Origin of the sequence: Vibrio profundum, assembly GCF_050337555.1 — a bacterium.
In the GTDB taxonomy this organism is placed as follows: domain Bacteria; phylum Pseudomonadota; class Gammaproteobacteria; order Enterobacterales; family Vibrionaceae; genus Vibrio; species Vibrio profundum.
On the sequence record NZ_JAKJTA010000006.1, the window covers coordinates 1 to 115343 of the forward strand.

Genomic DNA, 115343 nt, shown 5'->3' on the forward strand with positions numbered 1-115343 from the left:
TCACCAACTAGCTAATCCCACCTAGGCGTATCCAATAGCACAAGGCCCGAAGGTCCCCTGCTTTGCTCCAAAGAGATTATGCGGTATTAGCCATCGTTTCCAATGGTTATCCCCCTCTACTGGGCAACTTCCTAGGCATTACTCACCCGTCCGCCGCTCGTCAGCGAATTAGCAAGCTAATTCCTGTTACCGCTCGACTTGCATGTGTTAGGCCTGCCGCCAGCGTTCAATCTGAGCCATGATCAAACTCTTCAATTTAAGATTTTGTCGGCTCAATGAATACTGACTTCAAAACTAATCTTCATGTAAACATGAARATGTAACTTTAAAGCTATTACCATTCCAACAGAATGGTAATGAATTGACTGTGCCAAATAACGCCTCTCTCTAAAGAAAGTCATTATTCGTATTGGTCACTCAGTTCATTGATACCTAAAGTGCTTCTAAGAAGCTGCTTGACCGCTCTTTATAAAAAGAACAGAAAAGCCTTTGGATTATCATCAACGAGTGCCCACACAGATTGATAGGTTTAAATTGTTAAAGAGCTTACTTCGAGATACTCTCGAAGTGGACGGGTATTCTAGCGAGTTAAGTTTGAGTGTCAACCACGTTCCTTAAAACGCGTTAAGCACTTGGCTTAGCTAGGTAACCTGCTAACTCGTTCTTCGTTTCTTGCGAAGCCTTCCCGTGTCAGCGAGGGTGCATTATAGAGATCGAACGTTGCTTGGCAAGTGTTATTTGAATAAAAAACTTCAACAGATTAAGACTTAACCAAAACATAGAATGAACAATAACTGCACACAGATTACCGACAAGTTACTAACAAAAACCTGTGGGTAACCTGCATATCAATCGTCACTATCGAAGAAATAAGAAACTCGAGAACGGGGATTTAGGTACTCTTTTACTTTATCTGGCAACTTATTCGGAAGGATAGCATTCACAATCTTGATATCCTTATCTTGCAGCTCAATGATTGGGGCTTGTGTGCGGGGAACGGAGGGATCATAAATCAGAACATTAGGAAACAATATAGCTTTACTATTAACAGAGATAACTAAGCCAACCATTTGGTTGGATAGTTGCACGACGGTTCCCGGAGGGTAAACCCCCATGAACTTGATTAATATATTGAGGTTGTCATTGTTGTAACGCTTTTTACAGTTCTTGTATAAATGCGAAAGTGCAACATAAGGAATTTTTTGCTGCGAAGGAATACTCGGGTGACATAAGTTATCGTAGGCATTAGCCAATGCGACTATCTGAGATAATTCATCAATCTCTGCTTCCTTTAACCCTTCAGGATAACCAGTACCATCATTTAGCTCATGGTGCTGAGCAATCACCAATTTCGCACTATCAGGAAACACCGGCATGTTGTTTGCCAAATCTAAACCGTATTTGGTGTGTAGCTTTAGATAGTTTTTTTCGGGCTCAGTCAAAGCCGTTTGCTTACGAATTATAGTCGTGGGAACTTTAAGTTTGCCTATATCATGGAATAAAGCAGAGAAAGACAGCTCCTTGATGCGCTCTGCCGTTAAACCTTTTGCTTTACCTATCATCATGGCAATAACAGCAACGTTTAAACAGTGGAAATACACATCTTCAAATTCACTTTTACTGTTTATCAAGTGTAGCGTGACATGATCGTCACTAAGCAATTTATCAACAATATCACTCACAAGCTGCGTCGCATCACCCACAGCCTGTTCAGGGCGGCTACGGATCTTGTTCATTATCGCTCGCATTTGCGACATCGAACGTTCAAATTCTTTTTCACAATTGACGACACGCCTGCGATAAGCATTAAGTTTCTCGATCCGTTCCTGCTTCTCTTCCCACAGCTTCTTAGCCTCAAGATCTATTTCTTCTTTGTTCACACTCTCCACTTTCGCCACAGTATCTGGAGGTAATGGTTTAGTATCACTTTGGCTTAAGTTTAAAAACACATGCTCAATGCCAAGGTGACGGATCATTTTTATCTGTTCTTCACTTTTTATTTTAAAGCTGTTGAACAAGAAAGGGTGATCGTTCCACTTAACTGGAAGTCGAATATGTAATCCTGGCTGAAGACGATCAACGGTGATCTTTATACTCGCCACAACAAACACTCTCTCCTTTCATACGCACACCCATCGCCCATAAACCGAAATTGAGATTTATACAAAAGAGAGTGCGAGTGTTAAATTATCAGTTAAGTATAAGCTCCACCTCCCCAGACAGTGAGATGATAAGCCCATCACTAAAAGATAGCTAACCTACCCCAACTCGCAACCAAGATGTCGACTGAATTTACAAAACTAGGCGTAAGATCAAAAAGTTAGAGTTTAGTAACTTATTCTTTAATTTTTAAGCTAACGCTGCCTACTACTACAAATTTCATTATCAATGAGTGTTTTCAACAAGGTAAGATCGTTGCATTATAAGAGAAAAGACCTATATGTTTTTACATAAAGGGTTACAAGGATATAAGCCATATCCCTCATACGATCTGAACTACATAACACTTCACAAACCATTAGATATGGAACATAGGGCAATGAACATCTTGTTTCAATGGGTTTCGGGCTGTTCTGGTTGAGTGCTTCTGAGGTTGATTTACGTCACATTACGATAAAAGTGGTTACTTCATTCCGCTCTATGACTTAGCTGCTCGCGTAACCAGTAAACAGCTTCTTCTTCATTGGTAACGTATTTAGTTGAGACTGAGTCATCTCCGTACTTATCAATTACCATTTTCTGTACTTGGTTAGCGGTCAATATCGCTTGACATTTCAGATTTTTATCCAAAAAGTGTGGCACACTTTGTTCTAAATAATCACCCACCTCAGGCGTACATAACTCCCAGTTACGGTAGTCGTTTAGCAACCCCAATTCTTGATTGTGAAATCTCTCCTCAGCGTGCTGATATAACTCATCGACAAACAAACGAGCTCCAGTTAAGTTTCACGAACCAGACGGACGACCAATGATGATATTCTCGTGGCAGAGCTCTAGCCTAAACACTATGTCCCCATGGATATTCTTCTGTTTTTCTACACTCCCAAGAAAAAGCCATGGTGGAAAAGATGGTAATGAGGCCTGTATCATTCTAGCCTACCTAAGCCTTTGGATAACTTAAGTCTCTTTCTATTAAGAGGAAAAAAGTGCAGATAACAGAGAAGGAAAATCAGATCAATTTTTGGTTGTACTAGATACAATAAAGCCCCGACGTAAGTCGAGGCTTTATCATTTAAATATGGTACCGGTGGGCGGACTTGAACCGCCACGCCCGAAGGCAACGGATTTTGAATCCCGCTATAGCGGTTTACACCGTAATCATAGGGTAGTTAACGCCTTGTTTCAATTGGTTTCGGTCTGTTCTGGTTAAGTGTGTCTTAGGTAGGTTTACGTTAAATTACGTCTAATTACTCCTCAATAGGCTTTGAAACTTTTCTCTATGGTGTTCGAGATAGACATGGTTTTTGTCGGAAAAAGTATGTTTTTTCTCTCTACACACCCTCCACGAGTTCAGAGCTTCTTCAGCTTTAGGGTTAACCAACATAACACCTTCTTTATCAAAAGAAATAAGGTGACTATCAAACAGTTTGTCGATATGTGGAGCTAAAAGTAATCCATTGTGACCATCTAGTTTCTCGTCATCATTAGCCTCTACCCAAGGTTTAATGTGACTAGCAATAAGAATGGATGGCTCTATCTCCTTCACCTCTGTAACGACACAGGAGTTATTACAAACCCACTTTACTGCCTCTCTGAAGTAATTTTGCCCACGCCGCTGCTGTACCTGACCTGACTTACTAGTCTCAGATGGTCTTTGGTATTGAATAGATGGTTTAATCGAAAGAGACGGATCACTCGTTAGAGTCGAAATGATAAAACACTTCTGTTCTTCATCAAAGTCAAAGAAAATTTTGTCCACATCAGGGATTAAATTCTTAAGCTTCAAAATATCACTAACAGGGTGAAGCAATAGGAAAGGCGTGACGCTAGACGGCTTCTTAGAGAGTTTCAATTGGAAACTTTCTCCGTCTACACATGCTATTATACACCCAGAATCTTGATCAACTATTGAGCGGTCAAAAAAGAAAGGGGAAAATGCCTTAGGTATCGGGGTTTTCTTCGCATTTATGGTAGTTATATCGACGGTCTTAACCGCTTCCCAGCTACTATTGATCAGCCATGAGCTTATCTTACAGGGATAACTAATACTGCCATCCTGCTCTTCCGTTTTATCTTCTACCATTTTTATAACCTCCTCATCAACCTATACCACATTGTTCTTTTTAGATAGCTACATTATCAAATCAACAAACTATACCCAACTGCGACGAGAAGCCATTAAAGTAAGGACATATAAAGCCAAGGCCACAAAGTTCACACCTATTGCCCATGGATCGTTTGGGTGAAGCGCTATTTGAAATTCACTACCAAAGTAACCGAAGCTGTTAACACCACTTTCGTAAACTCTTGTCGCCAAGTTTGCGCCAGCGCTAAACTGATAGTAGAGAAAAGGAGTCGATAGCCAAGGCACTTGAACCAAAAGCGCTCGTTTTAAGCGCTTTGTATTAGCTTTGTTGCGCGCAAAGATAAGTCCAGCAACCAAAATATAAACGTAGAGCAAAAAGCTTATCACTAATACGAGATAGGGCTCCCAACTCGACAACCCACCCCGCCTGAACACCAGAAGTACAATGGATGCGCCCGAAAAGCCGCCACCTATTGTCATTATTAGTAGAATTGATTCCAGTATTCTTCTCATGTCTATCATACCTCTGCTTAAAAAATCGGACATATCGCCCCCTCATAAAAGTAAATACGGTCGAGCTATGTACTTGCCACAGGTCTCTTATAGTTATCATTATTACTTCGGAAAACTTTTAAAATGAGAAGATATAAAGCTAAAGCAACAAAGTTCACACCTATTGCCCAAGGGTAATGTGGGTTAATTTCGAACCCAAACGAATTACCAAAGTTGGTGTAACCGTTCACTCCGTGTGCGTATCCTATTACCGTCCAATCTACGCCAGCACCAAACCTATAGAAGAGAAATGGAGAGGATATCCAAGGGACTTGGAGTAGAAGTGCTCGCTTTAGGTGTTTCATTTTGGTTTTGTTATGAGCAAACATCACTCCTGCGATCACTACATATACTTGGAGCAACAATGCTACCCCTATGACAAAGTAATCGCCTCCTGACGGCTCATTCATATGAGAAAACTTCATGTGTATCTCGTCTATGCCCGCAAAACCACCACCAATGGTCATCATTAATAAGATTGGTTCCAGTATTTTTTTCATGCTCGCCTTGCCCTCAATATAAAAGGAGGCTCATATTAACCTAACCCTCTTCAAGTGAACAGAATTAGACTAGATGAACCCTATCCCTCCAATAGCTGCGCCATCTTCAGATCGTATTCACCAGTAGCAGAAAATACCGTAGATACGATATAGTCACGCCTCGACTACAGAGTTATATGCTCAGCGATTACACAAAGAGTAGTCATGTACCTTTTCACACCACCACAAGGCAGTAGCTTATGACCCTTGAAGAACAAATTAAAAAGTTATTCGATATAGGTATAACGCTCAATGAAGGGGTTACAATTGATCACTTACTTTCGTTTTGTCCTAGACAAAGATATGAAGATGAACCATTTGATTTAATCATGGTCATCTATGGTTTTGAAATCGATGAAGAACCTTGGGGACGCTACATGTGTGACCAAGTATGGCACTTCGATTGTGAAGCAATATATGACGACGGTTCATATACCGAAATCGTTACGCAGTTCCATAGAATCACTGGTAAAGCTAAGCGGATCGAGGGGCTGAGGGATAGCGTGGACATTTCCGATTCTCATGCGACATTACACTATGAAGTTGATGGCGTGAAAAGAACGTTAGAGCCCGTAATTGATGATGATTGGGCAGACACTCAAGCTGTAGCCACAATCATGGAGGACTTGTGTGAGCCCGGCTATGATTTCTACCCTGTGGACAACGGCCAAGGGAGTGCTTGGTTTTATCTTACCTCAGGGCACGCTATGGCACTGAACAACCTCGCTAACAATATTTTCAACCTCAATAAAGAGCTACCTTACTACCACGCCTACCCTCCCAAGAAAAAACCATGGTGGAAAATATGGTAGTAAGTATTTAAAGATTTGGGGGAGTAAATGGCGCGCAGTGCTACCAAAGCCGTCATATGGTTATAGTTTAAAGCCCTAAAATGGCTTTCCCTCAGCCTTTTAGACCAGCATCTCCTCGATCTCTTCAAGCTTCCGCTCCAGCTCCGTTACTTCATAAATCTTCATTCGTTTTTCAACTAGAGTAACCAATACTTGTGCGACATCAGGGGCGATCTTTCCCTCGCTGGTTTCTTTTAGGATGGTATTCACCAGCTCTAGTGGTGTGGCGTTTTCGTCTAAGTCCAGAAAGACAGGTTCGTAAGTCGGCTTGGGCTTTGGCCATACACGATCCAGCAGCAGTTTGAGATAAACCGCACTATCTTCACCAGCGGGAGAAAATGCCTTAGATGCGATATGCCCTAAAATAGCTTTCTCTACATCTTCATTACTGTCCTGCTCTCCCAACTCTAAAAGCTTCGATTCCCGAACCGCGTCATACAAAAGCGTTGCTCTCGCCTTCCCTCGCTTGCTTTTGCTCCCTGCGTTTTTCGCCGTTTCACTATTAAATGAGGTATTTGATAACACTGTATGCTCCCGTTAAAAACCCGCTACTTCATCTTTTCCTAATTGCGCGCGCGGTCGCGCCCCTTAGGGGAAACACCGCGCGCGCAACTTTTCACGACGCTATTTGAGTAAAATATGAACCTTCATTTTCATCTATAACACCTTTCTCCATACATCCATTTAACCATCGGGAAAGGCTTTTAGTTGAGATGCCCTGAGCTTTTAGATCATCCCTAACCATTCCCCTTGTCGTCGGATGTCCTGCTTGCTGCCTAGCTCTTACAACCTGATAAACCATTTGTTCGGTATCAGTTAGCCTTGTCTCTTGCTGTTCTTCCTCCACTGGTGGTTCTTCTCCCACGTTGGAGGCTACCAAGGTCTGAACCTCATCACCGTCCGAGTCCGTGAACAAGGAGACAGGAGCCATACGAAACATTTGCTGCGGCTTTTCTTTATCGTCTTTGGCTTTGGTACTAGTGAGAACAAAAGCGGGAGCATCGTCTTTCACTCGATCTACTCGATATTCAAAATCACATGCTGCTCTTAGTGCGGACGAACCACGTGCTCTTTCCTTGTCGGCTACCCCGCTGTGATGAACTACTATCACCGTGGCGCCAACATGAGATTTCATGCGATCACAGGCTGCGACAAATCGGCTCATATCTTCCGTTTTATTTTCATCGCCAGAGCCAAAGCAGCGCGCCAAGGTATCAATGATCACCAATCCAAACTTAACCCCAATACTATTGCTTTTCTCTTCCATTGTACGGATAAGCTGATCAATATCTGCAACGCTGCCCATCGCCACAGGATGGTCTAAGCGGTATAAGTTCTCGATAGGTTTACCGTTGTTATACGTATCCGCCAATGCTTTGATTCGCCTAGGGACACCGATGCCCCCCTCACCAGCAATATAGAGAACTGGTGTTTTATTCACTCTTTGACCATTCCAAGGTTTTCCCAAGGCTACGTGAACCGCCCAGCTCAGCGCATGAAAAGACTTAAATGATCCACTCGCGCCGTAGACCATGCCTAGTGAGTTCGCGGGTAAGTACCCTTTAATCAGGTAGCTAAATTCAATATCGAATCCATCAAAGCCGTTCACCAAGTGGAATACATTCTTTTGCTTGAGCTCTTGGCTAACTTCCTTCCCGCTGGTGCCCTTTAATCTCTCAACGGCTTGGGCAATATCACCGCCGTTCTGGCGATAATCATCCCAATCACCAAACACAGGCGGGAGGAAAACTTGCTCGTTATGTTGTGCTGCTGCCCTAGCTTTCTTCTCGCCTACTCCGCTTTCGTCGTTATCTGCCATAAATACCAACGGTAGGCCATGTGCTCTCAACTGATTGGCTACTGGCTTGAGGTTCCCAGCATCAAAGCATACTCCTACGGCCTCTTCCCGCTGGTGAGCAAGCCATACACTTACGCCAGTAGCGAAACCTTCAACTAGTAATATCTTGCTTGGGTTGTCAGCACCTAGCAGATAATAACATCCTCGTTTCTGGCCACCTGCGAGATAACGCTTATCCCCCTGGTCATTAATGAGCTGTACATTAACGTCGTCGATTCCATTCGACACCGGCACTATAAGACTACCAGCGGGAAAAGAAATGCCTCCAACCGTTACGGCTGAATTAATGGAGTCCACTTCTATGCCATTTAAGCCTCGATTTTCTAGATAAGGGTGATCGTCGCGAACAACCGAGTTAACTAAGAGTGCTTTTGCTTTCTTCGCAGCTTTGACTTGCTCTTGTCCATTACTGTTATTAGCTACCCTTGGCACTAACGGCCTTGAATAGTGATCGCTCATTACCTGTTGAGCTGCCTTTATGGGATCGCCCCCATTTAACTTAGTCACCAAGTTAAAAGCATCACCGCCGCCACACCCACGGCATTCATATACCCAGTTATCTTTCATCACCCACGAAAAGCGATCTCTTCCACCACATGAAGGACAAGGAGCGCCAATATTTGGCTTGTGAGGTAACTCGATACCGAGGCCAGCGAGAATAGATAGCTCCTTTCCCCGCATGTCATTTCTGACCTGTGAAAAATCACAGCTTTGATTTGAGCTATTCATTTACATATACTCGTAATTGAAAGGGCTGGCGGTTCGGTCTGCAAACTTTTACCACCAGCATGATTGGAAGAGGCTTTAGGCTATTGCTTAGAGCCTTTTTTCTTTTCTAGATACTCTGCTCGCTGTTCTTGCGTCATCCAGATTTGATCAACTTTATGATATGGCACCTCTCCTGTTTCTGGGCATTTGGCTTTCACGTGCGAGAGTGAAAACTCCACCTTCTTACGGCTTAGACCCGCTGCGATACTATGAAGGTTTCCGATACCGATATGCCGCGCGTTTCTGGTATGGAGCTTTAACCCGCTGAGCATGATGCGGACTACATAGTTAACCTGTGTCTCGCTTGCTCTCGGCTCTGGATAACCCAGTTCAATACATTTTTCTTTATACATAGTTTTCCTTTTCTATCAGTAAGTCGCTTCTGAGCCATGGCTTATGGCTGAACCTGTTTCTGTTCTGGTAGTTCGCCAGCCATCCAAAGCGAAAACAGTTTCACGTTGATGTAACCACGCTTACCTACACGCTTGTAGCAACGACTTAACCCTGTGCGTTCCTCACGCTTCCAGATCAAAGCTTTAAGCTGAGTGGGGTTGAATTGTGGGTATTGGTTTGGCACCTCCTGAGTAGGAATCCAGTTAGTTAGGTCTATTGAAAGTTCGGTCAATTGGTCGTTGGTCATTGGGTTTTGTTCCCATTTTGTTGCGGTTCATTCATATTATTAGAAACAACACACGAATATTAGGGACACTTCACTCCAATCTATGCTTATCTTTTGGGACAGCTGTCCCCCTTAAATTATTCAATAGTCTTCTCACTTTGCTTTACCCAGTCGTCAAACTCTTGTTTAGAATATGCGGCGTTACCCGTTTTTGTGACTCCTGAATATGTTCTATTTACACTTCGAAGTTCACTTTTACACTCGCCTATATATACGTTGAAAAAACGCTCAAGTGGAATTTTATTATCTGGGTCGTCACTTGGTTTGGTTGGCGCGATATTGTTTAACATCAGAAGCTTGCAAATACCCCCCACAAACCATTGCTTAGCCGTTAACTTAGTGCGAGCTCTGCTTAATTGCTCGTCTAGCTTATCTCGCTGAACTACTTGCCGCCTGATGCTGCTTTCGAGCTTAGTGAGCATCTCAAGCCATTCTGATGCTTCAGGATGATTTGGGTGATTGTGAACAAACAGCGACTTACTGATTTCATTGATAGCGATAGTCAAGCTCTCAATTGTATTGTTTATGACTTGAGCCTTCTCTCGAAGAGTATCTTCGTTTAAAGCATCATTCACCTGATCATGGTACTTTAGGTTTTCCTTCCAAATACAAGCAAAATACGCAATATTCACAGCATAACTAGGCACTTTGTGCCTATCGCTAGTTTTGTTCCATCTTAGTATTGCTCTTAAACCGAGCGCTTGGAGAGATTCGAGCATCAACTGTTTGTCATTATCACTAACAGCTAAACTATCTATTTCGTACCAAAATAGTTGCTCTACCTTTTCTCTTTCTTTCTGCTTATTTTTCATATAGACCCATGCGTTCCTAAAGTGGGCATAGTTACTAGTTCGACCCTACCAACACTAAATATTCATCAACTGAGTGCGGCCAACACTCCCAAACACGCGATCCGTTAAGCTAGCTTTATGCCCAACACACAAATGCGAGTAACGCTGTGTCATGGTGATGCTTTTATGCCCTAGTACCTCCGCGATTTCCAGCAGTGAGGCACCATTCATCGCTAGCAAGCTCGCGCAGCTGTGGCGCAGATCGTGAAAGCGAAAGTTATCTATTCCCGCCGCCTGTAATGCCTTGCGCCAGTAAATATCAAAGTTCTTAAAGTAGGCGTTGGGATCGCTAGGTTTCGGAAACAAAAAACCGCCCACCTGACGAAACTTCATTAGCTCAGCAACTACATCCGCCGTTAAAGTCAAGATACGTTGCTGGCCATTTTTGGTTTCGCCCAAGTGAGCGGTTCGTTGTTTAAAGTCTATTTGTGACCAATCCAAGCTGACAAGTTCAGTTCGCCTTGCGCCGGTGGTGATCGCCATCAGCACCAGCAAGTACAGCTGATCCCAATTCGATTGTTTCGCTGCTTCTAGCAGCCTTGGTAATTCGTTATCGGTGAGAAAGCGAGTTCGGCCGTTGTTCTCCGAATACTGGCGAATGCCCTTCGCGGGGTTATAGTCTGCGTCGAGTTCATCATTGAGATAAACGTACAATGCGCTTAACGCGGCCTTGTAACGGTTGAGAGTAGCTGGCTTGAGGGTTTTGGCGAGGGTCTTTAGCTCGCGCTTAACGTCTTGGCGGGTGATCTTACCAACGGGAGTAATACTAAATGCGTTAGACCAATATCCTAGCCGCTGGTGCTTAGACTGATCTTTTCCCGTGTATTGCGCTAAATACTGAGTAACAGCATCGCAAAAGCTGAGGTTATTGAGTGTTTGATTAGTTAGGACGTGCGCAAGATTGTCATCCGTAAGCAATTGTGCTTGGAATAACTGGGCTTGTTTTTTATTTTTGAAAGTTCGGCTGAATCGAGAACCGTCTCGCATAAATTCGATTTTATACGTGGTTTCGCGTTTGCCTTTTCGGACTTGAATATCTGGCATGTACACCCCTTTACGTCAAATTACGATAAATACGTAACCGCATAACTGGGAGACAAAAAGAAATGACCTATCGATTCACCTCTAACTCTATGACCAATAAGAGAAAAAGAGATGGTACCGGTGGGCGGACTTGAACCGCCACGCCCGAAGGCAACGGATTTTGAATCCGTCGTGTATACCAATTTCACCACACCGGCATCTTTGGGCTGTTGCCCTTTGATGGTTCGCATTATACGTAACAGGCTTAGGCATGCAAGCGCAAAAGTGATAAATACCAACTGTTTGGACAATAAGTAGCCACACAGCTCATTATTACAAGTTCTATCCCTTTTTCTTCCCGATATACGGCGATACTATTTTATGACCACAATGTTGGAGAAAACCATTATGAACAGTACCGCGATTTTACCTCAAGCAGGATTATTCCGCAGGATTGGAGCGCTTAGTTATGATTGCCTTATCATCATAGCGATTGAAATGATTGCCGTAGGAGTGGTTGTCGCGATACTGCAAGCCTCGGTTAAATTTCAAGTCTTTAGTTATCAGCCCTATCTCGACATTGCAGATTTTTTAACGCACCAGCCGATTTGGAGCTTTGCATATAAAGTTTACCTCGTGGCTGTCTGGCTCACCTTTTTAATCTTCTTTTGGACAAAAGCAGGCCAAACTCTAGGCATGCGAGCTTGGAAAATAAAAGTAGTTAACCAACAAGGGGAAAATATCTCCGCGCTACAAGCTTTGATCAGAGTACTCACATCCATTTTTGGACTCGCAAACCTAACCATCTTGTTGGACCCGAAAAAAAGAGGACTGCAAGATCTCCTATCAAAGACACGCGTGGTCGTTCTGCCCAAATAAAAAAGGAAGTGCTCAGCACTTCCTTTTTTATTGTATCGTTATCCGCTTACAACTTGCGCCTTAATAATAACAAGGCAATACCAAGCGCGACAAAGCTCGGCGCGATTGCACCCACCGCAGGCGGAAAGCCATACACCAAACTAAGCGGGCCAAAAAATTCACTCGCAATATAAAACGTAAAGCCTGCAATAACGCCAGATAGAATCCTGGCGCCCATCGTCACACTACGTAGAGGACCAAAAATAAACGACAGCGCCATCAACATCATCACTGCAATAGAAAGCGGCGAAGATACTTTACGCCATAGCGCTAAATCATATCGGGAGGCATCCTGATCTGAAGCCTTCAAGTAACCGACGTAATCATAGAGGCCGCTCAGCGACAATTCTTCAGGTTTGACCGTCACCACAGCCAACTTGTCCGGCTCAAGTGAAGTTGTCCAAACTTGTTTGGAGACATGACGCTTAACTAGCTTATCTGGGTTTGCCATACTCGTTATCTGAACATCTTTCATCATCCAGTGATGCTCGGAGACAAAGCTAGCCTCTTTGGCATATATAGTACTGGTAAGGTGCTTATTTTTATCAAAGCGCCACATGTTCAATCCGTAGACTTTGTCTTTATTCACTCGGCCAATAAACATAAAGTCATTAGAATCTCGCGCCCATACCCCATTACGCTCAGAAAATATTTTACCATTTGAGGTGGCGAAAGCGCGCAAATCCCGCGCCATTTTCTGCGCTTGTGGAGCGCCCCACTCGCCGAGCAGCATCACCAAAATCATCAAAGGCACCGCTGTTTTTAACACTGATAAGCCGATATCAAGTTTAGAAAACCCCGAGGCTTGCATAACAACTAACTCAGAGCTCGATGCCAACATACCTAGGCCAATCAAGGCCCCCAACAAAGCAGCAAGAGGAAAAAACATCTCAATATCACGAGGAACACTGAGAATCACAAAATACAGCGCTTGAACCAAATCATAGGTTCCTTCACCAATCTTTCTCAATTGCTCGACATACTTGATGATTGCCGATAAGCCAACGAAGGTAATCAGCACCAACGATGTAGTCGCGATAATCGTTCTGCCGATATATAAATCAAGGATCTTAAACACCGCTTAGGCTACCTTCTTTCTTTGTTTAATAGACTGTTTCAGCTTTCTCATTGGCACACTATCCATAGAATTAGCAATCATTGCGGCAAATAATAACGCTGCATTGGCTGGCCACATCCCAACGGAAATAGGAATCGAGCCGTCTTCTATTCCCGATTTCATTGCACTAATGAGCAAGAAGTAGGTCAGGTAAATAAGGATCGCAGGCCCCATCTTGGCAAAACGTCCTTGACGAGGGTTAACTGCCGACAAAGGTACCACTAACATAGTTAATAGAGGGATGCACACCACCAAGGAAATACGCCACTGCAATTCCGCTTGCGCTCTAGGATCTTTATTTTGCAACAGAGCGAATGTCGGCATTGCATTCCAGTCCAAGCCTGGCTTACCAACGGCTCGTTTACCAATCACACCCGAGTATTGATCAAACTTGGTGTTCATATAGCTCAATTGAGTAGGTACGCCTTCATAGCGTGTGCCGTCAAACAAAGTGATAACTTGTCGCCCTGTACTGGATTCACTAATGTTGCCAGTATGCGCGAACATCACGCTAGGCAGCACTGAGTCTCTTGGCTGCAACTGAGCAACGAACACATTGGTGAGCTTTTTATCTTTAATATCGTCGATAAAAATAACCGACGAACCATCTGGTGTACGGTTAAATGTGCCTTTTTTCACTAGCTCAACGGTATCTTCCGCAGCAACTTTCGCCGTAATTTTTGCCACTTCTTGTTGGCTCCATGGTGATAACCAAAATGAGTTAAAAGAAGCAAATGCAGCAGTAATCAGCGCCAAGTATAGAGCGGCATGAATCAAAAACTTATTCCCCATCCCCGTCGCATTCATGACCGTTATTTCACTTTCCGCATACAGACGACCAAAAGTAAGCAAAATACCCACGAAAATACTGAGTGGCAGCATTAGCTGCCCCATCGATGGCATGTTCAAACCCACTAACGTAACAATTAAGTTAGCAGGGATATTTCCATCAGAAGCTTGTGCTAATACCTCAATGAATTTTTGGCTAAGGAAAACCAAAAACAGCACGAAAAATATTGCCAGTTGGCTCTTGAGTGTCTCTCGGATCAAATATCTAACAATAATCACTCTGAAATTACCTAAACAAAACTTGTATTTTTAATCGAATCACTATAATTTCCCGTTGAACCATATTATTTCTTAATTTTTTTCTAACTGTTAGTAAAACTTGCTCATTCTCAGATTCAACAGGTGAGACTACATTATCTAACATTTAGTTCGATTTGTCTTCAGGATGTAGGAGTACGCATGGAGTTCAGTGTAAAAAGTGGTAGCCCAGAGAAACAACGCAGCGCATGTATCGTTGTGGGCGTATTTGAACCACGTCGCCTTTCTCCAGTAGCTGAACAACTGGATAAAATCAGTGATGGCTATATTAGTTCATTACTGCGCCGCGGCGATCTAGAAGGTAAACCTGGGCAGATGCTGCTGCTTCATCAGGTACCTGGCGTCTTATCTGAGCGCGTTTTGTTGGTTGGCTGCGGTAAAGAACGCGAGCTTGGCGAACGCCAATATAAAGAAATTATCCAAAAAACCATCAGCACGCTTAACGAAACAGGCTCAATGGAAGCGGTTTGCTTCTTAACTGAGCTGCACGTGAAAGGACGTGATACGTACTGGAAAGTGCGTCAAGCGGTAGAAGCGACTAAAGATGGCTTGTACACTTTTGATCAATTCAAAAGTAACAAACCAGAAACTCGCCGCCCACTACGTAAACTAGTATTCAATGTGCCAACGCGCCGTGAATTGAACATCGGTGAGAAAGCGATTACCCATGGTTTAGCGATTTCTTCCGGTGTCCGCGCCTGTAAAGATCTTGGCAACATGCCACCAAACATTGCTAACCCCGCTTACCTTGCTTCACAAGCACGCCGTTTAGCCGACGACTTCGACTCTGTCACCACTAAGATTATTGGTGAAGAAGAGATGGAAAAACTTGGCATGACGTCTTACTTGGCCGTCGGTCGTGGGTCTAAAAATGAGTCCATGATGTCTATCATGGAGTACAAAGGTAGCCAAGATCCAGAAGCGAAACCAATCGTTCTACTCGGTAAAGGCCTAACCTTCGATGCTGGAGGTATTTCATTGAAACCAGGCGAAGGCATGGATGAGATGAAATATGACATGTGCGGTGCTGCGTCTGTTTTCGGCACCATGAAAGCACTAGCCAAGCTGAACCTACCTATTAATGTTGTGGGTATCTTAGCCGGTTGTGAAAACATGCCTGGCAGCAATGCATATCGCCCAGGCGACATTCTCACGACAATGTCGGGACAAACGGTTGAAGTACTGAACACCGACGCCGAAGGCCGTTTGGTTCTGTGTGACGCACTGACATACATTGAACGCTTTGAGCCAGAATGTGTCGTCGATGTTGCAACCCTAACGGGTGCGTGCGTTATCGCGTTAGGTCATCACATCAGTGGCGTAGTATCCAACCACAACCCGCTAGCGCATGAAGTCATCAATGCATCTGAGCAAGCCAGCGACCGTGCATGGCGCCTACCAATGGCCGATGAATACCATGACCAGCTAAAAAGCCCATTTGCCGATATGGCAAACATTGGTGGACGACCTGGCGGCACCATCACAGCGGGCTGCTTCTTGTCGAAGTTCACCAAGAAATACCATTGGGCGCACCTTGATATTGCAGGCACAGCTTGGAAATCAGGCGCAGCAAAAGGCTCAACCGGTCGACCAGTCTCGTTATTGGTCCAATTCCTGTTGAATCGCAGCGGCCAAGAAACAGAAGAATAATTCTTCTACGAAAAAGGGCCAAACGGCCCTTTTTTATTATGTGAACTTTATTATGTAAACTTTTGTTCTCTGAACTTTGTTACGTCCGAGCGACACAATGGCAAGCGCAACGTTTTACCTCATTGCAGACAATACTCCACAGGCAACGCCTGAGGGTTTATTGGAGTACACTCTGTTTTTGGCCCAGCACTTTGCTCAGCAAGGAGCAAAACTGTTCGTAAACTGTCAAGATAGAACTCACGCTGAACTGCTCGCGGAACACTTTTGGTCGGTGGAACCTAACCAGTTTTTGCCACATAATTTAGTCGGCGAAGGCCCAAAGCAAGCAACCCAAATTGAGATCGGGTTCCAAGGCATCAAACCTACGTGGAATCGGCAGTTAATTATAAATCTGGCCAATGTTCATACAACCTTTGCGCAGCAGTTCCCAGAGGTGGTAGACTTCGTTCCTTGCGAACAGAAAGCAAAGCAACTCGCTCGCGAAAGGTATAAAATCTATCGTCAAGCTGGATACCAACTACAAACGATCGAAATTAACCCTAAATAGCAGTCAATCTTTATAGTTAAGCTCTCCCTTGAGAGAGTTCACTTATAATGATTGGCATAGATTAACCTGAGTACAATTCCCCTAAGTAATCGGGGTTGTAGCACGGCGATAAGTAGAGTAAACCTTCTCCATATCTCCATATGTCGGAAGTAAACCAACGCAGCTACAACGTCGAGTAAAACGGGACAAAATGAGCGCTATGGAAAAGACATATAACCCAACTTTAATCGAACAAGCTTTATATCAAGCTTGGGAAGAAAAAGGCTACTTCAAGCCACACGGCGACACATCAAAAGAAGCTTACAGCATCATGATCCCGCCACCGAACGTCACTGGTAGCCTGCACATGGGCCACGCGTTTCAAGACACGATCATGGATACACTGATCCGTGCCGAGCGTATGAAGGGAAAGAATACCCTTTGGCAAGTTGGTACAGACCACGCTGGTATCGCCACTCAAATGGTTGTTGAACGTAAGATTGCAGCCGAAGAAGGCAAAACCAAACACGACTACGGCCGTGAAGCGTTCATCGATAAAATCTGGGAATGGAAAGCTGAATCTGGCGGCACCATCACTCAACAGCTTCGTCGTTTAGGCGCATCTGTTGACTGGGAACGTGAACGATTCACGATGGATGATGGTCTATCCGCGGCAACTCAAGAAGTCTTTGTCCGTCTATACGAAGAAGATCTCATCTACCGTGGCAAACGTCTCGTTAACTGGGATCCTAAACTTCATACTGCGATTTCAGATCTTGAAGTTGAAAACAAAGATAAAAAAGGTTTCATGTGGCACTTCCGTTATCCACTAGCTAACGGTGTTAAAACGGCTGATGGTAAAGACTACATCGTCGTCGCGACAACTCGCCCAGAAACTATGCTTGGCGATACAGGTGTTGCGGTTAACCCAGAAGATCCACGTTACAAAGATCTAATTGGTCAACACATTGAGCTACCAATCGTAGGTCGTCTAATTCCTATCGTGGGCGACGAGCACGCAGACATGGAAAAAGGCACAGGTTGTGTAAAAATTACGCCTGCTCACGACTTCAACGATTACGAGGTAGGCAAGCGTCACAACCTACCAATGATCAACATCCTGACGTTCAACGCTGATATTCGTGATGCGGCAGAAGTATTCACCACGAACGGCGAAGAGAGCGATGTTTACGCAACAGAACTTCCTGCTAAGTATCAAGGCATGGAACGTTTTGCTGCTCGTAAAGCCATCGTTGCTGAGTTTGATGAACTTGGCCTACTTGAAGAGATAAAAGATCACGACCTAACGGTTCCTTACGGAGACCGTGGTGGCGTAGTTATCGAACCAATGTTGACTGACCAATGGTACGTCCGCACCGCACCGCTTGCAGAACCTGCAGTTAAAGCAGTAGAAGATGGTCAAATCCAGTTCGTTCCGAAGCAATACGAAAATATGTACTTTGCGTGGATGCGTGACGTACAAGACTGGTGTATCTCTCGTCAACTTTGGTGGGGTCACCGCATCCCAGCATGGTACGACAACGATGGCAAAGTTTACGTCGGTCGCACTGAAGAAGAAGTTCGTGAGAAAAACAACCTAGCCCCTGTTGTTGTGCTTAAGCAAGACAACGACGTTCTGGATACATGGTTCTCTTCGGCACTTTGGACATTTGGCACACAAGGCTGGCCTGAAGACACGGAAGCACTTAAAACCTTCCACCCATCTGAGGTTCTAGTATCCGGCTTCGATATCATCTTCTTCTGGGTTGCTCGCATGATCATGATGACCATGCACTTCGTGAAAGACGAAGACGGCAAAGCACAAGTCCCGTTCAAAACAGTTTACATGACGGGTCTAATCCGTGATGAAAACGGCGACAAGATGTCGAAATCGAAAGGTAACGTACTTGACCCAATCGACATGATTGACGGAGTTGGCCTTGAAGATCTGGTGAAAAAGCGTTGTGGCAACATGATGCAGCCTAAGCTGGCCGCTAAGATCGAAAAGAACACCCGTAAGACCTTTGAAAATGGCATCGAACCATACGGTACCGATGCACTGCGTTTCACTCTTGCTGCCATGGCTTCTACTGGCCGTGATATCAACTGGGATATGAAACGCTTAGAGGGTTACCGTAACTTCTGTAACAAGCTATGGAACGCAAGCCGTTACGTATTAATGAACACAGAAGAACACGATTGTGGTATGTCTCTATCCGGTGCAGAGCGTGCCAATATGGAGTTCTCTCTTGCTGATAAGTGGATTGAATCTCAGTTTGAAGTTGCCGCGAAAGAGTTTAACGCTCACCTAGAGAACTACCGCCTAGATATGGCAGCAAACACGCTGTACGAATTCATCTGGAACCAATTCTGTGACTGGTACCTTGAACTAACAAAACCTGTCCTTTGGAAAGGAAGCGAAGCTCAGCAGAAAGCCACTCGCTACATGCTGATCACCGTACTAGAAAAGACATTGCGTCTTGCTCACCCTGTATTGCCTTACATTACTGAGTCTATCTGGCAAAGCGTTAAGCCTCTAATCGATGGGGTTGAAGGCGAAACCATCATGACTCAAGCGCTGCCTCAGTTTAATGAAGACAACTTCAATGCGGAAATTGTTGAAGATATCGAATGGGTTAAGACTTTCATCACCGCTATCCGTAATCTACGTGCGGAATACGACATTGCGCCTAGCAAAGGTCTATCCGTCATGATCAAAGTCGCAGACGAAACAGACGCCGCTCGTATCGAAGCAAACAAGATTGTCTTGAACTCTCTTGCGAAGCTAGACGATATTAAAGTGCTCGTTGACGGTGAAGAAACACCAGCCTGTGCAACTAAACTCGTTGGTAAATCCGAGCTGATGATCCCAATGGCGGGTTTGATCGACAAAGATGCTGAACTTGCTCGTCTTGATAAAGAAGTGGCAAAAACGCACGGTGAAATCAAGCGTATCGAAGGTAAGCTAGGTAACGAAGGTTTCGTTGCAAAAGCGCCTGAAGCCGTTATAGCGAAAGAACGTGAAAAACTTGAAAGCTACCAAGAAACGCTTGTTAAGCTGGAAGAGCAAAAAGCAACAATCGCAGCGCTTTAATTCCAAATAGCGTTAGAACGAAAAAGGCAGCCTTAGCTGCCTTTTTTATTACCTAAAGCTTGGTGACCACATGTTTATCTAGCTCGTCTACTCAATACAAACTACCATAGTATTTCGTCTAGGGCGTGTTACGTATTTCAGTTCAACCACACTAGCAACGTGGCAACTTTTTATAGTCTGGCAACGTCGGCTCAGCGCTAAAGTGCTCAAAGATCTGCGCTTTAGCCTCTGAGTAAAATTCACAGGGAATAAAGTGACTCGTTAAAGCGTGACTAGTCGGATGATAGAAGCTGAGCTCTGCAGCATGCAACTGCAAACGCTCGGAATAAGCCAGCGCCTCTTCGGAGGCATAAAACTCATCGCCAACAATCCCATGCCCTATCGCCTGCATATGTACACGCAGCTGATGAGAACGCCCAGTAATTGGCAGCAAACGGACAACGGTGGTTTTCTCCTCACGCTGTACGACCTGATATAAGGTCTTAGACGGCTTACCGTGCTCAAAACACACTTTTTGTCTTGGCCGCTGTGGCCAATCACAAATTAAAGGCAGCTCGACGCACCCTTCGTCATCAGCAACCAGCCCCCAAACACGTGCGTAGTAAACCTTGTGGGTTAAACGGTACTGAAATTGTTTTTTCAGCGCCCGCTCTGCAGCTTTATGCTTGGCGAGCAACATTAAGCCCGACGTCGACATATCCAAGCGGTGGACTACTTGAATTTCAGGATACTCAGCCACAAATCGGCTCCATAAACTGTCATAGTGTTCCGCTAGTTTACCTGGGACAGAAAGTAGCCCCGGCGCCTTATTGGCAATCAAAATATCATCGTCTTCAAATGCGATATCTAGCCAAGGTGTGGTTGGCGGAGAGTATTCAAGCATAGCCATAAAGGATCTCTAGTAGTGCAGGTGAAAGGTTGAAAAGCTCAGCTGAGAACAATAAAGCAAAGGGCCTTATTCCAAGGCCCTTCTTCTATCGATTAATTGTGTGACACCACAATCAAACGCAAACTATCAAGCTGCATTTGAGCGCCACTTATATAACCCGCTAACGCAGAAATTTGGCTTTCGATGGCCGACAATTCCTCATCGCGAATATTTGGGTTCACCGCTTTCAGAGCTTGCAAACGCTCCAGCTCTCCACCCAGTTTGTCTTTCATTTCACGCTCAGCAAGCTGCTTCACTTCATCCACCTTAGCCATCACGTGAGTATCACCGCTGTCGATCAACGCATGTACTTGGCTCTGTACAGACGCCACAATCTTACTGCCCATATGACGGTTAACTGGCGATAACTGGCGATTAAAGTTTTCAAACTCAACTTGAGCAGATAAGTCATTACCTTTACCGTCCAAAATCACTCGAATCGGCGTCTTAGGCAAAAATTGATGGATGCCACTATTTTTAGGCGCTTGCGCGTCAACTACATACACCAGCTCAAGTAAAATAGTACCGACTGGTAACGCTTTGTTTTTCAGAAGAGATACAGCTGAAGCCCCAACTCCTTCACTCATGATCAAATCAATACCGCCTTGAATCATCGGATGTTCCCAGCTCATGAAGTTCATATCTTCACGAGACAGCGCCGTATCACGATCGAAGGTGATGGTTGCCCCCTCATAAGGCAGACCAGGGTAGCTTGGTACCATCATGCGCTCAGATGGCGTCACGACTAAGGCATTTTCACCTTTGTCTTCTTGGTTAAGGCCAATGGTATCAAACAGGCCTAACGCAAACGTGACCAAATTGATATCGCCATCTTTCGCCGCAATATTGTCTACGATCTGTTGAGCTTGCTCACCGCCATTCGAGTGCATTTCAAGCAATCGGTCTCGACCTTGTTCTAACTGCCCTTTTAACTGCTGATTGAGCTTCGCCGACTCAGCAATCACTTCGCCTAACGGCTCATGATCGCCTGACGCTAACATTTCAATCAATTGATCCGCAAAGCGTTCGTATATCATGCGCCCTGTCGGGCAAGTTTCTTGAAAAGCTAACAGGCCTTCCGCGAACCAACGTGCCAATACTTCTTGCGCGGTATCTTTAAGATAAGGTACGTGTATATCAATATCACGCTGTTGACCAATACGATCTAAGCGGCCAATTCGCTGTTCCAACAAATCTGGGTTAAACGGTAAATCAAACATGACAAGCTGATTGGAAAATTGAAAATTTCGGCCTTCCGAACCAATTTCACTACACAAGAGCACTTGTGCTCCGCCCTCTTCTTGAGCGAAATACGCCGCCGCTTTGTCCCGTTCGATGATCGACATTCCTTCGTGGAAAACGGTAGCGCGAATACCCTCTCTCTCACGCAGTGCTTGCTCAAGCTGCAGCGCCGTGGTGGAACGTGACGCGATGACCAAGATTTTTTCGCTGCGTTTTTCCTTAACTTTTTCAATTAGCCAATTCACGCGTGAATCAAACTGCCACCAGCTGGCTTCATCACCTTCAAATTCTTGGAAAATTTCTTCAGGATAAAGGTTCTTCACAGCTCGAGCTTCAGCCGGCATTTTCCCGCCCAGCATCCCAGCAACGCGCATTGACGTCGCATACTGCGAAGGAATATCCATAGGCAGCAAGTGCACGTTTCGGTTTGGGAAACCTTGAATAGCCGCTCGGGTGTTTCTAAACAACACTCGGCCTGTGCCATGGCGATCCATTAAGTTATCGATTAATTCTTGTCGAGCTGAAACCTTTATCTCTTCCGGCTCGTCACTAGCGATAATGCGAAATAACGGTTCGACATCTTGCTCAGTTAGCAGTTCTGCAATTTGATTTTTAGCACTGTTTTCTAATGTTTCACCAGACAACAAGGCACTCACAGCGTCTGCAACGGGCTGATATTGCTGCTCTTCAGCAACAAACGCTTCATAATCGTAAAAACGGTCTGAGTCCAATAGACGCAGACGAGCAAAATGGCTTTCTCTGCCGAGCTGTTCAGGGGTCGCGGTCAGTAGCAGCACACCGGGCGTGTTGTCTGCCAAGCCTTCGACCACTTGATATTCACGGCTGGCTTTTTCTTGGTTCCACTCTAAATGGTGCGCCTCATCGACCACCAATAGATCCCATTCAGCTTCAATCGCTTGGGTCTGGCGTTTTTTGCTTTTCTTCAAAAACTCTAGTGAGCAGAGAACGTATTGCTGGGTTTCAAATGGATTGTCCGCCTCAGCGTATGCCTCGATGCAGCGCTCTTCATCAAAAATAGAAAAATGCAGGTTAAAACGACGCATCATCTCGACCAACCATTGATGCTGAAGGGTTTCTGGCACCACGATTAGAACGCGCTCAGCTCTGCCAGCAAGTACTTGCTGGTGAATAATCATGCCGGCTTCAATAGTTTTACCTAAGCCAACCTCATCGGCAAGGAGCACGCGAGGCGCGTGACGACGTCCAACTTCATGAGCAATATATAATTGGTGAGGAATTAAGCCGGCGCGAATGCCACACAGGCCTCGCATCGAACTTTTATGCTGCTCATATTGGTTCATCAATGCACGATATCGCAGCACAAAATTGTCCATCCGATCGATTTGACCAGCAAACAGTTTATCTTGAGGTTTATTAAAACGGATCTGGTTACTAAGCATGATTTCTCGCAGAACAATCTCTTGTTCTTGCGTATCTTCTCTTAGCCCGATGTAACTCATCACACCACGATTTTCGACAACTTGTTCGACTTGCAGTGACCACCCCTCTTGGCTTTGTACGGTATCACCAACATTGAACATGACTCGCGTCACTGGAGCTTCGCTAATTGCATAGACTCGATTTTCTTCCGATGCCGCAAACATTAATGTCACGGTACGAGCATCCACCGCCACTACGGTGCCTAAGCCTAAATCATTTTCCGTATCGCTTATCCAGCGTTGCCCCAAAGCAAATGTCATGAACGGGTTTCCTCACATTATTTTATAAACGAATCAGGTTATCAGAATCACATTTCAGCCACATGATAGAAGGCACCGATACGGTAAACCGCATTCAGCTGTGGCCATAAAAATGGTCGACAATCTTACTCGAAGCTGTGAACTAGGTCACGTGTCTACACCGCAAATTACCCTTTTTTTTTTGCATGATTCTGCTTGACATCAAAGTGTCAAAAAATGTTGGGTAATATCAAGGTTCACCGCTTTTGGGTGACATATACTTAAACTATACGAGCATGATAGTCGCGCCAATGTTTTGTCACTGGCATCATGTATGCATATTTAGGATACGGATCAACACGGGTTTGCAAGACGTCGTCAAGTAACCGAGTTGGCTATCTGAGCCCAGACGTACTCGACAACCTCTCTTGCAGGCTACCTTTGCTAAGCACAGGCCGCATTGCGGCAAGGAGACGCTTATGGGCGATACTGACCGGAAACTATTTGTACTCGATACAAACATCCTCCTTCACGAACCCTTTGCCATTTATTCCTTCCAAGAACACGATGTCGTCATCCCCATGACGGTGCTTGAAGAACTCGACAGAATCAAAGATAGTAAGCGCGACGTTGCACGAGATGCTCGCGTCGCCATCCGTGCCTTGGAAGACATATTCCGTGACGCCACTCCAGATGAAATATCAGAAGGAATCCCTTGTTCAAAAGAAATCGATGCCACTGGCACAATTTCAATTCTCGCCGATTTTGAACTACAAGAAACTGTGAAAGCCTTCGCCGACAAAGCTGGCGACAACCGTATATTAAATGGCGTGCTCTATTTGCAAAACAAGCGCGCCCCTCGTGAAGTGGTATTAGTCACTAAAGACATCAATATGCGCCTGCGAGCTAAAGGAGCGGGCGTACGATTTGTTGAAGATTACCGCACCGACCAACTGATTGATGATGTTCAATATCTGACCAAAGGATTCCAACAATGCGAAGGAGACTTTTGGAGTAACATCGAGCAAGTCGACAGCCACAATTATGAAGGCCAAACCTACCATACGCTCAGCCGTGATCCATTAGACCCTACCTTCATTAATCAATATATTATTGATGAAGACAGCGATTTTGCCGCACGAGTGGAGAGTATTACCTCTGAAAAAGTCACGTTGTGCGATCTTAGTCGCGAGCGCATGATGCATCGTAAAGCATGGGACATTACCCCTAAGAATATTTACCAAGGTATGGCGATGGACGCATTGCTCGACCCTGACATTGATTTGGTCATTTTGACAGGGGCAGCAGGCAGCGGTAAAACCTTATTGGCCATGGCTGCTGCTTTAGAGCAGACCATCGAAAATGGTATGTTTGATAAAATCATTGTCACGCGTAACACACCCGACATCGGTGAATCGATCGGCTTTTTGCCCGGCTCTGAAGAGGAAAAAATGCTGCCTTGGTTAGCCGCCGTGACCGATACATTGGAGGCTCTACACAAACACGACCATTGCACTGAAGGCTCGATGAAATATATTTGCGATAAAGCCAATATCCAATTCAAGTCAATCAACTTCATGCGTGGCCGATCCATTCAAAATGCGTTCGTGCTACTTGATGAGTGTCAAAACCTAACTGCATCACAAATCAAAACCATAATCACACGCTGCGGTGAAGGCACCAAAATAGTCTGTTCAGGTAACCTCGCACAAATAGACTCGCATTATTTAACCCCAGTGACATCAGGTCTCACCTATATGGTGGAACGATTCAAAAACTTTGCAGGAAGTACCAACATCCACCTCAACGGCGTTGTCAGAAGTCGCTTAGCGGAATTTGCCGAAGAGAACTTATAACCCCTCACAGCGGAAAGTAGCTTGCTTTCCGCTCCCCCCCTTAGCTTAAACAAGCAAATAAATACTCACAAAATAAGCATAATTATGATTTAATATCATAATCTATCTCATGACGTCCAAGGTTGGATATACGATGCAACTACATCAACGTAACTTTCTCAAGTTACTGGACTTTTCAACGGAAGAAATTCACCACTTGATAAGTCTTGCTAGCAAACTTAAGCAAGATAAGTCTCAAGGTCGTGAACATAAAACTCTGTCTGGGAAGAATGTCGCCCTAATTTTCGAAAAGCCCTCCACTCGCACCCGCTGCGCTTTTGAAGTCGCCGCTTTTGATCAAGGCGCGCAAGTGTCCTACATTGGACCCTCTGGTTCTCAGCTCGGCTCTAAGGAAACCATGAAAGATACAGCCCGAGTGTTAGGTCGTATGTATGATGGCATTGAATATCGAGGGCATGGTCAAGAGGTCGTCGAGGAGCTAGGACAATACGCCGGAGTCCCGGTTTGGAACGGCTTAACCGATGAATTTCACCCCACTCAAGTGCTCGCTGACTTTCTTACCATGCTTGAACACAGCCCAAACAAAAAGCTGAGTGACATTATCTTGGTTTATCTAGGTGACGCCCGTAACAATGTCGCCCACTCCTTGCTGGTTGGCGCTGCTAAAATGGGAATGAACCTTCGCATAGTCGCGCCTAAAGAATATTGGCCAGATACCGCTATCAGCCAAAAATCTCACGCCATCGCAGAAAAAACAGGGGCGATACTCACCATCACCGATGATGTCGATTCCGGCGTTCACGGCTGCGATTTTATCTATACCGATGTATGGGTATCAATGGGAGAGTCGGTCGAAGCTTGGCACAAGCGTGTTCAATTGCTCTCTCCCTATCAAGTCAATACTGAGACCATCAACAAAACTGCCAATCCGAACGTCAAGTTTATGCATTGCTTACCGGCTTTTCATAACAATGATACCGCTGTAGGCAAGCAGATAGCGGAACAATACGGCATGAATGGATTAGAGGTAACCGAGGAAGTGTTCGAGTCCAAGCGATCCATTGTCTTCGACCAAGCGGAGAATCGCATGCATACCATTAAGTCTGTCATGGTGGCAACGTTAGGCGAACGAAGTAATTAACTCACGAATGAGTTTGATACTTGCACTCCCTTTTTGAAGGCGTATAATTTTTCGCAATTTATTTAAGGGTGACGCAATGTCTCAGTCTCTATATTTCACCACATCGTCTTTTTCCAAACCGTCGAATGCGGTGACGAGCTATTGCTTCATCTCGTTAGAAAATGATTAAGCCTCCCATATGGGAGGCTTTTTTATTGCCGCTAGCAAACTCGTTGTGCCACGGCAACGTTCTCACAATGAGCAACGTAAAACTTACGACTAACTAGTCACTGCAAATCAACGTCACGACAAACCAACGTTACGATAAACCAATAGGGAAGACTCAAAATGGCGAATTCGCTTTATCAAAAACACATCATCTCTATTCCGGAACTCTCTCGACAAGAGCTAGAGCTTATTGTCAGCACTGCCGGACAGCTCAAGGCAAACCCAGACCCCACTCTGATTCAAAACAAAGTCGTCGCCAGTTGCTTTTTTGAACCTTCTACCCGCACCCGTTTATCATTTGAAACCGCCATTCAGCGTATTGGCGGTGACGTGATTGGTTTTGATAGTGGTGGTAATACCTCTCTTGCCAAAAAGGGAGAAACATTGGCTGATTCAGTGCGAGTCATCTCTTCCTACGTGGATGCATTTGTTATGCGCCACCCACAGGAGGGAGCTGCGCGCTTAGCATCTGAGTTTTCCAATCAAGTTCCAGTGATCAATGCAGGGGATGGGGCCAATCAGCACCCAACCCAAACCTTACTTGATCTGTTTAGTATTTACGAAACTCAAGGCAAACTCGATACACTCAACGTGGCGTTTGTCGGCGATCTCAAGTACGGCCGTACCGTACACTCCCTGACCCAAGCGCTAGCAAAATTTGATCAAGTCCGCTTTTTCTTTGTCGCTCCAGGGGCGTTAGCCATGCCAGACTACATCTGCGAAGAACTGGATGAAGCAGGCATTCAATACTCTAGCCACACTGACATAGAAAGTGTCATACCACAGCTTGATATTCTCTACATGACCCGAGTGCAAAAAGAGCGCTTCGATGAGTCAGAATACGCACACATCAAGTCGGCATACATCCTGAGCGCTGACATGCTTGTAGACGCGCGCACTAATATGAAAGTGTTGCACCCTCTGCCACGCGTGGATGAAATCACGACGGATGTGGATGCAACTCACCATGCTTACTATTTTGAGCAAGCAGAGAATGGCGTGTTTGCCCGCCAAGCATTACTCGCGCTCGTTTTAAATCAGGACCTGTAATCGGAGGACTTACGTATGACTAAACAAAATCAACTGCAAGTAGAAGCTATCAAAAATGGTACAGTAATCGATCATATTCCAGCGCAAGTCGGCATCAAAGTTTTACAACTTTTTGATATGCACCACTCAGAGCAGCGCGTCACCGTTGGCCTAAACTTACCTTCTTCTGAGCTCGGCAGTAAAGACTTACTCAAAATAGAAAATGTGTTCATTTCCCCTGAACAAGCAAACAAACTGGCGCTGTACGCCCCCCATGCCACCGTCAATCAAATTGAAAACTACCAAGTAGTAAAGAAGCTCGCCTTACAGCTACCAAAACAAATCAGCCGTATTTTTAGCTGCCCGAACTCCAACTGCATTACCCACAGTGAGCCCGTCGATACGAGCTTCAGTATTTTAGAGAAATCGGATGACATCCGCCTGAAATGTAAATACTGCGAAAAAGTGTTCTCTCGTGAAGTCGTCACCGAGCGTTAAATGATAACCGAGAGTTAAGTGGTAGCCGAAAGTTAAGTGGTAGCCGAAAGTTAAGTGAGCGTTGATCTCTTTACCTAAAGCGAGAATATCGGCACACTGGCTCAGCATTCAACAAGTAATAAAAGGTTTCTGTATGACAAAAGTACTGCACACTGAATCAGCACCAGCCGCTATCGGCCCTTATGTACAAGGCGTAGATTTAGGTAATATGGTTCTCACTTCTGGCCAGATCCCAGTTAATCCAACAACGGGGGAAGTGCCGACGAAAATCACCGAGCAAGCTCGTCAGTCGCTTGAAAACGTTAAGGCAGTGGTCGAAGCATCGGGACTGAGCGTAGCTAACATCGTTAAAATGACGGTGTTTGTAAAAGATCTCAACGACTTCGTAGCGGTCAATGAAGTGTATGGGCAGTTTTTCGATGAGCATCAAGTTGAGCACTACCCTGCGCGTTCTTGCGTTGAAGTGGCTAGACTGCCAAAAGATGTCGGCATTGAAATTGAAGCGATCGCGATACGCTAAGTCGGTTTATGCTTTGAATAACCTAGCGTGATTCAAAAAAAGCGAGCTATTGAGCTCGCCTTTTTTAATTTTATGTTGCGCTATTTAATGCCTTTAACCTTCTTTATCAAGTCATAAGCAGATTGAATCTGCTGCGATTTCTCTTTCGCAACATTCATCATTTCTGGCGGAAGGCCCTTGGCCATCAGCTTGTCTGGGTGATGCTCATTCATCAGTTTACGGTAGGCTTTTTTCACGTCTTTACTGTCAGCATTTTCCGCCACGCCCAATACGTCATACGCCGCCGATAAACGGCTACTGTCTGGCGCGGTTTGCCATGATCCACCTTGCGATGAATGTGCACCTTGCTGGCCAGAAAAACCGCCACCTTGTTGAAAACGAAACGCGGCTTCTTGCATTCGTAAACGGCGTTCTAACTGACTGGAAGAAAAACCTAAACCACTAGCAATACGATGCAGGACCTCTCGCTCACTTGGGTCGACCACTCCATCGGCAAATGCCGCTGACACTTGCAACTCAAGAAAGAACTGAATTAAATCACGTCGGCCTGAAGACGACACACGAACTTGCTCTAGCACTTGCTCCAATGGAAAGTCGCTCTCTTTTCCTTGGCGAAACGCTTCTTGCGCCGCTCGGCGTTGTTCGCCATGTAGGTTCATTCGATCCATCATGGTCATTGCCAACTGAATCTCTGATTGGGTAACCTGCCCTTTCGCTTTCGCCACATGCCCCATCACCGAAAAAACGGCGTTAAAAAACGCCTCTTGGAGATCCGCTTGACTTGGACCCGAACCAAATGGATTGCCACGAAACCCTGCTTGATTATTCTGCAACGCTTTATCAAATTGGTGGCCAATATACAGGCCTAACAGAGCGCCGGGCCAACTGCCGAAGAGCGTTCCAAAGAATAAACCAAGAATTTTGCCTAAAATACGCATTATGTGCTCTCAATCTGTGAATTTTTTTACCGTCACGTGGTCAGATAGTGCCGGAAGCCTTAATTTCCTTTATGATAAGCACCGTTTTCATTTATTTTGGTTGACTAACCACCAAATTAATCAAGTTCAACAGGATAGTAAAACTCGATGCCACGTTTTTCTCGCACTCTCCTAGCTGCCTCAATTGCGTCAGCCTTCTTTATTGCCGAAGCTCAGGCCGAAACGGCGCCAGAGTCACCTGCGCAAAATATATCAGCGTTCGGTCAATGCCAAGTATTAGACCCTATCGATCAATGCTTGGTCAATGTACCTGAGCCTGATAATTCTAAACAGCTGCCGGTGAATGTCGATGCGGATACCCTACAAGGCACAAGTGGGGATAAAGCGACCTATACTGGCAACGTGGTGGTTACTCAGGGTCACAAGCGTATCACAGCCGATAACGTGACTTATCATCAAAAAGAAAACGTGGTGGTGGCGAAAGGCAATGTCAACTTCAGTGACGGGCTAATTAAATCCGTTTCAGATAAAGCGACCAATAACTTAACCGACAATCAATTTACTTTGTCGAATACTCAATATCATTTCCTCTGTCAGCCAGGCCGAGGCAAAGCGGTGTACGTGTCGAACACAGGCAAAGCGTTGTACCAGATTGATGATGGCTCGATAACGTCATGCCCTGACGGCAACGATGCTTGGCGCTTACGGGCCACGAGCATAGATATCGACAATAACGATGAAGAAGCCACCTTCTACAACCCAAGGTTTGAGATTCAACATGTACCCGTGTTTTATCTACCATATCTGACAGTACCGATTGGAAAAACACGTAAAACGGGCTTTTTGTATCCATCAATCAACTATGGTTCGAGTGACGGCCTGACGGAAGAAGTGCCAATTTACTGGAACTTGGCGCCAGATTACGATCTCCTCACCACCGTTAAAAACATGCAAGAGCGTGGCACTCAGCTCAACAGTAAATTTCGTTACTTAACCAGTTTCGGCTCTGGTACGATCAACACTGAATTCTTGCCAGACGACAAAAAGTACCCAGAGAAAGGCAATCGCTGGGGCGTTCAATATACCCATAGCGGTATCTTGGATGGTAATTGGAAGTTCGATATTGATTATTCCAAAGTCAGCGATGATGACTATTTTTCTGATATTAGCTCTAGTATCGGTACGCAATCAGATGGCCAATTGATCCAAGAAGGAGAAGCGACGTACCGCTCGGATAATTGGGATGCATCTATCTTGGCGCGAAGCTTTCAGGTACTCAACAACAACAGTCAACCGTACAAATTACTACCACAACTGTCGTTTAACTACTACCAGCCACAAGCCGTCAAACATTTTGACTTTGATATGAAAACCGAGTTGTCAAACTTTACTACAGATCAAGACAACGAACCTTCAGCAACACGCTTACATATCGAGCCAGGTATTACTCTACCCATGAGTAACACTTGGGGTACTTGGGTCACTGAACTGCGCTTACCAACGACATACTATTACCAAGATCTTAGTGGTGTGGACAATCCAACAACCCCGGGAACAAGCAGTGGTGAGTATGATTTAAAGCAAAACGTTACCCGTGTATTACCTGAATTCAGCAGCAGCGCGACCATGGTGTTAGAAAGTAACAATAAGTACTTTGATGAGTATACTCAAACTCTTGAGCCGCAAATTAAGTACGTCTACATACCAGAAAAAAATCAAGATGATATCTATCGTTACGACACCACACAGCTAGAATCCGATTACTACGGATTATTTAGAACTCGTCAAAACAGTGGCTATGACCGAATCCAAGGCGCCAACCAAATAAGCTATGGTGCTACATCACGCTTTTTTGACGAAAATTACGTCGAACGAATGAATGTCGCCTTTGGCCAAATATTGTACCTCAATAAAGGCCTACGCTCGCCAACTGATACCAACTCAACCAATGCCTCTAGTTGGTCTGCATGGGCAATGCAAGCAGATTTCAACTATGGGGATAACTGGTTCTACCATGGCAGTATTCAGTACGATTCGGATGTCAGTAAGATGCAACTTGGCAGCAGTACATTGGAATATCGTTTCAATGGCGGCTACCTGCAATCAAACTATCGATATGTAAGTCAGGATTATATTTCCCAAACGGTTAGTGGCTACAACGACCCAGACACCATCAAAGCAGTTACTCCAGACGGCATATCTCAAGCTGGCTTACTTGGTAGCTATCAACTGTCACGGAAATGGTCAGCGGTGGGGCAATATTTCTACGATCTCACTACCGATAATAAATTGGAATGGTTAGCTGGATTAAAATACACCTCAGATTGTTGGTATATTGCCTTTAACTACAGTAACCGACTTAAAAATTGGCAAGATGGCAGCACAGAAACAACTAACGTGACTAACTACCCAGACATCACACCAATTTACGAAAACAACTTTGGTATCAACTTCGGCATCATCGGCTTTGGTACCAGCATGGGCTCCTCAAGCACCCTGCTCGTTGATGGTACAAGTAGCTCTTTGGGCTATACCAACCCGTTTTTCTTAAATAATTAACCTTATTTACTACACAATATTGCTAGCGGCATGTGTCGCTAGCCAGCATAGGTAACAGGATTAACCCATGAAAATGTGGAAACTTCTTTTAATCAGCGCAGTAACGGTTTTCACGACAACCACGGCTCTCGCCAAGCCAGTCGAGCTCGACAAAGTGGTTGTCGTGGTCAATAACGGTGTGATTTTGCAAAGTGATGTCGATATTGCGCTCAAAATGATCAAGCTCAACGCTCGAGCAAGCAAACAGGCCCTACCCAGCGATGCTGTGCTAAGAAAACAGGTCGTGGATAAGTTGATTTTGGATAAAATTCAGCTGCAAAAAGCCAAGCAGCTTGGCATTCATGTCAACGATGAACAGCTAGAAAACACCATCAATGACATAGCTAAAAGTCAGAAGCTGCCAATGAAGCAGTTCGTCACATTGGTGCAAAAGCAAGGCCTTAGCTACGCGACTTTCCGCAAAGAAATTCGTGACGAAATCAAGGTACGTGAGACTCGTAACGCACTCGTGCGTCAGCGTATTAGCATTCTTCCAGAAGAGGTTTCTAGTTTGGCTAAGATACTTGCAAAACAGACGAATTCTGGGGTCGAGTATAAAATCGCTCACATTCAGCTCGATTTCAATGAACAGAATAAACAGCAAGTGCAAGCGCAAGCGAATAAACTGGTGAAGCAGCTTGAAGGTGGTGCCAACTTCACTACGATGGCATACAGCTTCTCAAATGGTCCAAAAGCATTGGATGGCGGTGAGTGGGGCTGGATGCGTAAAGAAGCGATGCCGACTATTTTTGCTGACCAAATCAATATGAGCAAGAAAGGAACTATCCTTGGCCCATTCATTGGCGCTTCTAGCTTCCATATTCTGAAAATTGAAGACGTCAAAGGGCTAAAAACCGTTGCCGTTACTGAAGTAGACGCTCGCCATATATTGATTAAACCAAGTATTATTCTCAATGATGACGGAGCGAAAAAAGAACTCAACAAGTTCATTCGCGAAATCAAATCGGGACAAGCGAGTTTTGCGGAACTGGCGAAACAATATAGCCAAGATCCCGGTTCAGCTTCTCAAGGTGGCGACCTAGGCTTTCAGACGCCAGATACTTTTGTGCCCGAGTTTAAACACCAAGTAGAGACTCTGCCAGTTGGACAAATTAGCAAGCCATTTAAAACGGTCAACGGCTGGCACATTGTCGAGGTAATGAAAAAACGTACCGTGGATCGCACCGACGCTGCTATGAAAAATCGCGCCTACCGAATTCTATTCAACCGTAAGTTCAATGAAGAAGCTGGTGCTTGGATGCAGGAACTACGTGCTGGAGCCTACGTAGATATTCTTAAGGGCCAGCAATATGACAGTTAAACGCATTATAGTGACCGCAGGTGAGCCTGCTGGCATAGGTCCAGATTTGGCTTTATCGTTGGCGCAACAAGATTGGCCACATCAAATCGTGGTCTGCGCCGATAAATCTTTGTTGGAAGAGCGAGCTAAGCAGCTCAATCTAACCGTAGAGTTCATTGACTATCACGGCGCTTTAACGCCGACGCCACATCGCTCTGGCACCCTAGTCGTCGAACATATGAATTTGGATGCGCCTGCGGTCGCGGGCCTACTCAATGAAGCCAATGGCCATTACGTCCTCAAGACTCTCGAGCGGGCAGCGAAAGGTTGTATGGATGGGGAGTTTGATGCTATTGTCACCGGCCCTGTCCATAAAGGGGTGATCAACCGATCGGGAGTGGCGTTTAGCGGCCACACTGAATTCTTTGCTGAGCAGTCAAATACACCACTGGTGGTGATGATGTTAGCGACTGAAGGAATGAAAGTGGCGCTGGTTACCACGCATATTCCGCTCGCCTCCGTCTCTAAGGCAGTGACACCAGACAGGCTAACGCAAATTATCCAAATTCTGAATAAGGATTTACGTGATAAATTTGCCATAGAAGAGCCTAAAATTTTTGTCTGCGGACTTAACCCTCATGCAGGCGAAGATGGCTGTTTAGGCCACGAAGAGCTGGAAACCATTACCCCAACGATGGAACGAATTCGTCAAGAACACGGCATCAACTTAGTTGGTCCGCTTCCTGCCGACACTATTTTTAGTGACAAATATTTACAGGAAGCCGACGTGATACTGGGTATGTATCACGATCAGGTGCTTCCTGTACTAAAGTATAAAGGTTTTGGCCGCGCGGTGAATATCACCCTCGGCTTGCCATTTATCAGAACCTCTGTCGATCATGGCACAGCTCTCGAGCTAGCAGGGAAAGGGATCGCAGATACTGGCAGTTTCAATACTGCTCTAGCTCATGCTATTGAGCTGGTGAACAATCAAGCGAATTAGAGACCTGTTATGAAAAATGATGTCCACTTAGGGCACAAAGCACGTAAGCGATTTGGGCAGAACTTCTTAAACGATCCATACATTATTGATGGCATTGTGTCGTCGATAAACCCAAGACCGGGGCAAAACCTGGTTGAAATAGGTCCTGGCCTAGGAGCTATTACCGAGCCTGTTGGCAAAGAAGTCGATAAGTTTACAGTAATTGAGCTCGACCGAGATCTGGCTGAGCGTCTGCGTAACCATCCTGAATTGTCGGAAAAACTGACGATTCATGAAGGCGATGCAATGCGCTTTGACTTTACCCAGCTTGTTCGTCCAAACAATAAACTGCGTATCTTTGGTAACTTGCCTTACAACATTTCTACGCCATTGATGTTCCACTTGTTTGAGTTCCATAAAGACATCCAAGATATGCACTTTATGCTACAAAAAGAAGTCGTGAACCGCTTGGCTGCGGGTCCGGGCAGCAAAACTTATGGCCGATTAACCGTCATGGCGCAGTACTACTGTAAAGTGGTTCCAGTACTGGAAGTTCCACCAACTGCGTTCGTACCACCACCTAAGGTAGACTCTGCCGTGGTTCGCTTGATGCCGTATGAAACATTACCGTATCCTGCAACTAGCCTAAGCTGGTTAGACCGCGTTTGTCGTGAAGGCTTTAACCAACGCCGTAAAACAGTGCGAAACTGCTATAAGAGCTTACTCGACAAAGAGACCTTAGAATCGCTAGGAGTTAACCCTGGTATGCGTCCTGAGAACCTCACTTTAGAGCAATTTGTCGACATGGCGAACTGGCTGGACGCGAATCACAAATAGACCTTGTTGAGCAGATCAAACCAACAAATCTAACGACAGAGCTTATTGCTAACAGTGATAAGCTCTAGTTCTCTTCTCACACTTTTCTCTCTATTTCTTCCCACAACATCCGCTAACTTACTATCAATATTGCATCTTCCCCCGACTTAGGTATATATATAAATAAAAAGAGCGCGTTAGGAGCCAACATGGAAGTGAGTCAACCTTGCATTAAAATCCAAGTTCATACCAAGTACGTTAAAGATCAATCTGATCCCGATAACCAACGCTATATTTTTGCCTATATCATTACTATCAAAAATCTCAGCTCACAAACCGTGCAACTGATCAGTCGCCGCTGGTTGATCACCGATGCGAATGGCAAACAAATGAGTGTTGAAGGTGATGGTGTGGTTGGTCAGCAGCCCTTTATCCCTAGTAGGGACGAGTACACCTATAGTAGCGGTACTGCCATCGAAACCCCCGTCGGGGTCATGCAAGGGCAATATATTATGCTAGATGCAAAAGGCAGTGAGTTTATTACTGAGATTGAACCTTTTCGCCTCGCCGTCCCAAATGTTTTAAATTAATCATTTAAACCATTCGTTTAAATGACGCTTTCCAGCGAGGACAAATACACCATGTCGATATACCTAGTCGGTGATATTCAAGGCTGTTTCACCGAACTCAAATTATTACTTGATAAAGCCCAGTTCGATTCAGAAAAAGATCAGTTATGGTGCGCAGGCGATCTGGTCGCAAGAGGGCCAGATTCACTTCAAACGCTAAGGTTCATTAAAGATCTAGGCAACGCTGCGAAAGTGGTGCTGGGCAACCATGATTTACACTTACTCGCCATTTCGCTCGGCCTACGTCAAGCCAAGGAAAAAGACGGTATCAATGATATTTTTCAGGCAGAAGACAGAGATGAGCTGCTCAACTGGTTAAAACAGCAGCCTCTTTTTCTGGAGCATGATGACTTTGTTTTGTGCCACGCAGGTATCTCACCTAATTGGGACTTGACCATCGCCAGAGCGGCAGCCAAAGAAATTGAAGATTTGCTACAAAGTGAAGAATGGCCTCAATTACTGCAAGGTATGTACGCTGATACGCCAGCTCAATGGGATCCTCAGCTTACTGGCATTGAAAGGTATCGCTATATTATCAATGCCTTTACTCGGATGCGATACTGCGCTCAAGACGGCAGCTTAGATATGCAGGCGAAATACCCACCCGCTGATATGCGTGATTCTTCTTTGTTCCCTTGGTTTGAAACACCAAACCGAGTACAGCTCGACAAAACGGTCGTATTTGGCCATTGGGCCGCTTTGCAAGGCTATCACAGCCAAACTGCGATAGGGCTGGATACTGGCTGTGTCTGGGGCGGGAGCCTAACGATGTTACGCTGGGATGACCAGCGTTATTTCCGCCAAGCAGCTCTAACTTAATAGGCCTCTGACTTGATGCAGCCTCTGTCGATAGCGATTATTCGTCGCTATCGGCTCTTTCCAGAATACAGAACTGCATATTGTACGCGTTCTTCTCATCAGCCAAGAATTGCTCTTTACTAACTGATGACCAGCCTTCTCCCCAATCTGGAAATTGCGTATCGCCATTAATATCAGCATCAATAAACGTCAGGTAAAGCTTATCAGCTTGTTCAAGGCAACGAGCATAAATGGAGCCACCACCGATGATCATGACTTCCGGTTCATCGCATAATAGCGACAACGCTTGCTCAATAGAACTCACTACAGTGACACCTTCAATACGCAAACTGGTGTCTCGGCTAATCACAACATTCTGTCGGCTAGGCAGTGGCCGGCCAATTGAATCATAAGTTTTACGCCCCATTACCACGGGTTTACCTATGGTACAGCGTTTGAACCAAGCAAAATCGGCAGGAAGATGCCAAGGCATTGCGTTATCTTTGCCAATAATACGGTTGTTGGCCATAGCCGCAATTAAGCTTATCAACATATCACTATTCTCTTATTCATCATTGCAGTGGTACAGACAGAAAAAAACCGCAACAGGATATGTGCGGTTTTATCGAATTCTAGTGCGTTAGTCACGGACGTAAATCACGTGGCCATCGTCTTCTTCGTCGTCCCAATCGTCATCGTCATCATCTTCCACAACAACGTTGTCACCACTCATCGCATCCTTGTGGTAGTCATCCCACATGAAGTCGACAGTGTCTTCTTCCTGCTCAAAGATTTCCTCTTTCGGCATGCTTTCCATAAAGTTAGCTAGCTTATAGCATAGCTCTTTAGTGCCTTGCTTATTCACCGCCGAAATCTTGAAGTATTCTTCTTCCCAACCTAATGCGTCTAAGATCTGCTGGATCTTTTCATCCGCATCTTCTTCAGACATAAGATCTATCTTATTGAATACTAACCAACGAGGCTTGTCCGCCAGCTTTTCACTGTATTGCTCAAGCTCATCGAGGATCGTCAGGGCATTTTGCACCGGATCCGATTGATCAACGGGTAGAAGATCGATCATGTGCAACAAGACTCGACAACGCTCTAAATGTTTCAAGAAGCGTATACCAAGACCCGCACCATCCGCTGCGCCTTCAATCAAGCCAGGGATATCTGCGACCACAAAGCTCTTCTCTGCCATCACACTCACAACACCAAGACTTGGTATCAAGGTTGTGAAAGGATAATCCGCGACTTTAGGCTTAGCGGCCGATACCGAGCGAATGAACGTCGATTTACCTGCATTTGGTAAACCTAGCATGCCCACATCCGCTAGCAATAGTAGCTCAAGACGCAGTTCACGTACTTCACCCTTGGTTCCCAGGGTTTTTTGGCGAGGTGCGCGGTTGACTGACGATTTGAAGCGAGTGTTGCCCAGTCCATGCCAGCCGCCTTTGGCGACCATCAATTTTTGACCATGCTCGGTTACTTCGCCAACCACTTCATTAGTGTGAATATCCACCGCACGACTGCCCACAGGCACGCGTAACGTTTTGTCTTTACCACGTTTACCTGTACAGTTACCACCGCTACCATTTTCGCCGCGTTCAGCTGCGTAGAAGCGTTGGAAACGGTAATCAACCAGTGTATTTAGGTTTTCGTCTGCTTCCATATAGACATCACCACCATCACCGCCGTCACCGCCGTCAGGTCCACCTTTCGTTATAAATTTTTCTCGCCAAAAGCTAACGACACCACTGCCGCCATCTCCAGCATCAACTTTAATTACCGCTTCATCAACGAATTTCATCTCTCACCCCGCATGTATTGCGTCGCCATATTGCACTCATTGGCAATATAGATTCTAGCAGATCGCGTCGGTTCGATTTTGGCAAACGCCACACTAATCCAACGGCCTTACTAGAGCTAACTCTTTGTAATATAAATTTATATTCTCTATAAATAAAAAACCCCGCCAAGAAGGCAGGGCTTTGTCATTCAGTTAGAAACTAAACTTATTCAGCTTCGATGCTAACGAACTTACGGTTTTTAGGACCTTTCACTTCAAACTTCACTTTGCCTTCAGCAAGTGCGAATAAAGTGTGGTCTTTACCGATACCAACGTTAGTGCCTGCGTGGAACTTAGTACCACGTTGACGAACGATGATGTTACCTGCAAGAACAGATTCACCACCAAAACGCTTAACACCAAGACGTTTGCTTTCTGAATCGCGGCCGTTACGAGTAGAACCGCCAGCTTTTTTGTGTGCCATTGTTAAACTCTCCTAATTACTTAAGCGTTGATGCCAGTGATTTTCACTTCAGTGAACCACTGACGATGGCCTTGTTGCTTACGAGAGTGCTTACGACGACGGAACTTAACGATTTTAATCTTATCGCCACGACCGTGTTGTACAACTTCAGCAGTTACCTTGCCGCCCTCTACTAGAGGAGCGCCTACAGAAACCTCTTCACCGTTAGCTACCAGAAGAACTTTATCAAATTCAACTGTTGCGCCAGTTTCAACGTCTAATTTCTCTAAACGAAGAGTTTGACCTTCGCTTACTCGGTGTTGTTTACCACCAGATTGGAAAACAGCGTACATATTTTACTCCGCTTTTTCCGCACAGCCTATGCTTATAATTTGAGCAGTTCGGGTGTGCGCTAAACTAATCATCAATAGGGCGCAGATTTTACAGAAAGCACCCCACGTTGACAAGCCATATTTAAAAAAAATTGGTTGATTGCTAATCACTAGGTGATTTTGCCAGAATGATGCCTATTTTGCGTATATTAATCAACGGAAATTAGTGTATTATTCGCAACCAAACACAACTCGATCACCAAGAGCATCTCTTCTCTCAGCTGGATTTACAATGGATTTTAACGCTATCCAAAGACTGACTGCCGACGACATGGCAAAAGTCAACGAAACTATTCAAGATCAACTTAACTCCGACGTGGCCTTAATCAATCAACTTGGATTGTACATTGTCAGTGGTGGAGGAAAACGTCTACGTCCATTACTTGCTTTGCTGTCAGCTCGTGCCCTTGGTTATCAGGGTGAGCAGCATATTATGGCAGCAGCTTTTGTCGAATTTATCCACACCGCGACTCTGCTACACGATGACGTGGTGGATGAATCAGATATGCGCCGTGGGAAAGCCACCGCCAATGCGGCATTTGGTAACGCAGCGAGTGTACTAGTCGGAGACTTCATCTACACGCGCTCATTCCAAATGATGACAAAGCTAGGATCATTTAAGATCTTAGAGCTCATGAGCGACTCGGTAAACGTCATTGCTGAAGGTGAAGTTCAGCAGCTGATCAACTGTAATGATCCTAGCGTCACTGAAGCTGATTATATGCAGGTCATCTATTCAAAGACGGCGCGTTTGTTCGAAGCTGCAACACAAATAGGCGCAATTTTAAGCGATGCTCCAGCGGAAACCGAGTTTGCGTTACAAAATTATGGCAAATACCTCGGCACTGCCTTCCAATTGATCGATGATGTGATGGATTACACGGCAGATGGTAAAGAGATGGGCAAAAATGTCGGCGATGATTTAGCAGAAGGCAAACCGACGCTACCGCTGCTCTATGCTATGCACAATAGCGATAATGAAGACGCCGCTTTAATCCGCAGTGCGATTGAAAACGCCGATGGTATGGCTCACCTAGAGCAAATCTTGGCGATCATGGATAAAACGGGCTCGTTAGACTACACAACGCAGAAAGCTGAGCAAGAAGCCGACAAAGCCATTGCTGAGTTAAGCGTTCTACCGGATAGTGATTATAAACAAGCTTTGGTTACCCTCGCTCACCTCGCAGTAAACCGCAGCAAGTGATCCAGAGATAACGCATCTTTTTAAACAAGATCTTTTATATAAAAAAGCTGATCTATCGATCAGCTTTTTTATTGGATTAAAACAATCTGATTACTTAACGAATTCAACACCCGTTTGAATGTCGTCGTTAAGCGTCTTCAACATATTGTCTAGCGCGGTCTGCTCAAAATCGCTCAGCTCACCATAGCTAAGGATCTCTTCTACACCGTCTTTACCGAGTTTGATCGGTTGAGCAAAGAAACTCGCATGTTCACCGCTACCTTCAACGTATGCACATTCAACAACATTTTTCTCACCATTCAAGGCTTTTGCTAGAGAAAGGCCAAATCGGCACGCTGCTTGTCCCATCGATAGAGTCGCACTGCCGCCGCCCGCTTTCGCTTCAACCACTTCGGTGCCAGCATTTTGAATACGCTTGGTAAGAGCTGCTGTCTCTTCTTGAGTAAACTCAACCCCTTCAACTTGAGAAAGAAGTGGCAGAATCGTCACACCTGAGTGGCCGCCGATAACGGGTACCTTAATCTCAGCCGGATTTTTACCTTTAAGTTCAGCGACAAATGTTTCTGAACGAATAACGTCCAATGTCGTCACACCAAACAGTTTACGCTTATCGTAAACGCCTGCTTTTTTCAGTACTTCAGCTGCGATTGGCACTGTCGTATTCACAGGGTTAGTGATAACGCCAATGCATGCTTTTGGACAGACAACTGCTATCTTCTCAGCAAGAGACTTCACGATACCCGCGTTAACATTGAAAAGATCCGCACGATCCATACCCGGTTTACGAGCAACGCCCGCCGACATAAGCACGATATCTGCACCTTCAAGCGCTGGTGTTGGATCTTCGCCTGCGTAACCTTTGATCGAAACTGGTGTCGGGATGTGGCTAAGATCTGCAGCAACACCTGGCGTCACTGGTGCAATGTCATACAATGCGAGATCTGAACCGGCTGGTAAGTGATTTTTTAGCAACAGGGCTAAAGCTTGGCCGATGCCACCTGCGGCACCCACAACAGCTACTTTCATTGTCGTTCTCCTTGAAATGAGATTTCTTTTTAAAGAGCCAAAATTATAGCAAGCCTGTATTGAATACAATCAGTAAACCTCAGCTTTGCGATGTGACACGCCCCCACCCACCAGCTATCTCTCCCGCAACCTAAACCATGATAGAAATTAGCTTATTTATTCACTGACATAGCTATATTTCGATAGGTGTGCGAAAATATTTGCTGGGAAATAAATAACCAAACTAATAGAACGATGCGCAATTCAGAAAAACAAGATAGCTTAGTTCGCGCTTTCAAAGCCCTACTAAAAGAAGAAAAATTTGGTTCACAAAGCGATATTGTTGACGCCCTCAAGCATGAAGGTTTCGATAATATTAACCAATCGAAAGTCTCGCGTATGCTAACCAAGTTTGGCGCGGTAAGAACTCGCAATGCGAAGATGGAGATGGTCTACTGCTTACCTGCAGAAATGGGCGTGCCAACCGCCTCTAGCTCACTCAAAGAGCTGGTGTTAGGTATTGACCGTAACAGTGCACTGGTTGTAATGCATACTGGACCAGGTGCCGCACAATTGATCGCCCGTCTACTAGATTCACTGGGGAAATCTGAAGGTATTTTAGGCGTTGTAGCGGGCGATGATACTATTTTCATCACACCTACTATGTCTGTGACCACTGAGCAAGTGTTTGAGTCGGTATGTGAACTCTTTGAATACTCAGGCTAATTACGTAATCTCAATGTCCTAGTAAAGAAGTCATTGCTAGGATAGACGAACGATTGAACGCCTAGGGGTAATACACTATTGCCCCACTCCCTCTCCTTTTCCCGTCCCCTCCGGACAGATATAGCGTCTTCTCACTATCATCATATACACTTATTGAGATACAAAAGACTTGTTGGATACGCGGGTTCTTGTCGTCTATCGTCAGATCTGCGTGCGAAAAGAAAAGGAGAGCACCATGAAACCTATGGGTGCCGTTCTACCAATTGCGTTGTGGTGTCTCAGCGTAGCGCCATCACAAGCACAGCAATTCGTCACCATTGGGACGGGAGCCGTCAATGGCGTGTACTACCCGACAGGCAGCGCTATTTGCAAGCTGATTAACCAAGATCGAGAAAAACACCACACTCGCTGTACCGTCGAATCCACAGGTGGTTCACTAGATAACGCTAAGCGACTAAAATCACGACACATTGATTTCGCTATATTGCAATCCGATTGGCAGCATCATATCTACCATGGCAGCAACCGATTTACCCAACAAGGCGGAGATCCACAGTTAAGAGCTATGTTTTCTCTGCACCAAGAACCTTTTAATCTGATCGTCCAAAACCAATCTCAGATCCATAGTATTCAGGATCTTTTGGGATCAAGGGTAGATATAGGGAATCAAGGTTCAGGAGAACGGGCGACGATGGAGAATCTGATGCTCGCAATGAACTGGAAGGCAGATGATTTCTCCAATATTCAACAGCGAAAAGGCTCTATGCGCTCTCAAGCATTGTGCCGCGACAAAATTGACGCCTATGTATATGTCGTGGGCCACCCCAACGACTCGATTGCTGAAGCCGTCACTGCATGCCAGGCGAAATTAGTCTCAGTCACTGGGCCTAAAATAGAAAGACTGGTCGCTTCGCACCCCTATTACACTTTTAGCGCGATTCCAGCTGGCATGTATTCAACTCAAACAAATGAAGTGCAAACTTTCGGCGTCGTTGCAACGTTTGTGACTCATGCTGAGCAATCCAATAACTTAGTCTATCTGATAACGAAGTCCGTTTTTGAAAATCTACACCAATTACAGAATATGCATCCGGCGTTATCTCAACTCAAAGCGAAAGATATGGTCAAGCAGGGGGTAACTATTCCAATGCATCCGGGAGCAATTCGATATTTCAAAGAAGTGGGGCTGCTAAAAAACAAATCCCCTGCCAATGAGTGACAAGGGAATCAATGGTCCGCAGCGTAATCGATAATGAATCAACGCTCGGATTCGACTAGTGCGCTGCTATTAAGCTTCGTCTTCTTCTTCGCCTTCTTCATCATAGATAGCATCCTCACCCTCATAAAAGGTGCCCCAGCCATCATAAATAATGTCGAATTTTTCAGCCAAGTGAACCAACTTTTCCACTTGCTGGTCAATCGCTTCAGGGTCAAGAGTAGATTGCATCACGGCGTCACAGCAATACATTTTAGTGCCGTCTTCGTCTTCACTTTCTTCAGCTTCAAGTACTTCAAAGCCCATTTTAAAAGCTTCAATCACTGCTTTTTCCAGCACGGAGAAGTCTTCAGAGAACAGGTGATGCTCAATGTCGTATAAAGCATCTGGATCACTACCATCTTCTAATAGTGCTTGAATAATCTCTCGTGTATCTTCCTTTTGCATACCAATAAGTTCATCCACAGATAGATATTCGTCTTGAGACATAGTTTTACTCCAGATTGAGGTTAATACAGTGAGCACAGCTCAAACGCACGCAATATCGCATGGTTCTCATCGAAAATCTATACCTATCTTGACTCATTTTCCTCTCCATAAACGCAAATTCTGCTCTCTAGTTGATTCAGAATTTTATAAGGTTAGCCTACGAAGTCGCCAACACGAGCAACTTGAATAGTTATGAATAACCGCCGCACAGAATCAATCCCTTCACAACTGCATGAAAAGACACAATTCATATACCAAACAGCAGTAATTGTGCATAGCCGCCCACTTGCTATGAAAACCTTTTCAACTAACCTTAAACGCTGAATTCGCATAGGAAGGCACATCCATGCAATACGCACAGAAAAAGCTTTTAGAATAATTCGTTAGGATAATGCCTACTTTGTTAGCACTAAATCTAGAAGTGACAGTTTTGTAGCATTTTACTCCGAACAATTCACTTGCATCCTGATAACAATCTTGTCATATATATAAATATAAAAAACAGTAAGGATACACTATGAGTAAGCTGTATGTAGGCTCAGAGGTCGGGCAATTACGCAGAGTTCTGCTAAACCGACCAGAGCGAGCTTTGACTCACCTAACGCCATCAAACTGCCATGAGTTACTATTTGATGATGTATTGGCGGTTGAAGCGGCAGGAAAAGAACATGATATCTTCGCCAACACTCTGATTGAACAAGGTGTCGAGGTATTATTACTGCATGAATTGCTAGTCGAAACACTGCATGTACCAGACGCTAGACAATGGCTGCTCAATACGCAAATTTCAGATTTTCGCTATGGACCAACGTTTGCCAAAGATCTTCGTCATTACTTATCTGAGATGGATAATGAGCACCTTGCCACCGTATTGCTCGGCGGTTTAGCTTATTCTGAATTGCCCATTCGCTCTTCATCCATGCTGCCGAAAATGCATCGACCTCTGGATTTCGTGATTGAACCTCTCCCCAACCACTTGTTTACCCGTGATACGTCTTGCTGGGTCTACGGTGGTGTGTCGTTAAATCCAATGATGAAACCTGCCAGACAAAGAGAGACTAACCACCTAAGAGCTATCTACCGTTGGCATCCTGTGTTTGCTGGTCAAGATTTTATCAAATACTTTGGCGATGAAGATCTCCATTACGACAACGCCAATATCGAAGGCGGTGACGTGCTCGTCATCGGCAAAGAGGCTGTCCTGATCGGTATTTCAGAGCGAACCAAGCCTCAAGGGGTCGAAAACTTAGCTGCCAATTTGTTTAAACACAAACAAGCTAAACAGGTCATTGCGATTGATCTTCCCAAACATCGCTCTTGTATGCATTTAGATACCGTCATGACACATATGGACGTGGATACCTTTTCCGTCTACCCAGAGATCATGCGTAAAGATCTCAACACTTGGCGTCTGACACCTAAAGCCGACGGTGATGTACATGTCGAACAAGTGCCAAGCTACATTCATGCGATAGAACAAGCGCTAGGGCTCGACCAGCTGAAAATTATCACCACGGGTGGTGATAACTATGAAGCCGAGCGAGAGCAATGGAATGATGCCAACAATGTACTTACCGTCAAACCGGGAGTCGTCATCGGGTATGAGCGAAATGTTTATACCAATGAAAAATACGACAAAGCCGGCATTCAAGTCCTCACTATTCCTGGTAATGAATTAGGCCGTGGACGCGGTGGTGCACGCTGCATGAGCTGCCCTATCGAAAGAGACGGCATATAGACTTATCTCTCCGCTTTAGCTAACACAAAAAGAAAAAAGCAAAAACGGTGGCTCTTTGGCCACCGTTTCTTTTTATTCCACCTAAAACCTGACGACCACAATGCCGTTAGTCGGTACCACCGACGGTCAGTGAATCGAGTTTGAGCGTCGGCTGACCAACGCCTACCGGAATACTCTGCCCGGCTTTACCACACACACCAACACCACGATCTAAGCTCAGGTCATTACCGACCATCGAGACTTGCTGCATGGCTTCAATACCAGAGCCAATTAAAGTCGCACCTTTAACAGGGCGAGTTACCTTGCCGTCTTCAATAAGGTAGGCTTCTGAGGTTGAGAAAACGAATTTACCTGAAGTGATGTCGACTTGGCCGCCACCAAAGTTAGGTGCATACAAACCTTTCTTCACTGTCGAAATAATTTCCTCTGGTGAATGCTCACCCGGCAGCATGTAAGTATTGGTCATTCTCGGCATTGGCAAATGCGCATAAGACTCACGACGACCATTACCCGTCGGCGCTTCTCCCATGAGACGAGCGTTCAGCTTGTCTTGCATATAGCCTTTCAAGGTGCCTTTTTCAATCAAGACATTATATTGTCCGTTGACACCTTCATCATCAACATTCAAAGAACCACGTAAGTCAGGTAAGGTACCGTCATCGACAATCGTACACAAATCAGAAGTGACTTGCTGGCCAATCTTACCACTGAATACCGAGGATTCTTTGCGGTTGAAGTCGCTTTCTAAGCCGTGTCCTACTGCCTCGTGCAGCAGCACACCAGGCCAACCAGAACCCAGGATCACTGGCATAGCGCCAGCTGGCGCCGCAATCGCTTCAAGATTCACAAGAGCTTGGCGAATCGCTTCATCGGCATATTGATACGCGATTTGCGTTCCTTGTTCGCTAGTCAGGAAATAGTCGTAGTTAAAACGGCCACCACCGCCAGCACTGCCTCTTTCTCTGCGATCGCCACGTTGCACTAACACACTAATGGACAAGCGTACTAGCGGGCGAATGTCGCCAGCGTAGGTCCCATCGGTGGCCGCAACCAACATTTGTTCATGTACACCACTTAAACTCACGGAGACTTCTTGAACCAATGGCTCTTTGGTACGAATGTACGCGTCCAATTCACTCAGAAGTTCTGTTTTTTTCTGCTTTTCCCAGCAAGCCAATGGGTTCACTGCTTGATAATAGTCAGGCGCTTGCTGACGTTGAAAAGCTTGTACTTGCGCACTTTGGCCCTGTTTGGCAATACCACGAGCCGCAAAGGCGCTTTGCTGCAAACCATCAAGTTGGATTTGATCTGAATAGGCAAAACCCGTTTTTTCGCCAGCGACCGCACGCACGCCAACACCGCGATCGATATTAAACGAGCCGTCTTTAATAATGCTATCTTCTAAGACTAAGGATTCGTGCCAGCTCGATTGAAAGTAGATATCTGCGTAATCAATTTGACGTGTAGCGATGCTTTCCAGCGTGTTGGTAATATCTTGTTCTGTCAAACCAGCTGGTTTGAGTAATGCATCTTCAATGCTATTTATAATCATATCTCACTCTTATCTTTCAATAAAATGGCTACCGAATCGAGCGTGCTCTTTGATCGGCATCTTAGATCTTACTTGCTCAATCAGACCTAAGTCGATTTCAGCAACCAAATTTTCGCTTTCCTGCCGCAGCTGAGCCACCACTTCTCCCCAAGGGTTGATAACCATTGAGTGACCCCAAGTTTTCCGCCCCCCTTCATGGGTACCGGTTTGATTCGCGGCCACCACCCAACATTGCGTTTCAATGGCACGCGCACGCAATAAAACTTCCCAATGCGCTTGGCCAGTCACCGCCGTAAATGCGGCAGGCACCAGTAGAATTTGTGCTCCTTGGTTGGCTAATTCATTGTACAGTGCGGAAAAGCGTAGGTCATAACAAATAGTCAGACCTAATGCGCCAATACAAGATTGAGAGACCTTAACCTGAGACCCTGAAGAAAATATATCAGATTCTCGATAGCGATGATGTGAATCCGCAACATCAACATCAAACATATGCAGTTTGTCGTAATCTTCAATCAACTGGCCGCTAGAATCAAACACCAGCATAGTTGTGGTAACCCGTGCCTCACGCTGGATTGGAAAGCTACCAATCACTAACCACACTTGATGTCGCCGAGCGAGCTCTGCCAGTTGCTTCTGGATTGGGCCATCATGCAACCTTTCAGCGTGCTGATAGTAGTCGGCTTGCTGACCAAAAATCAGGACATTTTCAGGGGTCAAGATGAGCTTCACCCCCTGCTGAGCTAATATTTCGACTTGCATCGTCAAATAGTTGAGATTGTCCGCAACCTTGCGGCTTGACGTCATCTGCACAACAGCGATACGACTCATAAATGGCTCCTTATTACAGCTCACTGCTCAGCTTTTCTGGTAACTGATATTCGCCTTTGGTCCGCGAGATTTCAGTTACGATAGGGTGGTCTAATGGGCCTTTCACTTCATAGTTAACTTGGGTAAAGACTTCAACCACAGGAGAGAGCACCGTTGTCACTGCAAAGACATACAAGGCAGTCAGTGGCGTAACCGCAAATGCAGTTAATACAGGGATGCCAGAGGTAATATCAGGGACAAAATTGACTTCCGCGTCAACTAGCTGAGTATTTAAATTCGCTAGACCTTTGATTTTCATTTCACCGGCGATAGCGTCCATTTTGAGATCATTGGTTACGAATACACCATCGCGTATTTTCCCGCTCCCAGTGATGGAATTAAATGCCATCCCCTTATCAAACACCCCTGTGAAGTCTAACTGCATCTTGCGAATAATGGAGTCGAGGCTAAACAAACCCAACAAGCGCGCAGCGCCGCTCACGTTAGATATCACCCCTTTACCAAATTTACTGTCCAGAGAGCCATTTAGACTATCGATCTGCATCGACCAAGGGGCTCCTTTCCAATCTAACGTTGCGCTGGCATTAAACGGCGCTTTTTGGATTCCAGATGTAATACCAAACCGCTGCATTAAATCGGTGTTGTTGTCACCTTTTAGAACAAATTTCATGTGAGTGTGGCTGTAGTGCTTAGACAAAGACCAATAACCCGATGAGTCAAACTGACTGCTGCCACTATCTAATGACAAATCCTTCCAAGCCAACTTGTCACCCTCACGCTGTAAATCTAGCTTGGCCTTACCGACGCGGTAGCCTTGAAACCAAAAATCTTTGATTAATAGAGTAATATTGGGAACATAGTCATGGAATGAACGATCAAACTCTGAGATCAAGGTTTTACCTTGCTTACCCGCTGCGGCAAATAAATTTTTCCCGCCCAGTTGTTTATCCAGCCCCGGCACGTAAACCTGTAGCCGCTGCAACGATACACTCAAGTCATATGGGTCAAGATAGTGAGCTTCTCCTTCCGCTTCTAGGCTATGAACCTTCATATACCAAGCTAAGCTTTTACGTTTGGCGTTAAGCGACACATCGTGCCAATCCAACGTGGCTAATTGAAGATCCTTAACATCGAGAGAGATACGCTCGGGCGTGGGAATCGCAATAGTATTACTTGGGCTCGCCGCTTTACTTGCCGTCTTATCTTTAGAGAACAACAAGGTTAACCAAGAATCAAGATCCAACCGATCACTGCGAACATCTAACACATTGCCACTAACAGGGCTCGGCTTAAAGTTACCTTTACCGACTAATAGATAATTGGATTGCAGCACTGGAATCGATTTGGTTAGGTCAATTTCAGTTTGATACTTCAGCTTCTGCATAGCAAGGCGAGCGCTTATGGTGCGCTGGTTACCAGAGACTTGCACCTTAGCTTGCTCATCTATCCCAGCGGCTTTATCTAATGGATATGGGTAGTCACTGGTCACCTGTTTAAGATCGGCTGAGCCTTCCGCTTGAAAATTAAAGCCCGACTGTTTGAGCTGCAAATCAACCTTAGCATGCCACGGCGCGCGACCAGAGAGTGGGTCAATCCAACGCCGGCCAACATAAGGGAGCAAGGGTTTAGCTTGCCAATCGCCTTCGACATTAATGCCGACCTTGTAAACCGATTTTTGGTTACGTCCCGCGAAAGAAAGGCTGACAGGCTGAGTCAGCCAAGTCGCCGTAATTTTTTTACTGCTCACTTTATCGTCATTAAAGGCAATATCGCCAGAAACCGAAGATAAATCCATTGGTGGAGCCTGAACCTGCACTTTATTGTTACGCAGTTTGGCGACGCCCCATACGTGAGGCTGTTGCCCGTTGAGCGGAATATCAAGATGAAAATCTGCGCTTACCTTTCCTTGCACTTGTAAGCTATTTAGCGCAGCGCCCACCGAATCTGACAATGGTGTGGCGTTCATATAGGCACGCACCTTAGGGCCAGAACCTTGAGCTCGAGCATGGATTTGAAGGCGACCTTCTGCTGACAAATGTGCCACTTTTCCGCGGAGCAAGCTGGCGGTCATACCATTTAACGTGGCATGACGGGAATTCATATACATTGCATCATTTTGAAACAGCATGTCCATCTGCAAATCGGTAATCGCAGGCCATGACGGTTCAAACTGGAATTTGCCCTGTTGCAGCGGCACGGATGCTTGGAAGATGCCCGAATGATTAGAATACGGGAAATCGGCCAGCCTCCCATACCACAGTATTTTCGCATTCGATACTTGGCCACCTTGAATTGCAGACGCTAAGTAATCGGATAGCTCTTTACCCATAGCAAGCCTTGGCAAATAACGCCAAGTCTGGTCAGCATGCGCTAAACTTGCTTCTGAATAAAAAGACAACAGAGGGCTTTTCGTTTCAGGCACATCAAGGCGGAACTCGCCTAGCACTTTTAAATCAGGTGTCACCACATCGATATTATTCGACCAAAGCGACCAACCATCAGACTGATTTTGCCATACCAGATTAACCTGGCCATCCTCTATTTTTAGAGGCGCTTGAAATACGGGACCATAGGGCAAAGTTTCATTCGTCAGTTGCGCGGAAATAAATGCTTTGCTGGCACTACCACGAATTGTGGCATCCAAATGCTGCGCTGTCGGGAGTAGATACCATTGCGCGATACTGCCATTTTTCAACTCAGCCGAATATCTCAGCGACGGCAAATCCCCCGCCATGGACAGCCGCACGTCTTTTAGGCTTCCAGCAGGGTTGAGCTTATTGAGCACACTGAGAGTAGACGTCGACGGAGCCAATAAATTGATTAGGGGCGTAACAGAGCGGATGTTGATCTCTGAAATATTCAGCAACCAGTCTTTCGGCTGCCAATTCAGTGCAACCCGAAAATCTGGCCAAGCTTTATTGTCCGTTTTCATTTTGAGCGAATGGCTGGAAACTTGCCACCCACTCTGCTGCGGAGACAAGCTTAATACTCCAGACTCAATCGCCAATTGATGCGATTTCTTGTGCTGCCATTCCAACACCGAGGGTTCTAGTTTCACTAACGCACTGATTGGTTTACCGTGTTTTAAGGTCAGCCAAGACTTAAAACTCACCTCACCTTTGCGAATTCCAGTTTCAGATTGTAAGTGCTTACTTAGCCACGGAGTAACCGACACATTATTAGCGGACACATAAAACTGTCCAGAAACACTCGCCAATGAACCATGATCAATAAAGTCTGCATTCACGTGCAACGAATTTAATTTAACGTCAGCTAAACTGACCATACCTTGAAAGCGATGTCGGTGGCCTTGATTTCGCCACCTTAAGGTATCCACGTTTAGAGTTCGGTTCGCGCCCGCTAAAGATTGATAGTTAATCGTGGCATGATTGACACTAAAACCGTTGATCTGGCGCAGCAATAATTGGTCAAACTGTTGAGTAAAAGGATCTTGCTTAGCCGCGGATGAACCCTTAGATGACGCCGTAAACTGACTTAAATCTATCGAACGGATATCTAAAGCGAGTTTGTTGATGCGCAGATCAGAGACAATCGGCCGCCAATTGATCAGCGATTTAAAAACGTCCAACTGTACGTCGATATTACTGGCGTGAAAATGTACGGGTTTGGGTTCAGGGAGAGTGACATCCACTCCGGTTAGCGAGATGTACGGGTGTAGGTTATCCCAATAGCCGCCAATCTGCTGGAACTGAACTTGAACGCCAGTCGCTTGGTTTACCCAAGCGACGATTTCAGGTTCAAAGTGATTGATCTTGGGCAGCAGCACTCGCATCGCGCTGATCGCGATAGCGGACAAGGCTAAAACTGTGACACACAAACATAATAACGAACGGACACAATGCCGAGAAATCTTCTTCACTCTCCACTCACTACATCATGACTACATCAAATTGCTCTTGGATGTATAAGGGTTCAGCTTGTACTTTAACTTGCTTACCGATAAACACTTCAAGCTCGGCAAGCGCGTGAGATTCATCTCCGCTGAGTGCCTCTTCCACCGCTGGCGCTGCATAAACAACAAACTTGTCGGCATCGTATGCTCGGTTAACACGGGTAATTTCGCGTAATATTTCAAAACAAACCGTTTCAACCGTTCTGACACTCCCGCGCCCTTCACAAGTAGGACAACTTGAACATAAAACATGTTCAATACTTTCTCGAGTTCGCTTGCGAGTCATTTCCACTAAACCAAGCTGGGTAAAGCCATTGATATTGGTTTTAACACGATCTTTACTCAACGCTTGTTCAAGCGAGGTAAGCACTCGCTTACGGTGTTCATCAGACAACATATCAATAAAGTCGATGATAATAATGCCACCTAAATTACGTAAACGTAACTGGCGAGCGATTGCTTGAGTGGCTTCAACATTGATATTAAAAATGGTTTCTTCTAGGTTACGTCGCCCAACGAAAGCTCCCGTATTGATATCAACGGTCGTCATCGCTTCCGTTTGATCGATGATCAGATAACCACCAGATTTAAGCGTCACCTTACGTTCCAACGAACGCTGAATTTCATTCTCAGTCTCGAACATATCAAAGATGGGCTTATCACCTTCATATAACTCTAACTTTTCGGTCAATTCAGGCACATATTCAGAAGTGAACTCTTGCAGGTTGTCGTATTCTAAGCGCGAATCGACCAATATTTTGGTGAGTTCGGTACCAACAAAATCTCGCAAAATTCGCTGAGCAAGACCAAGCTCACCATATAAGGTAGTGCGGGTTTTGTATTTGCTTTTACGCTCAACAATTTTTGACCACAAACGCTTCAAAAACGCCGCATCTTGAGACAGCTCTTTTTCATCGGCGCCTTCTGCCGCCGTGCGAATGATAAATCCACCATGCTCATCGCAATAATGGGTTACTACCGCTTTCAACCTATCGCGCTCTTTTTCACTTTCAATACGTTGCGAAACGCCAACATGGCTCGCGCCAGGCATAAATACCAAATAGCGAGACGGCAGAGTTATATCTGTGGTTAGACGCGCACCTTTAGTGCCAAGAGGATCTTTAACGACTTGCACAACGATGTCTTGTCCAGGACGGACCAATTCAGCGATATCACGGACTTGAAACTGTCTTTTTTCTTTTTCAGACACGCATTCAGTGTGCGGCACAATATCAGAAGCGTGTAAAAACGCCGCTTTCTCTAAACCGATATCAATAAAAGCTGCCTGCATACCGGGTAGCACTCGGCTCACTTTACCTTTGTAGATATTGCCGACAATACCGCGGCGCGCTTCACGTTCAATATGAATTTCTTGTAGGCTACCCGCTTCGATCATCGCGACTCGGGTTTCACTTGGGGTGACATTTAATAACAACTCAGCACTCATGGGCGCACCTCTTTATTATAATTTATAAGAATTCGTGCAAGAGCTGATCAGTTTCATACAACGGCAGGCCGACAACGGCGTGGTAGCTACCTTCCATACGAGTAACAAACTTACCGCCGAGCCCTTGAATCGCGTAACTTCCAGCTTTATCGCTTGGTTCACCAGTTTGCCAATAATGTTCAATGTCTGCCGAAGATAAAGGTTTGAACCAAACCTTAGTCGTGATCACTGTACTTTGTTGTTCGTGTTCACTGATCACAGCAACTGAGGTTAGCACCTGATGACACTGGCCTGATAAGCGTTGCAGCATCTGCTGTGAATGAGCCAGATCGCGCGGTTTCTCCAACACCTCCCCATCAATCACCACTATGGTATCGGCGCCGATGACGACAGCATCTGGGAAACTTGTTAAGCAAGCTTGCGCTTTCTCAATGGCCAATCGATTCACATAGTGTTCCGGCAATTCGTTTGGCTGACGCCTTTCTTCGATGTTGGCTGCGCTCACCGCAAACTCATAACCCAGCTGAGCGAGCAGCTGCTTTCGCCTCGGTGACGCTGATGCTAATACAATCTGTTTATTTATCTGTTTGTTTGCCATGATTGGTCTCCGCTATTTGATATGCCAATGACGGCGTACCCGGCGCATGAGTAAAAATAACCACGGCCAAAGAATGCAGTTGATCAATGCACTCCAGAGTAATAATGGATCAAAAGTGACGTCTCTGATCATATACTCGCCACAAAAGATCAATATATCCAATAACATCGATAGCAGAGCAATCACAACGGCCTGCTGCCAAAGCGCCATGTTACGCAGGACTAAAAAGTTCATCGCCACGAGATAAATCACCACGGAAAGCATCATGCCGCGAATGCCCAGCGTAGAGCCAAGCAACAAGTCCCACAATAGCCCGACGATAAGCGCCGTCCCGACATTGACTCGATGTGGCATCGCCAGTACCCAATAACACGTCACCAGCAGCAACCAAGATGGCCGGAGCATTTCAAACACGCCCGGCCAAGGAATAGTTTGCAGGATCAAAGCAATGAGAAATGAGCTCCAGATGACCAATCGACCTTGAAGTACATTATTGGCCATGCGGTGTCACCTCTTGCTTCTGTGCGGGATCGGCATGCAGCACTTTGCCTTGCCGATCTGCGTTCGGCCATACCAATAACAAATATCTTAAACGCTCAAAATCCACCACAGGACGAGCGCTGATATCAGCAAACTCTCGTTTGGTATCTCTATTGACCGAGATAACCTTTGCCACTGGATAACCTTCAGGGTAAACGCCGCCTAGGCCACTCGTTACCAATACATCTCCTTGACGGATATCAGTACTGGTTGGAATATGCTCCAATTTAATTTGATCGACTTGCCCCGTCCCAGACGCAATCACGCGAATATCGTTACGTATGACTTGAACAGGAACTGCGCTGTTGCCATCGGTGAGCAGCAGCACGCGGCTATTTTGCGCCGAGACATAAATCACTTGGCCCACAATACCCTGATCATTGATGACAGGTTGCCCAACATAAACGCCTTCGTCAGCGCCTTTATCGATCATGATTTGGTGGCGATATGGTGTGGTATCCACGGCCATCACTTCCGCAATCATCTTACGCTCATCACGAACGTACGGAGAACCCAACAGCTTACGCAGCCGCTTGTTTTCTTCACGATATTGGTCAAGCAATGTCAGGTTGCTTTTCAGCCTCAACACGTCATTTTTCAGAGCATGGTTGGTGTCAATCAAGTGTTGGCGTGAATTGAATCGCTCGTAAAAACCATCGAACATGGTACGAGGTAAGTCGGCCGCGTATTGAATTGGCGCGACCAAGCTATTTAAAAAGTAACGAACATTTGTGAAAGCGCCTAAACGACTATCAGCCAGCATAAGACTGGCTGATATAGCGATCGCTAAAAATAAGCGCAATTGCAGTGAAGGTCCTCTGCCAAAAATCGGCTTCATCCCATTGAGATCCTATGTTGCGGTATAAACGGTGTCTAACTGACCCACATTGTTGACAAGGTCGAGATTACTCTTCGCTAAACAAATCGCCGCCGTGCATATCAATCATTTCAAGTGCTTTTCCGCCGCCTAGTGCGACACACGTCAATGGTTCATCTGCGACTACCACTGGGATACCTGTTTCTTCGGTCAGCAAGCGATCGATGTCTTTGAGAAGCGCACCGCCACCGGTTAAGACCATGCCGTTTTCAGAGATATCTGACGCCAATTCTGGCGGACATTGCTCTAAAGCAACCATCACAGCGGATACGATACCCGTTAGTGGCTCTTGCAGAGCTTCTAGGATTTCGTTGGAATTCAGGCTAAAGCTACGCGGAACACCTTCAGCAAGGTTACGACCACGAACTTCAATCTCTTGCACGTCATCGCCAGGGTAAGCCGAGCCAATTTCGTGTTTGATTTTTTCAGCGGTTGCCTCACCAATTAAGCTGCCGTAGTTACGACGAACATAGTTGATAATCGCTTCATCGAATCGGTCACCACCAATACGTACAGAAGAAGAGTACACCACACCATTTAGCGAGATAACAGCCACTTCTGTTGTACCACCACCAATATCGACGACCATAGAACCAGTTGGTTCAGATACGCGTAGGCCAGCACCAATCGCGGCGGCCATTGGCTCATCAATCAGGTAGACATCACGCGCACCAGCGCCCAATGCAGACTCACGAATCGCACGGCGTTCAACTTGAGTTGAACCACACGGCACACAAACAAGAACTCGTGGGCTAGGTTTCAAAACGCTGTTGTCGTGCACTTGTTTAATAAAGTGCTGCAGCATTTTCTCGGTAACGTAAAAGTCGGCAATCACGCCATCTTTCATCGGACGGATGGCAGAAATGTTACCCGGCGTACGCCCTAACATTTGTTTTGCAGCGTGACCGACCGCCGCTACACTTTTCGCGCCACCTCGACGGCTGTCTTGGCGAATCGCTACTACCGAAGGCTCATCTAAGACAATGCCCTGTCCTCGTACGTATATCAGTGTATTGGCTGTACCTAAATCGATCGATAGGTCATTTGAAAACATGCCACGAAGTTTTTTAAACATATTCTTCGTTCGTCCCGCTAGAAATTAGAAGATAAAAAATTGTTCTAAATGTACCAACGCCACGCCATCACAGCAAGGTAAAGTCACACAAAGATTGACTGAAACATGCAATTTCTAACAGTATCCTTACTTATGGCAATTAATTTACACAAATCATTGCCCTGTGAGGCCTGTTTCGCCCCGAAATATGACTTTGTCGCTGCCGCGATGAATGCCAAAAGTCACCACACTGGATGGATCTTCCTCATCACCGTCAGCGCCATCCCAGTTGTACCTCAGCCAAGGTAAATCACTGTCGCTTCCCTCGCAACTTGATGACATACCTCCACTATCTAATGTCAGCCAAAATTTCACTTGCTCACGCACTGATGTGGCTTGAGAAGCATTGATGACTCGGGACTCTCCGACACTCACCGTGCCTGAACCAGATAAGCTGGCATTATCGGTTAAATCCGACCAAACTTCCTGCCGACAGAAATTAGTTGCATCAAACGTGGTGCTATCATCGTCAGAATTGGGAATAAAATCGCTGCCATTCCAATATTGCACTTGCATCGGCACCGTTATCGTATCGCCTTGTACTCCGCCGACATCGTCTAATAAGATTCGACCGAAGCGAATATCTGGCTGAGTGGTTAGCACATCGCCACTCGTGGTATAAGCGACAGGATCGACATTCGCAATTTGACTATCTAAACTGATGTTCGAAGTCGCGATGTTTTCGACAGAATTAAACGGCCCATCCGCTTGAAAATCCGTGGCCTTACTCCAACAAATGCTATCGGTACAATCGTTAATTTGAGTGTTCGTAAAAGTGCCAATGGAACTGCCGCTGCTCAGTGCCCAACTGCCTGCCGAAAACGTTGGCGCGACAAAACGGGCCGCGTATGAGCCACTGTTTTCAATCAAATCAAATCCGGCCTGCAAACTGCTATCAAAGCTCACATAGTTTTGCACCGCAGCTTCACTTATATTGAGCGCCTCGACCAAGAAAGTGGCGGCTGAAAACGGCTGCCCCATATAAATAAAGACTTGTGAATTTGGGTAAGTCCAAGTGTTCGACTGCACACGAAAATACGCCGGATAGAAACGGCCGATATTTCGATACCCTTGATTCACATCCATGCCCAGATAATTCGATGCGGTATCTGCCTGCAAGCGAATACTGCCCACTTCGTCCCAGCTTAAGCCTGTAAAATCAAAGTAATCCCCGCCAGAGGCTTTATTGGTGTTTGCCATTGATACAGTACCCGACAAATTACCTGCGTTGCCGCCCGATGGAGTATCAATGGTATGCGTTAAAGACACGGTCGCGGCAGGCGCATCCGAATCGAAGAAGTTTTGCGTCACAGTGGCTGAGCAATATGTGCTGGTATCCACCGCTGCCGTTTCACTGCCACCCGTTTGCCATATGATGGGTTTGACCATTACATCAAAGGGGCTGCCCGCCGTTTTATAGCCAGTGCCACTGCTGGCCGTGCCATCTATCGTATCACTGCTGCAAATAGCAAATGTCCATGGGCGAGCTTCAATTTGATGGGTGGCGGAATAGGTTTTACATTGCGTTGAACTGTCATCCAAAGTGACACATTCTGTATTGCTCAATGTGTACGACACGCTGCCTGCTTCGGAATACAGCACGTCCATTTGCGCCTCCACTTCCGATGAACCGTTGAGGGCAAAGTTAAGTGTTACATCATTCGAGGCTTGCACATAGCTGCTGTCAGCATCATCTTTTACGTATACCGCCGCGCTGTTGGTTGGGCTCGACGGCTGAATATAACTCGTGGTGGTGGTATTTAAAGTAAAACTGCCAACGTAATCACTTGAGACCACCACAGATTCCGAGCCACCAACCACCGCGCACTCTAACGGTTGCACAGTCACTTGAGCCGATTTACCTGCAATCACATCGGTCGGGTTGGTCGTTATCTGGTAGCGATAAGGGACAAAGCTATAATCGCCAGTCACTGTGGTGTTGGCCATATCATCTTCGAGATAGCTGGTCAGGGTGATATCACCGACTCCGCCTCCATCAAGATCCAATATCAAGGTGCCATTGGAGTCTGCTTGAAAACTATCACCGGATATATAGCTACCTGTGGTAACACTTAACGAACCCGTCGGGACAGACGCATGAATATTCCCAGTATAATCGCCGGTATCGTTACCACTGCCATCTTGCACTTGCAAAGTGATCGACTGGGCTTCACAAGATAAGCTAGCGCCGTCGGTCGGTGTGATAGCTAAGGTGTAGCTGCCTCCACCGCCGCAGCCACTAGGCAGATCAGCGACAATGCTTGCGTTGCTGTCAATCGTTAGATCCTTGGTTGTCACGGTCCCTGTAATTTCAATGTTTTGTGACATGGTTAGACTACCTTCGATAAACAGGTGCCCTGTAATGGCGCTGTTAACACTCCCACCAAAATCCACTTCAGAGCTATTGACCGCGCCATCGCGAGAAATTAAAACAAAATCATTCGGGTCACTCGAATTCACAATCACTTGTGCATTGCCCGACAAACTCATTTTATCCACGTACAAGGTGACCTCGCCATCGATAATAAGCCGTGAGTTACCTATCATACTCAAAGAATCAGTAATCCGATAAGTACCGCTAGTCAGCGTCAGGGTGTCAGCACCCTTTAACGACTGAGCAGCATATACGGTGTCAAAAGTCACACCACCAATAGAAAAATCCGGTTTGGTCGCCAGTATTAAACTGGCATCAAAAATACAGTCGCCTGTTTGGCACGAATTGGTCACGTTAGTGACTTGAGAACTAGGGTCAAAACCAATTTTTCTGTCTGCTAATCCGGTAATGGCATCATCAGTATCCAGCTGCACCGAGCTTCCGCTACCCATCCAAGTTTGAGCAGCCGTCAAGTCGCACTTATCGCCGATAGGAAAAGTCGCATCTGCATTGGCTCTCCAACTAAACATAGCCAAACATATAAGCAGGAAACTTCCTTTTTTTATGATGCTTCCCGTAGCCATATCTCCTCACTTCGCTCCACCTCATTGAGGCCAGAACCGCAATTGGCTCTCGATTCCACTTTGAAGTAATTCATCCCATCCAGAGCGCCGAGCGAATCACAACTCAAGGTCACGTCCGAGCAGCTATTGAAACCGCTTAGCACGTTCGCCGCCCCAGAAGTAATGGAAGAGGCCATTGGATCGCAATTGGTGGCTACAGCCGATGAGGCGTTCAACGGGTACATTTCAGTCAACACATATTCATTTACCGAGTGCGCCAACAACCAAGCTTGGGTGCCAAGCACGTCCCGTACGTAGGCATCGTGATTGGATTGCTCAATACGCACCAGATTCGCTCCCAAAAAGCCCATTACCACCAACACAAATATCGCGATGATGTATAAATTGCCTTGCTGTCTGCGACGACTAGGGAACATTAAGCACCTGTATATCTTGCTGATAGTTCGACTGCTCGCCATCTTGGGCAAGCAACAAAGTCACGTGCACTAACCCACCGCGCTGCAAGTTGGCCGCCAAATATTCAAACGAACCAGATGACACATTTTCAGCCACCTGCACACCGTTACGAGTGATCCAGCCATTGCTGTTATCAATGCAGTACGACACTTCCGAGCTATAGATATATTGCCTGTCCGCCACAGATTGACTACCGAGTGTCGAGGCTCCGCCAGAGATGGTGTAAGTTGAACCAGACACCGACGCTGTTGGGCTCACCAAGCTGTAGGCATTCGCGGTGTCACTGTTGTTTGTCGGGTTAATAATGAGATACTTTCCTGCATCAATCACCGAACTTGAAGCCACACCAGAATGGCCAACCAAAAATTCGATATCGCTGCCTTCAACGGCATAGAAGCCCGAATAATCAATGGGGTAAAAAGAAACACACGAGTCAGCGCCCGTTTCAACAATATCGTCACGAACAATGTTCGGCACGCTATGGCGAATTTCGCGCGACATTTTCTCCAAAATAAACCGCGCTTGAGTATGCAGACGCTGCCGCTCAACAGTATCGCTGTACCCTTTCATGCCAAACTCTACAAACCCCGCCAGCCCCAGCACTAAGATCCCTCCTACAATTATAGTGAGGATCATTTCAATCAGCGTGAAGCCCTTAGCATTCATCAATAATTCCCCCGAAAAGCGCGAAAAGTGATCGGGGTTTGGTTGCTGGCACTGATAGTGACGATAATTAGTTTCATGCTCCAGTCTTCAAACTGACTATTGTCGTAAGCCGCACTGATCACGACATTGAAGTTGCGATAGGTGGTACTGGAGTCTTGCACCAGTAGGTTGAGGTCTTGGCAACCATTCGTACCATCAGGCTCCCAACAGCCAATATAGTCATCCACATCGTTGTAACTGGGGGCGGTTTCGCTATCACTGCCCAAAGATACCGAGGAAGCATCACTCCCAGTGCAGTCAGTAGAACCACTATCGGCAGAAGAACAGCGAATATAGCCGCCGTTTACGTCGCTTTCTTGATCAAAATTACGCGCTAAGATCTGCGCCATGAGGCTTTGGCCTAATGCAGCCGCGCGTGATTGATAATTGAGGTTGCCCGAACGAGCGATTTGTGGATAGAGAAGAGACGTTAAACTACCAATCGCAATCGCGATGATCACCATGGCAATAATGCTTTCAATCAGCGTCAGCCCCTTAACACCACTAAAGCCCTTTCCCATCAGCAGGTGCCTCTGGAAACGAACCCTTGTGAATTAACACAAATATCCGTTTGGCTGCTGTCGGCGCTAAAGCGAATATCGACTCCTGCGCTGGCTGATCCTTCTGGATTGCCCAGTAGATCAAAGGTGATTTGGCTAACACTTGGAGTGCTGGTGACAGTCACACTGTCAAAGCTAAGCACATCACTGCGTGTCGAGCGATCGCTAACATTGCACCCGTTGACCGAGCCAATGCAATCGCTGCTGATCGCCAGAATAAAGTTATCGTTGCTGCTACTTGAACCCACGTTTGACTGCATTCGATTCACTTGAATCTGGCGTATGATAGAAATCGCCTGTTCTTGGGCAGCAAAAGCCGAAAAGTGCGTAACACCAATGTAACGGCTGGCCGCGTATAGGGAGACTATGGCCAGCAAGACAATGACCACTATTAGTTCGACTAGCGTGAAGCCATTTCTAGATCCCGTGAGAACTCTCATACATCACTACTCTCACAAAACTATTAATTGTATGAAATCAGCACCCACCTGGAGTGACAACCACACTATAGGCACTACTCGCGCTCGTTGCTGGCGTATACGTTATGTAACAATTGGTGGCTGTGATTCCAGCGGCATCGGTCAGTGACGAGCTATTAAACGTAATCAAAAGCGGGTCTGAGCCTGCCGTCCCATCGACAAACGCCGTCCAGTCAGTATCCAACCCCGTGACTGAGTCTTCAATGCCAGTAGTCAACGTACTTGGATAGCCGTACACAACCGTAATCCCATCAGTCGTAGTGCCCGTCGCAGACGTTTCTAACCCTTCAATCGCTGCTTTACCATAAACAATCACCGCCGCGCCATCAATCGCTCCCTTTAGCCCTTGCAGTGAAGCTTCACGAGCATTCCCTTGCAAATTTAAAAATTTTGGTAAGGCCGTTACCGCGAGTATGCCAAGTATTACGATCACGACAACCAATTCAATTAAGGTAAAGCCCGCCTGTTTTCCCTTCACATTCAACTCCCTATAAGTGTGTCATACAGAACAAAGTCAATTCATAACGACAGAAACCATCCCTGTCGCGATGTTGTACACCATTTGACGCTCAGATCTTGCGTATTGTGGCAGGTAAACACACTGCGTATTCACATTGTCTGCCTGAGCCAAATACCGTGCATCAGAATCACTACTTAAATTATCGACCACTGTCGGTGAATTCTGTAATAAGTTTTTCATTAAATCCACGCACATTTTAGTATCAATCTCATTCGGAAAGTTTATATCACCTTTCTTTAAAGCGACGGGGTAACCATCACGATAACCTGTGCTCGAACCATCTGACAATTGTGCACGCGTTAACCACAACTCCACCCCATCGTAATCGACAAAATTATATCGCTCCCCTGCCACCACCACACTCGGCCTCCCCTCGGCTTCCCATTGCGCACGTGCTGACATAACACTAGTTGCAAAACGCCCCGCCAGCCACTCGGTGCCAGTCTTTTGGGCATCTTCGGCCATATCCAGCAGCTTAGGTAGCGCAACGGCAATCAGTACACCGATGATCACGACAACGATGATCAATTCAATCAACGACAACCCCTGCGTTTTTCGCATTCTTCATCATCCTAAGAGCAATAACGTGCGTTGTAGTAATGATCGCTGGCAAGCTTACTGAGGCTCACGACATGTTTCATTCAAAATCATTATCGCTGCATCACATCCATTACATTCCACATCGGCAAGAAGATCCCTAACGCTAAAACCAACACCATTGATGCCACAATCAAAAGCAATATTGGCTCCATCCGAGCAGTTAAGGTTTTGAGATCGTAGTCGACTTCGCGGTCATAGAAATCAGCGGCCTCCAGCAGCAGTTCGTCGATACGACCTGTTTCTTCGCCAACCGCTATCATTTGGATCACCAGCGAGGTGAACACTTGGCTACTAATCGCCGCCGAAGAAATTGTAATTCCAGATTCAATTGATGATTTCATTTCTAGTAATCGAGATTCTAAATACTTGTTACCCAAAGCCTCAGCCGCTAAAGCTAGTGATTGATTAAGAGGCACACCAGCACGCTGCATCAGAGCAAAAGTTCGTGAAAATCGGGACAATTGAGCCCGATTCACAATCCCACCGACAATTGGAATACGCAAGCGGATAAAATCCCACCGATGACGACCATTCACAGTATTCCGCCAAACACGAAAGCCCAACAAGGCCATGACCATGCCAACGAGCATCGCTTTCCAATGATTGACAAAAAATTCTGATGTTGCGATCAGAACGATCGTCGGCAGAGGAAGCTCGGCTCCCAATCGATTAAATAATGTCGAAAATTGAGGAATGACAAAAATATTCAAAATAAACATGGCGAAGACCATGAATACAATCACCAACACGGGGTAACGCATGGCGGTTTTGATACGTTTTCTCGTTTCAGATTCTTGCTCATAGTAGAGAGCCAATTGATGCAGAGCTTCATCTAAACGACCGGTATTTTCCCCCACATGAATCATAGAAACGAACAAAGAGCTAAATACCCTTGGATGCATTTGCATCGCATCCGACAAACTTCGGCCGCCAGATAACTCAGTACTAACGTCTTCCAATGCCTGTTTAAGCAGTTTATTACTGCAATTTTGCGTCAGCCCGCGCATTGCTCGAAGCAATGGAACCCCAGCTTTGGTTAGGCTATACAACTGACGGCAAAAAATAACCAAGACTTCCAAGGGTAAAGTAGAGAGAAACAAAAGTTTTAGGTCGAGACTTTGCTCTTGGCGATCAGCCCCTTCCAACATTTCAATCGGAATAATGCCTTTGTTCATCAAGTTGTCCACGGCCAACTCTTGCGAAGCCGCTTCTACTTTACCGGCGATTTTACTGCCGTCTTGTTTGCGTCCTTGATAGCGAAAAGTTGGCATCTAGTCGTGTCCTGATATAAACGATAAGTTAGAGTAAAATAGCCTCTGCCGAACCCGAAGCATCCCCTTCACCTAAATTCATGACTTCATTTAAACTCACCACTCCCTCCAAGGCTAACTCCATTGCGCTAACCAGCAAGGGTTTATATTGTTCCGATTGGCGGGCGGCTTGGGAAAAGGCGACCGCGTTATCATCACGTAATGCATCCATCATTGCTTGATCTAGATCGAGCATCTCAAATACCCCAATTCGGCCTCGATAGCCGGTTAAATTGCAATTTTGGCAACCATGACCACTCATAAATCCGCTGTTTTTCTGATTGGGAAAACGGCTGGCTAGCCACTGCTGCATAGAAGCATCCGGATCGGCAGGCACTTTACAGTCTGGACAAATCTTTCTCACCAAACGCTGAGCCACCACCGCTCGAACCGCACTCGCCACCAAATATCCCGGAGCACCCATATCAATCAAACGCAACGCGCTATCCACAGCGTCATTGGTATGCAGCGTACTCAATACCAAGTGACCGGTTAATGCGGCCCGCAAGCCAATTTCCACGGTTTCTTGATCACGCATCTCCCCCACCAAAATAATATCGGGATCTTGACGTAAAAAGGTGCGCAAAACTGTGGAGAAATTCAAATCGATTTTGGTATTCACTTGAACTTGGTTAACACGCGATAAACGATATTCGACAGGATCTTCAACCGTGATAATTTTCTTTTCCGGAGAGTTGAGTTCCATTAGCGCGCCGTACAAGGTCGTTGTTTTGCCCGACCCCGTAGGACCGGTGACCAAAATCATGCCATGTGGACGTTTAAGCTGATGCCTTAAACGATGCAAAAGATCTTTAGGAATTCCCGATTGCTCTAGTGAGCGCACGCCCGCTGATTGGTTGAGCAATCTCATCACCACAGATTCACCATGTTGCACGGGCATGGTCGACATACGAATATCAACGGATTGGCCTTTCGAACGAATATTAAATCGCCCGTCTTGTGGTAAACGTTTTTCAGAGATGTCGAGGTTAGCCATCAATTTCAAGCGTAAAACCAACGCAGAGGCAATGGTGACTTCATTCAGTAAAGTCTCATGTAAAATGCCATCAATACGCTGACGCAGGCGCAAGACATTTGCGTCAGGTTCAATATGAATATCGGAGGCTCCGACCTGTACCGCATCTTCAAACAATGAGTTGATCAACTTAACGACGGTAACTTCTTCACTGTCACCCGTCCCCACATCCAACTCAAACGTATCCTGATCCGCATGCTCAGCCTTCAGCTGCTCAGCAAATGAAGCAATTTCTTTGGTGCGTCGATAGCAGCGGTCAAACGCTTCCACCAATTGCCCTTCCGGCGCAATCGAAAAATCAATTTGATACGACGAAAGCTGACTCAATAGCGATTCCTGGGCCTGTAAGTCGGCAGGGTCGCTCATCGCCACCCGCAACGTGTCTCCGCTATAACCAAAAACGAGAGCTCGCAAGCGCCTTGCGTGTACTTCCGGTAGAAGCTGCACCGCATCAATATCAATTTGTGCTCGGCCCAAATCGATTAACGGCAGAGCAAGCTGCTGTGATAAGAAAGTCAGCATTTGATGCTCAGACAAAAAGCCCAATTCAATCAGGGTATCCCCTAATTTTCGGCCAGTTTGTTTCTGACTGACTAACGCTTCTTCCACTTGTGGCTCGGTGATAATACCCTCTTCTATCAGCAAATCACCTAACCGCTTACGTAGCTTAATTTGCACTGGTGCTTTCTCCAAACTTGCTGAGTAACTTCAACCTCTCACGAATAAATTGCTGCGATTGCTGTGACACACCAACTTTATGCAGTGCATTTTGATACGATGATTGGGCTTGTTTGAGCTGTAACGAACGCTCTTGTTGAATCGCCAAGCCAAGCCACCAACGGCCATTATTGGCATCTTGTTTGACCAGCATTCTATAGCTTTCCAAGGCCAACTTATCCTGATCAGACTTTTGCGCCAGCGCAGCACGCAAAGACAAATAAGCCAATGAAGGATGCGAAGGCAAATAAACTAACGGCACTAAGGCGGCTTCAGTTTGATTCTCTTTGAGCAAAAATTTGGCTAATGCTATCCGCAACGTCTCACCACTTTTATTTCGGTCTATACCTTCACGCAATAGGTCAAAGGCCTTTCTGGTATTGCCTCGGCCATAATAAAGCGCCGCAAGGTTTTGTCGAACTCGCTCATTATCAGGAGTCAGGCGCAGCGCCTGTGCATAGTGTTTTGAGGCCGTTTGAAAATCGTTGTTTGACTGAGCTTTCTCCGCTTCTTGGATCTGTTGCGCTGCCAACTGTGCCGAGCTGAGTTCGACTCGCTCAACTTGCATCCCTGACGGCGTTCCCGCGATCATGCGACTAGATTTAGTGGCAACATCGGAGACAGAACCTTGAGGTGCTCGCTGACCTTGAGTAACACGGGGACTGGTGGAAGTAGCTCGATTAGGCTTATTTACTGCGATACGAGTACTACTGCGCTTGGTGCTAGAGGCTGGAAATAATGCCTTAGCATCAGGAGTCTCACGTACCGTTGGCGGTGAGAGGCTTGCCACTGTCGACGTTGGAGCTTCACCCAATTGAGCAGTAGGGGCGGTGTTCACAGATACAACTGTTTCAGGTGGCGTTTTTTCAGCTGGCAGCGGAGGCTTTTCGCTCTCACTTTTCCGCTCGACTGACCCCTGGTCTTGAATTGAAGAAGAGTTCACTTCTGCCGTCTCTACCGTCGAAGCGGAAGAAATGTCACCCGTGTGTTGCTGAGACACAGCCCAAGCCCCAAGAGCTAAACTGGCACCTATGCCAACCAACAGCCAGCGCCACGAGTGTGATTTTGGTGTGACCTTTATTTCCACTCGCTGAATCCCTGACGGCGATCCAGTTTGCTTATCATTCATTTTAGAAAGGGCATCATTAATAACACTCATGAACTGCTCCACCCCCACAACAAAGGCACTTTAAATTTAGGTTTGCGTGTATCAAATGTGTCATGAATCGCGGAATATAAATGCGGGATGGTGACACTTTTTTCACCTGCGCTAAAAGATAAGAGCAAAGCTTTATGACAAATCTGATTAATCAGGCGCGGTACCCCATGGCTCGCCCGCCATACGGCTTTTTTCTGATTTAAAGTAAACAGTAGCCTTGCCACTGATGACTTACTGAGCCTTGCATCTATGTAAGCCACCGTTTCATCTAGCGACAAGGGGCGCAGTTTGGCTGAAAAGGTGATCCTTTGCCGAAACTGACGCAAATGATGTTGCTGCAAACGCCGATCCAACTCCGGCTGACCAAATAGAACAATACTCAGTAGCTTATTTTGCTCGGTTTCCAAATTGCCAAACAGACGCAACACTTCCAACGCTTCGTCTTCCAACGCTTGCGCTTCGTCGACAATCACAACCACTCGTTTACCCTGTTGAGTCACCTCAATAAGCTTATGTTGGATTTCATTTACAATCGCAGCAGGGTCTGAGATTTGAATCGCAAGTTCAGACGCGACGGCCTGGCGTAACTCCGCCCCTGTTAGTGCTGAGTTGGGTAAATATACTAGTTGAACCGTGTCTTGCAGGTGATTGACTAGCATACGACACACCATGGTTTTGCCTGTGCCGACCTCTCCAGTCACTTTGATCACCCCCTCCCCCATATCCAAGGCGGCGGTGACCATTTGAATCGCTTCATAATGGGGCCCTAAACCGACGAATAAATCAGTATTAGGCGTTAAATGAAAAGGGTATTGATTAAATCCAAAATGGCTTAGATACATAAACCTTACTTCGAGTCTGGGAACCAGTCATTCAGCAATCCTTGCGATCGCTCCAACTCTTTTTGCCAAGTATTGACACCAACTACAGTTGGTTTAAGGAGAATCACTAGTTCAGTTTTTTCAGTGTATTCAGATACATTGCGAAAAAGATGGCCTAACACAGGTAAATCACCCAGCAGCGGCACCTTTGAGACTTTGTTGGCGATATTCGTTTTCATTAAGCCGCCTATCACGACCACATCGCCATCTTGAGCACGGATCACTGAGTCTGATTCACGCACTGAGCTTTGCGCCAATGGCAAAGTAATGGTCGAATCACCATAGGTGACTTGTTTGGTTTGATCGTTAACATCAATCACCGCAGGGTGGACGTGTAAAATCACGTTACCTTGGTCATCAATTTGGGGCGTAACATCTAGAGATATACCAGAGAAGAATGGAGTGAGATCAATATCGACAGTTGTTTCAGTGTCCGCAGTGCCATTAACCACCACGCTAGATACATCAGTAACGTAATATTCATCAGTGCCTACTTTAATCACCGCTTTCTGATTATTGGCCGCGGTCACTCTCGGGCTGGAAAGCACATTCACATCCCCTTGAGTTTGCATAAAGCTCAGTACTCCAGAAAAACTACCATCAGAAATAGTGACGTTTGTCTGACCATTGAGCAAAGTGCCTATATCATCAAGATCTGGCAAGGTTGAAGCTCCTAGGCGCTGCATCACCACCTTACCGTTATCGAACGACAGGTTCGACCAATTGATCCCTTGCTGGTAACCGTCACTGAGTGTGACTTCGACTATTTTTGCTTCCAAAATAACTTGCCGATGTAAACGCTTCTCAGATACACCTAAAAAGTGACGCACTTGTCGAATTTCATCCGGAAACGCCCGCAAAGTGACAAGGCTAGCCTGTGGCGTCACCACGACTTGTTGCCCTTTACCGGAACCAACCAACTTCTCAATCGAACTTTGCAGATGAGGCCAAAAATCACTTTCACTAGTCGTTTCAATCGCCGTTCCGCCATTAGATGATGTTGAAGGGGTCGAACTACTGGAATCAGAAGAGCTTGAACTTGAAGAAGAGCTACTGTCTGCAGAAGAAACCGTACTGGTGGTTATCGACGTCAATGAACGGCCAGAACGCTTAAACTGAATATAGTTGACAGGAATAGTGACCGTTCTCAAGCCCGCAGGGAAAACTTGGATCACATGATCACTTTTTTCGATATCAAAGCCATAAATATCTCTGACAACAGCAAACACCTCATCCAAAGATACATCCGATAAGTTAACCGTAATTTGCCCAGAAACATTAGGGTGAATAGCAATACTGTAAGGCGTTCCCTTGACCAAGCTGGTAAAAAACGCTTTGGCATTCACTTCGTCGGCCTTGATGTTATAACGCTTTACCGTTTCCATACTGTGGGAATCAGACACCAAGTCAGGCATTAAGTCATCTTCTACTGCTGGCGGTAATTGCTCAAGTTGATGCTGACTGGAATCTTCAACCGCTTGCGCCAGAATATGCTTCGCCTCTACGGGATCACGATGCTTCAATCCCATAGTGCAACCAAATAATAATCCAGTCGAGATAATAACCCACAAGACTCTATTCATTATGAAGCCAATCTATTCCTTAATTTTCAATGCAAACATTGAGAGCTTCCAGTGCTTACCACTTTTAGAAACAGTAACATAGTCCGCTGTTATTACTTTAACCTTGTAACGCCCAATTGCATCACCAGTGCTCACAAAACGATTATTTAATATCGCTTGGCAAGTTTTTGGGGCGGTACAAATAATACTATTGACTGTAGGTAACACGTGTTTTTTCTGATTAGGCTTGCCGGTTACATTCGATTCAGGACCCGCCCACCCTAAAGGAGCCGTCGGATCTTTTACTGCAAAAGCACTAAACGAGCAAAACGCTATTAAAGTTGCAACCCACTTAATTTTAATCCACTTAACCACCAATAAACTCCTGCCTAGTTCCAAGAGTGTAGATTTCAATTACCATACGTGCGCCGGGATATCTCTCGACTGAATAGCGAAAACTGCGCCAATAATATTTAACCGGAAGTGCTTCTAGCACCTCTAAGTAGCGTAAAATGGCAAAATAATTCCCAGTAATTTCAAGGCGAATCGGATGCACATAATATCCTGTCACTTGCTTACCTGAATTACCTTTATTGATAGGCTCTGCTGGCATCGACTCCATGGAAACTAAATTAACGCCAGTATTATCCTGAAGCACTTTCTCTAATAATTGCGCCATTTGGCTTGGAGAGACTAATCCATCAATAATTTGTGATAATTGTAACGATAGTGCCTGACTTTCTTTTAATAGTTTTTTAAATTCAAGGTTAATACCTTTGTTTGGATCTTCCCTAAGCTTCATCTTTGCCTGATTAATCTCACGATTGAGCTGCTGCACAGAATTTTGTGCCAAAATAACTTGCTTATCGGATGCCTGTTTTAATAGCATAGCAGGCTCAAGCAATGTCGAAAATAAAATCAGTGACACCCCAACCAACCCACAAAAACCAATCAGCCACTTCTCTCGATAAGAACAATCCGCATACTTTTCTGATAATAATTGCCAAAAATGAGCCATTAATGTGTCCCTTTTTTCGACTTCAATTCAAACGTCACTAAATTATTATCGCTACGAGTTATTTTAAGCTTCTCAAATGTTCGCCCAACGAGATTGAGTTCTGACTTAAACTGATTGATCCAGCTCGGGATTGATTTCGCGTTTCTCGCGCGACCTAAAATATCGAATGTACGCTGATCCATAGAAATAGAGCTCAGCGATATGTCGTCTCGACCAATCTCGGCTAAGGCTTTCATGACCCCTGAGTAGCCAATTTGTTGAGATTTATCATATTCATCCACAGCCGCCAGAGACGACCGCTTGGCTTTGATTTCCATTCTTAGACGGGCAACCGCCGCCACTTTTTCTGGCGATGGTTGGTGTTTCTTTAGCTCCGTTTTCAGCACTTTCAACTGTTGAGATAAAGCATTTTCGTTCAGCTTAATTGAGGCTATCTTGTCTTGGTTCTGCGCAACCAGAAAATGAAACACACCCGCGCTAGCTCCCACTACCACCGCCATGACAAGCCAGCTTATCAATATATTTTTGAGTGTTAAGTATTCTATTTTAGGTTGGAGGTGCTCTGGATAAAGGTTGATACTCGTTGCTGGCGCTTCACTCACGTGCAATGCTAGCAAGTGTCCACTTTCCTCAGAGCGCTCTAGCAATGGAGACGCTTTGACGCTGATTCTTTCATCCAGAGCTTTGGCCAGCTCCTGATCAGATTCGCCATCGCAACAAACTTTTAAATGATGTAACGCTGCTCCCTTTAGCTGAGAGGAAAGGTAGTCAACTGAACGTTGCAACTCTAATGCAGCACCATCTAAGGCTAAACCACTAGTTCCTTCACCGGAAAGAGGCGCACTAACTCCTCGTATTGTTCGGTGGAAAATGCACTTTTTCTCAACATAGGCGCTAATTCTGTAATTCCCCTGAGGACTACGCTGTAGCAGCCAAAAAGGTTGTGAGTTGCCCGGTACTATCCCCCAAACATCATCTTCAATCATTACCTTTTTTAGCTGATGCCCCAAGCTGCTCAGTTGTTCACTGATTTTCAGCAGCAGAGACTTTGACAATAAGTAGGCATTGATTTTATTACTATTCGGCAGCTCAAAAGCGTCCGCGACCAAATCCGATACACTATCTGACGTGAGATCCTTAACCAAAAAAGGCAACGCCGTAGGCCAATCTTCTTTAGGCAAGTTTGGTTTATCAATTTGAAAATCTTGATAGAGTTCAGAATGAAGCACGATATCGACGTGGAGTGATGTGGTCACTTTTTCGACCACATCAATAAGTAATTCAAGCCAATCTATACCGGCGAGCATGACATGCTCAGGCACTCCTGGAATGGTCTGAGCCGACGAAAAGTAGAGGGCATGAGGCTGAACCACCACATAAAGATGTAGTGAAGTAGAAGATTTCACGCTGAATGTGGGTATCAACGATGGTAACTTCATTGACTCTCATCCTCATTTAGTTCGCCAGCGATTTCGACGTCCGACTTTCACCAACGACTCACTCGGTTTAGTGTCGAGCCTCTTCTCTGCTGGATATATTTGCTGCTCAGAATGCAAATATCGTCCTTGTATACCATCGACACCTAATTGCTTTAATGTCGTATTCTCTTGCTTGGTACTGACACCAACAGCAATAACTTTAGTTTCAATACTGGCACAGGCTCCGATAAGACTCCTGACAAACAGCTGATTTTCGTGTCGTTGATCAATTTGTTTAATCAAACTTCGATGTAATTTTAAATAATCGACTTGTAAGTCTTTTAAATAATGCGTGCTAACAATCGAGCGCCCCACTTGGTCCACACACACTTTAAAGCCAAATCCTTGCAGCATTTTTATCACTGGGCGCATATAGTCCAAGTGCTCAATAAGACGAGCCTCCACAAATTCGAAGGTCAACCGTTGTCGATACTGCCAAGGCATTTGTAATAACTCATCACGAAGCCATTTAAAGTGATTTTTGTCAGCAAATGCCGTGACATGGAGGTTGATCGAATAGTAGTGAGGCGATGGCACCGCTTGCAGATAATTCATAATCGCATGGAGTACCGCCCGATCAAAACGAGCTTCATAGCCAATAGCTTCTAAGGCTTGGTTGAATTTATCTGCCTTTATCAGCCCTTTATCTGGATCATCAATCCTAGAAAATATCTCATAATGAATTACATCAGAGATCTGGTTACCTTCGATGAAATAGCAGGCTTGCTGAAACAAGTACAAGTGATTTGGCGAAATTGTCCTATCAAATAAGCTCCGCCAACGAACATTACCTCTCTCTTCATCATATTGCGCACTTTTAGCATATTTATGCCAAGTGTTCCCTTGTTGAAGCTCAGCGTGTTTTAACGCCGACTCTAGCTCTTCCATAATGGTATTATGGCCATCACCTTCTTGATACATGGTGACACCAATATGGCACCAATCCTCTTTTTCAAGCGGAGAAGGCAGTGTTAACGACTGTAATTGTTTCAAACAACTGGTCGCGATATTGGCGAGATCTTTAGTGCTTAATTGCGGAGCAAAAACAGCGAAATCGGAAGGATAGTAGCGTGAAAGGATAATATCTGGGTAACGTTGCAAAATATTCGAGATTCGATCACCAACCTCAACGACGAACTCGTCGGCAATCAATTTACTATTTTCTTCATGAATCGCATCGAATTCGTCGATACGCAGTAGCAACACACCACCTCGCGCTCCGCCCTCCAATAATGCCGACTCTAGCTTGCTATCGAATAACACCCGATTAGCGGTGCCCGTTAATTGATCCAAAAAAGTTTGGCTACGGATAAAAGTATCAAACCTGCTGCGCTCTTGCCGAGCATCTTGCAGCTCTTCAATTAAGGTGTCTAACGCCTCGCTGGCGGTAAAGGGCCATTCACGAAAGTCACCTTTGGCATACTCTTCCACCCGCCCGGCTAGAATCATACGACCACGCTCCTCAAGCAGCTCCGAGCCATACAGTTGTTTTTTCAACCATTTGAGACCACGGATCAAACAGAAAACCATTAAGGTCACTGCGAAACTTATCGAAGACAAGGCTCCAATTGAGTAGCCGTAACCCAAATAAGGAGGCAGAGCCTTAAATGACACAGAATAAGCGGGATGATTAAGCAGACGAAAGCTTCTGTCATACAACAGCACGGAGGTCATATGAGAAGATTTATCAACAAATTGGTATTCGACAACTTTGCCTTCGGACAATGTCATTTCTACCACACTTGCGGCGTGAAGCAGTTTTGGCATCCATGCTTGAAAAGAATGGATGGCATCGGGGTGAGACATTTCTTTGTCAATTACCTGAACGATACCTTTTAGGTAATGATCTTGATATTCCTGACCAATACGTTTAAACGATAGCGTCCCGCCGACAAACACAATGAACATGGCACTGATCACTATCATAGTGACAAACGCAACCAAACGAGTGCTCAATTTAAGAGTAGGAGTACTCCTCATTCACTTCGAATTCCATTTCAAGTTTTTTCATTGCTCGATCGATTAAACTATTGTTCGAACACTAACAAATACTATGTACTTGCAACCCTACTATATAAAAAAGCCGCAATATTTGCGGCTTTTTTTCAATTTCATCAGATTAAAACGGGATGTCGTCATCAAAATCCATCGGTGGCTCATTGTACTGAGGCTGAGATGCTGGAGCTTGCTGCACTTTAGGTGCATGCGAAGGTGCGGCCTGTGGTGCTTGCTGCTGCATCGCTGGCTGCTGTGGTTGTCCCCAGCTGCCTTGAGACTGTTGTTGCCCCATTCCTTGATTTGCAGGCGCGCCACCTTGAGCACGACCACCCAACATTTGCATCACACCATTAAAGCCTTGCACTACAACTTCAGTGGTATAGCGGTCTTGACCACTTTGATCTTGCCACTTTCTAGTCTGCAATTGTCCTTCGATATATACCTGAGAACCTTTGCGTAGGTATTCACCCGCCACTTCTGCCAATTTGCCAAATAAAGCTACGCGATGCCACTCGGTTTTTTCACGCTGTTCGCCAGTGGCTTTATCACGCCATGATTCTGACGTTGCAATCGTGATGTTAGCCACCGCGCCACCATTAGGCATGTAACGAATTTCTGGGTCGTTTCCTAGATTACCCACTAGGATAACTTTATTTACTCCACGGCTTGCCATGTTGTGCTCCGTCTTAGATTCATGAGTGAATAGCCATTATTATACGATAAAAACTTAGTTTATCGTTCAACAAGGGCCTGCTAAATAACGCGCTAGAATAGCATAATTTCACCACTCTAACTACTAATCTAATGACCAGCGACACATTGTTTATCATTCAACGACGGCTGGGGGAAAACTTTTCGAATCAAATCAACCCTAATACTTATTAAGTAAAAACAGTGTTACTCAGTGCCTATGAACTTAGACGCAAAAAAACTAGCCAAAGTCGCGTGTACAATCGAAATAAAGGATGGTGTCTCTGGTTCCCTAATCCAATCAGAGGCCATATGAAAAAAGCAAATTACGCTCGCACGCTATACGCGCTTTGCATCGACCCATCGGTTGAGTGCCACTTATTGCGCCAAATACAACAAGCACTTGAACTGCCACTGGAGAAAATAGAAGTCGAAGAGCTAGCACTGGCCTCCCCAATGCACCCACACAAAATCCTTTTGATCAATTATCAGCAGCACCAGACCATTTTAGATAAAATGTCATTATTGCCCTACAACCCCAGCGGCTTTGAAACCATCTTGTACAATGTACCAAGACGTTTAGCGACGGAAGAGTTAATCCCATTCTGCCACCTGAAAGCTTTATACTACGACTCAGACCCAATTGAAGAGATCGCCCACGGCTGCAAAGAGGTCATCAACGGCATCAATTGCTTACCGCGCAATGTAATGTGCCAACTACTGCACTATTACCGCCATATTGTCACCCACCACCCAACCAGAGTCACCGTCGAGCTTACTTGCCGCGAGATCCAGATTTTACGCAGCCTGCAAACGGGAGCCAGCAATGCAAAAATTGCCGATGCGCTTTTTATCAGCGAATTCACAGTGAAATCACATTTATATCAGATATTCAAAAAACTGGCCGTGAAGAACCGAGTGCAAGCTATCGCTTGGGCCAACCGGAACTTAGTGACACAGTGAGCTAAGACACAAACAGGCGATACAGATAGAGCGAGTTTTATAACCTTGTTGCGTAAATCATGCTATGGTAGCCCCCAAATTTTCTGCCTAGGGGCATAGGTCAACGTAGAACCTTGCAAAGCAAAAATGCTCCCTAGCTAGGCATACTTCTCGTAAAGGAATTCCTAATGATCAAAAAGTGTCTTTTCCCTGCTGCCGGCTACGGCACTCGTTTTTTGCCCGCGACCAAGTCGATGCCAAAGGAAATGATGCCTATCGTCAACAAGCCGCTTATTGAGTATGGAGTCGAAGAAGCCATTCAAGCTGGAATCGAAGGAATGTGCATTGTGACTGGGCGTGGTAAACATTCGATCATGGATCACTTCGACATGAACTACGAGCTCGAACACCAGATCAGTGGCACCAACAAAGAAGAACTACTGGTTAATATACGTGAAACCATTGAGTCCGCACGCTTTACATACATTCGCCAACGCGAAATGAAAGGCTTAGGGCACGCGATTTTAACCGGCCGCGAACTGGTCGGCGATGAACCATTTGCCGTTGTGTTAGCCGATGATCTATGCGTCAACGAACAGCAGGGTGTACTCGCTCAGATGACGGCTCTATACAAACAGTTCCGCTGTTCAATTGTCGCCGTTCAAGAAGTTCCTGAAGACGAAACACACAAATATGGTGTCATTTCCGGCGAGATGATCAAAGACGATTTATACCGTGTCGATAACATGGTAGAAAAACCAGAACCGGGCACCGCGCCAAGTAATCTCGCCATTATCGGCCGCTATATTTTAACGCCAGATATTTTCGAACTTATTGAACAAACAAAACCTGGTAAAGGTGGCGAAATCCAAATCACCGACGCTCTGCTTAAACAGGCCCAGTCAGGTTGCGTATTGGCATACAAATTCAAAGGCAACCGCTTCGATTGTGGTAGCGTTGAAGGTTACATTGAAGCGACAAACTACTGCTATCAAAACCTCTACTTGAAAGACCAAAAAGCCTCTGAACTCAGCAAGCAGACCACTCAGAAAGACAGCTAGTCGTTACACTTTCAACAGATATATAACACTGTTTTTTTAAACAGTGTTATATATTGGCACAAACTGCACTCTATGTAATACTTATTCCACTTTGCATTACATAGAGCCAGCAGATGGATAAGATCGAAATCAGAGGGGCACGAACGCACAACCTCAAGGATATCAACCTCACGATTCCCCGAGACAAACTCATTGTCATTACCGGCCTGTCAGGCTCAGGCAAGTCCTCTTTAGCTTTCGATACTTTATATGCAGAAGGCCAGCGACGTTATGTAGAATCCCTGTCCGCCTATGCTAGGCAATTCCTATCATTAATGGAAAAGCCGGATGTAGACCATATTGAAGGCCTATCGCCTGCGATTTCGATTGAACAAAAATCCACCTCTCACAACCCGAGATCGACTGTCGGCACCATCACAGAAATTTACGATTATCTGCGCCTACTGTATGCGCGAGTCGGTGAACCACGCTGCCCTGACCACGACGCCCCGCTAGCGGCACAAACTATCAGCCAGATGGTCGATAATATTTTAACGTCTCCTGAAGGCGATAAGAAAATGCTATTGGCACCCATCGTAAGGGAGCGGAAAGGCGAACACGTTAAAACATTAGGGAATCTCGCAGCACAAGGTTTTATTCGCGCCAGAATTGACGGGGAGATTTGTGATTTGTCCGATCCCCCAACCTTAGAGCTTCACAAAAAACATACCATTGAAGTAATTGTCGACCGCTTCAAAGTGCGTAGTGATATTCAGCAGCGCCTTGCAGAATCATTTGAAACCGCTCTTGAGCTCTCAGGCGGTATTGTCATCGTTGCTCCGATGGACGGAGCTGGTGAAGAAATCACGTTTTCTGCCAATTTTTCCTGCCCCCATTGTGGCTACAGTATGCAGGAGCTCGAACCAAGATTATTTTCATTCAACAACCCAGCAGGAGCCTGTGGGACCTGTGATGGACTTGGTGTGCAACAATACTTCGACCCTAGCCGAGTGGTTCAAGACGAAGCCTTGAGTTTGGCAGATGGTGCTATTCGTGGTTGGGACAAGAAAAACTATTATTATTTTCATATGCTCAACTCGCTAGCTGAGCATTATAGTTTTTCATTAACCACCCCATTCAAACAACTGCCGAAGAAAATCCGTGACGTACTCTTAACCGGTTCAAACAACACAGAAATAGAGTTTAAATACGTCAACGATCGAGGTGACATCCGCTTAAAGCGCCACCCATTTGAGGGCATTCTCAACAACTTGGAACGACGCTACAAAGACACAGAGTCCAGTTCAGTACGAGAGGATTTAGCCAAATACATCTCCACCAAAACTTGCTCTAGCTGCCAAGGTTCTCGACTAAGATTAGAGGCCCGTCAGGTCTTTATTAGCAACACGACACTGCCAGAGATCGTCGAATTGAGCATTGCAGACGCACTCACATTCTTCCAAACCATGCAACTTGAAGGGCAGAAAGCCCAAATAGCCGAAAAGATCATGAAAGAGATCAACGACCGTTTGCATTTTTTGGTCAATGTCGGCTTGAATTACCTCAATTTATCGCGCAGTGCAGAAACGCTTTCAGGGGGCGAAGCACAACGAATACGCTTAGCAAGCCAAATAGGCGCGGGTCTCGTAGGCGTGATGTACGTCCTTGATGAGCCTTCTATCGGCTTACATCAAAGAGATAACGAACGCTTGCTACAAACCTTGGTGCACTTACGAGATTTGGGCAATACGGTATTGGTGGTGGAGCATGATGAAGACGCGATTCGAGCCGCTGACTATGTCATTGATATCGGCCCGGGAGCGGGAGTACATGGCGGCCAAGTGATTGCTCAGGGGTCAGTGGAAGACATTATTAACACACCAGACTCTCTTACTGGTCAATATTTAAGTGGCACGAAACAGATTGCTATCCCAGCGCAGCGCACGCCTATCGATCGAAGTAAAATGGTTGAACTCAAACGCGCCAGTGGCAACAATCTCAAACACGTTGACTTATCCTTGCCTGTCGGTCTATTTACTTGTGTAACAGGTGTCTCCGGTTCGGGGAAGTCGACCCTGATTAATGACACTTTTTATAGAATTGCTCACGCTCACCTAAACGGTGCCACTACAGGTACCCCCGCGCCCTATAAAGGCATTTCCGGTTTAGAGCATTTTGACAAGGTCATCGATATTGATCAAAGCCCGATAGGTCGAACGCCTCGCTCCAACCCAGCAACTTACACCGGTATTTTCACCCCAATTCGTGAACTCTTTGCCGGTACCCAAGAATCACGTTCTCGCGGCTATAAACCCGGTCGTTTCAGTTTTAATGTCCGCGGGGGACGCTGTGAGGCTTGTCAGGGCGACGGGGTAATTAAAGTTGAGATGCACTTTTTACCCGATGTGTATGTCGCGTGTGATGTATGCCAAGGTAAACGCTATAACCGTGAAACACTAGAAGTAAAATACAAAGGGAAAACGATCGATCAAGTGCTGGCCATGACGGTTGAAGATGCACGCGAGTTTTTTGAGCCTGTGCCGGTCATCGCCCGCAAACTACAAACCTTAATGGATGTTGGGTTGGCGTACATTCGACTCGGTCAAGCCGCAACCACCTTGTCGGGTGGAGAAGCTCAGCGGGTCAAACTCGCCAAAGAGTTATCAAAGCGTGATACAGGTAAAACGCTCTATATTCTCGACGAGCCAACGACTGGTCTGCATTTCCATGATATCCAGCAGCTATTGATTGTCCTGCACCGATTACGCGATCATGGCAATACGATTGTCGTTATCGAGCACAACCTCGATGTAATAAAAACGGCTGACTGGATTGTGGACCTAGGCCCTGAGGGGGGACAAGGCGGCGGTGAAATTATTGCACAAGGTACGCCAGAAACTGTGATGGAAGTTAAAGGCTCGCACACCGCGCACTTCCTCAAACCCCTGTTAGCATAAAATCCCAGTAAAGTAATAAGCCAGCCAAGTGGCTGGCTTTTCTCCTAACAAAGACTGTATAAATTATGGCGATACTCCATACCGAGGGAACGCATTTAGAACCACACGCGCCAGTTATTCCCCTCAATAAGCGCTTTCTTATTTCACTCGCCTGCGTTTTTCTTGTGGCGATGCACTTTTTCACCCCAAATCCTGGCGGAGAAGGGTTAGCGCTATCCTTTAACACGGCTACTTGGGCTGGACTAAGCGTCACTTTCGCCATTGGCTTATATCAAGTGGCCAACAATCAAGCCTTACGTTATTCACGTTTAACATTTGGCTTAACCATCACTTGTATTCTGCTCACGCTGCCCGAGTTTTATCTCAACGCCGATCTCACGCACTCTATGCCTCGATTGATCGGGCTATGGGCAGGGCTGCTATTGTTTGTCTTATTACAACAATTTCAGTTCAGTAACTCACAAAAGCAGCGACTGCTGTGGTTTATTGTCCTGGCCGTTTTAATTGAAGCGCTATTTGGCTTTGTTCAGTATTTTGTTCTGCCAGCCCACAACATCTTTAATTACAACACACTCATCAATCGCCCTTACGGTATCTTCCAACAGCCCAATGTCATGGCCAGTTTTCTTGCCACTGGCTTAGTGTTGTCGGGCTATTTATTAGCAAGGCACCCTGTTAAATACCGCCGTCGACTGGGGAGCATAAGCCTACTTTATGTCACACCGAGCTTAACGGTTCCCCTGTTAATTGTGCTCGCCTCACGCACTGGCTGGTTAGCCGCCGTGATATCTGTCGCGCTACTCACGCCCTACTTATATCACTTTGCGACTAAACGACGGGCCTCTGGCTGGTGCCTATCTTTGCTGCTCGGTCTAGGTTTTGGCGCCATAATGGCATTATCAAATGACGGTATCGTTGACGGTAAAGGTTCACAACAAACCATTCTAGAAAAATCCAACCTCGATAGTCCGCGCAGCTACATTTACCATCAAGCACTGGATATGTTCATCGAAAAGCCGTTAACCGGTTACGGATATGGAAGATTCGAGCCCTCATACCTACTCTATACCGCTCGGCAGCATCAGCTTAACCCTAGCTACCATGTAGGATTACCTTCCTTGAGTCATCCGCATAATGAGCTGCTGTATTGGGCAGTTGAAGGTGGCGTGGTTCCAGTTCTGGGGATATTGTTGGCAGCAGCCTTGGTCTTGCGTCAATTGTATCTGGCCAAAAAGGGGACTCGCTTGGCGTTATTGGCCTTATTCCTGCCAATTGTGCTGCATAGCCAACTGGAATACCCGTTTTACCACTCAGCGATTCACTGGATCATTTTTGTCATGTTACTTTACTGGGTCGATCAACGATCAGTGAGTTACCGAAAGTTATCTTTTCATGCCTCGGGGAAAAGTCTGCTGCGTGTCACCAGCCTAATCTTACCGATTTGCATTAGCCTGTATATGCTCAGCGCCCTGCAGACCAACTCAGCCTTAAGCCGCTTTGAGAAATCAGTTCCCCCAAATCCAGAACTGCTCAAACACATTACCAATCCTATAGCTTGGCAAAGTCGGCTCGATTGGGATATTTACAGCACGTATTTGAGAATTGGCTTACTTGAGCATCAAGCCAAGTTCATCCAGCCGTATATAGATTGGTCTGAGCAAATGATAAAAATTAAGCCCCGACCCGCTTTTTACAATAATTTAATTCTGGCGTATCAAGGATTGGGAGAGGATGACAAGGCAAATCAGGTGCGCGCGGAAGCCAACTATTTGTTCCCAAACCTGAACTTTAGCAATATTAAATATTTGCCCCCGTCAGCCATTAAGCAGAAACTCAAAAATAAATGAGTGCGCTAAATATTAGCGCACTTATATTGACAATTAAGGTGGTATTTAAGCGTTTAATGTCTCTTCCAGCGCTTTTAAGCACAAAGAGACATTTTCGCTGCGGGCACCATAACCCATTAGCCCAATACGCCATGCCTTGCCAGCGAGCCCGCCAAGTCCAGCACCTATCTCTAAGTTGTATTCTGTTAACAGATGATTTCTAACTTGAGCATCGTCAACACCATCGGGGATGTAGACTGCATTCAGTTGTGGCAAGCGATATGCTGCCTCTACTACAAACTCAATACCTAGCGCCTGCAAACCTGTCTTCAACTTCTCGTGCATCTGCTGATGCCGCTGCCAAGCATTTTCAATCCCTTCTTGTTGCAAAAGCACCAAGGATTCATGCAAAGCATATAGACTATTCACTGGGGCGGTATGGTGATAACTTCGTTTACCCTCGCCGCTCCAATAGCCAAGCACCAAGCTTTGATCTAAAAACCAACTTTGCACTGGGCTTTTACGTGTTTTAATTTTCTCAATCGCTGCCTGAGAAAACGTCAGCGGCGACAAACCCGGTGTGCACGACAAACATTTTTGACTGCCTGAATATACCGCATCAAGTTGCCAATCATCGACTCGCAATTCCACACCACCTAATGAGGTAACAGCGTCGACAATCGTTAGCACACCATGCCGCTTAGCTAATGCACCCAGTGCTTTGGCATCAGATAGAGCCCCCGTCGAGGTTTCCGCATGAACAAACGCTAATACTTTACAGTCTGGATGCTGTTGAAGTGCTTGCTCTACCTTATCGATAGACACCGGCGCTCCCCATTCATCGTCTACTAGGATAGCCTCGCCACCGATACGAACGACATTCTCCCGCATCCGCTCACCAAACACCCCGTTACGGCAGACTAGCACTTTGTCTCCCGGCTCAACCAAGTTAACAAAGCACGCTTCCATACCGGCACTGCCCGGCGCTGAAAGAGCAATAGTAAATTCATTTTGTGTCTGAAATGCATATTTCAGTAATTGCTTCACTTGATCCATCATGCCGACAAACAAAGGATCTAAATGGCCGATGGTTGGACGACTTAGCGCTTGTAATACTTGCGGAGAAATATCTGAAGGACCCGGGCCCAATAACGTTCTGCGTGGAGGGAAAAAACTTTGTATCGACATGGTCATACCTCATGTTCTAAGAGTAGAGTTTCTTTACACTAATGCAGTTTGTGCGCATCAGCAATTGAACCTGTACGCTATCTTCACAATTTTACTGATCATTTTCTTGTGGGCTATGATTAATTCGTTGACAACCTCTGCCGAAAGCCGTTCAATAACTGAGCTTAATGCAGAAGAGGAGCACTGCCCAGGCAGGTCCGGTGTGGAGCCCTAACTCCAATACACTAGACTCATGGGGAGCGGTGCCGAGATGAGTTCAAGTTATGGCTTGAACCCATCGGCTAAGTGGGCTGAATCCCCTTAACTGTCACTGGTACTAGCCAGTGGTGAGCTTCTGAAGGAACGCATGTTCGAGCATGCTTCTCTTCCCTACAGCTCAATCTCTTCAACGTTAAATACCAGATCAAACTTGTTTAATTAACTAGGATTTTTGGAGAAATGTTGTGAGTAAACTCAATGTCGCTAAATTCGGCGGAACCAGCGTGGCAGACTACACGGCGATGGGCCGATGTGCCGCTATTATAGAACAAAACCCAGAGACCAAGCTGGTCCTCATTAGTGCATGTTCAGGTGTAACTAATCTCTTAGTCGAGCTTGCTATTGGTATTGAAGATAAAGAAATCCGAGATCAAAAGTTGTCTCAGCTCGCCAGTATCCACCAGCAAGTTTGGCAACAACTGTCTGATTCTAGTCACATCAAAACCGCTGTCCGCGAAATTCTTGCTGGTGTGGCAAGCGCCGCCGAAGCCGCCTCTTACCACGCCAGCAAAAAACTCACCGATCATATCGTTGCCAGCGGTGAACTGATGTCGACCTTGTTGTTTACCCAGCTTCTAACAGAGCGTGGCCTCTCCGCTCAGCGCTTTGATATTCGAGATGTAATGCGTACCGACGACAATTTTGGTAAAGCAGAAGCTCAATTAGGATATATTCTGAGTCTGACCCAAGAAAAGCTGCTACCACTGTGCCAACACTCCGTCGTGGTTAGCCAAGGCTTTATCGGTAGTGATGTTGAAGGCAACACCACTACCTTCGGCCGTGGTGGCAGTGATTACAGTGCGGCTTTACTCGCTGAAGCCCTACAAGCCGACGAGCTGCAAATTTGGACAGACGTGCCAGGTATTTACACCACAGATCCTCGCATTGCTAAAAACGCGCGCCCCATTTCCGAAATCAGTTTCAGTGAGGCTTCAGAAATGGCCAACTTTGGTGCCAAAATATTGCACCCTTCGACACTGGTTCCGGCGCTAAGGTGTGATATTCCCGTGTTTGTCGGTTCATCAAAGCAGCCAGATGCGGGGGGGACTTGGATTCGCCAACAGGTCCAGAGTGAACCTTTATTTCGAGCTCTGGCGCTAAGACGTAACCAAACCATGGTGACGCTGCGCAGTGCTAGCATGTTCCACGCATATGGATTTTTGGCGAAAGTGTTTGAGGTGCTCGCGAAACACAAAATTTCCGTAGACCTTATTACCACATCAGAAATCAGCGTATCGCTAACGTTAGATCAAACCGACACCAGTGGTGGCACACCTGAACTGCCCCATGAAGTAAAGCTTGAATTAGAACAGTTATGCACCGTGGAAGTGGAACATAACCTATGTCTGGTAGCGCTGATTGGCAACAATATCAGCAAGCAAAAAGGCTATGCTTCACGTGTATTTAGCTCTGCCGAGGACTTCAATTTAAAAATGATCTGCTACGGTGCCAGCCCACATAATCTGTGCTTTTTAGTCCACGAAGACGAGTCTTGCGCTGCGATACAAAAGCTGCATTTGGATTTGTTTGAAGCGGAATAATCGCCGCTCGGGCCGAACCACCGACTCCTCCTAACTATCTATTCCTCGCGTATGAATAAAGTTGAGAAATTATTCTCAACTTTATTCAATTAGTCATTTCGCCTAGTTATTCAGTCAGAAGCACACCCCATAAGCGTGGTAACCTTTCGAAAAATTTTTCCGATTAGGGATCAGCTATGCCAATCACAACCAATGCGGATGGACTCAGCGTCGTGCACAAAGGCTCAGGTGGGGTTGCCAAATCAACTCAACCCGATGTGTGTTTGACCACCATCGGTCCGTCAGTCGTACCTGTATGCTATGACAATGTGGCTAAGTCAGAAGATTTGATCGATGGAAGCAGTACGGTCACGATGGACGGCGGTAATAGCATCGCGATTCAAGGCTGCCAGTTTTCCAAAAGTACTGGCGATGCTGATGGCGATCAAAAAGGTGTATCATCCGGCACAATAGAAGATAAAGCCGAATTTATTAGCTGGTCCTCAACGGTAAAAATAGAAGGTAAAGGAGTCTGCCGTTTATCAGATCAAATGACGATGAATGCTGGAAACACTAGCTGTATGGGAGGAGTGCAAAACCCATCAGTGAGCGCCGAAATGGAAGAAGAACCTGACTATGACCTGGATATATTCTGTAATTACCCTGATGGCGAACCGCTACAAAACGCTCCATACACCTTATCTAGCGCAGCAGGGGAAACTCTCGATAAAAACCAATTAGATCGACAAGGGTATGCAACCTCCTACCAATTGCCTAATGTTCAATGCCAGATTAAATACCAAGAAGACGGCCGAGAGTATACCGTGCGACAAACTCGCCCGATAAACTCTCGTCAGCAAGAATATGATAACGAAAGTTTTTTCTCGCTATGTGCTGGCCGTAGGAAACCTTTTTGGCGCCCACAAAGAGCTTATTCGAATCAAACAGATTGGGGGCAATTTACCTTCCCTCTGAATGCGGACCGACAGTTTTGCGAGTTTGTCGCTTTGCAGTGGATGAGTTTATCTACTTGGTCGGTCAGTGAACATGAGTGTAAAACACTCACAGATTTTTTATTGACCTTAATAAGTGCACTGCCACCTAGCCAAAGTTCGGATGCAGAAAAGCCTACCGTCTCAGAAGGCAAAAGAAAAAATCTTGTGCTCGGTCTAATGCACTTACTGGCCCCTATTGTCGATGCCAATGGAATCACGTTAAAGATTTTTGCCGACATTGACCCAAGTGAAAGCTATCACCGACTAATGGCCGTCCTACGTGCCAAAGGTTACGGCAATCCTGTACATTTGGTTGAATCCTATGATTGGCAGAAAGCTTGTCATCCGCTACTCGCTCACCTTGACCAATTGCTACATCTTGTCATGGTTCGGTTACAGAGCTTACAATCACATGCCGACACGCTTCGATATACGGTACTAACCCAACGATATGGCCGATGCATAAAGCAAATCCAGCAACTAAAAAACGCCTTACCTGATTGGGTAAAGCAGACCAGCCAACAAATACAATCAAAACTTGACCAGATAAAAGCCGCCAATCCTAAAGTCGATGTGACTGCCAGTCCAAATACTGTCTTTTCTTCTACCGCCGGAAGCGTGCACAGCCAAGTTTTACCCTCAACAATTATAAAAAGCTCTCGTTTGAGGATCCACAAGAGCGCATTTTCCGCATCGGGGTATTTTTTGATGGCACCGGGCAAAACCTCTACAACGACACTTATAAAGAGACTCATGGTAATAAGTCGCGCTCCAACATCGGTCGCTTATACCAAGCTTACCCAACCTCAAGAGGCGAAATCGGGCGTATTTATGTCTCTGGCGTCGGCACCTTCGACCTCGATCCGACCATAATGAGTCCAGAAGAAATTCATGCTCGAATTGACGCAGGTACCGATGAGGTAGGAACAGGAGAAGCGTTCGCTATCGCGCCCGAAGATCTGGTGACTGAACACATTGTTCCCAATAAATATCTTGATGAGAAAACAGGGGGCTTTTATAAATGGCAAAGCTTACTTGATCATCTGCATAGCCTACTTACCGACCCAAAAACTCAATATAACCAAGTAACACGTGTGGAGTTCGATATATTTGGTTTCAGTCGTGGGGCAGCTTTGGCCCGCCACTTTGTCAACGCCGCTTTAGCTGGACTTCCTGATTACACTCGATCAAGGACTGGCTCCGATGGACTATCCATATCACCGAGTTTATTGTCTGGATTTGAAGACCATAGAGTCAACATAGATACTGGGTATGAGATAGACAGCACCCGAGAGGTCAGTATTCGTTTTGTCGGCCTATTTGATACAGTCGGTTCATTTTACTGGCCTGGCAACGAAGACAATGGCAATTTCCAGTTGGGTTTAAAACCAGAGTGCGCCAAAACTGTTGTTCAGCTTTGCGCTTACCACGAATATCGAAAAAACTTCCCGTTAACCTCTCTTAAAACCAATGGTCAGCTACCGGATAATTTTCACCAAGAAGTGTTCCCTGGAGCGCACTCTGATGTCGGTGGAGGGTATGTACACTTGAGACAATATTACAACTTGAACCTACCACAACGCTATCAACATCCCGTGCTCGACACTTACAATCACGACCTAATAAAAACCGAGACACTGCAAGATGAATACAATGCAGAAAGAAGAACAGCGCCCAATCCAAGTATGGGGAAAGACAGAGCAAATCGCATGATGGAGCATGTTCGACAAGAAAAAGAGCTTGAGTTGAATAACAACCTACAACAAAACGATATATCTGGCAGAGTCAAATGCGTCAATTGGAATTTATATTCTTATCGCCTACAACCCATCAGTAATGCACTAGCTGGCTTGTCTCAAGAAAGAATGAAACAGCTCGCAGAATTAACAGGAGTGCAGTGGAACACTAGCCAATACGAGTTACCAGCAGACTACGACGATTCATTGGTTAAATCTTTATGGCAGCAGTTGAATTCCAAACCAATAGGAACCATCCAATACACAGACTGGTGCAACACCATCTCTCCGAACGAACATCAATATGTCCATAGGCCTCACGATTATTTAATTAATCCCGGTTGGAGTAATGCTAAAGAGTATTTAGTTAATCGACCTACGTACAATAGCCAAGGTGAACTGCACAGGCAGGTATTTGACAATGTATACTAATCTTCGCACCCTGCTTATCCTCATCTTGGGAATATTGCTCACAGCCTGTTCATTAGCTAATAGGCAGCCTGGTGCTGACCAAAAATTCATCGCCAGAACTGGAGCTGCAGGAAGTTTACATGGACCACACTATATCGCCCGCATGCTTGTCACTGATACAAATGGCTGGGTTACAGGGCTCGGTTACGGAGCGGTTAATGGTGAAGCTCTGGCCTTAGCCGATATAGCTATCGGTGTCCCTAAAGCCATTCAAGGGTATTGGAAAAAAGAAAGTGGCCGCGGAGATTATTACAAGATAAACGGTAAAGTGAATAGCAAATTGGCCTCAGAGAAGGTCAAGGCTCTTCAACAGTATTATAAGAATTATCACCAAGGCGGCATGCTAGCGGTCACTGTGGATGGGCCACACGTTTCCCTGTACTACACACTCAGTTGCTCTCCCCTGTATGATGATTGCACCCCTCGGGAAAATGCAGACCCAAATCACTATATCGTTCACTCAAAAAAATACGGTACCAATCGAGTGGTTCTATTCAGTGGTGTGGGATTCGCTTCCAAAACCGCCTTTCCCAACACTCCATTCGATAAACGAATGGTCGATATTGATATGGAACATAGTCATTCTCTCGATTACATGAGTATGTCCGACAATCAGGGACATATAGCACAAATCGCGGAATACATTGCTACTCCAACCCATATCACCGCTTTCTGGAGAACTTATGGCAAAAATAACAACGGGCGACGCGATAGCAGCAAAGACATTTATCATCGACTATCTGCAAACCTAGACCCGAAACTAATGGAAGCAAAAATTCAAACCATGCGCGGATATTACCAAAACTACCACCGACACCTAGGCAGAATATTGGTTAAGGTGAACAACAATAAACTTTCTGTTAGCTATACTATTTTCTGCGGAAAAGGTATTGATGATTGTCGCCCTATACCCAATGCCGACCCAAACCATTGGGTGACTGATGCCCCAAACCGAAATACCGATCTGGTCCTGCTGTTTCAAGGGAAAGGCGAATCATCTAACACACCTTACCCTGATGGGCCGGACTACAACAAAGGGCGACCTTACGTGCTTAAATCCCCAAAAAACATAAAGTAAGCCTCAAGTCGAAAACAGACAGATAACCGAAGACCATACAGGTTACCTGTCTTTAACCGCATACCTAATCAATATTAGGCGCTAGCCATTTCTCCGCTTCTTCTAAGCTCCACCCCTTGCGATCCGCGTAGCTTTGCACTTGATCTGGTTGAATTTGTGCGACAGCGAAATAACGTGACTCGGGGTGAGAGAAATACCAACCAGACACCGAAGCACCCGGCCACATCGCATAACTGGAGGTCAGTGACATACCAATGTGTGATTCAACGTCTAACAAATCCCATATCGCCCCTTTCTCTGTGTGTTCTGGGCAAGCAGGGTAACCCGGTGCTGGTCGAATACCTTGGTAACGCTCTCGAATTAACTCTTCGCACGACAGCGATTCATCAGGGGAATACCCCCAGATGTCTTGACGTACTTTTTGATGCAGATACTCTGCAAAAGCCTCGGCTAAGCGATCTGCCACGGCTTGAATCATGATGGCATTATAGTCATCGCCTTGGGCTTTATACTCGTCGGCCAGCGCTCGTTCACCAATTCCCCCGGTCACGGCAAATGCGCCAATCCAGTCTGACTGACCACTGTCTTTTGGCGCTAAATAGTCGGCTAAGCAATAGTTATACCCCTTCGGCTTATCGGTTTGCTGGCGTAAATGATGAAGCACATGGCGCACTTGCTGACGAGAGTCATCTACGTAGACTTCAATATCATCGTCAACACTATTGGCGGGAAATAACGCACAGATACCTTGCGCCTTAAGAAGCTGCTGCTTCTCAACCTTATCCAACATCTCATTTGCATCGATGAACAAACGCTGTGCTTCTTCCCCGACTTCCTCGTGATCCAAGATTGCTGGGTATTTCCCCATTAAAGACCACGTCATAAAGAAAGGCGTCCAGTCGATGAACAGCCGCAATTGCGCGACATCTACATCCGTGAAAACATGCACACCCGGCTGTTTCGGTACCGGTGGAATATAGCTCTGCCAGTCGATGGCAACTTTATTATCTCGCGCTCGTGGCAAGGGTATGGGCTTAGTCCGGGGCGTCTTACGATTGTGTTGATCTCTTACCCTATCGTAATCCAAGGCTAATTTTTCAACAAAGTCAGGACGTCGTTCATCAGATAACAAAGACGAGCACACTCCGACTGCCCGGGACGCATTATTGACGTACACAACAGGCTGGGAATAGTTTTGTTCAATTTTAACCGCAGTATGGGCTTTAGAGGTTGTGGCACCGCCAATCAGCAATGGTAGATCAAAACCTTGCCGTTCCATTTCTTTGGCAACATGCACCATTTCATCAAGAGATGGGGTAATCAAACCAGACAAACCAATAATATCGACCTGCTCTTGCCTGGCCACTTGCAAGATTTTCTCACACGGCACCATCACACCCAAATCAATAATTTCGTAGTTATTACACTGCAATACTACGCCAACGATATTCTTGCCGATGTCATGCACATCGCCTTTCACCGTCGCAAGCAAAATTTTGCCATTTGAAGTTCCAGCTTGTTTCGCAGCATTGATATAGGGTTCAAGATGCGCCACTGCTTGCTTCATCACCCGAGCAGATTTCACCACTTGCGGCAGAAACATTTTCCCTTCACCAAATAAATCCCCGACTACGTTCATGCCATCCATGAGCGGACCTTCGATGACTTCAAGGGGTTTACTGGCCTGTAGCCTCGCTTGTTCCGTGTCTTCAACAATAAATTCGGTGATCCCTTTAACTAGCGCATGTTCCAGCCTTTTTTCGACAGGTAAACTCCGCCACTCTTCGTTCGCTGAGTCCTCCGCTTGGCTCCCACCATGCTGCGAGTAATTCGCAGCAATATCGAGCAAGCGTTCAGTACCGTCCTCGCGCCGGTTAAGTACAACGTCTTCAACAGCTTCTCGTAGCTCATCTGGAATGTTGTCATACACTTCCAATTGTCCGGCGTTAACGATACCCATGTCCATTCCGTTTTTAAAACAGTGATATAGAAACACAGCATGAATCGCCTCTCGGACATAGTTGTTGCCACGAAATGAGAATGACACATTGGAGACACCGCCAGAGATCATCGCATGAGGTAAGTCGCGCTTTATATCCGCCACTGCACCAATAAAATCAACCGCGTAATTATTGTGATCGTCGATACCCGTCGCAATTGCAAAAATATTCGGATCGAAAATAATATCTTCCGCTGGAAAGCCAACCTCATCCACTAAGACTCGATACGCTTTACTGCAAATTTCTAGCTTACGCTCACGGGTGTCCGCTTGTCCTTTTTCATCAAACGCCATCACAATCACGGCCGCACCGTAGCGGCGAATCAGCTTAGCTTGCTGAATGAACTTTTCCTTGCCTTCTTTAAGAGAAATTGAGTTAACGATCCCCTTACCTTGAATGCATTTTAGACCCGCCTCTATCACTTCCCATTTCGATGAGTCGACCATGATTGGGACTCTAGCAATGTCTGGCTCTGAAGCGCACAATTTTAGAAAACGCACCATGCAAGCCTCTGAATCCAACATGCCTTCATCCATATTGATATCGATGATCTGCGCGCCATTTTCTACTTGTTGACGAGCAACATCTAACGCTTCATCGTAGCTTTCTTCTTTGATCAAACGTTTAAAGCGCGCCGAACCAGTGACGTTGGTGCGCTCACCGACATTAACGAATAACGTTTCTTTTTCGATGGTGACCGGTTCAAGTCCAGATAAACGACAGGCAACAGGGATTTCGGGTACGGTTCTCGGGGCGATATTTTTCACCGCTTGGGCCATAGCGCGAATATGGTCAGGTGTGGTGCCGCAGCACCCACCAATAATATTTAAAAAACCACTTTCAGCCCACTCTTTCACATGGGTCGCCATGTCTTGCGGCGACAAGTCATATTCGCCAAACGCATTCGGCAACCCTGCATTAGGGTGAGCTGAGACATGGCATTCAGCCAAACGTGACAATTCTTCAATATATGGCCTCAGCTCACTGGGGCCAAGCGCGCAGTTTAAGCCAAACGAGATTGGGTTCACGTGGCGCAGCGCATTATAAAATGCCTCTGTAGTCTGCCCTGATAGCGTACGCCCCGAAGCATCGGTGATCGTACCCGAGATCATTACCGGTAAGCTAAATCCTAATTCCTCGAACACCGTATCGACAGCAAACGCACATGCCTTGGCATTTAAGGTGTCAAAAATAGTTTCAATCAAAATGAGATCAACGCCACCTTTAATGAGGGCGTGGGTAGATTCTGAGTAAGCTTGCACCAACTGGTCGAAACTGACATTGCGAAAACCCGGGTCGTTAACATCGGGGGAAATAGAACAGGTACGGTTAGTTGGTCCTAACACACCCGCGACGTAGCGAGGTCTGTCTGGTGTTTTTTCACTCCATTCATCCGCAACTTGGCGGGCAAGCTGCGCGGCCACAAGGTTGATTTCGCAACTCAGGCTTTCCATTTCATAGTCAGCCATTGCGATTGTTGTGGAATTGAAGGTATTGGTTTCGAGAATATCGGCGCCTGACTGTAAATACTCAGCGTGAATAGCTTTAATTATCTCGGGCTGAGTCAGCACCAATAAATCATTGTTACCTTTTAAATCACAATGCCAATCAGCAAACCTCGTTCCTCTATATCCTTGTTCATCTAACTTGTAGTCCTGAATCATAGTGCCCATGCCGCCATCTAGCAGCATAATACGTTGTTGTAACTGAGCTTCGAGTTGTCTACTTCTTGTTCCCACAATATCACCTCATCCATCTGTGCTGATCTCATCCTATCACAGTAACAATAGAAATCTAGACGTCTAAAAATATTGAGAACAAGCATACTCAGGGCTGATTCATTTACCCACTATCAGAACAAACGCATTTGCTATTTCTGCCACCTACGACAAGAATTTGAATACCCTTTCTACTGATTAGAGCCTGCCCATGTCGGTGTATTATACCCTTTGCTTTCTCTCCGCTGCTGCCATGTTAATTGCTTTTATCAACAGTAAAATTGGCCAAATGCAAACCACGATAGCCATCACTGCAGGTTCCATGCTGCTATCGCTACTCATTGTCATAGCAGGACAAAATGATTGGTTCCATTTAACACAAATTGCCACCGAAACGGTCTCTCGAATCAACTTTGAAGCCTTCTTACTCAATGGAATTTTGGGGTTCTTGCTCTTTGCAGGCGGGCTGGGTATTAAGCTGCCCCACCTAAAAGCCCAACAGTGGGAGATTACGATTTTGGCTCTCGGGGCGACGCTCTTTTCAACCTTTTTTATTGGCTTTTGTTTATATGGCCTATGCCAAGCTGTAGGGATCCAGTTTGATCTGATTTATTGCTTATTATTCGGCGCACTCATCTCGCCAACCGATCCTATTGCCGTATTAGCCATTGTGAAAAAACTTCGTGCACCCGAACGTATTTCTACCCAAATTGAGGGGGAATCTTTGTTCAACGATGGCTTTGGACTAGTATTATTTGTCACACTGTTTACCGTTGCTTTTGGTAACGAACCACCGACAGTTCTAAGCGTGAGCGGTTTATTTCTGCAAGAAGCCGTCGGGGGCATTGCCTATGGCCTACTGCTTGGTATGGTGTTCCACTACTTGATTTCCTCCACCGATGACCCGTCGATGGAACTACTCTTCACGATTGGCGTCCCGACCGCAGGGTATGCGTTTGCCGATATATTGCATGTATCAGGGCCACTTGCGATGGTCGTTTCGGGGATAATGCTAGGAAATTGGACGCGTTTTATCGGTTTCTCCAAACAAAGTGAACAACAATTGGATCATTTTTGGGAATTGGTCGATGAGTTTCTCAACGGCGTGCTGTTCCTGCTTATTGGCATGTCTATGTTGCTGTTTGAATTTCATCAAGAGGATTGGGTATTGATGGCCATCGCGGTACCTCTCGTACTGGCTGCGCGTTATCTTAGCGTGTGGATATCTTATCTCGGGTTCAAGCGTTATCGACGTTACAACACTTGGTCGGTGAAGATCTTAACTTGGGGAGGATTGAGGGGAGGCCTAGCACTGGCAATGGCGCTATCGATTCCATCCGGAATTTGGGTGATTCCAGATAAACTTATCGATGTTAAAGAGGTCATTTTGGTGATGACCTATGCTGTGGTCGTGTTTTCTATCTTGATTCAAGGCTCAACGATTACGCCGATGATCAATAAAGCCAATCAGGAAGAAGAAGATCGCGAAGCCGAGGCGGACCGTACCAAAAACGAACGAACCACAAGCGAAGAGACCCAAAACGAAAAGACCAAAAGTAATAGTGCCAGCGATGCTGACACTATTGATTGATAGTTGGGATGGCGCTATTCGCCAGCCACCTTCATCGATTCAAGTAAAATTGAGCCGGTTTGAATTTGAGAGCGCGTTTCAATATCGCTACCTACCGCAACGATTTGGCTCAGCATATCCTTCAAATTACCCGCGACCGTTATGCCGGAAACTGGGTATTGAAGTTCGCCATTCTCAACCCAAAAACCCGCCGCACCACGTGAGTAATCGCCGGTGACGATATTAACGCCCTGACCCATCACCTCAGTAACTAACAAGCCCGTGCCAAGTTCTTTCAGCATTTGCTCAAAGTTTTGCCCAGTTGATTGAACGAACCAGTTGTGAATACCGCCAGCATGACCTGTGGGCGTCATATCCATTTTACGCGCAGCGTAGCTGGTCAATAAATAGGTTGATAGCACACCATCCGTGATAATCTGCATATCTTGCGTAATCACACCTTCATTATCAAATGGTGTTGAAGCAAGGCCGCGGCGTAAGTGAGGCTGCTCGTTGATATTGAACCATTCAGGCAGAATTCGTTTGCCTAAGTGATCCAACAAAAAAGATGACTTCCGGTATAGATTACCACCACTGATCCCCATAACTAGATGGCCCATCAAGCCTGTCGCCACATCAGCGGCAAACATCACAGGGTATTGACCCGTCGCAACAGATTTAGCATCAAGACGGCTCACTGTTTTTTCTGCGGCCTGTAAACCAATCGTTTCCGGTGACCAAAGATCATCACGATGGCGAGCAACGGTATAGCTATAATCACGTTCCATTTCACCATTGTTGCCTTGGCCAATCACACAACAACTGGTGCTGTGACGACTAGAGGCATAACTGGCCAACAAGCCATGACTATTACCATACACCCGTACGCCATAATGGCTGTCATACGACGCGCCATCACTTTGCTTAATTTTATCGCTGTAGGCTAATGCTTTTTGCTCCGAAGCAATGGCAATCTGTGCAGCATAATCGGGATCTGGCGTGTCTGGATGGAATAAGTCCAGATCGAGTACTTCTTGCGCCATCAATTCTTTCGGCGCAGGGCCTGCACACGGGTCTTCACTGGTGTACTGAGCGATATCGATCGCCGCAGCGACAGTTTGTTGAATAGCAGCTTCACTCAGATCCGAAGTGGACGCACTGCCTTTACGCTGGCCACGGTAAACAGTGATCCCTAGTGCGCCGTCACTATTAAACTCTACGTTCTCTACTTCACACATACGGGTCGATACACTTAGCCCGGTCGATTTAGTAATTGCGACTTCTGCGCCATCACATTTAGCCGATGCCATGTCCAATGCTTTGGCAACAGCGGCTTCTAAATCAACCTGTTGCTGAGCGACTTGTTGTTTTACATCCATTTTGAATCTGACTAGTTTGCTATGAATACCAGTTAGGATAACAAGAATTTCGCATTCTCCCCATGATTCTTGTTAAAATAGCCATAATAATAGTTTGAGATAGTGATATAGGCAGAAAAGATGGCTCGTAAAAACCAGAAAGCGCCTTGGGAACCAGAAGAAGAAATCATCTGGGTAAGCAAAACCGAGATGAAAAACGATATGGAAGAACTGCAAAAGTTAGGCGAAGAACTCGTTGAGCTTAAAGCTTCAATATTGGAAAAGTTTCCACTGAGCGAAGAACTCGCCCGCGCAATCAAAGATGCACAGCGTTTCAAGAATGAAGCGAAACGCCGTCAGCTACAGTACATTGGTAAGTTAATGCGTACCGAAGAGATCGAGCCGCTGCAAGCTGCACTCGATAAAGTACGCAACAAGCACTCACAAGTCACAGCTGCACTGCACAAGCTAGAGCAACTACGTGATCGCATTGTGCAAGAAGGTGATGGTGCAATAGAGGACGTGTTGGCACTTTACCCTGATGCTGACCGCCAACGTCTTCGCCAGCTTGCTCGCCAAGCCAGCAAAGAAAAAAAATTAGCAAAGCCGCCTAAAGCCTCCCGTGAAATCTTCCAAACGCTCAAAGCGCTGCTCGAAGAAAAATAATCACCTCTTAGATAGGTGAGAAGCACGGCATTTGTGAATACGATTCAGCCTCGGCATAGTCGAGGCTGAATCGTATTCACTACTCACCATTACTGACCAAGCGAAAGCTTACCCTTGCTCCCCCGCTCGAACAAAATCACTCAATTGCTTATTACTATGCGCTTGGGTTAACTGAGAAATCCCTTCTGCTACCTCAACGCGATTATTGGCAACAAACGCAAAATTACTGGCAATGGCTCTAGCATCACTCAGATGATGAGTCACCATTATCACGGTAATGTTTCTTTGTCCGGCCAACTGTTTCACCAACGAGAGCATCTCTTCACGTAATATGGGATCCAAGGCAGAAAACGGCTCATCGAGCAGCCAAATAGGGTGTGGCTGAACAAAACAGCGCGCCAACGCCACTCGTTGCCGTTGTCCACCAGAAAGCTGTTCAGGCAATCTATCGAGTAAAGCCGCGACGCCCACTTGTTCCGCCGCTTGTTCTACTTGGCTCTTTTGAGACTCGTTCAATTTCAAGCCAGGGTGCAAACCTAAGCCGATATTTTCGCGTACCGTCAGATGAGCAAATAAATTGTGTTCCTGAAAGAGCATTGCAAATGGGCGCTTATACGGCTCTTTCCCCACAACCGACATACCATTGGCCACGATGCCGCCCTGACTTGGCTCAATAAAACCAGCCACCAAACTCAGCAAGGTAGACTTACCTGCTCCGCTCGGCCCCATCAGAGCCACAATCGCCCCTTTATCCACCTCTAGTTCAAAGGCAAATAATTCTTTGTGGTAGTAATAGTGAACACCATTAAGACTTAGCATGACGCTCCTTTTTATGCGCGTTAAACGCACTGTCTATCAAGGTAAAACAGCCAACACTGAGTACCAATAAGGTTAGTGATACCACAGCGGCTTCTTTCATGTGGTAGCTGCCTAGCAGTTGAAATAAATACAGAGGTAAGGTTCGAAACTCTTGGCTGCCAAATAAGGCGATGGCGCTGAGATCGCCAATCGAAAACATAAAGCTTATCGCAAAAGCGTGCGCCAGTGGCTTACGCAGCGCCCGCCATTCAACCAATTTAAAACGTTGCCACCCTTTCATTCCTAAACTGGCACACAAGAACTGATATTGCTGCGCGACATGCAGCATCGGCTGTGACAAGTTTTTAATCACATAAGGCAAAGCCATCAAAGCGTTCACCAGCACCACAACAATAAACGCGTAGTTAAAGGCGTTGGCAACGCTGCGAATTAACAAAAACAGCCCAGTACTGATCACCAACCCCGGCGTCACGAGAATAATGGTGCCAATCAACTCTATTTGATCCGCTTTGATGCTTTGAAAATTAACTCGCCAAGCACGGCTGGTCGTCAAAATGGAAAAGCCAAAGAATAAAGCGATGATCGCGGCCAATCCTGCCACCTTCACCGATGACCAAGCCGCCAGCCAAAACGCACTGTTTGACAGTACTTCCAGCAGATCTGAGTTAAGACCGCTGATGATCACCATTAAGAGTGGCGGCAATACTAGCAAGCAGACCAAGCCTATCCAAAAGCTATCCCAACATTTCGCTTTCAGGCTATCCGTCAGCAATGGTGACGCTTTACTCTGGCTGCCCGATACCACAGGCAAAGGTTTCGCCAGTCGTTGTATCGCAAACGCCAAGGTGCCACACAGCAGTATTTGCCACACGGAAAGTAATGCGCCCGACTGCAAATCGAAATCAAACTTAATCGCTTGATATATCGCCAGCTCAATAGTCGTGGCTTTAGGGCCACCGCCCAATGCCATAACCGTCGCAAAACTGGTAAAGCACAGCATAAACACTAACCCCACCACGTGCGGTAATTGCTGCCGAACTCTCGGCCACTCGACCCATTTGAACTTATGCCAATGGCTCATCCCTAAATGGGCGCACAGCTTATGTTGTTCAGCCGGTACCGTTTCTAATGCTTGTAGCAGCAATCGGCTCGCGTAGGGCAAATTGAAAAATACATGTGCCAGCAAAATACCCTGCAGACCATAAATGGAAAAGGGTAACGACAAATCCACCTTATGCATCCATATCGCCAAAACGCCACTATTGCCGTAAATAGACACTATGCCAAATACGCCCACTAATACGGGGAGCACCAAAGTAGTGGCAAACAATTTCAGTAGCCACGAGCGACCTTTAAAGCGGCGGCGATACAAAGCGTGCGACACCGGGATCGCCAAGCCGACACTTAAACTGGTCGAGAGTAGCGCCTGATAAAAGCTGAATAAGGTAACATGGCGAAAATAAGGGTCTTGCCAAACGGCCCCAAGGTGCAACGATGGCGCATGTACCACCAAAGCCGCTAAGGCGGCGATAACAAAGGTCACGATAATGATCGCGACCCATAAGCCAATTTTAGGAATGCGGTTCAAACTATTACCTTACACTTCTCTTTAATTGGCCAGCGCATTTTGCCACTCACGAATCCAAGTCTTACGCATCTTAGATACTTCTTGAGCAGGGAAACTGAGTGTGTGCGTCGGGCGAGTCAAAGTGTCAAAGCCTTTTGGCAGGGGAATATTCGTCACCGGATACATCCAGTTACCTGTTGGAATAGTAGATTGGAAAGACTTACTCAAAATAAAGTGCATAAACTCATCAGCCAATTTCGGGTGTTGACTGTTTTTTATTTTCGCCGCCACTTCAACTTGGATATAGTCACCCTCAGAGAAATTCGCTGCCGCGTATTTGTTGTCATGCTCTTCAATCAAGTGATAAGCGGGGGATGTCGTGTAAGACAGCACCATGTCTGACTCGCCTTTTAAGAACATAGAATACGCCTCCGACCACCCTTTCGTGACCGTAACCGTTTTCTTCGCCAGCTGCTGCCAAGCTGCACCCGCTTTATCGCCGTATACTGCTTTCATCCATAGCAACAAGCCTTGCCCCGGAGTCGAAGTACGAGGATCTTGATAGATGATTTTAATGTCGTTACGTTTTTCTACCAGCTCTTTCAGGCTCTTAGGTGGGTTCTTTAGTTTGTCTTTATTGTAAACAAAAGCAAAGTAACCGTAGTCGTAAGGAACGAATGTTTTGTCATGCCAACCGCCCGGAATGGTGACCCCTGACGTATCCACTCCACTTGGCGCTAGCAAACCCGTTTTCTCTGCCGCAGTCGTTAAGCTATTGTCGAGCCCTAAAACCACATCCGCTTTGGTGTTATCACCTTCCAAGCGCAGACGATTCAAAATGGAGACACCATCATCTAACGTGACGTATTTCAACGTGCAGTTATATTTCTTCTCGAAAGCTTTTTTGATCGCAGGACCTGGGCCCCAATCGGCGGCAAATGAATCGTAGGTATAAACGGTTAAGGTTTTTCCGGCGTCGGCTTGGGCAAAACTAGAAAATGATAAGGTCATCAATGGGGTGAGAATGGCGATTGCCATTCGCTGTAAACGTTTCTTCACTGCTCGCTCTCCGTATTATGAGCGGCGCATGAATGGAGATAGGAATGGGATAGTGCCAGCCCCGTCTCCTAACTCAATCCCTACGCCAGCATTATCTGGTTCAGGTGACATGCGGGTCCCAAGCCTTGCTTGATCTCAGCCGGCGCCAACATTTCACCCTAATAGGTGAATTGGCCCTAGCTCCCCGATGAGTTGCAACGGATTGTAATGGGTATTAGCGAGTTTCGCCACTGACAGACCAGTATTTAACACTGACAGACAGGCATTTGACGCTGTCAGATAAATATTTAACGCTGATCATAGCCCCAGCGAGCCACCAGCTGCTGTTCAATGCCTAAATGGTCAAGCACACGAGCAACCATAAAGTCGACTAAGTCTTCAATAGATTTTGGGTGATGATAAAAACCCGGTGAAGCAGGCATGATGGTCACGCCCATTTGCGACAGCTTGTGCATATTTTCAAGGTGTAGGGTAGAAAAGGGGGATTCGCGGACGACTAATAATAGCTGTCCGCGCTCTTTGAGGACAACGTCAGCTGCGCGCTCAATTAAATTGTCCGAAATACCATGAGCAATAGATGCCACACTGCCCGCCGAGCATGGGCAAATCACCATTTGCTTCGGCGCGGCTGAACCAGAAGCAACAGGAGAAAACCAATCGTCCTTTCCACAAACCACTAATTTCTCTGGCTGACAGCCTAAATGTTCCACCAAAACTTTGTGCGCCGCTTCTGGCCCACTCGGTAATTTCAAATTTTGCTCAGTGGCAAACACGACTCTCGCCGCAGAAGATATCAGTAAATACACTCGATATTCGGCGGCCAATAACGACTGCAATAAACGCAAGCCATATGGGGCACCAGAGGCACCAGTAAATGCTAGGGTAATGTTTTTTTCAGTCGTTTGAATCATGATCGTTCTATTCGTTCGTCAGGGCAGTGATCAGCTTTTGGTGTATCCCTTCAAAGCCGCCGTTGCTCATCACCACGATGTGATCACCGGGTTGAGCTTCTGCAGTAATTTTAGCAACAATTTGCTCGACGCTATTACTCACCTGCGCCGGCTGCGCGCATTGTGCCGCAATTTCTTCCACTGACCAAGCTATCGTTTCTGGTTGATACAGGTAAACCGAGTCAGCATGATGCAACGATGCCGCGAGTGTCTCTTTATGCACGCCACGTTTCATGGTGGCTGAACGAGGCTCTAGAACAGCGATGACCTTATTGCGGCCAACCTTATCGCGCATTGCCTGCATAGTCGTCGCGACCGCCGTTGGATGGTGAGCGAAATCGTCGTAGACACAAATATCCTTGATTTGACCAATGAGCTCCAAACGGCGCTTAGTATTGATAAACGATTGTAAAGCCTCACAAGCTAAATCAGGCGTTACCCCAACATGCCTTGCTGCGCCTATCGCCATCAACGCATTGGCAATATTATGATCGCCAATCAGATCCCACGTCACTTGGCCAACAAGCTCGCCATCAAGGCGCACGTTGAATTGAGAGCCATCAGCCTGCAGCTTATCTGCGCTCCATCCAGCATCCTTTCCAGCGGTCACCCGCTCACTCCAACACCCTCGGCTCAACACATCATCGATCGCCGCATCGTGAGCAGGGGAAAGAATCTGGCCGTTACTGGGTACTGTACGCACTAGATGATGGAACTGACGCTTGACCGCTTCAAGATCGTCAAAAATATCGGCGTGATCAAATTCGAGATTGTTGATCACTAACGTTCGCGGATGATAATGAATAAATTTAGATCGCTTATCGAAAAAGGCACTGTCGTACTCATCCGCTTCAACGACGAAAAACATGCTATCACCTAGTCTGGCCGAAACGCCAAAGTTACCTAACACGCCGCCAACCAAAAAGCCCGGCTGGTAATGACAATCCTCTAAAATCCACGCTAGCATACTCGCCGTGGTGGTTTTTCCGTGGGTACCCGATACCGCAAGAACCCATCGGTCTTTAAGCAAGAACTCATGCAGCCATTGCGGCCCTGAGGTATAACGCAAATTCGAATTCAGCACGTGCTCTACGCAAGGGTTACCTCGGCTCAGCGCATTGCCTATCACCACTAAATCGGGTTCTGGGCTCAGTTGAGACACATCAAAGCCTTCAATGATCTCGATGCCCTGTGACTCCAATAAAGTGCTCATGGGTGGATAAACGTTCGCATCGCTGCCCGTTACTTTATGCCCCATTTGGCGTGCCAAAACCGCTGCACCGCCCATGAAAGTGCCACAAATGCCCAAAATGTGAATATGCATAACCACCACCAAAGGATAAAAAATTCCTTCTATTATCTCTATTTAGGTCTCAATTGCGAGAGAGTTGAACATTTCATGCAACACGAGTGACAAAGTGAGATCTCGGTCAGTTAGTTTATTACCAATAAAAAGTTTCCCCACATACACTATGCAAACGTTGGCGTCGGCGTAGATCGTGGTATCTGCGCCGAACTTCAACTTCCATGCCGATAAAAAATTAAGGAAACAAAATGTCAGAACTACGCACTCTTGGTGAGTTTATTGTTGAAAAGCAAGCAGACTTCCCACATGCGAGCGGCGATCTTTCTTCTCTGCTCTCCTCCATTCGTCTTGCCGCCAAGATTGTTAACCGAGAAATCAATAAAGCGGGTTTAGTCGACATTACGGGTGCAATGGGCACCGACAACGTTCAAGGCGAACAACAACAAAAACTCGACGTTTACGCCAATGATAAATTTAAAGCGGCCTTAGAAGCTCGAGACCAAGTTTGCGGCGTTGCGAGTGAAGAAGAGGACGAAGCGGTTGCGTTTAATAAAGAACTCAACCAAAACGCTAAATATGTGGTGTTGATGGACCCTCTCGATGGCTCATCCAACATTGATGTGAATGTGTCGGTCGGTACCATCTTCTCCATCTATCGTCGCGTATCACCAGTCGGAACGCCTGCAGTCGAAGAAGACTTTCTGCAACCTGGAAACAAGCAAGTCGCAGCGGGTTACGTGATATATGGCTCTTCAACCATGTTGGTTTACACCACCGGGAACGGCGTCAACGGCTTTACCTATGACCCATCACTCGGCACTTTCTGCCTGTCACACGAAAATATGATGGTTCCAGATGATGGTCTTATTTATTCCATCAACGAAGGGAACTACATTCGCTTCCCGACTGGTGTAAAGAAATACATCAAATATTGCCAAGAAAACAAACCGGAAGAGAACCGTCCCTATACGTCTCGCTACATCGGCTCATTGGTTTCCGATTTTCACCGCAACTTACTCAAAGGTGGTATTTACCTGTATCCAAGCACGCAAAGCTACCCAAATGGCAAACTCCGATTATTGTATGAGTGCAACCCTATGGCCTTCTTGATTGAACAAGCAGGCGGCACCGCATCCGATGGTATCAATCGCATTTTAGATCTCACCCCAACTGAGTTGCACCAGCGAGTGCCATTTTTTGTTGGCTCAAAAAACATGGTCAGTAAAGTCGAAGAATTTCTAGAAAAGTTTAGAGACGAATAAGCCCACGATGATGTCGGCCATACTGCTAGTCTCTATACACAGCGGTGAAAAACCATTACTTTAATGGCCGACTATCAAATAACAATCATGTTAAAAGGAACCTCATATGAGCTTAAATGATGTCCCAGCTGGTAAATCTCTTCCAGATGATCTGTACGTTGTGATCGAAATCCCAGCCAATGCTGACCCAATCAAATATGAAGTCGATAAAGATTCTGGCGCCGTATTTGTCGACCGTTTTATGTCAGCGCCGATGTTCTATCCATGTAACTATGGTTATGTGAACAACACCCTCTCGCTAGACGGCGATCCTGTCGACGTATTGGTACCTACGCCCTACCCACTCATGCCTGGTTCTGTCATTCGCTGCCGCCCTGTCGGCGTACTAAAAATGACGGATGAATCTGGCGAAGATGCGAAAGTGTTTGCGGTTCCACATACCAAGCTTTCCAAAGAATACGATCACATTCAAAACGTTGACGACATTCCCGATCTCATGAAAGCGCAAATTACCCAGTTCTTCGAGCGCTATAAAGAGCTAGAAGTAGGTAAATGGGTAAAAGTTGACGGCTGGGCAGACATTGACGCCGCTCGCCAAGAAATCCTGACCTCTTACGAGCGTGCACAGAAGTAACCCTGACTGCATCTCACCGATTAAAAAAGAGCCCTTGGTGGCTCTTTTTTTTTGTCAGCTGTTTTCTAGAACTCATTCCCTGAAGATGCATACCCACTAAGAAAAGCCTTGGTATATACTTTACCTGTAAAGCTCGAATCAAGAGGTGCAACGCGATGAAATCAAAAAATGTGCATGGCTTATGGACATTAACCTTTGAAAACCGTGTGCTGTATTCAAAAGTCGACGGCGCGACCAATAGTGAAGCCTGTGAAATTTGGTTCAAGGAAATGAATGAGCTGGTTAATTCCTCTCAGGGAGGGTTCGATAAGCCGTGGGTTGCCCTCATCGACTGCCGTGATTGGGAGTTAGCTCCTCCAGATTTTTGGGAAGCCACCAACTTTTTAATCAACTGGATGTCGGAGCACAACTGCCTTCTTTACTCGCTAGTTTTCACCAACAAAATGCAACGTTTTGCCGTCGAACAAGGTTTCAATAATCAACCAATATTACGTTACTTTTTTTCTTATGATGAAGCATTAACATATTGTTTAGATAAGCTTAAAGAAACGGAAGGGCCGTCAATGGGCTAATGCTCTTCTATCTCTTTTTACGGCAGCACCAATTTCCCGAACTCACTTCACGGAGTAACCTATCTTTTTTACCCTGAGAACTCTGTTGGTTTTGTTGATATAGGTAAACCCATACTTTTCCGTATATCGTCTCTATCGTTTCACGTCGAAACTCAATCGGCACTTCTTCCAATTCATCCAGCTTGCCGAGTGTCTTTTCGTTAACTGCGTAGACTTCCCCAATCACGGAAGTCTCCCCATCTGGCACAAGTGCTGGGTATTCGCCAAGATCATATAAGGTATAGCAGGCGGGCGTACTGTAAGTCCCTAAGTACTTAGCATCTTCTAGGTAGTGATGATTGAGTTCACCTCTTCGTAAGCTCCCATAAACCCACACCTGATGTAACATAATTGCCTCCAATTTGGCTCAATCAAATTCAAATTGATATAGCACATCCACAGCACTGTCTAACCCAGAGACCGCCTCCAAATAGAGGTTGGAGATCAATTGATAACGCACCGTAAACTCTCCTACCTGATCGAAAATTCCGACGCCATATTTCACTTGTAAGTGCGGCAGAACATAACCACTGACCATGACTTGCGAACTATCGCCAGAGCCGGTGGTGTTCAGCTGCAAGTCTTGTACGCCGACCGCTTGGCCTAATTGGCCTACAAGGTGGCCGCTTTTGGCCAAGCTCATCCCGATCAATGTCGTCGCCATTGCGCTATCGCCCGTTTGCGTATCTAGATTTTGGCCACGTAGTAAGTAAGAGAGCGCATTGGCTTGTGGCATACTGGGATCGGAGAATACCGTGACTACAGGTTCATCACTTGGTCCTGTGACTTTAATGCCCGCAGTTACGCTATCTTGCGTGTTATCAGGGTTACGTATCGCCGTTATCTCTACATACGGCTTATCTACTGGCCCGCTAAATAGAACTTTACCTTTAGTGATCGTCAAATCTTGACCAAATGAGCGGTAGGAACCATTCAGTAAATTCACCGTGCCAACGATGAATGGACCTTTATCATTTTGCGTCACATCGAGCTCGCCAGACAAATCACTGTTCAAACCAAATGCCGACAGTGCCACCTTGTCACCAATCGAAATTTTCACCTTGGATTCAATTTTCATCGCTGACGATTTTCGTGCTGATTGAACACCACGACTATCAGACAAAATCACTTGATCTTTTGATATTTTCACCGCGTTTGGTGGCAATTTATCAACCGTGATCGCCCCCGAGGGAATGGCAATATTGCCTGTTATTTTCGCCAATGTTGGCGTGACGCTCATGGTCAGATCTGGGACCACTTTCAATTTGGCCATAGGAGGAACATCGACCTGCAAACCTGTCGAATTAACCTTGGCTTGCGCCGACCAAGATGACAAGCTCTGCCACTTAGCACCACCAGCTAGATTGAGCTTGCCATCGTCGGTGGTAATTTCCCCGTGAACTCGTGACTGCCTACCGAGAAAGTCGATACGTACGTTGCCAGACTGCACATCCACGGGAGAAATATCTCCCGTCACTGCAATCTTGTCTGCCGTAAACTGGCCAAACAATTTAGGGTTTTGTAAATCACCTTGCAAGCGGACATCGGCATTGATCTCGGCTTTAACGTCACTGTATGCGCCAAGTAAGGGTTTCAGTGGGGTAAGATTCAAGTTTTTCGCCTGCACCACCCCGTTTAGCACTTTATTTTTACTATCAAGATCACCAATGACAATATTGCCTTTCAGATCTCCATTACTGGCCAGATCCGCTGCCCAATTTGCGGTTAGTGTGTTGTTGTCCACTTTGGCATCGAACTCAATTTTGTTCCAACCCATCACCAGCGGCGGCTTATTCGGTTGTGAGTTCCCTAATTGAGACTGGATGATTTCTCCCTTAGGCATGGCGACATACAAAGCCAAACTAGGTGATGATTTTTCCCCCCAAGCTAGGTCAAGGGAGGCCTCAGCTAAACCAGAAAAATCAACGTCGGGTGGCGTCAAAACAGCGAGCTGATGTAAATCAAGCTTGTGGGCCGATAGATGAACTTGGCCTTTCGGTCCAATATTGGCTTTTTTGTCTAAACAAAGTGAAGACTGCCCATTGCGCCAACAATGCGCCGAGACGGTCACTTGTTTTAATTTGGGTGATACATCAATCTTAGGTTGGCTATCGAGTCGCCAAGTTCCTAGGGCCGATTTAAGTGACATTTTCATCAGCTGACCATGCCAAATAGGCGCCGGTGTCGCTTGGTAACCTCCTGTCAGCTTTAATGCCCCTGAAAGCTTATCGGCCTTCACCGACATTGTGAGTTGCTGCTCGGTCAAAGTTCCAGATAGTTTCGCATCCAGCTGGCGAATCACTCGCTGTTGATAATGAATTTGTTGCGCGCGTAAAGTCAGATTGGTGCTATCGTCAGACATAGGCGAGACCACACCCTGCAGCTGCAATTGTTTTATCGCGATTTGCTGATTCCATGCCAGTGACTTCGCTAGTAAATTCACACTCACTTTTGGTGTCGCCAACGGCTCTGTCACTCTCACTGTTCCTACTAAGCTACCTTGCGCATCTGGCAAAGAAATCGCCAAGTCTTGCGCGTTAAACCTGAAGAGCATATTCCAGTGACGACCTAATTCTCCCATCAATGACAGCGAATTTTTCCCTTGTTCCAATCTCAGCTGCGGCGTCGTCACTAGGTAGTGGCCCCCTCCCGTTTTATCGGATGCCTTAACGCCACCGAACAACGCAAAGGCTTGATGGCGCAGCGTGCCATTTAAGGCCAGTTTCGGCACCTCTAGCTGCCACCCCCCTTGGGATGTCAAAGAGCCACTGGTCTGAATTTGGCCACTAATATCACTCGCCCACTCAGGCCATTGCTCAGAAAAGTTTAGATGCTGGAGTTGCAGCTGACTTTGCCAACGCAGCAACGACTGCCAGTTGATGCTAGCCTTACCCGTTACTTCTCCCCCCAATGATGAGAGTTGAATCTTACCAAGAGACAGCTGGCTACGGCTTCCCGTGCCTTGCAGTGAGAATTGACTCGGGGGCACTTGTTTACCCGATACTTTCCCAGCCATATTAAGCCGATACGCTGTTAAATCACCACGAGCCGTTAACCTGTGTATCGCCAGCTGGTATTCGTGCAGCCCTTGTAAGGGCCACTGACTAAGCACATCGGAAAGATGGATATCGAAGGGTATGTTCGGTTGAAGGGTATTCACCGAAGCTGTTAAGTTAGCGGTTAGTGGGCCTTGCCAGTGACTTTTTAACTGTAGCTTCGCCAAGTTACCCGACAACGACAGCTGCGACTTTTGCCCAGAAAATGGGTTCTGTTGCCAGTTTATATCGGCGCTTATTGCTAGCGGGTAATCATTGGTCAGCAACACATGACCGTGAAGGTCGCCAGTAAACTGCGGCATCACTACCGACAGTTGCTGAACATTAATTTTATGTCCAGCGGCTCGCCCGACTAACACCAGCTTTTCTACCTGCCAATGGGTATTGGCTTGGTGAACAGCCAATTGATCCATCTCTAGCCGCTTAAGATTGATTGCTACTGGTAATTCGATCTCTGGTAGCACGAGGGGTTGTTGGTGTGTTTCAGACGATGGCGGCTGTGTGCTAGCCGCCTCTTGGCTGCTGTGAGGCAGAGTAATCGACAACCCTTGCACCTTAGTCGGCGCGAGATCAATTTGCCGCCCTTGCAACAAGCCCGCGCTGTGTAAGTTTTTTAAATCAATCTGATTGCCAAAAACCGACAAGCTTATGTTCGCCAAGCTCAGTTCATCAATCCGTACCGGAACCGGAAAAGTCACCGGACTAGATGCAGAACTAGCAGTATCAGGTGTAGAGCGCGTCACTTTCACTATGTGCAATTGCACGCCCTCTAGCGCCACACTGTGGATACACACTTCACCGCGCAGTAAACAACTCGCTTGAATCGCCAATGAAAATTGGTGCGCGTGCAGATCAACGCCTTGCTGAGAGTCGTACCAACGTACTCCTTGCAGCGTTGCTTTTGTTAACAAAGCCCCTTCCACTTGGTCAATATGAAGTTGTGGCAGCCATTTATTGGCGCTCCAACGCACAAGCTGCAAGCCGCTTGGGGTATAGCCGATGACAAAGACCACTAGAGCCAGTAATAGAAGTAAAGACAGGCCCATAAATGCCAGATAGCGACAACCCCGCGAACCCCATTTTACTATGCTCATACTGTGCTCATAACTCGGGGCCTAGGGAGAAGTGCAATCGGAATGCAGTGCCAAACGGAGCGTCCAGCCCCCATGCGAAATCCAATCGGACTGGGCCTACCGGAGATGCCCAGCGCAAACCGAACCCTGTGCCGCGTTTAAAATCTGGCGAGTCGGTAAACGCATCACCATAATCATAAAAGAGCGCCCCCCACCAATTGCCGACAATTCTGTGTTGATATTCCAATGAGGTGGTCAGCAAGTATTTACCCCCTGTCAGAGCACCGCTGTCATCTGTTGGCGAAATAGAATCGTAACTGTAACCGCGGATGCTGTTGTCACCACCAGCAAAAAAGCGGAGAGAGGGAGAAAGCTTATCAAATTGTTCAGTGATATTAGCCCCCGCATCCAGCCTAAACAAACCACGCTGATTTTGCCCTAAGCTACGAATCCAAGATGATCCTCCTTGAACCCTCAATACTCGTGTTTCTGATGCCAACGCCGAATCGCCATATTCCAGCGACAGCGATTGAGAATCTGCCCAAGTGGGCATCGCCCCGCCTCGACTGCGCGTGCGTGAAAACGCGATCCCCGGCATCACGAACTGGCCAACATCGTCTTGTAAGCCTTGTTGGTAGTTTTCCACTAAATAACGAATCCGCAACGTACGGTGCCAACCATTATCTAATGTCCAGTGACGGCCGAACGATAGGTTTGATTCCAAACTGTCGGTATCAAGATTATCGACTTTTTTCATACCGTATTGCAGTAAGTAATAATCTCGCCACACATTAGCCAACGGCATACGATAGCCGAATGTCACCTCCTGCTCTGGTTTAGATAACGAAAAGCCGCTGGTAAAACTGTCGCCTTTATCATTCACCCAAGGTTTATTCCATTTCAACGTTCCTCGAACGCCAACGTCGGTAGAATACCCCAACCCTGTTTCCAACTTGTTTTTGGTTTCTGGAGCCAATACCACTTTGATTGGTATTTCATTGTCGGCCTGACTCTGAGATAAATCGGGGGTAACCACAACAGACGAAAACCAATCCGTCGCCGCCAAATTTCGATAAAGCTTGGTGATATCGGAGGCCAAATAGGGATCGCCTTTCTGATAAGGCTGTAGTGATTTGACTCGTGAAAACTGAATTTGGCTGCCAGTTATCGTGGTCGCGCCAAACTGGCTGCGCTGGCCGCTAGCATAATGAAGGTGGATAGACGCTTGGTTATTGCCAGGGGAGACTTCTAGTTGAGCTTGGTTAAATTTGCCGTCGAAATATCCCTTTTGCAAAGCGAGATTACGAATAGCGCTCTTTAGCGCATCATACTGACCTTGATTGAGCACCTCACCCACTTTTAAACCGCTGCTTTCTAGCAAGCGTTTAAAATCGGTATCGTGTTGCGCCTCTCCACTGATCTGAATGTCTAATTGCTTGATGCGAGTTGGAGGTCCTGGGGTAATCTGAATCACCAACCGCTGGCCGGAATCTTCGATCTGAAAGTGGAATTTGGCGTGATAATAACCCAAGGCATTTAGCGACTGATTTAAGCTTTTTTGCAACCGACCCTGAAAACGCAACGAAACGCTGTGTTCATTACTTGGAATGGCGGCAAGGTAGGCCTCGGCATTTTTTTTCAGCGCGCCTTCTAGCCCTTGTACCGACAGCGTAATATCCTGCGCAAATACCGTAGCAGGCGTCATCAATACCGTCATCACAGCTGGAAACAAGGTTTTTTTCATGTCCTAATGAAAGCGAACTCTGGCAGTATAGGTCTATCTATTCATCATAACCTGAACTTGCCATTCTAGCGTCAAGGAAATGCTCGATTCATTGTTTTTCTTCAACCCGTAAGGTGTTCCATGCCCAATAAACATACTTTGATCCATGCACAACAAGCGCTGCCAGGACGTACAGATGCCATATCTGTATCTGGTCGTCATTTCGTTAACCAAACGTCTTATACTGCAATGCCTGCGGCTCACCATCAGCAGATTCTCGTTGGAATGGGCTGTTTTTGGGGGGCAGAGCGACTCTTTTGGAAACTTGACGGCGTCCATACCACGTCTGTGGGTTATGCGGGCGGTTACACCGAAAATCCAACATACCAAGAAGTCTGTTCAGGTCAAACAGGTCATGCGGAAGTGGTGCAGATCACCTTTGATCCGGCTAAGATCGCACTTTCCGAGATCCTCAAACAATTTTGGCAAAGCCACAACCCCACACAAGGAATGCAACAAGGTAACGACATTGGCAGCCAATACCGCTCAATGGTATTAACTTATAGTGACGAACAAGCTCGCCTTGCAAAAGAGTCTAAAGCGCAATATCAAGAGCTTTTACTAGCTGAAGGCCGCCCAAGAATCTCAACGGAGATTGTACCGGTAAGCCAATATTACTTTGCCGAAGAATACCACCAGCAGTATTTAGCTAAGAACCCGCAAGGCTACTGCGGAATTGGCGGGACTGGTGTGTGTTTTCCACCGGAATAGAGGCCCACGAAGGTTCTCACCGAGTAAGAGCGAAGATCTGAAACCCGCAAACAACAATATAGAGTAATCACTCAATTACATTTTCAGTTCATTTCTTGCTCGGTTCATATTTTTACGCTTATATCGCCTAGCTGGCGTACATTGGACTTATACTCGGTGTTCCTTTTTGTTGGAGAGCACCTTATGAAAAAAACACTACTGGCAGCCGTCGTCTCCTTAGCCGCTTTGTCGCCGTTTATGGCACAAGCATCCTCACTAACCACTGGCGAGAGCCTACCAACAATTTCCGTTAAGGAATATGGCCAAATCGTCTTGCGCGATGGCGATGAATCCTACAAAAATTGGAACAGCGAAGATATGCTTGGCAAAGTACGAGTCGTGCAAGCCATCGCCGGCCGCTCCAGTGCCAAAGAGCTCAATCAGCCACTCATGAAAGCGATTACCGCCAGCCAATTCCCAACCGAAAAATATCAAACCACGACCATCATCAACCAAGACGATGCAATATGGGGAACGGGATCTTTCGTCAAATCCAAAACTGAGGACAGCAAAAAAGAGTACCCTTGGTCTTCGATTGTACTTGATGAACATGGTGTCGTTGCCAAAGCTTGGCACCTAAAAGAAGAGTCCTCGGCAATTATAGTGCTGAACAAGAAAGGAAAAATCTTGTTTGTAAAACAAGGGGCCCTCGACAAACAGCAAGTGAATGAAGTGCTGCAACTAGTCAAAGCCAACCTATAAGAGATACCCATCAGGCTAGCCAACTCTCATCTTTTAATGCCAATCACCTATTACGGGTTGGCATTCACTTGCCAATTACTACCAATTAGCTATTCTTTTTATAATCATCCATTTATATCCTGATTCATCAGTAGCTAAACTTATCAATGACAGCTCGTTGAACACATACAGGGAAAATGTCACCTCGAAAGATAAGCAGGCCTGAGCCATGGTAGAAAAGAACAAATCCGTTACTCTTGAACACGATGCTCAAGCCAGTGGTCAGCAAGAAAAGAAATCCAATTACATCAAAGACAGTGCCAGCCGTATTCTTAATATTGCCGCGGACAACGGCTTAGATGCCTTACTGCAAAAAGAGGCACTGACCAACACCACACTCGACCGAGCGATAGAAAGAGAAAAGCAGCAAAAAGAACAAAGGCAGCGTAATCTAGAGCAAATATTGAAATACTCACATGCATGCTGCAAAGACGAAACGGCAGGAGATCCTGATCACGACTGGTTACTGCGTTTTTTTGATATGGCGCAGCACATCCACAATCCTGCTATGCAGCGCTTATGGGCACAGGTATTAAAAAGAGAAGTTACCAACCCGGGATCCACTTCCATGAAAGCGTTGCAAGTGCTACAAGACATGACGTCGAAAGAGGCGCAAATTCTGCAACGCGCCGCGTCTCTCGCTTGCAGCTTTGGCGGAGACGGTAGCCAAAAGCTCCTTGTCGGCTACAAAGCACAAGGCAGTATTTTCAGCTTCGGGAAGCGCTTGTCTACTGTGAACATTAATATTGGTAATTTTAAATTGCCCTACTCGAGCTTATTAGTCTTAATTGAGCTAGGTCTACTGCATGGCACTGAGCTTGAATCAGGAGAGATAGAATTTGAGCCACCATTAGTGGTTACTTACCAAGGAAAAAGTCTTTCCCTGCAACCGATGAGTAAAGGCGTAAAACTGCTCTATTATCGATTTAGCCCAATGGGTAATGAGCTGTGTAAGCTACTCGGCAATAAGCCCAGTATGAAATACTATGATCAGATGGTTGCCGTCTTGAGTCAGAAATTTACCCTACAAGCCGATAGCCAAAGTGTCGATCAAATTGTGTGAGTAAAAAGCTCTACAGTTGTCGGTGCACTTACCCAGCGTGAACTTTCTAACCACTGCTGACTTTCTGCCAAAGACACTACCTCTCCGACAATAATTAACGCAGGTGTGCAGGCGCCATCAGCCAAATCAGATAATTGATCTAGCCTCCCCACCCATATTTGCTGACTGGGCTGAGTTGCCTTGGCTATAATTGCCACAGGGGTGTCTGCCGAACGGCCATTTTCAAGCAACTGTTTCTGCATCAAAGATGCCTTAGCCACTCCCATATATATCACCAACGTTTGATTGGGGCGCGACATCGTATGCCAATCCAGTTCGCCACCACTACCTTGCTGGTGACCAGTAACAAAAGTCACCGATTGAGCGTAGTCTCTATGGGTGAGAGGCAGGCCGGCATAGGCTGAGGCCCCGCTTGCTGAGGTAATGCCCGGGACCACCTGAAAACATATGCCCGCTGCAACCAGTTCTGCGACTTCTTCGCCGCCACGACCAAACATAAAGGGGTCGCCGCCTTTCAGGCGCACGACTTTTTTCCCTTGCCGAGCATAATCAATTAGCCATTGGTTAGTTTGTTGCTGCCCCACCTTATGCTTTCCGGCACGCTTGCCAACACAAACAAGATGGGTATTCGTCTTAACCAACGCCAGTATCTCCGCCGCTACAAGGTAATCGTACAACACAACATCTGCACTGAGGAGCAAGTTATAGGCTTTCAGCGTCAGTAATTCAGGATCGCCTGGCCCTGCCCCAACTATCGCAACCTCTCCACTACGTAGCGGGCCAGTCGTGCCTGTCACGTCACGATGACTAGCACTGCGCCCGTCAGTTGACTGTGCCGACCCTAACTCAATTTTGTTTTGTAAGCCCATCCATAACCTCCCCCAACCTGATTAGTAAAAGTATGTCTTGGCTTAGCTTTGAGGGGAAATGCGAATATAGTATTGGTAATAGAAAAAACGAATATCTAACGGATATTCGCTTTCTGGTTGCTGAGTTAATGAGTTACTGGGTCATTAACTTTCTGAGTGGCTAAATTATTGCCGAGCAAATCCGCCATTGGACAAACGGAAAAAGATAATCGAGCCGGTAGGCTTTTCTAGCTGCAACATATCTAATTGGCCATCCGACAACAATTTATAGCGAACTAGTTGTCCTTTTCTAATATGGCTCAACGGACTGCCAGTCCCTTCCACCTTTACTAGCGCATGCAGATCTGACATCGATAATCCGTTCTCACGAAAAACGTTAGCCAAGGTATCACCGCTTTTTACGGTATAGTTCCGCCAAGTCTTCTTCGCTTTAGATTGACTCGTGATCTGCTGGGCGTCGGTGTTGCTGCTTGCTTGATCACTCAAGCTCTGAGGATCAATCGTCAGCGACATGCGTTGATTCGGATCGGGTTGAATTTGTTGCTGCTCATCTTTCATTGTGGGCATAACGGCAAGCAGCACCACGACTGGGATTAATACACTGAGCGAGCGTCGGTGAAGTTTTGGCAGACTCTGCCATGCACCTCGAGGAGAAAAAGTGAATTTTTGCCACTCAATGCTCTGCCACTTTACTTTGAGCAATTCGACGTGGTCTTGCTGTGCAGGTTTTGCCTTTCGACGATTCATCGCTGTTTATCTCCAAACCTCTTTGGTACCAGTATAAAAACAGACACGCTTCGAGTATAGGAAAACTCAATAAGATACGTAAGGTATAGGTCAATTCGCGATGGTCGTGCGGTACGCGCTATGATGTTAATCACACCAACTTCGGATAACGCCAATTCCCTTGGCTTGGCATATCATCTCACTCGAGTAACTGGTATCCTCTTCGCTCCGTTTTGTAAAATGAAGAGAAACAGTCATGTCAGACGTAAAACTTGAGTCAGTCGAACAAAAAGCAAGCTACGGTATCGGCCTTCAAATGGGTCAACAGCTTGCAGGCAGTGGTTTAGAAGGTCTAAACGTAGACGCGATTGCAGCAGGCATCGCAACTGCACTGACTGGTGATATGCCAGCAATCGAAGTTGACGAAATCAACAACGCATTGCAAGAGCTACAAACTCGCGCTGAAGCCGCTCGCAATGAAGCTGCAAAAGTAGCGGCAGCTGACGGTGAAGTATTTTTGAAAGACAACGCTCTTCGCCCTGAAATCTCAGTGCTAGAGTCTGGTCTACAATACGAAGTACTAACTGAAGGTACGGGTGAAATTCCGACTTCAGACAAGCAAGTACGCGTACATTACCACGGTGAACTAACTGACGGCACTGTCTTCGACAGCTCAGTATCACGTGGCCAGCCAGCTGAATTCCCAGTAACGGGCGTAATTAAAGGTTGGGTAGAAGCATTGCAACTAATGCCTGTAGGTTCTAAGTGG

General features: G+C 46.1%; 97 protein-coding genes, 1 tRNA gene, 1 rRNA gene and 2 riboswitches (1 of these 101 running past the window's edge). Of the genes, 37 read left to right on the plus strand and 62 right to left on the minus strand.

Going from position 1 to position 115343, the window contains the following annotated elements:
- The 6 genes from L4C34_RS05980 to L4C34_RS06005 all read right to left on the minus strand — a co-directional run.
- Nucleotides 1–258: ribosomal RNA gene (locus L4C34_RS05980) — 16S ribosomal RNA — on the minus strand; the annotation flags it as partial.
- A gap of 590 nt (nt 259–848) precedes the next feature.
- Entirely contained in the window at nt 849–2102 is a 1254-nt protein-coding gene (locus L4C34_RS05985; protein WP_428788438.1) for an HD-GYP domain-containing protein, read from the minus strand.
- A gap of 526 nt (nt 2103–2628) precedes the next feature.
- Complete coding sequence (locus L4C34_RS05990) at nt 2629–2928, minus strand: hypothetical protein (protein ID WP_428788439.1); 300 nt, start codon at nt 2926–2928, stop codon at nt 2629–2631.
- A 475-nt stretch (nt 2929–3403) separates the two neighbouring features.
- Nucleotides 3404–4243 carry an HNH endonuclease gene (locus L4C34_RS05995; RefSeq protein ID WP_428788440.1) on the minus strand — a complete coding sequence of 280 codons (840 nt, stop codon included), beginning with the start codon at nt 4241–4243 and terminating at the stop codon, nt 3404–3406.
- Nucleotides 4244–4312: 69 nt separating this feature from the next.
- Nucleotides 4313–4759 carry a hypothetical protein gene (locus L4C34_RS06000; protein WP_428788441.1) on the minus strand — a complete coding sequence of 149 codons (447 nt, stop codon included), beginning with the start codon at nt 4757–4759 and terminating at the stop codon, nt 4313–4315.
- Between the two features lie 65 nt (nt 4760–4824).
- The gene (locus tag L4C34_RS06005; RefSeq protein WP_428788442.1) at nt 4825–5298 is read right to left on the minus strand and encodes a hypothetical protein; all 474 of its coding nucleotides are present in this window, start codon (nt 5296–5298) and stop codon (nt 4825–4827) included.
- A gap of 239 nt (nt 5299–5537) precedes the next feature.
- Here L4C34_RS06005 and L4C34_RS06010 point away from each other — a divergent pair, with 239 nt between their 5' ends.
- Nucleotides 5538–6149 carry a hypothetical protein gene (locus tag L4C34_RS06010; RefSeq protein WP_428788443.1) on the plus strand — a complete coding sequence of 204 codons (612 nt, stop codon included), beginning with the start codon at nt 5538–5540 and terminating at the stop codon, nt 6147–6149.
- A gap of 99 nt (nt 6150–6248) precedes the next feature.
- Here the strand turns inward: L4C34_RS06010 and L4C34_RS06015 are convergent, their stop codons facing one another.
- The 7 genes from L4C34_RS06015 to L4C34_RS06045 all read right to left on the minus strand — a co-directional run bounded on the left by L4C34_RS06015 (nt 6249) and on the right by L4C34_RS06045 (nt 11585).
- Nucleotides 6249–6713, minus strand: a complete 465-nt coding sequence (locus L4C34_RS06015; protein WP_428788444.1) for a hypothetical protein — start codon at nt 6711–6713, stop codon at nt 6249–6251.
- 91 nt (nt 6714–6804) lie between these two features.
- Entirely contained in the window at nt 6805–8775 is a 1971-nt protein-coding gene (locus L4C34_RS06020; protein ID WP_428788445.1) for an AAA family ATPase, read from the minus strand.
- Between the two features lie 80 nt (nt 8776–8855).
- Complete coding sequence (locus tag L4C34_RS06025) at nt 8856–9167, minus strand: hypothetical protein (RefSeq protein ID WP_428788446.1); 312 nt, start codon at nt 9165–9167, stop codon at nt 8856–8858.
- 41 nt (nt 9168–9208) lie between these two features.
- Entirely contained in the window at nt 9209–9454 is a 246-nt protein-coding gene (locus L4C34_RS06030; RefSeq protein ID WP_428788447.1) for a hypothetical protein, read from the minus strand.
- Nucleotides 9455–9570: 116 nt separating this feature from the next.
- Complete coding sequence (locus tag L4C34_RS06035; RefSeq protein ID WP_428788448.1) at nt 9571–10305, minus strand: hypothetical protein; 735 nt, start codon at nt 10303–10305, stop codon at nt 9571–9573.
- A gap of 54 nt (nt 10306–10359) precedes the next feature.
- The gene (locus L4C34_RS06040) at nt 10360–11388 is read right to left on the minus strand and encodes a tyrosine-type recombinase/integrase (RefSeq protein WP_428788449.1); all 1029 of its coding nucleotides are present in this window, start codon (nt 11386–11388) and stop codon (nt 10360–10362) included.
- Between the two features lie 112 nt (nt 11389–11500).
- Nucleotides 11501–11585, minus strand: a tRNA-Leu gene (locus tag L4C34_RS06045).
- A 190-nt stretch (nt 11586–11775) separates the two neighbouring features.
- Between L4C34_RS06045 and L4C34_RS06050 the strand changes: the two genes are divergently transcribed.
- Nucleotides 11776–12246 (plus strand): RDD family protein, encoded by a 471-nt coding sequence (locus L4C34_RS06050; protein WP_428788710.1) that lies wholly within the window; start codon nt 11776–11778, stop codon nt 12244–12246.
- 46 nt (nt 12247–12292) lie between these two features.
- Here L4C34_RS06050 and lptG read toward each other — a convergent pair whose 3' ends face one another.
- Complete coding sequence (gene lptG / locus L4C34_RS06055; protein WP_428788450.1) at nt 12293–13363, minus strand: LPS export ABC transporter permease LptG; 1071 nt, start codon at nt 13361–13363, stop codon at nt 12293–12295.
- Between the two features lie 3 nt (nt 13364–13366).
- Nucleotides 13367–14470 (minus strand): LPS export ABC transporter permease LptF, encoded by a 1104-nt coding sequence (gene lptF, locus L4C34_RS06060; RefSeq protein WP_428788451.1) that lies wholly within the window; start codon nt 14468–14470, stop codon nt 13367–13369.
- Between the two features lie 180 nt (nt 14471–14650).
- Here lptF and pepA point away from each other — a divergent pair, with 180 nt between their 5' ends.
- The 3 genes from pepA (at nt 14651) to L4C34_RS06075 (ending at nt 19779) form a co-directional block, all read left to right on the plus strand.
- Nucleotides 14651–16159, plus strand: a complete 1509-nt coding sequence (pepA, locus tag L4C34_RS06065) for a leucyl aminopeptidase (protein ID WP_428788452.1) — start codon at nt 14651–14653, stop codon at nt 16157–16159.
- Nucleotides 16160–16256: 97 nt separating this feature from the next.
- Complete coding sequence (locus L4C34_RS06070) at nt 16257–16706, plus strand: DNA polymerase III subunit chi (protein ID WP_428788453.1); 450 nt, start codon at nt 16257–16259, stop codon at nt 16704–16706.
- A gap of 199 nt (nt 16707–16905) precedes the next feature.
- Nucleotides 16906–19779 (plus strand): valine--tRNA ligase, encoded by a 2874-nt coding sequence (locus tag L4C34_RS06075; RefSeq protein ID WP_428788454.1) that lies wholly within the window; start codon nt 16906–16908, stop codon nt 19777–19779.
- A gap of 151 nt (nt 19780–19930) precedes the next feature.
- Here L4C34_RS06075 and L4C34_RS06080 read toward each other — a convergent pair whose 3' ends face one another.
- The gene (locus L4C34_RS06080) at nt 19931–20668 is read right to left on the minus strand and encodes a pseudouridine synthase (RefSeq protein ID WP_428788455.1); all 738 of its coding nucleotides are present in this window, start codon (nt 20666–20668) and stop codon (nt 19931–19933) included.
- Between the two features lie 92 nt (nt 20669–20760).
- Nucleotides 20761–23670 (minus strand): RNA polymerase-associated protein RapA, encoded by a 2910-nt coding sequence (gene rapA / locus L4C34_RS06085; RefSeq protein WP_428788456.1) that lies wholly within the window; start codon nt 23668–23670, stop codon nt 20761–20763.
- Between the two features lie 458 nt (nt 23671–24128).
- Between rapA and L4C34_RS06090 the strand changes: the two genes are divergently transcribed.
- The 5 genes from L4C34_RS06090 to L4C34_RS06110 all read left to right on the plus strand — a co-directional run bounded on the left by L4C34_RS06090 (nt 24129) and on the right by L4C34_RS06110 (nt 28900).
- Nucleotides 24129–25505: a PhoH family protein gene (locus L4C34_RS06090; RefSeq protein WP_428788457.1), complete on the plus strand. Its 1377-nt coding sequence runs from the start codon at nt 24129–24131 to the stop codon at nt 25503–25505.
- Between the two features lie 133 nt (nt 25506–25638).
- Entirely contained in the window at nt 25639–26646 is a 1008-nt protein-coding gene (argF, locus tag L4C34_RS06095; protein WP_428788458.1) for an ornithine carbamoyltransferase, read from the plus strand.
- Between the two features lie 327 nt (nt 26647–26973).
- On the plus strand, nt 26974–27903 hold the full coding sequence (gene pyrB, locus L4C34_RS06100; RefSeq protein ID WP_428788459.1) for an aspartate carbamoyltransferase: 930 nt from the start codon (nt 26974–26976) through the stop codon (nt 27901–27903).
- Between the two features lie 15 nt (nt 27904–27918).
- A complete protein-coding gene (gene pyrI / locus L4C34_RS06105) occupies nt 27919–28380 on the plus strand; it encodes an aspartate carbamoyltransferase regulatory subunit (protein ID WP_428788460.1) in 462 nt (153 codons plus the stop codon).
- Nucleotides 28381–28513: 133 nt separating this feature from the next.
- Entirely contained in the window at nt 28514–28900 is a 387-nt protein-coding gene (locus tag L4C34_RS06110; protein ID WP_428788461.1) for a RidA family protein, read from the plus strand.
- Nucleotides 28901–28980: 80 nt separating this feature from the next.
- Here L4C34_RS06110 and djlA read toward each other — a convergent pair whose 3' ends face one another.
- Nucleotides 28981–29838, minus strand: coding sequence for a co-chaperone DjlA (djlA, locus tag L4C34_RS06115; RefSeq protein WP_428788462.1), 858 nt, complete (start codon nt 29836–29838; stop codon nt 28981–28983).
- Between the two features lie 147 nt (nt 29839–29985).
- On the opposite strand from djlA, the gene lptD reads away from it, so the two are divergent.
- The 6 genes from lptD to L4C34_RS06145 all read left to right on the plus strand — a co-directional run bounded on the left by lptD (nt 29986) and on the right by L4C34_RS06145 (nt 36982).
- A complete protein-coding gene (gene lptD / locus L4C34_RS06120; protein WP_428788463.1) occupies nt 29986–32397 on the plus strand; it encodes an LPS assembly protein LptD in 2412 nt (803 codons plus the stop codon).
- A 67-nt stretch (nt 32398–32464) separates the two neighbouring features.
- Nucleotides 32465–33757: a peptidylprolyl isomerase SurA gene (gene surA / locus L4C34_RS06125; protein WP_428788464.1), complete on the plus strand. Its 1293-nt coding sequence runs from the start codon at nt 32465–32467 to the stop codon at nt 33755–33757.
- Complete coding sequence (gene pdxA, locus L4C34_RS06130; RefSeq protein ID WP_428788465.1) at nt 33747–34739, plus strand: 4-hydroxythreonine-4-phosphate dehydrogenase PdxA; 993 nt, start codon at nt 33747–33749, stop codon at nt 34737–34739. The genes surA and pdxA overlap by 11 nt, the downstream gene beginning before the upstream one ends.
- Nucleotides 34740–34748: 9 nt before the next feature.
- Nucleotides 34749–35555 (plus strand): 16S rRNA (adenine(1518)-N(6)/adenine(1519)-N(6))-dimethyltransferase RsmA, encoded by an 807-nt coding sequence (rsmA, locus tag L4C34_RS06135; RefSeq protein ID WP_428788466.1) that lies wholly within the window; start codon nt 34749–34751, stop codon nt 35553–35555.
- A 188-nt stretch (nt 35556–35743) separates the two neighbouring features.
- Nucleotides 35744–36124, plus strand: a complete 381-nt coding sequence (gene apaG, locus L4C34_RS06140) for a Co2+/Mg2+ efflux protein ApaG (protein WP_428788467.1) — start codon at nt 35744–35746, stop codon at nt 36122–36124.
- 51 nt (nt 36125–36175) lie between these two features.
- Nucleotides 36176–36982, plus strand: coding sequence for a symmetrical bis(5'-nucleosyl)-tetraphosphatase (locus L4C34_RS06145; RefSeq protein ID WP_428788468.1), 807 nt, complete (start codon nt 36176–36178; stop codon nt 36980–36982).
- A 37-nt stretch (nt 36983–37019) separates the two neighbouring features.
- Here the strand turns inward: L4C34_RS06145 and folA are convergent, their stop codons facing one another.
- The 4 genes from folA to rplU all read right to left on the minus strand — a co-directional run bounded on the left by folA (nt 37020) and on the right by rplU (nt 39566).
- Nucleotides 37020–37514 carry a type 3 dihydrofolate reductase gene (gene folA / locus L4C34_RS06150; protein WP_428788469.1) on the minus strand — a complete coding sequence of 165 codons (495 nt, stop codon included), beginning with the start codon at nt 37512–37514 and terminating at the stop codon, nt 37020–37022.
- 87 nt (nt 37515–37601) lie between these two features.
- Nucleotides 37602–38771 (minus strand): Obg family GTPase CgtA, encoded by a 1170-nt coding sequence (cgtA, locus tag L4C34_RS06155; protein WP_428788470.1) that lies wholly within the window; start codon nt 38769–38771, stop codon nt 37602–37604.
- Nucleotides 38772–38976: 205 nt separating this feature from the next.
- Entirely contained in the window at nt 38977–39234 is a 258-nt protein-coding gene (gene rpmA, locus L4C34_RS06160) for a 50S ribosomal protein L27 (RefSeq protein ID WP_086982114.1), read from the minus strand.
- 20 nt (nt 39235–39254) lie between these two features.
- Complete coding sequence (gene rplU / locus L4C34_RS06165) at nt 39255–39566, minus strand: 50S ribosomal protein L21 (protein WP_428788471.1); 312 nt, start codon at nt 39564–39566, stop codon at nt 39255–39257.
- Between the two features lie 271 nt (nt 39567–39837).
- Between rplU and ispB the strand changes: the two genes are divergently transcribed.
- The gene (ispB, locus tag L4C34_RS06170) at nt 39838–40809 is read left to right on the plus strand and encodes an octaprenyl diphosphate synthase (RefSeq protein ID WP_428788472.1); all 972 of its coding nucleotides are present in this window, start codon (nt 39838–39840) and stop codon (nt 40807–40809) included.
- Nucleotides 40810–40899: 90 nt separating this feature from the next.
- Here the strand turns inward: ispB and mdh are convergent, their stop codons facing one another.
- Entirely contained in the window at nt 40900–41835 is a 936-nt protein-coding gene (gene mdh, locus L4C34_RS06175; protein WP_428788473.1) for a malate dehydrogenase, read from the minus strand.
- A 234-nt stretch (nt 41836–42069) separates the two neighbouring features.
- On the opposite strand from mdh, the gene argR reads away from it, so the two are divergent.
- Nucleotides 42070–42540 carry a transcriptional regulator ArgR gene (argR, locus tag L4C34_RS06180; RefSeq protein WP_428788474.1) on the plus strand — a complete coding sequence of 157 codons (471 nt, stop codon included), beginning with the start codon at nt 42070–42072 and terminating at the stop codon, nt 42538–42540.
- A gap of 244 nt (nt 42541–42784) precedes the next feature.
- Nucleotides 42785–43759, plus strand: coding sequence for a TAXI family TRAP transporter solute-binding subunit (locus tag L4C34_RS06185; protein WP_428788711.1), 975 nt, complete (start codon nt 42785–42787; stop codon nt 43757–43759).
- 69 nt (nt 43760–43828) lie between these two features.
- On the opposite strand, the gene rraB is transcribed toward L4C34_RS06185, so the two are convergent.
- Nucleotides 43829–44245: a ribonuclease E inhibitor RraB gene (gene rraB / locus L4C34_RS06190; RefSeq protein ID WP_428788475.1), complete on the minus strand. Its 417-nt coding sequence runs from the start codon at nt 44243–44245 to the stop codon at nt 43829–43831.
- Nucleotides 44246–44762: 517 nt separating this feature from the next.
- On the opposite strand from rraB, the gene arcA reads away from it, so the two are divergent.
- Nucleotides 44763–45983, plus strand: a complete 1221-nt coding sequence (gene arcA, locus L4C34_RS06195) for an arginine deiminase (RefSeq protein WP_428788476.1) — start codon at nt 44763–44765, stop codon at nt 45981–45983.
- 106 nt (nt 45984–46089) lie between these two features.
- Here the strand turns inward: arcA and tldD are convergent, their stop codons facing one another.
- From tldD to L4C34_RS06320, 25 genes are all read right to left on the minus strand, one after another.
- The gene (gene tldD / locus L4C34_RS06200; RefSeq protein ID WP_428788477.1) at nt 46090–47535 is read right to left on the minus strand and encodes a metalloprotease TldD; all 1446 of its coding nucleotides are present in this window, start codon (nt 47533–47535) and stop codon (nt 46090–46092) included.
- A 9-nt stretch (nt 47536–47544) separates the two neighbouring features.
- Nucleotides 47545–48366 (minus strand): carbon-nitrogen hydrolase family protein, encoded by an 822-nt coding sequence (locus tag L4C34_RS06205; protein WP_428788478.1) that lies wholly within the window; start codon nt 48364–48366, stop codon nt 47545–47547.
- 13 nt (nt 48367–48379) lie between these two features.
- Nucleotides 48380–52246 carry a YhdP family protein gene (locus L4C34_RS06210; protein WP_428788479.1) on the minus strand — a complete coding sequence of 1289 codons (3867 nt, stop codon included), beginning with the start codon at nt 52244–52246 and terminating at the stop codon, nt 48380–48382.
- A 10-nt stretch (nt 52247–52256) separates the two neighbouring features.
- Nucleotides 52257–53726 (minus strand): ribonuclease G, encoded by a 1470-nt coding sequence (gene rng, locus L4C34_RS06215; protein ID WP_428788480.1) that lies wholly within the window; start codon nt 53724–53726, stop codon nt 52257–52259.
- 22 nt (nt 53727–53748) lie between these two features.
- The gene (locus L4C34_RS06220; RefSeq protein ID WP_428788481.1) at nt 53749–54324 is read right to left on the minus strand and encodes a Maf family protein; all 576 of its coding nucleotides are present in this window, start codon (nt 54322–54324) and stop codon (nt 53749–53751) included.
- A 12-nt stretch (nt 54325–54336) separates the two neighbouring features.
- On the minus strand, nt 54337–54825 hold the full coding sequence (gene mreD, locus L4C34_RS06225; RefSeq protein WP_428788482.1) for a rod shape-determining protein MreD: 489 nt from the start codon (nt 54823–54825) through the stop codon (nt 54337–54339).
- Nucleotides 54815–55702 (minus strand): rod shape-determining protein MreC, encoded by an 888-nt coding sequence (gene mreC, locus L4C34_RS06230; RefSeq protein ID WP_428788483.1) that lies wholly within the window; start codon nt 55700–55702, stop codon nt 54815–54817. Before mreC ends, mreD begins: the two co-directional genes overlap by 11 nt.
- Nucleotides 55703–55769: 67 nt before the next feature.
- On the minus strand, nt 55770–56816 hold the full coding sequence (locus tag L4C34_RS06235; RefSeq protein WP_428788484.1) for a rod shape-determining protein: 1047 nt from the start codon (nt 56814–56816) through the stop codon (nt 55770–55772).
- A gap of 153 nt (nt 56817–56969) precedes the next feature.
- Nucleotides 56970–59759, minus strand: coding sequence for a DUF6701 domain-containing protein (locus tag L4C34_RS06240; protein ID WP_428788485.1), 2790 nt, complete (start codon nt 59757–59759; stop codon nt 56970–56972).
- 32 nt (nt 59760–59791) lie between these two features.
- Nucleotides 59792–60229: an MSHA biogenesis protein MshP gene (locus tag L4C34_RS06245; protein WP_428788486.1), complete on the minus strand. Its 438-nt coding sequence runs from the start codon at nt 60227–60229 to the stop codon at nt 59792–59794.
- The gene (locus tag L4C34_RS06250; RefSeq protein WP_428788487.1) at nt 60219–60935 is read right to left on the minus strand and encodes a PilW family protein; all 717 of its coding nucleotides are present in this window, start codon (nt 60933–60935) and stop codon (nt 60219–60221) included. The genes L4C34_RS06245 and L4C34_RS06250 overlap by 11 nt, the downstream gene beginning before the upstream one ends.
- Complete coding sequence (locus L4C34_RS06255; protein WP_428788488.1) at nt 60935–61495, minus strand: prepilin-type N-terminal cleavage/methylation domain-containing protein; 561 nt, start codon at nt 61493–61495, stop codon at nt 60935–60937. Before L4C34_RS06255 ends, L4C34_RS06250 begins: the two co-directional genes overlap by 1 nt.
- Nucleotides 61495–61974 carry a prepilin-type N-terminal cleavage/methylation domain-containing protein gene (locus L4C34_RS06260; RefSeq protein WP_428788489.1) on the minus strand — a complete coding sequence of 160 codons (480 nt, stop codon included), beginning with the start codon at nt 61972–61974 and terminating at the stop codon, nt 61495–61497. The genes L4C34_RS06255 and L4C34_RS06260 overlap by 1 nt, the downstream gene beginning before the upstream one ends.
- Before the next feature lie 37 nt (nt 61975–62011).
- Nucleotides 62012–62491, minus strand: coding sequence for a prepilin-type N-terminal cleavage/methylation domain-containing protein (locus L4C34_RS06265; protein WP_428788490.1), 480 nt, complete (start codon nt 62489–62491; stop codon nt 62012–62014).
- 36 nt (nt 62492–62527) lie between these two features.
- Nucleotides 62528–63094, minus strand: coding sequence for a prepilin-type N-terminal cleavage/methylation domain-containing protein (locus tag L4C34_RS06270; RefSeq protein ID WP_428788491.1), 567 nt, complete (start codon nt 63092–63094; stop codon nt 62528–62530).
- Between the two features lie 89 nt (nt 63095–63183).
- A complete protein-coding gene (locus tag L4C34_RS06275; RefSeq protein WP_428788492.1) occupies nt 63184–64404 on the minus strand; it encodes a type II secretion system F family protein in 1221 nt (406 codons plus the stop codon).
- A 28-nt stretch (nt 64405–64432) separates the two neighbouring features.
- Nucleotides 64433–66157, minus strand: a complete 1725-nt coding sequence (locus L4C34_RS06280; protein ID WP_428788493.1) for a GspE/PulE family protein — start codon at nt 66155–66157, stop codon at nt 64433–64435.
- Nucleotides 66147–67355 carry a tetratricopeptide repeat protein gene (locus L4C34_RS06285; RefSeq protein ID WP_428788494.1) on the minus strand — a complete coding sequence of 403 codons (1209 nt, stop codon included), beginning with the start codon at nt 67353–67355 and terminating at the stop codon, nt 66147–66149. The genes L4C34_RS06280 and L4C34_RS06285 overlap by 11 nt, the downstream gene beginning before the upstream one ends.
- Nucleotides 67352–68197: an ExeA family protein gene (locus tag L4C34_RS06290; RefSeq protein WP_428788495.1), complete on the minus strand. Its 846-nt coding sequence runs from the start codon at nt 68195–68197 to the stop codon at nt 67352–67354. Before L4C34_RS06290 ends, L4C34_RS06285 begins: the two co-directional genes overlap by 4 nt.
- 5 nt (nt 68198–68202) lie before the next feature.
- Nucleotides 68203–69819: a pilus (MSHA type) biogenesis protein MshL gene (gene mshL / locus L4C34_RS06295; protein WP_428788496.1), complete on the minus strand. Its 1617-nt coding sequence runs from the start codon at nt 69817–69819 to the stop codon at nt 68203–68205.
- 12 nt (nt 69820–69831) lie between these two features.
- Complete coding sequence (locus L4C34_RS06300; RefSeq protein WP_428788497.1) at nt 69832–70173, minus strand: MSHA biogenesis protein MshK; 342 nt, start codon at nt 70171–70173, stop codon at nt 69832–69834.
- Nucleotides 70166–70816 (minus strand): type 4a pilus biogenesis protein PilO, encoded by a 651-nt coding sequence (locus L4C34_RS06305; RefSeq protein WP_428788498.1) that lies wholly within the window; start codon nt 70814–70816, stop codon nt 70166–70168. Before L4C34_RS06305 ends, L4C34_RS06300 begins: the two co-directional genes overlap by 8 nt.
- Nucleotides 70816–72255, minus strand: coding sequence for an MSHA biogenesis protein MshI (locus L4C34_RS06310; protein ID WP_428788499.1), 1440 nt, complete (start codon nt 72253–72255; stop codon nt 70816–70818). The genes L4C34_RS06305 and L4C34_RS06310 overlap by 1 nt, the downstream gene beginning before the upstream one ends.
- A gap of 12 nt (nt 72256–72267) precedes the next feature.
- Nucleotides 72268–74274 carry an RNase E specificity factor CsrD gene (csrD, locus tag L4C34_RS06315; protein ID WP_428788500.1) on the minus strand — a complete coding sequence of 669 codons (2007 nt, stop codon included), beginning with the start codon at nt 74272–74274 and terminating at the stop codon, nt 72268–72270.
- Nucleotides 74275–74413: 139 nt separating this feature from the next.
- Entirely contained in the window at nt 74414–74965 is a 552-nt protein-coding gene (locus L4C34_RS06320) for a single-stranded DNA-binding protein (RefSeq protein ID WP_428788501.1), read from the minus strand.
- A gap of 329 nt (nt 74966–75294) precedes the next feature.
- Between L4C34_RS06320 and L4C34_RS06325 the strand changes: the two genes are divergently transcribed.
- The 4 genes from L4C34_RS06325 to L4C34_RS06340 all read left to right on the plus strand — a co-directional run bounded on the left by L4C34_RS06325 (nt 75295) and on the right by L4C34_RS06340 (nt 81768).
- On the plus strand, nt 75295–75945 hold the full coding sequence (locus L4C34_RS06325) for a LuxR C-terminal-related transcriptional regulator (RefSeq protein WP_428788502.1): 651 nt from the start codon (nt 75295–75297) through the stop codon (nt 75943–75945).
- 167 nt (nt 75946–76112) lie between these two features.
- On the plus strand, nt 76113–76985 hold the full coding sequence (gene galU / locus L4C34_RS06330) for a UTP--glucose-1-phosphate uridylyltransferase GalU (RefSeq protein ID WP_428788503.1): 873 nt from the start codon (nt 76113–76115) through the stop codon (nt 76983–76985).
- A gap of 113 nt (nt 76986–77098) precedes the next feature.
- Nucleotides 77099–79921: an excinuclease ABC subunit UvrA gene (gene uvrA / locus L4C34_RS06335; RefSeq protein ID WP_428788504.1), complete on the plus strand. Its 2823-nt coding sequence runs from the start codon at nt 77099–77101 to the stop codon at nt 79919–79921.
- 65 nt (nt 79922–79986) lie between these two features.
- Nucleotides 79987–81768, plus strand: a complete 1782-nt coding sequence (locus tag L4C34_RS06340) for a PglL family O-oligosaccharyltransferase (protein ID WP_428788505.1) — start codon at nt 79987–79989, stop codon at nt 81766–81768.
- Between the two features lie 45 nt (nt 81769–81813).
- Here L4C34_RS06340 and L4C34_RS06345 read toward each other — a convergent pair whose 3' ends face one another.
- On the minus strand, nt 81814–82935 hold the full coding sequence (locus tag L4C34_RS06345) for a pyridoxal-phosphate-dependent aminotransferase family protein (protein WP_428788506.1): 1122 nt from the start codon (nt 82933–82935) through the stop codon (nt 81814–81816).
- A 165-nt stretch (nt 82936–83100) separates the two neighbouring features.
- A riboswitch (Lysine riboswitch) is annotated at nt 83101–83277 on the plus strand.
- Nucleotides 83278–83378: 101 nt separating this feature from the next.
- Here L4C34_RS06345 and lysC point away from each other — a divergent pair.
- From lysC to L4C34_RS06365, 4 genes are all read left to right on the plus strand, one after another.
- Nucleotides 83379–84734, plus strand: coding sequence for a lysine-sensitive aspartokinase 3 (gene lysC / locus L4C34_RS06350; RefSeq protein ID WP_428788507.1), 1356 nt, complete (start codon nt 83379–83381; stop codon nt 84732–84734).
- A gap of 176 nt (nt 84735–84910) precedes the next feature.
- Nucleotides 84911–86581, plus strand: coding sequence for a DUF4150 domain-containing protein (locus L4C34_RS06355; protein WP_428788508.1), 1671 nt, complete (start codon nt 84911–84913; stop codon nt 86579–86581).
- Complete coding sequence (locus L4C34_RS06360) at nt 86581–87876, plus strand: T6SS phospholipase effector Tle1-like catalytic domain-containing protein (RefSeq protein ID WP_428788509.1); 1296 nt, start codon at nt 86581–86583, stop codon at nt 87874–87876. Before L4C34_RS06355 ends, L4C34_RS06360 begins: the two co-directional genes overlap by 1 nt.
- Entirely contained in the window at nt 87866–88993 is a 1128-nt protein-coding gene (locus L4C34_RS06365) for a hypothetical protein (RefSeq protein ID WP_428788510.1), read from the plus strand. Before L4C34_RS06360 ends, L4C34_RS06365 begins: the two co-directional genes overlap by 11 nt.
- A 64-nt stretch (nt 88994–89057) precedes the next feature.
- Here the strand turns inward: L4C34_RS06365 and metH are convergent, their stop codons facing one another.
- Nucleotides 89058–92732, minus strand: a complete 3675-nt coding sequence (gene metH, locus L4C34_RS06370) for a methionine synthase (RefSeq protein ID WP_428788511.1) — start codon at nt 92730–92732, stop codon at nt 89058–89060.
- A gap of 190 nt (nt 92733–92922) precedes the next feature.
- On the opposite strand from metH, the gene L4C34_RS06375 reads away from it, so the two are divergent.
- A complete protein-coding gene (locus L4C34_RS06375) occupies nt 92923–94302 on the plus strand; it encodes a cation:proton antiporter (RefSeq protein ID WP_428788512.1) in 1380 nt (459 codons plus the stop codon).
- A 14-nt stretch (nt 94303–94316) separates the two neighbouring features.
- On the opposite strand, the gene pmbA is transcribed toward L4C34_RS06375, so the two are convergent.
- Nucleotides 94317–95660, minus strand: a complete 1344-nt coding sequence (gene pmbA / locus L4C34_RS06380; protein ID WP_428788513.1) for a metalloprotease PmbA — start codon at nt 95658–95660, stop codon at nt 94317–94319.
- A gap of 120 nt (nt 95661–95780) precedes the next feature.
- Here pmbA and yjgA point away from each other — a divergent pair, with 120 nt between their 5' ends.
- Nucleotides 95781–96305 (plus strand): ribosome biogenesis factor YjgA, encoded by a 525-nt coding sequence (gene yjgA / locus L4C34_RS06385; protein WP_428788514.1) that lies wholly within the window; start codon nt 95781–95783, stop codon nt 96303–96305.
- A 108-nt stretch (nt 96306–96413) separates the two neighbouring features.
- Here the strand turns inward: yjgA and thiQ are convergent, their stop codons facing one another.
- The 5 genes from thiQ to mpl form a co-directional block, all read right to left on the minus strand.
- Nucleotides 96414–97124, minus strand: a complete 711-nt coding sequence (gene thiQ, locus L4C34_RS06390; RefSeq protein WP_428788515.1) for a thiamine ABC transporter ATP-binding protein — start codon at nt 97122–97124, stop codon at nt 96414–96416.
- Nucleotides 97111–98712 carry a thiamine/thiamine pyrophosphate ABC transporter permease ThiP gene (gene thiP / locus L4C34_RS06395; RefSeq protein WP_428788516.1) on the minus strand — a complete coding sequence of 534 codons (1602 nt, stop codon included), beginning with the start codon at nt 98710–98712 and terminating at the stop codon, nt 97111–97113. Before thiP ends, thiQ begins: the two co-directional genes overlap by 14 nt.
- Before the next feature lie 21 nt (nt 98713–98733).
- Nucleotides 98734–99702: a thiamine ABC transporter substrate binding subunit gene (gene thiB, locus L4C34_RS06400; RefSeq protein WP_428788712.1), complete on the minus strand. Its 969-nt coding sequence runs from the start codon at nt 99700–99702 to the stop codon at nt 98734–98736.
- Nucleotides 99703–99810: 108 nt separating this feature from the next.
- Nucleotides 99811–99947, minus strand: a riboswitch (TPP riboswitch).
- Between the two features lie 90 nt (nt 99948–100037).
- Complete coding sequence (locus tag L4C34_RS06405) at nt 100038–100661, minus strand: flavin prenyltransferase UbiX (protein ID WP_428788517.1); 624 nt, start codon at nt 100659–100661, stop codon at nt 100038–100040.
- Nucleotides 100662–100668: 7 nt separating this feature from the next.
- The gene (gene mpl / locus L4C34_RS06410) at nt 100669–102024 is read right to left on the minus strand and encodes a UDP-N-acetylmuramate:L-alanyl-gamma-D-glutamyl-meso-diaminopimelate ligase (RefSeq protein ID WP_428788518.1); all 1356 of its coding nucleotides are present in this window, start codon (nt 102022–102024) and stop codon (nt 100669–100671) included.
- A 230-nt stretch (nt 102025–102254) separates the two neighbouring features.
- Between mpl and fbp the strand changes: the two genes are divergently transcribed.
- The 3 genes from fbp to L4C34_RS06425 all read left to right on the plus strand — a co-directional run bounded on the left by fbp (nt 102255) and on the right by L4C34_RS06425 (nt 104474).
- Nucleotides 102255–103268, plus strand: coding sequence for a class 1 fructose-bisphosphatase (fbp, locus tag L4C34_RS06415; protein WP_428788519.1), 1014 nt, complete (start codon nt 102255–102257; stop codon nt 103266–103268).
- Between the two features lie 106 nt (nt 103269–103374).
- Entirely contained in the window at nt 103375–103902 is a 528-nt protein-coding gene (gene ppa / locus L4C34_RS06420; RefSeq protein ID WP_428788520.1) for an inorganic diphosphatase, read from the plus strand.
- A gap of 155 nt (nt 103903–104057) precedes the next feature.
- Complete coding sequence (locus tag L4C34_RS06425) at nt 104058–104474, plus strand: hypothetical protein (protein WP_428788521.1); 417 nt, start codon at nt 104058–104060, stop codon at nt 104472–104474.
- A gap of 7 nt (nt 104475–104481) precedes the next feature.
- On the opposite strand, the gene L4C34_RS06430 is transcribed toward L4C34_RS06425, so the two are convergent.
- The 3 genes from L4C34_RS06430 to tamA are packed head-to-tail and all read right to left on the minus strand — an operon-like array spanning nt 104482 to nt 110386.
- Nucleotides 104482–104862, minus strand: a complete 381-nt coding sequence (locus tag L4C34_RS06430) for a gamma-glutamylcyclotransferase family protein (RefSeq protein ID WP_428788522.1) — start codon at nt 104860–104862, stop codon at nt 104482–104484.
- 18 nt (nt 104863–104880) lie between these two features.
- Nucleotides 104881–108663: an autotransporter assembly complex protein TamB gene (gene tamB, locus L4C34_RS06435; RefSeq protein ID WP_428788523.1), complete on the minus strand. Its 3783-nt coding sequence runs from the start codon at nt 108661–108663 to the stop codon at nt 104881–104883.
- Nucleotides 108664–108670: 7 nt separating this feature from the next.
- Nucleotides 108671–110386: an autotransporter assembly complex protein TamA gene (gene tamA / locus L4C34_RS06440; protein ID WP_428788524.1), complete on the minus strand. Its 1716-nt coding sequence runs from the start codon at nt 110384–110386 to the stop codon at nt 108671–108673.
- Nucleotides 110387–110506: 120 nt separating this feature from the next.
- Here tamA and msrA point away from each other — a divergent pair, with 120 nt between their 5' ends.
- The 3 genes from msrA (at nt 110507) to L4C34_RS06455 (ending at nt 112979) form a co-directional block, all read left to right on the plus strand.
- The gene (gene msrA, locus L4C34_RS06445) at nt 110507–111136 is read left to right on the plus strand and encodes a peptide-methionine (S)-S-oxide reductase MsrA (RefSeq protein WP_428788525.1); all 630 of its coding nucleotides are present in this window, start codon (nt 110507–110509) and stop codon (nt 111134–111136) included.
- 183 nt (nt 111137–111319) lie between these two features.
- Complete coding sequence (locus L4C34_RS06450; RefSeq protein ID WP_428788526.1) at nt 111320–111877, plus strand: YtfJ family protein; 558 nt, start codon at nt 111320–111322, stop codon at nt 111875–111877.
- 208 nt (nt 111878–112085) lie between these two features.
- The gene (locus L4C34_RS06455; RefSeq protein WP_428788527.1) at nt 112086–112979 is read left to right on the plus strand and encodes a TIGR03899 family protein; all 894 of its coding nucleotides are present in this window, start codon (nt 112086–112088) and stop codon (nt 112977–112979) included.
- Here the strand turns inward: L4C34_RS06455 and cobA are convergent.
- Nucleotides 112967–113848: a uroporphyrinogen-III C-methyltransferase gene (gene cobA, locus L4C34_RS06460; protein WP_428788528.1), complete on the minus strand. Its 882-nt coding sequence runs from the start codon at nt 113846–113848 to the stop codon at nt 112967–112969. The genes L4C34_RS06455 and cobA overlap by 13 nt on opposite strands.
- A 165-nt stretch (nt 113849–114013) precedes the next feature.
- The gene (locus L4C34_RS06465) at nt 114014–114595 is read right to left on the minus strand and encodes a LysM-like peptidoglycan-binding domain-containing protein (RefSeq protein ID WP_428788529.1); all 582 of its coding nucleotides are present in this window, start codon (nt 114593–114595) and stop codon (nt 114014–114016) included.
- Nucleotides 114596–114830: 235 nt separating this feature from the next.
- Between L4C34_RS06465 and bamJ the strand changes: the two genes are divergently transcribed.
- On the plus strand, nt 114831–115343 hold the 5' portion of the coding sequence (gene bamJ / locus L4C34_RS06470) for a BamJ family beta-barrel-assembly machinery protein (RefSeq protein WP_428788530.1). It continues 108 nt past the right edge of the window; only the first 513 of its 621 coding nucleotides appear in the window; it begins with the start codon at nt 114831–114833; its stop codon lies off the right edge, out of view.

Coding starts and splice junctions, on each gene's coding strand:
- L4C34_RS05995 (WP_428788440.1), bottom strand. CDS start 4,243: ATGGTAGAAGATAAAACGGAAGAGCAGGATGGCAGTATTAGTTATCCC.
- L4C34_RS06000 (WP_428788441.1), bottom strand. CDS start 4,759: ATGAGAAGAATACTGGAATCAATTCTACTAATAATGACAATAGGTGGC.
- L4C34_RS06005 (WP_428788442.1), bottom strand. CDS start 5,298: ATGAAAAAAATACTGGAACCAATCTTATTAATGATGACCATTGGTGGT.
- L4C34_RS06010 (WP_428788443.1), top strand. CDS start 5,538: ATGACCCTTGAAGAACAAATTAAAAAGTTATTCGATATAGGTATAACG.
- L4C34_RS06020 (WP_428788445.1), bottom strand. CDS start 8,775: ATGAATAGCTCAAATCAAAGCTGTGATTTTTCACAGGTCAGAAATGAC.
- L4C34_RS06025 (WP_428788446.1), bottom strand. CDS start 9,167: ATGTATAAAGAAAAATGTATTGAACTGGGTTATCCAGAGCCGAGAGCA.
- L4C34_RS06030 (WP_428788447.1), bottom strand. CDS start 9,454: ATGACCAACGACCAATTGACCGAACTTTCAATAGACCTAACTAACTGG.
- L4C34_RS06035 (WP_428788448.1), bottom strand. CDS start 10,305: ATGAAAAATAAGCAGAAAGAAAGAGAAAAGGTAGAGCAACTATTTTGG.
- L4C34_RS06040 (WP_428788449.1), bottom strand. CDS start 11,388: ATGCCAGATATTCAAGTCCGAAAAGGCAAACGCGAAACCACGTATAAA.
- L4C34_RS06050 (WP_428788710.1), top strand. CDS start 11,776: ATGAACAGTACCGCGATTTTACCTCAAGCAGGATTATTCCGCAGGATT.
- pepA (WP_428788452.1), top strand. CDS start 14,651: ATGGAGTTCAGTGTAAAAAGTGGTAGCCCAGAGAAACAACGCAGCGCA.
- L4C34_RS06070 (WP_428788453.1), top strand. CDS start 16,257: ATGGCAAGCGCAACGTTTTACCTCATTGCAGACAATACTCCACAGGCA.
- L4C34_RS06075 (WP_428788454.1), top strand. CDS start 16,906: ATGGAAAAGACATATAACCCAACTTTAATCGAACAAGCTTTATATCAA.
- L4C34_RS06080 (WP_428788455.1), bottom strand. CDS start 20,668: ATGGCTATGCTTGAATACTCTCCGCCAACCACACCTTGGCTAGATATC.
- rapA (WP_428788456.1), bottom strand. CDS start 23,670: ATGACATTTGCTTTGGGGCAACGCTGGATAAGCGATACGGAAAATGAT.
- L4C34_RS06090 (WP_428788457.1), top strand. CDS start 24,129: ATGGGCGATACTGACCGGAAACTATTTGTACTCGATACAAACATCCTC.
- argF (WP_428788458.1), top strand. CDS start 25,639: ATGCAACTACATCAACGTAACTTTCTCAAGTTACTGGACTTTTCAACG.
- pyrB (WP_428788459.1), top strand. CDS start 26,974: ATGGCGAATTCGCTTTATCAAAAACACATCATCTCTATTCCGGAACTC.
- pyrI (WP_428788460.1), top strand. CDS start 27,919: ATGACTAAACAAAATCAACTGCAAGTAGAAGCTATCAAAAATGGTACA.
- L4C34_RS06110 (WP_428788461.1), top strand. CDS start 28,514: ATGACAAAAGTACTGCACACTGAATCAGCACCAGCCGCTATCGGCCCT.
- djlA (WP_428788462.1), bottom strand. CDS start 29,838: ATGCGTATTTTAGGCAAAATTCTTGGTTTATTCTTTGGAACGCTCTTC.
- lptD (WP_428788463.1), top strand. CDS start 29,986: ATGCCACGTTTTTCTCGCACTCTCCTAGCTGCCTCAATTGCGTCAGCC.
- surA (WP_428788464.1), top strand. CDS start 32,465: ATGAAAATGTGGAAACTTCTTTTAATCAGCGCAGTAACGGTTTTCACG.
- pdxA (WP_428788465.1), top strand. CDS start 33,747: ATGACAGTTAAACGCATTATAGTGACCGCAGGTGAGCCTGCTGGCATA.
- rsmA (WP_428788466.1), top strand. CDS start 34,749: ATGAAAAATGATGTCCACTTAGGGCACAAAGCACGTAAGCGATTTGGG.
- apaG (WP_428788467.1), top strand. CDS start 35,744: ATGGAAGTGAGTCAACCTTGCATTAAAATCCAAGTTCATACCAAGTAC.
- L4C34_RS06145 (WP_428788468.1), top strand. CDS start 36,176: ATGTCGATATACCTAGTCGGTGATATTCAAGGCTGTTTCACCGAACTC.
- folA (WP_428788469.1), bottom strand. CDS start 37,514: ATGTTGATAAGCTTAATTGCGGCTATGGCCAACAACCGTATTATTGGC.
- cgtA (WP_428788470.1), bottom strand. CDS start 38,771: ATGAAATTCGTTGATGAAGCGGTAATTAAAGTTGATGCTGGAGATGGC.
- rpmA (WP_086982114.1), bottom strand. CDS start 39,234: ATGGCACACAAAAAAGCTGGCGGTTCTACTCGTAACGGCCGCGATTCA.
- rplU (WP_428788471.1), bottom strand. CDS start 39,566: ATGTACGCTGTTTTCCAATCTGGTGGTAAACAACACCGAGTAAGCGAA.
- ispB (WP_428788472.1), top strand. CDS start 39,838: ATGGATTTTAACGCTATCCAAAGACTGACTGCCGACGACATGGCAAAA.
- mdh (WP_428788473.1), bottom strand. CDS start 41,835: ATGAAAGTAGCTGTTGTGGGTGCCGCAGGTGGCATCGGCCAAGCTTTA.
- argR (WP_428788474.1), top strand. CDS start 42,070: ATGCGCAATTCAGAAAAACAAGATAGCTTAGTTCGCGCTTTCAAAGCC.
- L4C34_RS06185 (WP_428788711.1), top strand. CDS start 42,785: ATGGGTGCCGTTCTACCAATTGCGTTGTGGTGTCTCAGCGTAGCGCCA.
- rraB (WP_428788475.1), bottom strand. CDS start 44,245: ATGTCTCAAGACGAATATCTATCTGTGGATGAACTTATTGGTATGCAA.
- arcA (WP_428788476.1), top strand. CDS start 44,763: ATGAGTAAGCTGTATGTAGGCTCAGAGGTCGGGCAATTACGCAGAGTT.
- tldD (WP_428788477.1), bottom strand. CDS start 47,535: ATGATTATAAATAGCATTGAAGATGCATTACTCAAACCAGCTGGTTTG.
- L4C34_RS06205 (WP_428788478.1), bottom strand. CDS start 48,366: ATGAGTCGTATCGCTGTTGTGCAGATGACGTCAAGCCGCAAGGTTGCG.
- rng (WP_428788480.1), bottom strand. CDS start 53,726: ATGAGTGCTGAGTTGTTATTAAATGTCACCCCAAGTGAAACCCGAGTC.
- L4C34_RS06220 (WP_428788481.1), bottom strand. CDS start 54,324: ATGGCAAACAAACAGATAAATAAACAGATTGTATTAGCATCAGCGTCA.
- mreD (WP_428788482.1), bottom strand. CDS start 54,825: ATGGCCAATAATGTACTTCAAGGTCGATTGGTCATCTGGAGCTCATTT.
- mreC (WP_428788483.1), bottom strand. CDS start 55,702: ATGAAGCCGATTTTTGGCAGAGGACCTTCACTGCAATTGCGCTTATTT.
- L4C34_RS06235 (WP_428788484.1), bottom strand. CDS start 56,816: ATGTTTAAAAAACTTCGTGGCATGTTTTCAAATGACCTATCGATCGAT.
- L4C34_RS06240 (WP_428788485.1), bottom strand. CDS start 59,759: ATGTTTAGTTGGAGAGCCAATGCAGATGCGACTTTTCCTATCGGCGAT.
- L4C34_RS06245 (WP_428788486.1), bottom strand. CDS start 60,229: ATGTTCCCTAGTCGTCGCAGACAGCAAGGCAATTTATACATCATCGCG.
- L4C34_RS06250 (WP_428788487.1), bottom strand. CDS start 60,935: ATGAATGCTAAGGGCTTCACGCTGATTGAAATGATCCTCACTATAATT.
- L4C34_RS06255 (WP_428788488.1), bottom strand. CDS start 61,495: ATGGGAAAGGGCTTTAGTGGTGTTAAGGGGCTGACGCTGATTGAAAGC.
- L4C34_RS06260 (WP_428788489.1), bottom strand. CDS start 61,974: ATGAGAGTTCTCACGGGATCTAGAAATGGCTTCACGCTAGTCGAACTA.
- L4C34_RS06270 (WP_428788491.1), bottom strand. CDS start 63,094: ATGCGAAAAACGCAGGGGTTGTCGTTGATTGAATTGATCATCGTTGTC.
- L4C34_RS06275 (WP_428788492.1), bottom strand. CDS start 64,404: ATGCCAACTTTTCGCTATCAAGGACGCAAACAAGACGGCAGTAAAATC.
- L4C34_RS06285 (WP_428788494.1), bottom strand. CDS start 67,355: ATGAGTGTTATTAATGATGCCCTTTCTAAAATGAATGATAAGCAAACT.
- L4C34_RS06290 (WP_428788495.1), bottom strand. CDS start 68,197: ATGTATCTAAGCCATTTTGGATTTAATCAATACCCTTTTCATTTAACG.
- mshL (WP_428788496.1), bottom strand. CDS start 69,819: ATGAATAGAGTCTTGTGGGTTATTATCTCGACTGGATTATTATTTGGT.
- L4C34_RS06305 (WP_428788498.1), bottom strand. CDS start 70,816: ATGGCTCATTTTTGGCAATTATTATCAGAAAAGTATGCGGATTGTTCT.
- L4C34_RS06310 (WP_428788499.1), bottom strand. CDS start 72,255: ATGAAGTTACCATCGTTGATACCCACATTCAGCGTGAAATCTTCTACT.
- csrD (WP_428788500.1), bottom strand. CDS start 74,274: ATGAGGAGTACTCCTACTCTTAAATTGAGCACTCGTTTGGTTGCGTTT.
- L4C34_RS06320 (WP_428788501.1), bottom strand. CDS start 74,965: ATGGCAAGCCGTGGAGTAAATAAAGTTATCCTAGTGGGTAATCTAGGA.
- L4C34_RS06325 (WP_428788502.1), top strand. CDS start 75,295: ATGAAAAAAGCAAATTACGCTCGCACGCTATACGCGCTTTGCATCGAC.
- galU (WP_428788503.1), top strand. CDS start 76,113: ATGATCAAAAAGTGTCTTTTCCCTGCTGCCGGCTACGGCACTCGTTTT.
- uvrA (WP_428788504.1), top strand. CDS start 77,099: ATGGATAAGATCGAAATCAGAGGGGCACGAACGCACAACCTCAAGGAT.
- L4C34_RS06340 (WP_428788505.1), top strand. CDS start 79,987: ATGGCGATACTCCATACCGAGGGAACGCATTTAGAACCACACGCGCCA.
- L4C34_RS06345 (WP_428788506.1), bottom strand. CDS start 82,935: ATGTCGATACAAAGTTTTTTCCCTCCACGCAGAACGTTATTGGGCCCG.
- L4C34_RS06355 (WP_428788508.1), top strand. CDS start 84,911: ATGCCAATCACAACCAATGCGGATGGACTCAGCGTCGTGCACAAAGGC.
- L4C34_RS06360 (WP_428788509.1), top strand. CDS start 86,581: ATGAGTCCAGAAGAAATTCATGCTCGAATTGACGCAGGTACCGATGAG.
- L4C34_RS06365 (WP_428788510.1), top strand. CDS start 87,866: ATGTATACTAATCTTCGCACCCTGCTTATCCTCATCTTGGGAATATTG.
- L4C34_RS06375 (WP_428788512.1), top strand. CDS start 92,923: ATGTCGGTGTATTATACCCTTTGCTTTCTCTCCGCTGCTGCCATGTTA.
- pmbA (WP_428788513.1), bottom strand. CDS start 95,660: ATGGATGTAAAACAACAAGTCGCTCAGCAACAGGTTGATTTAGAAGCC.
- yjgA (WP_428788514.1), top strand. CDS start 95,781: ATGGCTCGTAAAAACCAGAAAGCGCCTTGGGAACCAGAAGAAGAAATC.
- thiQ (WP_428788515.1), bottom strand. CDS start 97,124: ATGCTAAGTCTTAATGGTGTTCACTATTACTACCACAAAGAATTATTT.
- thiB (WP_428788712.1), bottom strand. CDS start 99,702: ATGACCTTATCATTTTCTAGTTTTGCCCAAGCCGACGCCGGAAAAACC.
- L4C34_RS06405 (WP_428788517.1), bottom strand. CDS start 100,661: ATGATTCAAACGACTGAAAAAAACATTACCCTAGCATTTACTGGTGCC.
- mpl (WP_428788518.1), bottom strand. CDS start 102,024: ATGCATATTCACATTTTGGGCATTTGTGGCACTTTCATGGGCGGTGCA.
- fbp (WP_428788519.1), top strand. CDS start 102,255: ATGTCAGAACTACGCACTCTTGGTGAGTTTATTGTTGAAAAGCAAGCA.
- ppa (WP_428788520.1), top strand. CDS start 103,375: ATGAGCTTAAATGATGTCCCAGCTGGTAAATCTCTTCCAGATGATCTG.
- L4C34_RS06425 (WP_428788521.1), top strand. CDS start 104,058: ATGAAATCAAAAAATGTGCATGGCTTATGGACATTAACCTTTGAAAAC.
- L4C34_RS06430 (WP_428788522.1), bottom strand. CDS start 104,862: ATGTTACATCAGGTGTGGGTTTATGGGAGCTTACGAAGAGGTGAACTC.
- tamB (WP_428788523.1), bottom strand. CDS start 108,663: ATGAGCATAGTAAAATGGGGTTCGCGGGGTTGTCGCTATCTGGCATTT.
- tamA (WP_428788524.1), bottom strand. CDS start 110,386: ATGAAAAAAACCTTGTTTCCAGCTGTGATGACGGTATTGATGACGCCT.
- msrA (WP_428788525.1), top strand. CDS start 110,507: ATGCCCAATAAACATACTTTGATCCATGCACAACAAGCGCTGCCAGGA.
- L4C34_RS06450 (WP_428788526.1), top strand. CDS start 111,320: ATGAAAAAAACACTACTGGCAGCCGTCGTCTCCTTAGCCGCTTTGTCG.
- L4C34_RS06455 (WP_428788527.1), top strand. CDS start 112,086: ATGGTAGAAAAGAACAAATCCGTTACTCTTGAACACGATGCTCAAGCC.
- cobA (WP_428788528.1), bottom strand. CDS start 113,848: ATGGGCTTACAAAACAAAATTGAGTTAGGGTCGGCACAGTCAACTGAC.
- L4C34_RS06465 (WP_428788529.1), bottom strand. CDS start 114,595: ATGAATCGTCGAAAGGCAAAACCTGCACAGCAAGACCACGTCGAATTG.